The organism is Bradyrhizobium sp. 170 (assembly GCF_023101085.1).
In the GTDB taxonomy this organism is placed as follows: Bacteria; Pseudomonadota; Alphaproteobacteria; order Rhizobiales; family Xanthobacteraceae; genus Bradyrhizobium.
In genome coordinates this window covers 340,213-455,555 of the sequence record NZ_CP064703.1, presented here as the reverse complement: position 1 = coordinate 455,555, position 115,343 = coordinate 340,213, and the positions used below count along the sequence as shown (strand labels likewise).

Below are 115,343 nucleotides of genomic sequence, written 5' to 3'. Positions count from 1 at the left end.
CGCGCGAACCTGAAAAGATCGCTCGCGGCTTCAAGCCATAGAAGCGGCGGATCGAGTGGCTGAAATGCGTGGAGTCGGGATAGCCGATATCCTGCGCGAGATGCGCAAGGTTGATGTCCTGGTTGGCGAAATGCAGCAGATGCCGCGCCCGTTTCCAGGCGCGGAACGACCGGAAGGAAATGCCGGTCTCTTCCTTGAACAAATGCAGGAAACGCGACGGGGATAGTCCCGCCTCCGCGGCGCAACTCGCGGCCGTCACCGGCTCGCCGCAGAATTTTCCGATCTGCACAATGGCGCGCCCCACGCGGGCATCGAGTTCGCGCTGCGGCAGGGCCTCGCCGAGGCACAGCAGATCGAACTCGGCGCTGGAAAAATCATTGGCGTGATGCTCGCGCAGTTCGCGATAGGCGGCGCGAATGCGGCTGGCGAAAGCCGTGCCTTCAGGACCCGCGAGACGCCGGGCGAGATCTTCGAGCGCGCCGGGACGAACGCTCTCCGGCTCGATCACCACGCTGAGCACCGAACGATAATCGCTGGCGATGGTGTGCCTGATGTTCGGCAACAGGGCGACCATTTCACCATGGCTCTCGCGGCCATCGGCGGTGGTGAGCCAGAGACCGCCCTCGAGTGCAACATAGATGTTGAACCCGCCCGAGCAGCGTTGCCGGGGCCGGCCGAGCAGGCCGGCGTAGAACACGCGCTCCGGGGTGATCAGCATCAGATGGCCGGATTTGTGGCCGACATCGTCCATGGCTCGTCCTCCTCGCGCGGCTCTTTGGCCGCTGCGACGGGGTCAACCATAGCGGAAATTGGGGGACTGTCACCGACCGGGAAAGGTTAATTCGAAGGCCTGGATCGGCGCCTTTCAGGCCCGGATCCGTGGCGCCACATTCTGTTCAATACCGGCCTTGCGCTCCGCCGCAACGGCGCGCTGATACCCGTCACGTTCCTGCAACCTGGCCCAATAGGCGGCGACATTCGGCCCGAAATCCTTCGCGAGCCCGATATTGCCCGCCAGCCGCAACGCATAGCCGTTGACGATATCGGCCCCAGTGAACCGGCCGGCGCACAATGTTTCGGCATTTGCGGTAGCTGCCTCGACAGCACGCAGCCGGCCCAAGAACCATTTCGCGTAATCGCCGGCCACCTGCGGGTTCCGCCGCTCCTCCGGTTCGAGCTGGCTGTATCTCAGCACCAGCGTTTGCGGAAAGGTCAGTGTGGCGTCGCTGAAATACATCCAGTTCAGGAAGGCGCCGTAGGCCGGATCGTCCTGCCCGATCACCAGCGGTGTCGGACCATATTTGGTGCCCAGATAATAACAGATACCAGAGGACTCCGTCATCTTGGTCTCGCCGTCGATCATGAAGGGAATGGTGCCGAGCGGATTGATCGCAAGATACTCCTTGGCGAACACCCGTGGCGGGAACGGCAGCATTTTCAGCTCATAGGGCAAGCCCATCTCTTCGAGCATCCAGAGCGGACGGAATGAGCGTGCGCCGTCGCAGTGATAGAGCGTGATCATCAGGCATCCCCTCGTAAGTTCCGATCGGGCTTCTATTTGTTTTTCGGCAGCGTGCCCATCATCTTGCACAGCACCGTCAGCATCACCTCGTCGGCGCCGCCGCCGATCGAGGTCAGGCGGCTGTCGCGATAGGCGCGGCTGACTGGCGTCTCGTTCATAAAGCCCATGCCGCCCCAGAACTGCAGGCAGGCGTCGGTCAACTCGCGGCCCAAGCGCCCCGCCTTCAGTTTGGCCATGGTGGCGAGCCGTGTCACGTCCTCGCCCGCAACCAGCGCCTCGGCGGCGCGGTAGATCAGCGCGCGCAGCAGTTCCACCTCGGTCTGCATCTCCGCCAACTTGAAATGGACGGTCTGGTTGTCGAGGATCGATTTGCCAAACGCCTTGCGGTTGCGGGTGTATTCGATCGTCTCGCCGATGATGAATTCATGCGCCTTGAGGCACGCGGCCGCGCCCCACAGCCGCTCCTCCTGGAACTGCACCATCTGGTAGGTAAAACCCTTGCCCTCCTCGCCGATGCGGTTGCGCTTGGGCACCCGGACATTGTCGAAGAAAATCTGCGCGGTATCGGACGAGCGCATGCCCATTTTGTCGAGCTTGCGCGCGACCTGCACGCCCTTGGCTTTCATCGGCACGCAGATCAGCGACTTGTTGCGATGGACCTGGTCGTCACTGGTGTTGGCGAGCAGGCAGATCCAGTCGGCCTGCACGCCATTGGTGATCCACATCTTGCCGCCATTGATGACGTAATCGTCGCCGTCGGAACGTGCCTGGGTCTTGATCGAGGCGACGTCGGAACCGGCGCCGGGCTCTGAAACACCGATACAGGCGACCGCATCTCCCGCAATCGCGGGGCTAAGAAACTCGCGTCGCACTTCATCCGAGCCGAACCGCGCCAGCGCCGGCGTAGCCATGTCGGTCTGCACCCCGATCGCCATCGGCACGCCGCCGCAGGTGATGGCGCCGAGCTCTTCGGCCATCATGAGCGCGTAGGAGTAATCGAGCCCCTGGCCGCCGAATTCGACCGGCTTGTTGAGGCCGAGGAAGCCGAGATCGCCGAGCTTCTTGAACAGCTCATGCGCCGGGAAGATGTCGTTGTTCTCCCATTCATCAACGAAGGGATTGATCTCCGCTGCGATGAACTTCTGCAAGATACGGCGAGGTTCGTCGTGATCGGCGGTAAACAGCATGAACCGTGCCTCTCGTCATTCCGTGCGCGGGACGAACATTGCGAGCCCTTTGTAGCACGCGGCGGCAAGATGCCGAAAAGGGCCGTAGCGAACTTGCGCTGAGTAGCTGTCCACAGCGGCATCGAGGTTGCCGCTTCTGCCGCCGGCAATCTGGTGGCGCGGCCGGTTTCATCCTAGGATGAACGCGGCGGCGGAGCGGGGGCAAATGCGAAAATCGGGGCAGCGATTGCGAGGTGCGAGAACGGGCGACCCTGGACAGGGCAAAGCGGCCAGTGTCGTGGCAGACCCGTCCGCTCTGGATCTGAAAGCCTGGATCGGTGCATTGAGCGCGGTTCCCGCGGGATCGATGAACGAAGCCCAGATTTTGAGTTGGGTTGAAGGGCCGCTGCGCGACTTTTTCCCGTTCCAGCGATTCCTCGGCGGTTATGGCCGGCTGTCCGGCGGTCGTATCCGGATGCAAAACCTGGTGACGAGCGGCCATCAAGCTGAGTTCATTGCAAGCCTCGAAGATGCGTTCAATCTGACATCGCGGGGATGCTTCGCATGGTGGGTGCAAAACCGCGCGGCCTTCATCCTCGACCCCTCATGCCCGCCACCTTTCGCCACCGAGCGTGAACTCGAAGAGATCAAGCGGTTCTCGCTTGGCGTCGTCGCCGCGCACGGTGTCGTCGACCCGTTCGCCAATGCCGGGACCTATATCAGCTTTTCCGGCGTTGCGGCCGACCATCCAGACCGCACGCGGGCTTCACTCAATCTCATCGCGCCGGTGCTTCACGCACTGTTTCTCGCCACGGAGCAAGTGGCGGGTTCATCGCTCGACCTCACGAAACTCACCGACCGGCAGAGACAATTGGTCGATCTGGCGCTGATGGGCCTGCCGGACAAGACGATCGCCGTGCGCCTTGGCATCTCCGAAAACACCGTCGGAAATCATTTCCGCGGCATCTATGAACGGCTGGGCATCACCAAGCGCAGCCAGCTGATTGCGGCCCTCAAATAGGTCTTAGCACGTACGTGTCATCGACCGGATGGCATCGTCGGTGCTGTTGTTACGGCGAACCTGCGACCCGGAGCTTCACTCCGGCGCGGGGGCACTCACACAAGGTGTTTCGCCATGACAACGCTCATCCTGACTTCGCTGCTGATCGCCCTGGCGGCCGCCGCGTTCCTGATCCTGGAACGGGTCGCGCCGGGCCGCGAACTGCCCAATGCGCCGGGCTGGTACGGCCGCGCCCTGATTGTCACCATGTTTCAGGTCGGCATTACGCTCTCGACCAGCACGCTGTGGACGAAGCTGTTCGGTAACGCGTCACTGTTCGATCTGGAGGCGCTGCGGCTGCCGGTGCTCGAAGGCCTTATCGGCTGGCTGGTCGGCACTTTCTTTTTCTACTGGTGGCACCGGCTCCGCCACATGAACGGGTGGTGGGTGCTGTTCCATCAGGTGCACCATTCGCCGGCCCGGATCGAGACCATCACCTCGTTCTACAAGCACCCGGTCGAGATCCTCGCCGACAGCGCGCTTGCGGCTGCCGTGCTCTATCCGCTGCTGGGCTGCTCGCTGGAGGGCGCGATGTGGTTCAATGTGTTCGCCGCGACCGGCGAGTTCTTCTATCACTCCAATTTCAAGTCGCCGCCATGGCTGAAATATTTCATCCAGACCCCGGAGCTGCACTCGCTGCATCACGAACTCGACGTCCACGCCGGCAACTTTGGCGATCTGCCGATCTGGGACCGGCTGTTCGGTACCTATCGCGACGCCGACGATTTTGCCACGCAATGCGGCTTCCCTGGGCATAATGAGCGCCATCTGTCACGCATGCTGCTGTTTCAGGATGTGTATGATCGCCGGCCGTAGCAGGAGCGAGCCGAGTCTGCTGTTCGTCATTCCGGGGCGCGCGCAGCGCGAACCCGGAATAGATCGAGCCGTAGATTTGATGAGAATTGGATTCCGGGTTCGACGCTACGCATCGCCCCGGAATGACGGTTAGAGCCCCATCTGCCTCGAGGCGAGATCCTTCATGATCTCTTCGGTGCCACCGCCGATGGCGTTGACCTTGACCTCGCGGTAGATGCGCTCGACCTTGATGCCGCGCATGAAGCCGGCGCCGCCAAAAATCTGCACGGCCTCGGAGGCGCAGAACGCCATGGTCTGGGTCGCCTGGTTCTTCATCATGCAGATTTCGGCAACCGGGCTCTCGCCCTGTCCGAGCCGCCACGCCAGCATTTCCAGCATCGCCTGCGACGCCGCGACCTTCTGGGCCATGTCGACCAGCTTGTGCCGGATCACCTGATGCTGCGCGATCGGCTTGCCAAAAGTCTTGCGCTCCTTGGCGTAGGCGATGGCTTCCTCGACGCAGACGCGGGCATAGGCCGTGCAGCTTGCCGCCATGCCCATGCGCTCGCTGTTGAAATTGTGCATGATGATCTTGAAACCCTGCCCCTCCTCGCCGATCAGGTTTTCGCACCTTACGCGGCATTCGTCGAAATGCAGCGTCGCGGTATCGGACGCCCACCAGCCCATCTTCTTCAGTTTCGTGCGCGACAGGCCCGGCGTGTCGCCCTCGATCAACAGCAGGCTAACCCCGCCCGGCCCCTCGCCACCGGTGCGCACCGCGACCGTCAAATAATCAGCCCGCATGCCCGAGGTGATGAAGGTCTTTTCGCCGCTGACGACATAATGGTCGCCGTCGCGCCGCGCCTTGGTGCGCAAATTGGCAACGTCGGAGCCGCCGCTGGGCTCGGTGATCGCGAGCGCCGAAATCTTCTCACCCGCCAGCACCTGCGGCAGCACCCTCGCCCTGACCTCGGGCCTCGCAGCCCGCGCGATCGGCGGCGAACCGATGGTGTGGCTCATCAGGCTCGCACTGATCCCGCCCGCGCCGGCGCGCGCCAGTTCCTGCGAAACCACGATTTTCATGAACTGGTCGGCGGCGACGCCGCCATACTCTTCCGGGAAGCCGAGCCCCAGCAGGCCGATCTCGAACGCTTTCCGATAAAGCTCGCGCGGAAACTCGCCGGCCTCGTCCCATTCATGGGCATAGGGCTCGATCTCGCGCGACACGAAGCGGCGCATCACGTCGCGGAACGCTTCGTGTTCGGCCGTATAGAACGGGCTTTGCACCCTTGCGCGCTCCAGCATGATTTCCTCCCAACGGATGACGATGCCCCGATTTGCCTCTCGCAAACTTGCGTTGAGCGGCTGGCATTATCTTGCAGGCGCGGCCTGCCGCACCAACGCGTGCTGTGTCCAGCAACTGAACGCAAGACCGGTTGCCCGAGCATGCCCTAGCCTTGGTTCAAAACCAATAACAACATTGTCGGCCATTCGCCGGGGAGGATGAAGCATGATCCGATCGAGCAAGTTCGTCCCGGCTTTCATTTCTGCGCTGCTCTCTCTGGGCGCAGCGACAACAGCAACCGCTCAGCAACCCGGCATCACCGACGCCGAGATCAAGTTCGGCAACATCATGCCGTATAGCGGCCCGGCGTCGGCGCTCAGCGTCACCGGCAAGGCCTTTGCAGCCTATTTCGACCTGATCAACGAGAAGGGCGGCGTCAACGGCCGCAAGCTCAACATGATCTCGCTCGACGACGGTTTTTCGCCACCGAAGACGGTCGAGGCGACGCGCCGACTGGTCGAGAATGACGGCGTCGCGTTCATGTTCGGAACCATGGGCACCGCGCCGAGTTCTGCCACCGCAAAATATCTCAACGGCGCCAAGGTGCCGCATCTGTTCCTGATCAGCTCCGCATCGAAATGGAACGATCCGACCAATCAGCCCTGGCTGATGGCACTGCCCTGGGCGCCCAACTATGTCGAGGAAGCCGGCATCGAGGTGCGCTTCGCCCGCGCCAAAAATCCCAATGCGCGCTTTGCGATCCTTTACCAGAACGACGACGCCGGAAAGGATTATCTGCGCGGCGTCAAGGAAGCGCTCGGGGCGGACGCCGACAAGGTGATCGCCATGGCTGCGAGTTTCGAGGTCGCCGATCCTACGGTGGATTCGCAGATCCTCACGCTCGCCAACACCAAGGCCGACGTCTTCCTGATCTACAGCGTGACGCCGCGTGCGTGTGCGCAAGCGATCCGAAAAGCCTACGAGACCGGCTGGCGTCCAATGCGTTTCATCTCCTCGGGCTGCGCCAACAAGGAAACGGTGATGGTGCCGGCCGGGCTCGAAGCCGCGACCGGCATCATGTCGGTCGGAGCGCTAAAGCCCTATTCGGCTGACTCCACCGACGCGGACCTGGTCGCCTACCGCGATTTCATGAAGGCGCGGCTGCCCAATATCGATCCGGCCAACATGGCGGCGGGATATGGCTACATGGTTGCGCAGGCGCTGGTCGTGGTGCTCACCCAGTGCAAGAACGACCTTAGCCGCGAAAACATCATGGCGCAGGCGGCCAACCTCAAGGGCGTAGCGCTGCCGATGCTGATGCCCGGGGTAAAGCTCAACACGTCGCCGACGGATTACCGTCCGATCAAGGACGGTTATATGGTCGAGTTTCGCGACAACCAGTTCAACGTGATCAGCGAATTGCTGCGCGGCTCCTGAGCGACCCATATCTTGGTGATTGTTGTACGCGATGGTATTCTGCCTCACGCGAGGCATGTTGAAGATCGGCCGAGGAGTTAGGGGAGGGAGCAGCGTGGTGCACCGCACTTTGGCGCAGACCGTCCAATGATAGGCGGTTTTGGACGCATGGGGGCCGGCTTCGGGAAGCTCGGAGCGAGCGGCCCTCGAAAGCACGCGATAGATTCACTCAGCAATGCCACGAGCATAGCGTCAATAACGCTGAACGGTCTGATCATCCCGGAGAGGCGGACGTCGGAAGGGCTTCTGATCAAGTCCTATGCCGCTATCTGGGTTGAGATCGCTCAGCGATTGGGAGAGGACTGGAATCTAGCATTTCAGCTTAACGACCGACAATGGGAGGAAATGCTCGCCGGTGCTATGAGCGCAGAGGGATATGAGGTCACGCTCACGCCGAGGTCGGGCGATCATGGTCGCGATGTGATTGCGGTAAAACATGGAATCGGCTGTATTCGCATTCTTGGATCCATGAAGGCCTATGCGCCAAACCGCCTGGTCGATCGTGCCCATGTGCACGAGATGCTCGGCGTCCTCACCGCTGAGGCGAACGTTAGCAAAGGTATCATAGCAACTACGTCAGACTTTGCGCCGCGTATCGAGGAAGCACCCGGAATCAAGCAGGTGATCCCTCATCGTCTCGAACTAATCAACGGTCTGCGTCTGCAGCGATGGTTGACCGACCTTTCAGAATGAAGCGGGCGAAGATCTCGTAAGGCGGATTAATTCGAAGGCGTAATCCGCAAGCCTGTGCCAACCGCGGCGCGCGTCGTTCTCACCGGAATCTCCACTCAACAACCACACGCGCGAGGAGAATTCAACATGGGGCGCATAATGGCAGACTACATTGACATTGTAGCCGAGGCGCCGAATTACGCCCTCGACTCAATCCGCCCTACGGGTTGGCCCATTGACTATCAAGCTCCGTTATTTTTCTGCTCCCTCTCGGCGAAATGCTTGTAATGAAATTCAACCAATTCTCTATGAGGACGGTTCGATCTAATCGAGGGCAGCGTGATTTCGAGCCTTCCAAGTTTTCCATATTCTGTACCAAGAATACTGCGTGATACGCACGTGAACAATTTGGAGGACTCGTACTTTATGGAAATGAGATGGGCGTCAAACAGCGCATGTATGTCGGCCCGAAGAGCGATACCGTTGTAAGGTGAATTAGTTTGAGGGCCGAGATACCGAAAAATGTGTGCTGCGTGTATTACACAGTCGACCGCCGTGCCGCTAACTGCACAGCGCCGAGACCACGTCGCCATAATGGACGCCCTAAATGCCGTGGCGCCTTCCCGAATTGTTTGTTTTGACATTGCCTTGCGGCGCTCGTCAGGAGGGGCAGTAATGTCAAATGGCAGTTGGGCATCGACGGAGCCTCCATCAAGTTGGCTCAGCAGATTTTCGTGCAACAGTCTGTAACGACTAACCAGGATAGGGAGCGGACGGACAGCGGTTATTTCTCCCGCTGCATCAGTAAGTAATTCAATCTCAGGCTTAGGACGATTAAGCAGAAACTTCATGCAGCCGGCGTCTAGCGATCTGATTTCGCCGTCGATCGTAAAGAACGCGTAGGGAACCGCCCGTCCTAGCCTCAGATACAATCCCACAACAATTTTTTCGAAGACATTTGTTCTATCCGTTTTGCCTTCAACCGTATCCTTGAGCGATTCTGGCCGATAGAACTTCGGCATCCCGCGAGATATCGGATGACTTATTCCGGGGTACTCCGGTATTCGAAATGGCAACGCTTCAATGTTCCGTCCTCTCAGGTTGTGACGTTCCAACATCGACATAGAACTCGCAGCGTTTGCGTCTTTTACTTTCGCTAGTTCGGCAACAAACAATTCTTCTGGATCTGAGGTTTTCCTTCCTAGTCGCTTAGCGAGAACAAAAAAGCCCGGACCTGGCTTGTGTTCGCCGTGCTTATGAACAACGAGAACTGAAAGCATCCCGCGACCGGCTGCATTTTCGTCGACGGAAATTTCGCCGAGTAGCTCGTGCAGTCTTTTGTCGTCGGGTTCGAATTTGATTGCCCTAATTTCCTTAGCAATATCGCTGTAAGTTATGAGTGGATCATTCTGTACTGCTTTGCGTCGCAAAACAGACAGCGCTTCCTCCTTGGCAAATCCCCAAACCTCGTGAGTAAAGCCATGCGGCATGACTACACCGTAATTACCTTCATCATTTTATCCGCCGATATCGTCAATGCTGTTGCCTTGTAACCGCTGCATCACCAAGTTCGAATATCCACCGCCTCCTTAGATGGTAAATCGTCGTTCAAGCAACGCCGTCGCAAGCGGCGTTATGGACCTCAGCGATGCAAGCTTACTTCGGATCAAGCCATGTCCCAACCCTGACAAACATATCCTCAGGGCGTGGTCGCCATCCGACCGCACTGGCGCTCCGACTGATTTCTGTTTTTCCGAAATTTCGTTTGACGACGGACCCAAATCAGCAATATATCGATTTGGTCCCGTCCCGGTATGAGGGGCGTTTCGCGATCGTCACAAACGCGGGATGGGATGCGGTGGACGCGGCAGCGTCGGCGCGCAGCCGAGATCGCAGGGCAAGCTTTCGGCTTGTGAGCGGTTAGGGGCGCGCAGACGAACGAAGCTGCGGCGTACGGCAAAGCCGTGTGGTCCTGGCACCCGTTGCTGGTGTCAAGTTGGCGGAGGCGCGTTGGCCCAACCGGGCTTAAACAACCCTTCAATCCGCCAACGACGGTGACAAGACGAATTCGTCGCCGGGGAGAGCACGATATAAGCCGTAAAACCATTGCGCAGGGAATGTCGGATGCCTCCGCTGAACCTGTATGCTCGTGTGCGCATTTTTTTGCGCCTATTGCACACGAGACCGCGGGTGCAGCGTGCACCCGGCATTCCCTGCGCCCTCTGTTTGGAGGGTAAGGAAATTCGATAGCAAGCCTCGGGCAAATCAGGCCGCGAGATCGTGAAGTCGTGTCATTCCCCGGCTGTCATGCCCCGCGAAGGCGGGGCATCCAGTATTCCAGAGAAAGCGATTTTAATCGATGGGCCGCGGCGTACTGGATACCCGCCTTCGCGGGTATGACAACTGTGTGTGGGCGGGCACCAGAGGACAACTAATGCCGTGGAGGCCCCACCAATCCCTACCCCAGCCACTCCACGCAAGACAGCGTCCCCATATGACCGCTCATTTGCTAGACAGAATGCCATCAAGCAAAACAAGCGGCGCAAGACCGCTGGACGTGGAGGAAGCATGTCGTCGGTACGCCATTACGACTGGATCGCGCATTTCGGCCGTCGCACGCCGGACAAGATCGCGGCCATCGACCTCGCCAGCAACCGCCGGCTTTCCTACGCGCAGTTCGACGCACGCATCTCACGTCTTGCCACGCATCTGCGCGACACGCTCAAGGTCGTGCGCGGCGACCGCGTCGCGGTGCTGGCGCTGAACACATCAGATACGCTGGAGGTGCAGTTCGCCTGTGGCCGGATCGGCGCGGTGTTCCTGCCATTGAACACGCGGCTCACGGTTCCCGAACTGCAGTTCATCGTCGGCGATTCCTCGCCGGAGGTAATGATCCACGACACTGATCTCGCCGAAGTCGCGCTGTCGGTCGCGAAGCTCTGCAACGTTTCCTCGGCGCTGCTGCTCGGACCGGCCGGCTCCTATGAGGCGGCAATCGCAGCCTCGAAGCCACTCGAGCGCTTTGAAGACGTCACCCACGATGACATCTCGACCATCATGTACACCTCGGGCACGACCGGCCTGCCCAAGGGCGCGATCATCACCCATGGCATGACGTTCTGGAATTGCGTCAACCTCGGCGGCCCTGCCTACGTCTCGCCGTCGACGGTGTTACTCACCGTGCTGCCGCTGTTCCATACCGGCGGGCTCAATTGCTACACCAATCCGGTGCTGCATGCCGGCGGCACTGTGTTGATCATGCGCGCGTTCGATCCCGGCCTGGCGCTGCAACTGATCAGCGACCCATCCTACGGCATTACCCAATTCTTTGGCGTGCCCGCGATCTACCAGTTCATGGCGCAGCATCCTTCGTTCGCGACATCAGATTTCAGCCGCCTCGTGATCGGCGGCGTCGGCGGCGCGCCGATGCCGGTACCGCTCCTGAAAGTGTGGGAAGAGCGCGGCGTCGCCCTGCAGCAGGGTTATGGCATGACCGAGACGTCTCCGGCCGTGCTGGCGCTCGACCGCGAGGACGCCGCGCGCAAGGCCGGCTCGTCCGGCAAGCCGGTGCTGCATACGGAAGTGCGGATCGTCCGCCCCGACGGAACCGACGCGGATGTCGGCGAACTCGGCGAACTCTGGGTCAAGGGGCCGAACGTCACGCCGGGCTACTGGAACAGGCCGGAGGCCAACGCGTCGTCATTCACCGACGGCTGGCTGCACACCGGCGATGCCACGCGCGTCGACGAAGAAGGGTTCTACTACATCGTCGACCGCTGGAAGGACATGTACATCTCGGGCGGCGAGAACGTCTATCCAGCCGAAGTCGAGAGCGTGCTGCATCAACTGACGGCTATCGCCGAAGCTGCCGTGATCGGTATCCCGAACGAGCAATGGGGTGAAGTCGGCATGGCGATCGTGGCCATCAAGCCCGGCCATACGCTGACACCAGCGGAAATTCACGCGCATTGCGCGGCCAATCTGGCGCGGTTCAAATGTCCGCGGCTGATCGAATTCGTCGATGCGCTTCCGCGGAATGCGACGGGCAAGATTCACAAGCCGACATTGCGAAAGAATTTCAGCGCGCCGAAGCCGACCGACAAAGCGGCCATTGCTTCATGATCGTGCGCCGGCATACGACAAACGAAAAGCCCGCCGGTTCATCACCGGCGGGCTCTTGTATCAGAAGCCAATTAGAGGATCCCAGTACATCCGTGGAAATCCAAAATCGGCAACCTTTAATCGACGCGAAGATTCTCGGCGCTGGTCTTGCCGCGCATCGGGTCCTTCTTCGCTTCGAACGAGATCTTCTGACCTTCATTGAGCGAGCTCAGACCCGCACGTTCGACGGCGCTGATGTGGACGAAAACGTCGGTGCTGCCATCATCCGGCTGAATGAAGCCAAAACCCTTTGTCGCGTTGAACCACTTAACTGTTCCGGTAGCCATGTAACTATCTCCAAGATGCGCGAAAGCGCTTTTGCCTGCACGACCTCCGCGCAGGCTTGATCCGATTTCAACGATGTCTTGGGGAGTGGAGCCGGTTCGGCGCGGTCAACAAGGCAGAGCGATAATTCGAATAAGAGCCATATAGTCTGTTTCGCCGGGAATGCAAGGCCGGTGGGCCTTATCCCGGCAGGAACATCGCAAATGGCTCATCCGTCGTCCGCCGCAAATGCTGGCGATACTGCGCGTAGTTGGGGTCATCGGCCGACACCCTGCCAAAGGTCGGATTGGCGACCATCTTGATCGGCAGATAGGCGATCGGCGCCGCGATCGGCGTCAACAGCGAGCCGCGGCCCGCGAGCAGCGTCGTGATGATGCCGTACATCTCGCCCGAAATCGCCAGCCGCGCCACCGTGATCAGGCGGTGCTGGCCGTGCCGGTTGGTGACGAGATAGATGTGGCCGGATTGATTGGGCACCGCCACTTCGCCGAACTGGGTGAAGGCCGCGTCCTGCCGTTCGCTCTCGTGAAATACGAGGGAAGACGCCGCATTGTCCCATGATATCTCGGTGCGGTAGGCGAAAATTGCGTCCTTGTCGCCGAACGACGGACGCACCGTGACATAGGTTCCCTCGATCCAGGCGACCGCACGGCGCGAGTAGGCGCCCAACCCGTCGGGCGCGACGTCGCCGTTCCCATTGAACGCGGCAGGCGCCGGTGCGTCGGGCGTCTTGCGCAGGGAAACACCGAGCGCCTGCTCGAGCCGCACGGTCGTGGCAAGCGTGAACGGGCGGCGGCCGCCGAGCACCTTCTCCAATGTCGAAAGGCTGAGCTTGGCCTGCTCGGCCAGCGCTTGCCGCGAAATACGGCGGCGCGCTATTTCCTCGCGGATCTGATCTGCCACCTGCCGGCTCTGCTCGGCGGAAAGCTGCTTGTCCGGCGCTGGCATCGTTACCCCTGGTTTCGCGGGGCCAGTCTAGCAGACGCACAATCCATCACAAACCCGCACAAAACCGTCCCGGCCGTGGCGGGGCGCGGTGGCGGGCGACCGAACAAGGCCGATCATTCCGCTCGCCCCAAATCAGTGATTTCCGCACCCTCACACCACGGCGAAATCGCCGTTCGGGAGTGAGCGACATGACGACATGCGACGAAATTGAGGCCGATAAATGCAGCGACCAGCCCGGCCTGACAAGGCTGGTGCTGTTCTTTGTGATGCAAGGCGTTGCCGTAATCCTGGTCGGGTTTGCGGCATTATTCTTGAGCTTTGAGCCGGCCTGGTCGGCCGAACGTCTGTCGGCGGCCTTTCTCAAGCCAGGCGACGCACTCTCCGGCTCGTTGCTCCTGAAGAACGAAGAAGGCTATGCCGACGCGACGCGGCTCGGCATCGATGTCGATCTCACCGTATCGGGCCCCACGGTCCGCGCCCGCGTCACGCAGATCTTCCGCAACCCGACGAAGGACTGGGTCGAGGCCGTCTATGTCTATCCGCTGCCGTCGGGCGGCGCGGTCGATACGCTGAAGATGGTGATCGGCGATCGCGTCGTGGTCGGCGACATCAAGGAGCGGCAGCAGGCAAGGATCATCTACGAACAGGCCAGGCAAAATGGACAGAAGGCGGCGCTGACCGAACAGGAGCGGCCGAACATCTTCACCAACTCGGTCGACAATATCGGCCCCGGCGAAACCGTGCTGGTGCAGATCGAGTATCAGGAGCCTGTCGCACAATCCGGCAACGAGTTCTCGCTGCGGGTGCCGATGGTGGTCGCGCCGCGCTACAATCCCGTGCCGGTCGTACAGAGCGTCGACTTGCGGCCCGATAGCGGCGGCTGGGGTTCGGCCAAATCCGATCCCGTACCGGATCGCGACCGCATCTCGCCCGAAGTGCTCGACCCCGCGACCAACGCGCCGGTCAATCCGACCCGCATCACCGTGCGGCTGCAGGCCGGCTTCCCGCTTGGCGAGATCAAGAGCCATCATCATGCGATCAAGACCGAAAAACCCGACGCGAACACGAGCATTCTGCGCCTTGCCGAAGGCCCGGTGCCGGCGGATCGCGATTTCGAGCTGACCTGGAAGCCGGTGGCCGAGAAGGCGCCCTCGGTAGGATTGTTCCGCGAACGCGTCGGTGATTCCGATTACCTGCTGGCCTTCGTGACGCCGCCGTCGGTCGAGCAGGCCCGGCAAAAGCCGCTGCCGCGCGAGGTGATCTTCGTGATCGACAATTCCGGCTCGATGGGCGGTGTCTCGATCATCCAGGCCAAGGCGAGCCTCATCTATGCTCTCGGCCGCCTGCAGCCGAACGACCGCTTCAACGTGATCCGCTTCGATCACACCATGGATGTCCTGTTCCCGTCAGCCGTGCCGGCCGACCAGGAGCATATCGGCCGAGCCACCTCGTTTGTCGACGCGCTGCAGGCCAATGGCGGCACCGAGATGGTGCCGGCGATGCGCGCGGCCCTGTCCGACAATGCCGGCGATGCCAACTACGTCCGGCAGATCGTCTTCCTGACCGACGGCGCCATCGGCAACGAGCAGCAATTGTTCGAAACCATCAACGCACTGCGCGGCCGCTCGCGCATCTTCATGGTCGGCATCGGCTCGGCGCCGAATACCTACCTGATGACGCGCGCCGCCGAACTCGGCCGCGGTACCTTCACCCATATCGGTTCGGTCGAGCAGGTCGAGGACCGTATGCGCGGGCTCTTCTCCAAGCTGGAAAATCCAGCGGTGACCAATCTCACCGCGACGTTCTCCGATGCCGCGGCCGATATCACGCCGGCGGCAATCCCTGACGTCTACCGCGACGAGCCGCTGGTTCTGGCTGCAAAACTCGACAAGCTTGCGGGCTCGGTCGAGATCAAGGGCCGCATCGGTGATCGCCCCTGGGTCGTCACCCTTCCGCTGGCCAATGCGGCCGAAGGCAAGGGCCTGTCCAAACTCTGGGCGCGACGCAAGATCGCGGATGCGGAGGTTGCGCGCACCACGCGGCAGGCGAACCCGGAAGATGCCGACAAGACCATTCTGGCGCTGGCGCTCGAGCATCAGCTCGTCACGCGGCTGACCAGCCTGGTTGCGGTCGACAAGACTCCGAGCAGTCCGGAAGGCGAGCCACTCAAGGTCTCGGAACTGCCGATCAACCTGCCGGCCGGTTGGGACTTTGAGAAGGTCTTCGGCGAGCGCCCGCGCGTTCCGGCAACGCCGACGGAACGGCGCGCGGAGACCGACGCGCGGGTTCAGGTCGCTGCGCTGAAGCGGGCACAGCCTGTCGTCACCCAGGCGCCCAACACGGTCACGCTGCCGAGGACGGCAACCGACGCCGAACTGAAGATGATTGCGGGTGTGATCCTGCTCACGGTCAGCCTGATCCTGTTGGTGTTCACTCGACGTCAGATGTCACTACGTTGACGTCGACTGAAAGAGGAGGCCTCCCCAACCTCCTCTTTCCAGAGCGCGCGCGGCTCCACCCGTCCCCCAAGGCCGCGCGCGCCGCTTTTTCTTCGCGATCGTCATTGCGAGCGAAGCGAAGCAATCCACCCTATCTTCGCGCGGCACGATGGATTGCTTCGCTTCGCTCGCAATGACGGAAAACAGAAAGATGCCGCGCTTCGTCCTTCCCCTGCTTCTCGCCCTCGCCGGCCTGATCCTGCTCGGCCAAGGAGCCTACATCCACGCCAAGGCACTGGTTGCGCAGGTGCTGCTGGAACGAGCCTTTGAAAAAACCATCGCCACCGGGCGCGAGACAAAACCCTGGTCATGGGCCGACACATGGCCGGTCGCCCGCATCGAAGTGAAGCGGCTCCACGCCCGCGCGATCGTGCTCGCAGGCAGTAGCGGGCAGGCACTCGCCTTCGGCCCGGGTCATGTCGAAAGCACGCCCGACGCCGGCGAACGCGGCGTCGCCGTCTATTCCGCGCATCGCGATACGCATTTCGCCTTCCTGAAGAACGTTATCGTCGGTGACGAGATCAACGTGATGCGAAGCGACGGCAAACAATTCCATTACCGGGTGGATGCCACCTCGGTCGTGCGCTTCGATGCCTCCGGCATCGATCCGCTCGCAGACGGGCATGAACTGGTGCTGTCGACTTGCTGGCCGTTCGACGCGCTGACGCAGGGGCCCGAGCGCTATCTTGTGCACGCCACGATGACCAGGGACGCGCCGGGTTCACGCTGAATTCTCCGCGAGCCGGGATATCGTGCGCGGCGCGAATGGTGCTGCGCGCGCCGCGCGTGTTGCCACACTCGCCAAGTCTCAATAAAAAGGTCTCAATCATAAGAAGATCATGGCGCGGCGTTCGTCCTCGATCGCCACGGCCAAAGAAAACAACAGAGTCAAGGGATATCCATGGACGCTCAGGCAAGCACCGCATCGCACACGATCGAAAAATGGTCGCCTTCGCCTGACGCCAGCGACATCGTCAAGAGCATCCATGCGATGCTGCACCCGCGCAACATCGTGCTGGTCGGCGCCACCGACAAGCCCGGCAATTATGCCGAGCGCATCTGGAACAATCTGATCAAGTACAAGTACGAAGGCGGGTTGTTTCCGGTCAACGCCAAGCGCGAGACGATCTGGGGCGTGCCCTGCTACAAGGATTTTGCGAGCCTCCCCGAAAAGCCCGACCACGTGCTGGTGCTGGTGCCGGCGCGTTTTGCCGTGCAGGTGATCCGCGATGCCGCAGCGGCCGGCGCGCGCTCCGCTACCATCGTTACTTCGGGCTTCAGCGAGTTGCAGGACGAGGAAAGCCAGCGGCTGGCGCTCGAACTGAAGGAAGCGGTGCGCGAAACCGGCCTCGCCGTCACCGGCCCGAATTGCCTCGGCAACTTAAGCGCGGGCGAAAAGCTGTTCACCAATATCGACGACCGCATCGTCACCATGGAAGCAGGCCCGGTGGCGATTGCCGGGCAATCCGGCGCGATCGTGATGGCGATCCGCCAGACGCTGGAAGATCGCGGCGTCGGCGTCGGTTACATGGTCACGACCGGCAATGAGACCGGCCTCGAAACGCCCGACCTGATGGCCTATTTCGCGGCCGATCCCTCGATCCGCGTCATCGTGGTCTATCTCGAAGGTGTCCGGAACACGAAGGTTTTTCGCGAGGCATGCAAGGCTGCGCGCGCCGCCGGCAAGCCGGTGATCGCGCTCAAGCTCGGCGCTTCCGAGGGCGGCCGCGCCGCCGCGATGGCGCATACCGGCGCGCTTGCCGGCTCGATCGAAACATTTGACGCGATCTCGACGCGCGAAGGCGTGATCCGCGTGCGCGGGCTCGACGAGCTGATCGAGACCACCGAATGTTTCGTCCATGCCGAGCCGCCGAAGAGCAACCGGCTCGCCGCGGTTTCACTATCGGGCGGCAAGCGTGGCCTCCTGATTGACGCGTTCTATTCGGCCGGCCTGAACTTCGCCCCGCTCAGCCCGAATGCGACCGAGCAACTGGCAAAGATGCTCGGTCCCGGCAGCATCGTCGGCAATCCCCTCGATGCCGGTTTTGCCGCGGTCGTGGACCCCTCGGTCTACATGAACTCGATCAAGATCATGATCGACGATCCCGACACCGACATCGTCATCATCGACGCTGAACTGCCGAAGGCGCCGCATGAATTGCGCGAACGCAATTTGCGTATCGTCAACGAAATGGCAGGCGCCGCCTCCAAGCCCGTGGTCTACATCAGCGCGATGTCGATCGGATTTACCGAATTCACCAAGGCCTTGCGCAAGTCGCTGCCGAACATCGCGGTCATGCAGGGCCTCGACCGCGCGGTCGGCGCGATCAAGTCGCTGATTGAGTATTCTTCCCTGCGCAAGGAAGTGCCAGACATCGTCTCGAGTTCGAAGGCTTCGGCACGCGCGGTGCTCGAGAAGGCACTCAAGGCCGCCAATGGCGCCGCCGCGCTGGACGAGGTCGCCTCGAAGAAGCTGCTCAAGGCCTACGGTATTCCCGTTTCAAAGGAAGAAATCGCGCAGACCGCCGCAGAGGCAGTGAAAATTGCCAAGAAGATCGGCTTTCCCGTCGTGGCCAAAGTGGTCAGCGCCGACATCCTGCACAAGTCCGATATCGGCGGCGTGGTGCTGAACCTCAACAGCGCAGCCGAGGTGAAGAAGGCATTCAACGACATCACGGCGCGGGTGAAGAAGATCAGGAGCAAGCCGAAGCTCGAAGGCATTCTGATCGCGCAGCAGGTCAAGGCCGACCTCGAGCTCGTGGTCGGGGCCTCGCTCGACGCCGAGATGGGGCCGGTGGTGCTGTTCGGCACCGGCGGCGTCGATATCGAACTGATGAAGGACGTCGCGCTGGCCGGCGCCCCGCTGGACGAGGCCGAGGCGAAGCAGCTGATCGCCAAGACCAAGGCCGGCGTGAAGATGAAGGGCTATCGCGGCAAGCCGGCGCTGCACGAGCCTTCCGCCGTGAAGGCGCTGGTCGGCCTCTCCAATCTGATGGCCGATGCCGGCAACCGCATCGCGTCGATCGACGTCAATCCATTCCTGATCAACAGCAAGGTCGGCGTCGCCGTTGACGGCCTGATCGTGCTCAACAACGATGCCGCGAACAAGGCGGCGGGGCATTAGCCACGGAAGCCGTAGGGTGGGCAAAGCGTAGCGTGCCCACCATCACGGGCAGAGTGCTTGATGGTGGGCACGGCGCAAGCGCGCCTTTGCCCACCCTACGGCACCGAGCAAGCTACAATCCCGCGCCCCATTTCTGCGCGGTCTGCACAATCCAGTCCCGATAAAGCGTAAGCGGCGTAACACCGGTCATGCCGCCGCAGCCAGCACTTCCGTTCGGTCCGGTCGACCAGCTCACCACACCGACGATCATGGGGCCGCCTTGCTTGTCCTCGAAAACAGGCGCGCCGGAATCTCCTGTGCAGGCGCCAAGCCCGTCACGCGTGCCCTGCCCGACGGGATCGACAAGCCGAATCTGCAACGTGCCGGGCTTGCCCGTCGCGACCAGACCGGCGACGCGGATAGCGCCTCCGCTCTTGCCGTCGCCGCGCACAGCTACGCCGATACCGGCGATGGTAAATCGGCTTCCGACGACGGTGGGAATGTTGGGCATCCCGAGCGCAGCCGCTGTCTTTCCCCTGGCGGGCGCTGCCAATTGCAGCAGCGCCACATCGGCCGTCGCGCGATGCCCCTGCATGGCCTGCATGTTGAAACCGGGATGAATGGCGATGGTTTTGACGTCCTGCAGCGACGGCTGCCTGTCCGAGCCATATTCGACGATCTTGTAATCCGCGCCGGGCTGCACGCAATGCGCCGCGGTCAGCACCAGTTTCGGCGCAATCACGGCTCCGGTGCAGAAATTGCCGCGCGAACCGACGATGGTGACGACCGAGCGGCCGACACCTTCGGTCGACGGCGCGCCGCCACCCACGATGGCGTGCGCGGGAACGGATAGCAGCAGGGCAAGGCTGGCGATCATTTGGAGCAGAATTTTCATCGGCGCAGCAACAGCCCGGATCACAAATTTGAGAGGTCGGAATCTTCCGCGATCATTCCATCGAACGTCCTGGAATTGCTCTCGCAACGTAAACCCCCTCCGCAAGTTTGGATTTCTGCAACTTCGATTGCACAATCGCAGCACATCGACAATATGTCTCACCTCCATCAGCGCGGCAGACGGCCAATCTTCGAACACGTGCGACGCGACTCGCACTGATGCGGATTTTAGGCGCGCCACAATTTCGTTGTATCAAAACTCAACCTTAAGTATATCTAAGATTATTTTAGTTACTGGCGTCGTGGGCCGGATTGGTTTTCTGGGCGCCATGTTCTTGGTGCAAGCGTGTCATGAAGCTCGTAGTCGTCACGCCTATTAGGCTGTTCGGCGAGGGTCTTGCCTCCTGCTTCTCGCACTGCGCGGACATTTCCTTACAAGCGACCGTCAGCGATCTAATCCGCCTGCGGCAATGCCTCCAGACCATGGAGGTGGATATTGTCTTGATCGACGTTACGCAGAGCATTGATCTTGATGAGGTTCGCGCGATTGCTTCCGAGCGTACCGACATCGCCCTGGTCGCGCTCGGTCTCCGCGAAGAACGGGGAGATGTGGTCCGCTGCGGCCGGGCGGGATTCAGCGGCTATGTGGACAGAAATGCTTCCATCGAGGGGCTCTGCCAGGCCCTTTCCGACGCTTCCTCCGGGCGACTGGCATGCAGCGCCGAGATATCCGGTGGGCTGCTGCGCGCGTTGTTTGGCATCGAACGTCGCGCCCATCCGAAGGAACTCGACGAAGCGCTAACCCGGCGCGAGGGAGAGGTGCTCCAATTGATCGGACAAGGCCTGTCGAACAAGGAGATTGCGCGCCATCTGCGCTTGAGCCTCGCGACGGTAAAGCACCACGTCCACCACATTCTTCAGAAGCTCAAGCTGCCGCGCCGCGCCCAGGCGATGCGTCGCGTGCGCGAGACGCCGTGGATTGCATCTTCTGCGCCGTCGTTGGTCCGGCATCAGGATTTCGACTAGCCGGTTCCATAATCGACCTCATACACGAGAACTGGACGAACAGGGTCATCCCGCTACCGTCTCGGCATCAGGCGGTTGCCGGACTTTCGCAATCGAATGATCGATACCACTGTGAGAGCCGCGCTTGCCCCCGACGGTCGTCGGCACATGTCACCACTCGCACCGTGCAGCACAATCAATCTTTGATGTCATTAGGATTTTTCGTGTCGGCTCGCAGGTCGCGACCGTCCACACCGCAGACGAAACGCGGCAACACCCGATCGCCGAGATCGATTCCTTGCTACACCCTTCGATCTACACCGTGACGCCAACCGATGGACCTTCGGGTTTAGCGGCTCACGATCGCCGTCCTCGATCCTTTTTGGCCCGACGGGAAGAATGGAATCAGGTGTCATCTTCCGGGATAAACACCGTAACGCGTGAACCTGTCGATTACTTTGGGTCCGTTTGCGGCGTGAGCGGTTTGCAGTTTTTCGATTGCTGAGATTGCTCGCGCAGCTCCGATACGAACTTGGCCTCTCGGCGCTTTCTTGAAAGGCCGCGTCGTCGGACTCAGAGATCGGTTGAGCTCACGCCAGTCACACGAATTTTCGTCGGAAGGCCGACCAGCCGCAGCGAAGCTGCGCCGGCGCCGCTGGGATGCGACCATGAATCCTGTAACGGATATCTCTGGCCTGTCCGCACTGTGGCAACAGGCCTCGGGCGGTGATCCGGAAATCAGGATTGCGGTCATCGACGGGCCCGTCGATCTCAACCACCCCGCGCTGAGTCAGGCGCGCGTCACCGCCGGTGAGCAATTCGTTGCCCCCTCCTCCGTCGTCATGTCCGAACATGGGACACACGTCACGAGTGTGATTGCGGGCGCACCTACCAGCGGCGTATGCGGCATCGCCCCGAACTGCACGACGACGGTCTTTTCCATCTACCGGGAAAATGCCGAGGGCGGACTGGAGCCGTCATCCCAGGCCACACTCGCGATGGCAATCAACCAGGCCTTGGCCGAGGGTGCAGACGTCATCAACATCAGCAGTGGCCAGCATACTCCGACCGGACAGGCCGATCGCATCCTCAGCGATGCGGTTCGGGCCTGCTCGAGCGCCGGAAAACTCATCGTGGCTGCAGCCGGCAATGACGGCTGCCGGTGCGTGCAGGTACCCGGCAGTTTGGCGTCCGTGCTCGCCGTCGGCGCTTGCGACCAGGCGGGCAATCCGTTGCCGTTCAGCAATTTCGGTGACCCATATCTCGTCAACGGCATTTTGGCTCCGGGTGAGAATGTTCTCGGCGCATCGCCGATCCGGCAGGTCGCGGAGCGATCCGGGACCAGCTTTGCGGCGCCGATCGTGACCGGGATTGTCGCTCTCCTGCTTTCCTGTCTCCGCAAAGCCGGACGCGATGCCGATCCGCAAGCGGTCCGTGCCGCACTTCTGGCCAGCGCGGCACCTTGCAATGCGGGAAGCGCCGGCAGCCCTCGCTGTCTCGCCGGGCGACTCGATATTTCCGGCGCCGTCGCAGCATTGCTTGGCGAGAGACACGACCAGATTACCGGCGCATCGCCGTCGAGCGTCGCCGCCGGAAAGACCCGTCGCCTCATTGAGGTCTCGGAAATCGCACGCTCCTCCGTCCAACCACAATCCGCCGCTCGATCAACCGCAACCAGAGAGGGTTCCATGGGAGAAATAGCAGTCGCCTCCACGTCTTCCGCACCGCGCATTCTTGGCCCCGACGGCTCGGTGGTCAGGAGCAGCGCCGGGCTCATGCCCAGCGAAGTCCAGTCCAGCCCGCCGGTAGCGGCTATGCCGCCATCCGCGGAATACGGCGCCGGCGCACCACCCGCGCCGGCTACCGCCCCGCAGTTCTACGCGCCGTCGGCAAGTAACGACGTTGTCTGGGTACCCATGGCGATGTCGGGCGGAGCCGCCTCGCACAGCTGGGCGCCGGCCCAGGTACCCGCAATGATGCCGAGCTCGGTTCCGGTACCCGCGATGCTGCCGTCCGCACCCGCGCGCTATGAGCCCACGCCATCCGCCCGGACAAGCGAGACCGGTTGCAGCTGCGGCGTGCGCCCGTCGGAAGCTCCGGGGACCGATCGGGGACAGATGGCTTTCCCGATCGGAAGAATTTTTTACGATTTCGGCAAGGAAGCACGCCTCGACTACTTCGTTCAGGCGATCGCCAATTGGCGTGACGGTCTCACTGGACGAGGCGATCCGATCTTCGGACCGGATCGAGACCGGTCGGGAGACACCGCAGCTCCCTACAATCCGGCAATCATGGCTCGCTACCTCTTGAACCAGGCCGAAGGAGAAATGAGCACGCCAGCCGGCCAGGGCAGCAATTTTCCGGATGCAGACGCCATAAACTGGACGCTGACCATCGATTCGATACCGATCTATGTCATCAAGCCGCTCGACGTCTTTGGTTTGGGATTCTTTGCAGCACTGATCCTGGCGCTATGGCATCAGGAAGTGTCGCATGAGGATCCGGCCCACTACCGAATGGGCGCAACGGACGCCGCGGCGGCTCCCCCTGCTCCACGCGACGCGTTCCCGCCTCGCGGCGGTGTTGCTCGCGTTTCGATGGCTGGATGGGTTGACAGCACGAACACAACAAGGCTGCTCAACGGCACCATCGTTCCCACGCTCGTCACCGACTGGCGCGGATTCTACCAATGGGATCTGTACTCGTTGTTTGGCCCGGAACCGGACGAGTGGCCTGCCGGCGCCGAGGGATTCCTGGAACGCATCTACAACGAATTCCGAAACGTCGGCATTTCCCCGCAAGATCGCGCGCTCAATTACTCGGCGATGAACGCGTACAATACCAAGAAGATCTTCTCGGACGTCGCAAGCAAAGAGATGCGGCTGGATACGGTCGAAATCGACCGGAGCGTCATCTGCCGTCCCGATTCCGACTGCTGGGACGTCACGTACCGGTTCTTCAACCCGACGCAGGTTCTGACCCAGGCCCGTGAAGTCTATCAATACACAATCGACGTGAGCGACGTCGTGCCGGTGGCAGTCGGACCGCTGCGGCAATGGCAGATCTATTGAGGCGATTGTTCCTCCCGGTTCGGAGGAGAGCAGAACGTGGCGCGCAACTGCGCCACGTGGTCCAGGGAACAGCAAATCTCTGGGCGACGTCCGTCGATGGTTGTTCTGGTTGGCGCTGACTTCCGGCAGCAACCGTCAACTCAACCCTAGAACAAGGAGCTGAATATGTACGCGAGGAATGATCTGGAGACCTTCAGAACCGTGCGCAGCCCGATCCAGTGTGAGGGCATCGAGCGCGGTCCGAAGCGAATTGCTGAAGTGGCCACCAGCGGATCGGTCAACCCGCAAGGCTGGGAGGACATCCTCGGCGGAGCAGTCAAGGCACTGCCCGGCGTTCTGGGCGCGTTTGGCATCTGATCGACACCCGGGGCCCGACTCGGTCGGGCCCCACCCTGCATCGGGAGGTCAACATGGCGCAAGAGTCGACTGCCGAAAACTCTCCGCAGCACAACGGCAACAAGATCGTCCAGCCGGCGGGCAAGATCGTAGTTTCATCGGTCGTTACGCATGAATCGCTGATCGACGCGATCAAGAAGAGAAATCCAATCATCGCGAGCCGCACCGAAGCGGAACGCTGACACGTCATCATCCCAGTCAAGGAGCTTCATCCAATGGCAACACCTCCCCGGAAACCTGGTGGCGGCAAAGCTGGCGGTCCGCCGCCAGCCGCCCATCGCCCGCAAGCAGCCGGTCGACCGCCAGCCGCCGAGCCTCCGCCAGCCGCCGATCGTCCGGTCAAGCTGCAACCCGTGGACGCATCGCGTCCGGAGATTGCGACTTATACCGCCCAGACGTCGTCGACCTACACGATCCCTCCGCAGGGTCCCGGCGCTCCAACCCGGCTTCGGTATGATGGCGGGCCGGCGTCGGAAGAACGGCTCAATACGGCGATGAAGGCATTGCTCGATCCAGTGGCGCGAACAAGTTCCAGCCGGGTCTATTCGGGACAAGCCCGCAACTGGCGCCGTTGAGACGCGTGGACCGCAAGCTACGGGATGACATATGAGCAACGGCCGGCATCCTCCCCACCTCAGCCCCCTGACGCGCGCGATGTGCTCATTCGCGGGCATCGGGGCGCTTCTTTTCATGACGGCTGGCACGGTGCAATGGTTGGGTGCATGGGTCTTCCTTTTCGAGATCAGCATTGGCGGCTTCGTCACCGAATCGTGGCTGGCAAGGCGCGATCCCGATCTTCTGGCCGAACGGCGTTCGACGCGCGGGCAGGTCGGCTGGGACAGGATACTCACGACGATCATTCCGCTGCTTTGGCTCGGCTGGCTTCCCCTGATGGCGCTCGATGCCGCACGGTTTCAATGGTCGGCGGTCCCTGGCTGGCTGCAATGCCTCGGTGCAATAATTCTCGCCGCGTCGTTTTTCCTCGTTCACCTCACCTATCGGGAGAACAGCTACGCCGCACCCGTTGTGAAGATCCAGCGCGAACGGGGCCACACGGCGATCACGACCGGCCCCTACGAGTATGTCCGGCATCCGATCTACGCGAGCGGGCTTCTTTCCTGTCTCGGCACGCCATTGTTACTGGGGTCCTGGTATGGCCTTGCCATCGTGCCGGTCATGGCAGCCCTGCTTGCCTTTCGTGCCGTCATGGAGGAGCGAATGCTCAAGGCCGAGCTTGACGGCTATCTCGAATATGCTGCCCGTGTCCGTTACCGCCTTCTGCCCATGGTCTGGTAGGCCGGCCCGATCTCCCGTAGATGACGGCGTCGAGGGGCTCCCCGGTGGCTTGCAGCAGTCCTGAGAATGCCAATAATGGGAACGTGCGTTCTCCCTGTTACCGGCGATGTGTCCAGGTCACGAGGCGAAGCCGTCCACTTCGCATTGGCAGGGCATGATGATCGAGGCAGTGATCTGGGATTTCGGCGGCGTGCTGACCACCTCGCCGTTCGAGGCGTTTACGCGGTATGAGACCGAGCGCGGGCTGCCCGCCGACATCATCCGCCGCACCAACGCCGCCAACCATCTGGAAAACGCGTGGGCCAAGTTCGAGCGCGCCGAGGTCGACATCGAGGCCTTCGACGAATTGTTCGCAGCCGAATCGCTGGCACTGGGCGCGGCGGTGCGCGGCAAGGACGTGCTGCCGCTGTTGTCGGGCGATCTGCGGCCCGAAATGGTCGAGGCGCTCAAGCGCGTGAAGGCAAAGTTCAAGACCGGCTGCATCACCAACAACCTGCCCGCCAACGCCATCGGCAGCCACAGCGGCCGCAAGCTCTATGTCGCCGAAGTGATGGCGCTGTTCGATCATGTCATCGAGTCGGCGAAAATCGGCCTGCGGAAACCCGACCCGCGCATCTACCGGATGATGGTCGAGACGTTGAACGTCGATCCCAAAAACTGCATCTATCTCGACGACCTCGGCGTCAACCTGAAGCCGGCGCGCGAGATGGGCATGACCACGATCAAGGTGGTCAACGCGGCGCAGGCCATCACCGAGCTGGAAGCCGCGACCGGGCTGGCATTGCGCTAGGCGGAAAATGGCGGAAAACTGCGGTCTCCCATGAGCAAACGGCGCTTGTCCTTTGCCGGGAACGCAGGCAGAACACTCTGAAATCTATCGAAATTCGGAGTTGAAACCCGTGGCTGAAAACCGGCCGTCGGCCTCGATCGAGGCAGTGGAAAGCGGTCTTGCGGCGCAAGGCTATATTGCGAGCCGCCAGATCGCGACCGCGGTCTATCTGGCGCAGCAGATCGAAAAACCCATCCTGGTCGAAGGCCCCGCCGGCGTCGGCAAAACGGAACTTGCGAAAGCGATCGCCGCATGGCGCGGCCTGAAGATGATCCGCCTGCAATGCTATGAGGGGCTCGACGAGGCCAAGGCGCTGTACGAGTGGAAATACGCCAAGCAGCTTCTCTACACCCAGATCCTGAAGGACAAGCTCGGCGAAGTGCTCGGCGGCGCGCCGACACTCGAGGCCGCACTGAATCAGCTTCATGATTTCGGCGACGTGTTCTTCTCCAAGGAATTCGTCGAGCCGCGGCCGCTGCTGCAGGCACTGGAGCAGCCGGCGGGCTGCGTGCTGCTGATCGACGAAATCGACAAATCGGATGCGGAGTTCGAGTCGCTATTGCTGGAAATCCTCTCCGACTTCCAGGTCACGATTCCGGAACTCGGCACCGTTGTCGCGGTTGCGCCACCGACCGTGATCCTGACCTCGAACAGCGAGCGTGATCTCGGCGATGCGCTGAAGCGGCGCTGCCTGCATCTGCATATCGGCTTCCCCGAGCAGAGACTGGAAGAGCGGATCGTCGAGAGCCGGGTGCCCGGCATTTCGCAGACGCTGCGCAAGCAGATGGTGAGCTTCATCCACGAGGTTCGCACGCTCGATCTCAAGAAGCTGCCGTCGGTCAGCGAAACCATAGACTGGGCGCGTGTGCTGGTGCTGCTGCAGGCGCCGGAGCTTGGCCATGAAGTGGTCAAGGATACGCTGAACGTTCTCCTGAAGTACGAAGCGGACATCGAGGCCACCATGCCTCAGGTCTCCACCTTCATCGCCAAGGCCTCGCGTCAGAACGTCTTCGGATAGACAAGGGATGAGAGAGAACCTGCATCGCTTCTTTCGTGCGGCGCGGGGCGCAGGCGTCAGGCTCTCGCCGGCCGAAAGCATCGACGCGATGCGGGCCGTCTCCAAGGTCGGCTTTGCCGACCGGACGGTCCTGCGCGATACCTTCCTCTTGACGCTGGCCAAGACGCAGGATGAGAAGAAGGCGCTTGGCGACTGTTTTGATCTGTTCTTCGATCAGCCGGAGCCGCAATCTCCACCTGAAGACAGCAAGGCCAACGAAGAGGACCAATCGGGGTCCAGTCCCTCATCCGATTCGTCTGATGACGCCAGCGGCGGCGGCGAGCAGGCCGAGGGGCTTGGCCAGCTCGCCCAGATGCTGCTGGCGCAGGATCGCAACCAGATTTCGGCAGCCATTGCCAATGCCGCGAGCGCGGCCTCGCTGTCCGACATCCGCTATTTCACGCAACGCGGTATCTTCTCAGGCCGCATCCTCGACCGGATGGGCATCGAGCGCCTGCGCGACGATCTCGACAATCTCGCCGCGACCAACCCTGCCCTGGCGGAGCGGCTGACCAATGCGCTGGACGGGCTGCGCGGAACGGTCCGCGACACCGTCTCGCAGGCGCTGATGCTGTACGGGCGCGAGGAAGCGGAAAACCTCCGCAATGAGATTTTGCGCAACGCGCCGCTGTCGCGGATCGAGCCGCGGCAGGTCGAGCAGATGCGGCACCTGATCCGCCAGATCGCCCGGCGCCTGCGCGAGCGCTACTCCAAGCCGCGCAAGCGCCAACGTCGCGGCCATCTCGACGTGCGCCGCACTATCCGCCGCAACGCCGCCTGGGGCGGCGTGCCGTTCCTCACCGCCTGGAAGCGCCGGCACCGCGACAAGCCGAAGATCGTCGCAATCTGCGACGTCTCCGGTTCGGTGGCGCGGGTTTCGGATTTCTTCCTGCTGCTGATCCACAGCCTGCACGAGGTCGTGGACGACGTCCGCTCGTTTGCGTTCTCCGGACACCTGATCGAGGTCAGCGACATCCTGGAATCGAAATCGCCGGAAGAGGCGATGGCCGAGATCATGTCCAAGGCAGGCTTCGGCTCGTCCGACTACGGCAACTCCTTTTCCGATTTCGAGCACGGCTGGATGAGCGCGATCACGCCGCAAACCACCGTGATCGTGCTTGGCGACGCCCGCAGCAACAATCTCGATCCCCGTGCCGACATCCTTCGCCGCATCGCCGAGCGATCGAAGCGGGTGGTCTGGCTCAATCCGGAGGGCCGCATGGCCTGGGGCTGGGGCGATTCCGAAATGCCGCGCTATTCGACCTTCTGCACCGTGGTTCGCCAATGCGCCACCGCCAAGCAGCTCGAACGCGCGGTGTCGGATATCGTGGCGAGCTATCAGTAAGCTCCTTCACGCATCGATCGCCTCCTTGATGCGCTTGCGCGTCAGCGGCAAATTCCGCAGCCGTTTTCCCGTGGCATTGGCAATGGCGTTTGCAATCGATGCCGCCGCCGGCCCCTGCCCGGTTTCACCACTGCCGAGGAACGGCTGCCCCGGCCGGTCGATGATATGAACCTCGATGCTGTCAGGCACGGCGTCGAAACGCAGGATCGGATAGGTCTGCCAGTCGATGCTGGTTATCCTGGTATCGTCGAAGGAAACGCTTTCGTACAATGTCCAGCTCATCGACTGCACGATTGCGCCTTCGATCTGGTTGATCAACCCGTCCGGATTGACCACCTGCCCGCTGTCGACCGCCGCCACCGCGCGGACCAGACGTGGACGGCCGGTCTCCCGATTAACCTCAACCTCGGAAGCAATGGCGCAATAGGCCGCCAGATTCTTGTAACGCGCAAAGGCAAAGCCGAAGCCGCGATCCCGCGGCGCTTTCTGGCCGCGCTTCCATCCGAAACCCAGCGCCGCCTTTTCGATCACGGCACGGCCACGCTGATCCTCAAGATGTTTCAAACGGAATTCGACGGGGTCGGCATCGGCGAGGCCTGCGAGTTCGTCCATGAAGCTTTCGATCGAAAACACGTTGTGATAGGCCCCCAGCGCCCGCATCGCCGAAATCCGGAGCGGCATCGCCGGGATGAAGTGGTGCACCACCTGCGCGTTGGGAAACGTGTAAATCGGGATTGCGTTGCGGTCACCGCCGCCTTCCGGCAGCGGGATCGGCCTGGGAGCAGGCACGGCAAAGGTTTGCGCCATGTGCTGCGCCGCCAGCATCGATCCGGCGCCGCCCGGCCGCATCGAGTGCGTATTGCTCCAGACATCGAAATGCCAGTCGGCGATCTTGCCGTTGCCATCGAGCGAGGCCTTGAGTTTCGTCACCATCGCCGGGCCGAATGGCTCCCAGGCATGTTCCTGTTCTCGCATCCATTGCACGCGAACGGGGCGGCCGGGCAATGCGCGGGCGATCAGCGCGGCGTCGGCCGCGGCATCGTCGGCGCCATTATGGCCATAGCAGCCGGAGCCTTCGACATGGATCAGGCGAACGCTATCCGGAGGCATGCGCAACATTTCCGCGATGCCCTGACGATCGGGATAGACGCCTTGCGTATGCGTCCATACCGTCATCGCGCCATCGATCAATTGCGCCACGGCACAAGACGGACCGATCGATCCGTGCGCCTGATAAGGCCGTGTATAGGTCGCTTCGATAGTTTTCTCACCCGTGGCCTGCGAATTGCTTCGCTCGAAAATCGTCGAGGTCTGCGCAGGCAGGCTGGTCAACACCGCTAGCAGGTTGTCCTGCTTTGGCAGGCGTGCGGTCTCCTGCCACTTCGCGGCAGTGGCAAGCGCATTCATCGCCTTGATCGACTGGAATTCCTTTTCCGCAACCACCGCAAGGAAATTGCCGTCACGCACCACCTTGACGACGCCGGGCAGCTTCTCCACAGCGGCGGTATCGCATTCCGTCAGTTGCGCGCCATAGCTCGGCGGCCGCACGATGCGGGCGTGCACCATCCCGGGCAGTCGCATGTCCTGAACATAGGCCGCACCGCCGGTGACCTTGGCGGGGATATCGACGCGCGGCACAGGCCGGCCAATGACCTTGAATGTCGCCGGGTCCTTCAGTTTCGACTTCGGCTGCGCCTGGACATGCAGCATATCGTCCCGGACGAGTTCACCATACGACAGACGTTTACCGTCAGGTGCGATCACCGCACCGTCTGCTGTCCGCAGATTCTCGACCGGCAGTCCAAGCCGCCCTGCTGCTTCTGCAAGCAGCAGTTCGCGCGCCTGCGCCGCCGCATTCTGGATCGCGGTGCCGCTGTCCTTCATGGAGTTACTGCCCGCCGTATAGCCCTCGTTCGCAGTCAGGCGCGTGTCCGCCGTCGTCACCTTGAGAGATTCAAAGGCCACGTCGAGCTCCTCAGCCGCGATCTGCTGAAACGCCGTCTTGAAGCCCTGACCAAGTTCGGCCTTGCCCGTGAACACCTCAATACTGCCATTGGCGTCGATGCGGATCCACGCGTCGAGATAGGGCGAATTTTTCAAGCTGCCGGGCGGGCTCGATGCGGGAGCTGCTGTGGACGCGCCTTGCTGCTGCGCCAAAGCGCCTGACAACGAGAAGCTGACAATCAGCGCGCCGCCGCCTGCCAGCACGCGACGGCGATCGATCATCGCGGGGGCGTTCATCGGGCTCTCCCGTCGGCCGTCGACGACGCATCCGCGCTGTCCATCAGCCTCGCCGCGCGACGCACCGCGCGCAGGATGCGCATGTGGGTGCCGCAACGACATAGATGAGGCTCAAGCTCGGAGCTGATCTGTTCATTGGTCGGCCTGGAATTTCTCTGCAGAAGGGCCTGCGCCCGCATCATGATTCCGGCGATGCAGTAACCGCATTGCGCTGCCTGCTCTTCCATAAAGGCGCGTTGGATCGGCGCGGGCTCCGACGCCGTGCCGAGGCCCTCGAGCGTCGTTACCTGCTTGCCTTCCAGCAAAATCATCGGCGTCACGCAGGAGAGCACGGCCTTGCCGTCGACGATCACCGTGCATGCGCCGCATTGGCCCAGTCCGCAGCCGAATTTGGCGGCGTTGAGCTTGATGTCTTCGCGCAACACATAGAGCAGCGGCGTATCCGGATCGGCATCCACCTGATGCTCCCGACCGTTGACCTTCAATGTCATCATGGCTTTTCTCGCTGCTGAGAATCGGTGGGCGCGCTGCGCGGCGCGGGCGATGTCTGGAGAAATGCAGTCTGCGCGCGGCGTGCATCTTGAACCGTCTTTTCAACGCCAGACCATGGCGGTTGGTTGCTGAACCCCGCGCGCAGATAGTTCAACAAGGCCGAAACCTGCGCATCGGTCATGCTGGCGGCAAATCCGGGCATGATCGGGCTGCGTTCGCCTTCGATGGCCTGGACGCCGGACAGCACGATATTGGCGAGATTGCGCGGATCGGGGCTGGCGATCGCGGTACTGAGCGCCAGATTGACCCCGCCATAAGGCAGCGGCCGTCCGCTCGCATGGCATGACGCGCAGGCAGCGGCATAGATCGACGCACCGGCCGTGTTGGTTTGGGAAGCGGGGACCGAAGGTGACTTGACTGAAGATGGCTTGGCAGACGACTTGGCTTGTTCCAGCGCGGCCTCGCCCTGACGTTTGCGATCCGGCGTCGGCGTTCCCGATACGCCGGCCATGTAGACCGCGATCGCGCGGACGTCGCTTGACGGAACCGAGGACAGATTACTGACCACCTCCGCCATCGGCCCGCGCGCCGTGCCGTGGTCTGGGTGCCAGCCGTCACGCAAATAAGCGAACAGGGCATCAGCATCCCAGGGCACCGGCGCGTGGGACCGATCGTTGAGCGCATAGGCGTGCCAGTTGTCGACATCGCCGCCGGCAAATTGCGCGCTGCTGCGTTCAGCACCCAGCGCATTGCGTGGCGTGTGGCAGGCACCGCAATGCGCCAACCCCTCGACCAGATAGGCGCCGCGGTTCCACTCGGCGCTTTGCTTGGGATCAGGCTGATAGGTGCCGTGACGAAGGAAAAGCAATTTCCATCCGGCAATGGCAAACCGCTGGTTGAACGGGAAGGAAAGCTGGTTTTCGCGCGCCGGCGCGCGGACGGGCTGCCGCGTCATCAGGAACGCATAGAGTGCCCGGTCATCCTCGTCGCTGACATTGGTGAAGTGGTCGTACGGGAATGTCGGATAAAGGTGCTGCCCTTCACGATTGACGCCAGAGCGCATCGCGCGCTGAAACGCGGCTTCCGACCATCGCCCGATTCCCGTCTCCGCATCCGGCGTGATGTTCGAGGAGAAGATCGTACCGAACGGGGTCGGCACCGGCAGGCCGCCGGCAAAGTTCTTAGCCCCGCGCACGGTATGACAACTGTCGCAATTGCCGATCGCCGCCAGGTCGCGACCTCGTTTGACGAGAGCGGCATCGAAGGCCTGCGGCCCGGGCGGCTCGACCGCCGCAATCGCCGGGCGCCACACGATTGCAAAGGCAGCCGCCGCGCCGCCAAGCAGCACGACGGCAACGATGCTGACGACAATTCGGGACGGTCCCGTCATGCGGTCCCTTGCGCTCCCTTTGCGTTTATAGCTGTTGGGTTGTATTTTAACACAGTTCACCCGCCGCTGTTCACCCGTGGAAGCATCAATTACCGCAAGTCTGCCCTGCAGGGAGCCCGCACGGCCGCGCACCGGTGGGAGTGTCGAATCTGGATTGGACGTGCCATGATCGATGGTAATCTCGACTTCCTGCCTCAAGAGCGCCTGCGCGCGAACCCCGATCGGACGACATAATCCCCATGGCTGCTCCCGCCGCCCTTCACCGCGACAGTGTTCCTGATGCGCTGTCGGTGCTGAACTCGGTATTCGGCCTGCCCGCCTTCCGCGGCGCGCAGGAGGAAATCGTCCGGCACGTCACGGACGGCGGCAACTGCCTGGTGCTGATGCCGACCGGCGGCGGCAAATCGCTGTGCTATCAACTGCCGTCCTTGTTGCGCGAAGGTTGCGGCATCGTGGTGTCGCCGCTGATCGCGCTGATGCGCGACCAGGTCGCGGGACTGCTGGAGGCCGGCGTCAACGCGGCGGTGTTGAACTCGACGCTATCGTTTGACGAAGCCTCGGAAGTCGAGCGGCGGCTGCTCGCCGGCGACCTCGACCTGCTCTACGTCGCGCCCGAGCGGCTTCTGACGCCACGTTGCCTTGCCTTGCTCGGCCAAGCCAATATCGCGCTGTTCGCGATCGACGAGGCGCATTGCGTGTCGCAATGGGGGCATGACTTTCGCCCCGAATATATCGGGCTGTCGGTGATCGCCGAACGCTTTCCGGACGTGCCGCGCATCGCACTGACCGCGACCGCCGACGAGATGACGCGCAAGGAAATCATCGCCCGGCTCGGGCTAGCCGGTGCGCCGAGCTTTGTCGCGAGTTTCGACCGCCCGAATATTCGTTATGAGATCGTCGAAAAGCAGAACGCCCCGTCTCAGCTCAAGGCCTTCATCAGCGAACGCCACGCGGGCGACGCCGGCATCGTCTATTGCCTGTCGCGCGCCAAGGTCGAGGATACCGCGGCAGCCCTGACCAGCGCCGGCATCCCGGCCCTGCCCTACCACGCCGGACTTGATGCAGGCTTGCGTGCCCGCAACCAGGATCGCTTCATCAACGAGGACAGCGTCGTCATCGTCGCCACCATCGCGTTCGGGATGGGCATCGACAAGCCGGACGTACGGTTTGTCGCGCATCTCGACCTGCCGAAAAGCATCGAGGCCTATTACCAGGAAACCGGACGCGCCGGGCGCGACGGCAAACCCTCCAGCGCATGGATGGCCTATGGCCTGTCCGACATCGTGCAGCAGCGCCGCATGATCGACGAGTCCACCGGAGCCGACGCGTTCAAGCGCGTGTCGATCGGCAAGCTTGATGCGCTGGTGGCGCTGGCGGAAACCGCGGGCTGCCGGCGCGGCCGGCTGCTCGGCTATTTCGGCGAAGCCGTGCACGCAGGCAGTTGCGGCAATTGCGACAACTGCCTGTCGCCGCCGCAGCTTCGCGACGGCAAGGTAGCCGCCCAAAAACTTTTGTCCTGTGCCTACCGCACCGGGCAACGTTTTGGCGCCATGCACCTGATCGACGTGCTGGTCGGCCGCATGACCGAGCGCGTCACGCAATTCGGCCACGACAAGCTATCCGTGTTCGGCATCGGCAACGATCTCAATGAGAAGCAATGGCGCGCCGTGATCCGCCAATTGGTCGCCATGGGCCATCTCAAGGCCGACAGCGAAGCCTTTGGCGCGTTGAAGCTGACGGAGAGCGCACGCGGCGTCCTGAAAGGCGAAACCGAAGTGATGCTGCGCGAGGCGGCGCCCGGCACGCGCATCCGCGCCAGCCGCGCCAAATCAAGGCGCGGCGATCTGGCGCCGCGCGCCGAGACCAAGCCCGCCGACGCCGGCCTGCAGGCGGCGCTGCGGGCCTGGCGCGCCGATATCGCGCGCCAGCGAGGCGTGCCGGCCTATGTCGTGCTGCATGATTCCACGATCGACGGCATCGCCGCCGCACGACCTTCGACGCTCAACGAGCTTCGCAACATCGCCGGCATCGGCGACAAGAAGCTCGAGCATTACGGCGACGAGCTGCTCGCACTGGTGCGGGCGGCCGACGCGTAGGCTGTTAGATAGGACGACGCGGAGGTGCCGACCTCTCCCTCGCCCCGCTCTTGCGGGGAGAGGGTCGGGGTGAGGGGTGCTTCCGCGAAGTCGGTGCCAATTGGAAGACCTGTATCCCCTCACCCGGATCGCATCTGCGATGCGATCCGACCTCTCCCCGCAAGCGGGGCGAGGTTAGGAGCATCCGTCTCCAACTCGAACCAGAATCAACACGCGTAAGTCGCCGCAGTCATCCGTTGCGGAATGTGTAGGCGTATCCGTTGATGGCGGGCGCACCGCCAAGATGGGCGTAGAGCACCTTCGATCCTTTCGGGAAGTAGCCCTTGTTCACAAGGTCGATCATGCCCTGCATGGATTTCCCCTCGTAGACGGGATCGGTGATCATGCCTTCGAGGCGCGCGCAGAGCCGGATGGCTTCCTTGGTTTCCTGCGAAGGAACGCCATAGGCCGGATAGGCATAGTCCTCGATCAGGACGACGTCGTCCTCGACGATCCCCTGGCCCAATTCAACGAGGGCGGCGGTGCCGCGGGCGATGTCGAGCACCTGGGCCTTGGTCTGGGCCGGGGTGAAGGAAGCGTCGATGCCGATCACCTTGCGCGCGCGGCCATCTTTGGCAAATCCCACCAGCATGCCGGCGTGGGTCGAGCCGGTGACCGTGCAGACCACGATGTAGTCGAAAGCGAAGCCGAGCTCCTTCTCCTGTGCCCTGACCTCCTCGGCGAAACCGACATAGCCGAGCCCGCCATATTTGTGCACGGAGGCGCCGGCCGGGATCGCATAGGGCTTGCCGCCCTTCGCCTTCACGTCCGCGATCGCCTCTTCCCAGCTTTGGCGAATGCCGATGTCGAAACCTTCGTCCACCAGCTGCACGTCCGCGCCCATGACGCGGCTGAGCAGAATGTTGCCGACGCGGTCGTAGACGGCGTCCTCGTGCGGCACCCAGCTTTCCTGCACCAGGCGGCACTTCATGCCGATCTTGGCCGCAACGGCTGCGACCATGCGGGTGTGGTTGGACTGCACGCCGCCGATCGAGACCAGCGTGTCGGCATTGGAAGCGATCGCATCGGGGATGATGTATTCGAGCTTGCGCAGCTTGTTGCCGCCGAAGGCCAGACCCGAATTGCAGTCCTCGCGCTTGGCGTAAAGTTCGACCTGGCCGCCGAGATGCTGCGAGAGCCGCTCCAGCTTCTCGACATGGGTGGGTCCGAAGGTAAGTGGATAGCGTTCGAATTTTTCCAGCATTGACGTCCCCGTTGATGGCCTGATGTCCGGAGACGCCCTATCACCGGACGCAGGAAAAGTGCTCCCAAAGTGGGCCACTAATATATGCGTAGCTTGCGCTTTTCTTGGATAACATTAGGTTTTCATCCAATATCCCGTACTTATCCGAGAGATTCTTTCATGGCCGGCAGACTCGACCGCATCGACCTTAAGATATTGCGTTTGCTGCAGAATAGCGGCCGGCTGACCAATGCCGAGCTGGCTGAAACGGCCGGCGTCAGCGCCGCAACCTGTCACCGGCGCACCCAACGCCTGTTCGACGAGGGGGTCATCGCCCAGGTCAGGGCGATGGTGGCGCCGCGCAAGGTCGGGAAGGGAGCCCTCGTCATGGTCGGCGTCGTGCTCGACCGCTCCACGCCGGAAAGCTTTGCCGCCTTCGAACGGGCGATCGCGCAACTGAAATTCGTGCTGGATTGCCATCTGGTGGCCGGAGATTTCGACTACTTCCTCAAGATCCGCGTCGGCGACATGGAGGATTTCAACCGCATTCATGGCGAACAATTGATCGCGCTGCCGGGCGTCCGCCAGACCCGGACCTTCTTCGTCATGAAGGAAGTGGTCGACAACGCGCCGCTCGATTTCTGATTGCCGGTTGGCACCGCAAAACAGAGGCTATCTTACCCTGGTGCGCTTCCGGAACCTTGCGAGACTCTGGTCACACAGCGCGCCATGTCCTATCAACCGGGCATGACCATGAAGCTTTGCCGGCAGGCTTTCGCCCTTGCCATCATTCTCATTGCAATGCCGGCCCGCGCCTCGGACGAACTTCAGCGGCAAGAGCCCGATACCGTCATCTTCGCGATGATGTCCGGCAAGTGCCGCACGCTCAAGGTCGCGGGACGGGATTTTGCCTGCCGGGCCGTTGCTTTCTTCCAGACCGAGGAAGGCCGGGCGAATTTTACCGTGGCGCTCGACGATCCCGGCGACGACAGCCACATCATCACGTTCTCCGGCGACAATGGGCGAAGGCCGGAGGCCAATCTGTACGAACTGCCGATCGACCGGATGCTGCTGAAATCCAAGGACAGGCCGAAGGCCGACGGCCTGCCGGTGCCGTCAGTCGAATCGACCGCCGGCCTCTGCAAGCAGGTCGGCAACTTCGTGACGCTCGAACTTTCCAGCATCAACTGCACGGCGACCGACAAGAACGGCAAGAAATACGAACTGCAGTACCAGTCCGACGGCGCGCCGATGGCGGTGCGCCGTATCAAGCGGATGCGCGTCGGCAGCCCTGTGGTGTCGCCGTTCGACGATGTAAAATGAAAGGCCGCCGGCGGAAAACCGACGGCGGCCAGTGTCGATCCACGCATGGCTCGCGACTGCGTGGACAATCTCATGCTAGTTTGAAAGTCCTCCCAGGCAGTGGAGGCTGTCAGTCAAAGTCGAGCGATTGCCTTCACACGGGCTTTACCGTGAGCCGCCCCGCTCGCGCCCGCTCCTCGTTGGCAGGATGGAGCTCGCGATATCAAACGCGACAGCCCATCTCGGCTTTTCTTCTTCCGCGCCGGGCACGTTGATCTGAACGCCGACGCCGTCGCTGATGGAATAGGATGCGGCCAGTGCGGCGGCTTCGAGGGCGGCGCCTCGCGAATCGTAGACGCCGCCGATCTTGACGTTGTCGGCAAATACCGACCAACCCAGCGGCGCCTTCACGATTTCGAACACTGATCGTTCCATTAGCTCACCTGTCTCGTTTTACCTGTATCGCTTCCGCCCCTCGCCTACGTGACGAATCCTGGCCATGGGAGCGTGGCGTCGGGACGTGGGCTTGTCGTCGGCGGCCTTCGCCCGCCAGGCGGAAGCCCGCAACCCCGTCAACGAATACAACGCCGATGCAGGCGCGATTTCCTTCCGCACGGCATCGACAGTTCGATCGAACTCAACTTCGCTCATCGCACGCTCCATTGCGCCGGGCCGGCATTCTGCCGCCAAGACGATAAGAGGGACCGCGCTGAGCACAGATCGCCATGCAAGTTTGTTGTTTGAAGGCTCGCCCGCGGTCGCTTCGATGGCAAAAAAGGGCCGAAATCGGGAACGTCCAAACCGCGCCGCACGAAACCGGTGGCCCCGATGACCCAGCGGCCGCCCACCCCTTGGCCCAACTTGCCCGATGCGTGCTAGATTCGGCCACGAATCAGGAGGGTTTGCATGCCGGTAGACAGTGACAGCGCCATTGCGTGGCACCGCGCCCAGCTCAAGAAGCTTCGCGAGACCTTGAAGAACATCGAGACCGCGAGGTTCACGGTGGGCGAGCCTGCCCAATCGAGCAGGACCGGCAAGACGCAGAAGGCGATTGCCGAACTCGAGCAGAAGATCCGGCAGTCGCAGCACATCATCGGCGCCTATGAGCGACAGACCCGTCGGCCGCTTGCGACGGACCAGCGAAGCCTCGCCAGCGTGAGCTGGAGTAGCTGGAATGCGCAGACCGCGCACAGCCGCGGCAGCAATTCGCGGTAAGCGTTGAATGGCCTGAAGGCAGGTGGCCTTCAAGCGAGACCCGCGCCCAGGTTTTGGGCTGACAGATCAGCGCCACAGATGCGCACGCTGATTTCACGGCCGGGCGCCGTCAGAAGGTTGATCGCGAAATCCCGCCGGCCGGTGGGCAACGTGGCTCGTGGGCAAGATAGCCGCGCGGCCTCTGCCCTAGTTCCTCGCGGTCTCTTTTTCTCTTGCCTTGGCCTTGCAGGAAATCAGGAACGTAAACGCCCGCGCATTGCGCGCGATGTCGGCCGTCTTCAACTCGGCCTTGGCGTCGGAGATCTGATACGGCACCACGCTGTTATCGAGAAAATCCCGCAGGGCCCCGGTCTTGATGGCGAAATTGATGTTCTCGGGGATGTTGCCCGTCGCCCGCACGAATTTCAACGCATTCAATTTGGCCGCAACCACGCCGACCACGTCGCCACTCGAGGCCAATAGCGGCCCGCCGCTATTGCCGGGTTGAACGGCCGCGCTGATCTGCAGGAAGCGCGTATCGTTCAGGATGCCGCTGAGCGAGCTCACAATCCCGGTCGTCACCGTGAAATCGGACGTCAGCAGTCCATGAAAGGGATAGCCGATCGCCACCACGCTGTCGCCGGACTGGATCGCCTTGTCTCTGATTTTGGCGACGTCCTTGAACGAGCCGGTCACCTGCAGCAGCGCAAGGTCGTTGGTCTCGTCGCTCGACACCAGGCGCAGTTTGGCGGGCGCCTCGCCGGACGGATTGCCCAAGATGTCGCCGACGCAGCCCTGCACCACGTGCGCATTGGTCACGAGGTGTCCATTCGAACTCACCAGGAAGCCGGTGCCGGTCTGGTCGAACAGCCTGTCAGGCTTGGCAGGCGTCGAATCCGGTGTCGCCGCCGCAGCGACCGCCTTGGCTGCGGGAAGGACCGAGAAATCGCCGGCACTGGCCACACCGGATTGCTTGGTCTTGGCGACGCAATTCGCCAGAACGGGCAGTAGCTGTCCGGTCTGATCGAGGCTGAACTGGAAGAGCTGGCCTTGCGTATAGGCCGTCATCGCCTTCGCCTTTCGGAATTGGGCGATGAGCGCGGAATTGGCCGGCATCGGCACGCGAACCACCTTGTCGCCGATCGGGACGCCATGGACATTGAACGGTTGCTGTCCGTCGAACGTCAGGGCCAGCGGAAAGGCCTGCCCTGGTGTAAGCGTCCATTGCTCATGCATGAACCCCAGACCCCACCCGCCATTGCCGTCGATCGTCACCATGAAGTAGACGCCGCTGGCGTATCGGGCGCCTGCTGCACAATGCGAGAAGGATCCGGTCTGGTCGTTGGTGTAGGCCCCGCCCTTCCAGTTGCCAACGCTGATCGAACCGTAGGGCCCGCGCGCATTCGCATTCGAACTCGCAAAAATCGTACACAACAAAACTGCGACCGCAGCAGCCCGGCATTTCATAAGCGCATTCCCCCACACACCCAGGGTGAGCATATTTATCTTTGCAACCGGAGTCCATTTGGACCGACGGAGGAGGCCGAAATTTCCTCCCGTGAGAGCGGAAAAATCGGCTCGGCATCGGCTTCTTGCCCGTTAGCGGCCCAACTACCGAAGTCCTTTCGTTAAGGTCTTTGCAGGATCATGCCGATTCGCATCCGCCCGCAGCTAGACAGCTCGTCGCTTGGCAGGAAAACTGGCAGGACAGCGCATGGACTTGGCACACGGCGGAGGCGATTTCGAGCAGAGAGACGTGCTGCGTCCACCCGCGGTCGTGCTGATCCCCGCCCTGGTGATGTCGTTCTACGTCTGGCTGGTTCTGCTCACGACCAATCCATATCCGGGCAAGATCGGGCTCGACTACAATACCCTCGGCACCGACTGGATGGTCTTCTACGGCGCGATCCGCTCGGTCCTCGACGGCAACGCGCCGCTGATCTTCGACGGCGATCGCTTCACCGACTTCCTCAACACGAATTTTGCAGGCTGGCTCTCCAAGCCGCTGGAATTTCGGCCATGGGCCTACCCGCCGAGCTTTCTGCTGATGCTGCTGCCGTTCGCGCCACTGGGCTTCTTCGGCTCCTATGTGGCGTTTCAGGTCGTGACCGGCGCCCTGGTGGCGCTGGCGCTGCGATCAAGTGCGCCAGCCGCCCTGCCGTCGCGCGCCCTGCTCGTGGCCGCGCTGATTTGCCCGGCATCGGCCATCAATGCGATCGACGGTCAGGCCGTCTTTCTGGTCACAGCCCTGATCATCGGCGGGTTTGGCCTTCTCGAACAGCGTCCTTATCTCGGCGGATTGGTGCTGGGATTGCTGACGTTCAAACCCCAGTTCTGCATTCTGGTCCCGATCGCCTTGATCGCGGCCGGGCAATGGCGTGCGTTTTTGGCGGCGGGCTTGTCCGCGCTGGCCATGATGATCGCGAGCGGATTGATTTTCGGATGGGACCTGTGGCTGCGCTGGTTTCCGCTCATCCTCGAGAATCTCGTCAGCCCGAGCGAGAAGTGGATCGAGTTCGGCCGCATGTGGGGGCACAGTGTCTACACCTGCGCGATTCTGCTCGGCGCGCCGGAGCGGCTGGCGTCGTGGATTCAACTGCTTGCCGCACTCGGCGCGGCGGCATCCGTCGTCATCGCGTTCCGGTCGCGATTGGGGACCAGGGAAAAGACGGCGGTCTTTCTGGCCGCGACCGTCCTCGCCGCGCCGCATTCCGGACCCTATGATGGGACGCTGCTGGTGATCGCGGCGGCACTCTGGTTGATGGCGCGCAGCGCCCCGCTGCCGCTGTGGTGCTGGACCTTGGCGTTCATGATCTGGCTGTTGCCGATGCTGAGCCCGCCCTTGCTGTTTCCCGTGGCCAGATTAGCCCCGCTGTTTCCCCTGCTGCTGATCGTGCTGCTGCTTCGTGCCGGGGTTCCGGCCCCGCCACCAGCGCGATAGGCGCGCGCGCCAACCTCCTGTCCTCCTGTCCTCCTGTCCTCCTGTCCTCCTGTCCTCCTGTCCTCCTGTCGGATAGCTGGGGCGTGCCATACCGGAAAAGCTAGCCCCGAGCTCATTGGTAGCGACCAAACGCCCCGGTGCCGCCTTGTTTCCGACCGATCATTTTAATGGATCACGCGTGGTATCTTGCATACGGTAAGGCCCCGCTGCCCCCTGTCCATTCCGGCTGAACGCCGGAACCAGCGAGGCAAAAATGACATTCGCGCCGCCGACGGCGGACGCCGATCTGCAATAGCCGGAGGAAAATGCCGTGAAGTCAAGAGTTGTCCGATGCGCCCTGCTTACACTTCTGACGGCCGTATCCGCCGTAGCCGGCCAGGCGCAGGCCCAATCATGGCCGGAGAAGCCGATCACCTTCATCGTGCCGTTCGCGGCCGGCGGTGGCACCGATGCCTTTGCCCGCCCGCTGGCGGCCCAGCTCGATGCCCAGCTCGGCAAGCGCGTGCTGATCGAAAACCGCGCGGGCGCCGGCGGCACTGTCGGCGCATCGGCGGCGTCGAAAGCGGCGCCTGACGGCTACACCTTCTTCATGGGCGCGGCACATCACGCCATCGCACCCTCGCTCTATCCCAACCTCGACTACAATTTCGAGAAGGACTTTATCGCGGTGGCGCTGGTCGCGCGACCGCCGCAGGTGGTGGTCGTCAATCCCGACAAGATCGCCGCCAAGACCCTCGCCGAGTTCATCGCCTACGCCAAAGCCAATCCGGGCAAATTGAACTACGGCTCCGCCGGCGCCGGCACCACGCATCATCTGGCGGGCGAACTGTTCAAGATCCTGACCAAGACCAACATTCAGCACGTCCCCTATCGCGGGGCCGGCCCCGCGATGCAGGATCTCATCGCCGGCCACGTGCCTGTTGTCTTCGACGGGCTCGGTACGTCGGCAGCGCCCGTCAGGGCCGGACAGTTGCGCGCGCTTGCCGTCGCCGCGCCGAAACGCGTGCCGGCATTCCCCGATCTTCCGACCACCGCGGAAGCGGGCCTGGCCGGATATGAAGTGTCGACCTGGTACGGCCTGTTTGCACCCAAGAACACGCCGCCGGCGATTGTCGAGCAGATGATCAAGGAACTGCAGAAGGCCATGCAGACGCCTGCCATCAAGGAGGCCTGGGAGCGTAACGGCTCCGATGTCCCCGACGTCACAGGCCCCGCGTTCGCGAAAATGGTGTCCGCGGAAATCGAGCGCTGGCGCAAGGTCGTGACGGAAGCGAACGTGAAGCTGGATTAGCCCCAGCAGTTCAGGCGCGGCATCGTTTCATGACGAGTTCGCCGCGCCAGGACTTGCTGATTAAGAGGACTCGCTGATTACCAGGGCTCGCTGATTAGTTGTTGCCACGCACGCCATAGCGGATGAAGTCGTCATCGATTCCGGGCTGGATCGTCCTTGCCGCGGAAATATCGGCATCGCCGCCGGCCTTGTCGCCGTTCTTGAGCCTGGCGAGTCCGCGCCCATAGAGCGCGCTCGCCAGCTTCGGATCGACACGCAGCGCGGAACTGAAATCATCGATCGCCGCGTCAGCCTGTCCCAGCTTCAGGTGGATCAGTCCACGCGAGTCATGCGTGGCGGCGTCGTTGGGCCACGACTGAAGCACCTTGCTGCAGTCTTCAAGCGCCGCCTGCAACGAGCCAAGGATGGCCCGGGTCCAGCAGCGGCCGCTCCAGGCGGACTCCAGATTGGGCTCGAGGCGAATGGCCTCGTCATAGTCCCGGCCTGCGCGATCGTACTCGTTCTTCTTCAGGTAGACTCCGGCACGGTTGACGAAAGCTCTGCCGTAGTTCGGGTTCAGCCGGATCGCCTGATCGAGAGCTTTGAGGGCGAGGTCGTATTCGCCTTTCCTCAAGTAGGCCGCGCCGCGGTTGTTGAAGGCCTTTGCGAAAGTCGGATCGAGCTTGATCGATTGATCGAAATCCAGGAGAGCGCGATCAATGTCTCCCTTTGCCGTATTGGCATTGCCACGATTGTTATAGGCAATCGCGCGCGCCCTCGCCGTACCCTGACCGGAATCGATGAACGCTGTGCAACCATCGATTCGTACCGCAAACGACGTGCCATCCGAACCGTTGCACAACGCAATGTTCTCGATATAGTCGCTCTTCTTGGGGCTCTGCGCGGCAGCCAGCGACCCGAACAGCACCAAGGCAAAAGCAGGCACGAGCCGCTGAATGACGCGCCGGCTCGCACTGCATTTCATATCAGGCTCTCCGTTCCCGACGCTGGCAAAGGGGCGACCGTCGATTTGAAGTCCCGGACCTGGTTGGCTGACGAGTCTCCCGCACCGCGATCGGGCCTAGCATCCGCGACAGATGTTCAGATTTGATTTTGGATAGGGCTTTTGCTCGGGTTGCGGTTTCGCTGGTGCTTCGGGCTTTCGCGGGCCCTTGCTCTTGCCTTCTTCAATGAGCGTCGAAAATCTGACTGTCCCGTCATCCGAAATTTCGACGCGTGGTGTCGTGCCCCGAATGCCCATGGTCGCAACCGGGGTATCGACCTTCATATCCCCGGTCTTCGCGGCTTGGCCCGCGACAAAAGTGAAAGTGCCCTTGGTCAGGCTGAACAAGGTCGAGTTGGACGCACTCTTTGGATCGTACACGAACTCGTCCAAAGCCATGCGCGCGTTGTTCGACAGATTGAAGGAGCTGCCATCGGTGAAGTTGATGCCGACCCGGCCATCGGCGCCGGTTGCAACGATATCGCCCTGATAGACGAGATCGCCTACGTTCGCCTGACCAGCTTGACCTGAGGTGCTTGCCTGAACGACCACCGCACTCGCACGTTCAATCGTGACCGAACCTGTGGCGACAACGACTTTTCCAATTGGTTTTGACACGACATCCTGAACGGCGGGCCTGACTTGCGCGTGGGCCGGCGCGACGAAAAACCCGGCTGTCGTCAGAACGAAGCCTGTCAGCAATGCGGCAATGGCATGCGTGCACATGATCGCCCCTTCCTGAGAAGATATTGTCCGGGAGAGCGCTGAAGGGCTCTTTGACGCGCGACGTTAGACCCGATGTCCGGGGAAGGCATCATTTAGCGTTCGCTCGAAAGGATTACTCCTTTTGAGCCTAAAGCCTAACGCCCGTGGATTGGCTAACTTGAAGCAGGAACTCTCGGCGGCTGGCCGACCGGGCTGGCAGCATCGCGATTCTTTGACCTCATGGGCTGGGCAGGGCCAACCCGTGAAAAATCGCACAAGGTAAGTGGCAGACGGGGGTAGGGCCATGCTCGTCGGGTCCCACGCCGAGACAGGGGACGAACGTAAGGCCGCTGTGGCCCCGTCTCCCCGCATCGGCAACGTCCAGACCGCGGCCGCTGCCGCTCAAGACGCGACCGGCGGCTCTCGAAGCCGGGCTCATGCCGGCAGGTTCGGCATGCTGTGGCTCACGGCACTCGCCTTCGCGCTTGGGAAGCAGGCCCAGGCTGCCGAGCCTGACGTCACGTTCCTGGACGACGGCAACATCATATACAAGGATCTCGAACATGGCGCATTCGAGCTGACCACCAAGGAAGTGATCCCTCGGCACTTACTCGTTGAGGATCCTGGGCAGACCATCATCCTGCGTTCGCAGGGGTCCTCGGTCAGCGTCAGTCAGAGCACAAACTCCGCGGCGCGAATGGCCGAGTTGCAGGCGGCCCAGCAGGAAGCGCTCGCCATCTTCGAAAAAGGACTGGGGTCGACGGGATCAAGCACACCTCCTTCCCTCGAGCCGCTACCGGTGCAACCGATCAATTTCATCCAGATTGATGATTCGGCCCCGGCGCTGGATGTGCTTGCTTTGCCTGCGGTAATCCTCGCATCAGTCCCGGAGATGATTGTCGGGCAAATGCCGCCTCCACCGCCAACACCGCCGACGCTGAATGCGATAATCGGGCCGACTGAAATCGACACCACGGTCTTTGACCTCTTCACTGCGACAAGCGGCACTTTCCTTGCCAGCAGCCCCAACAGTGGCGTGACACTGACCTTCGGCATCAGCGGGGGAACCGCCGGCAGCAACGTCATCGACGGGGTAAACTACGATGTATCGAGGGCTGGTCCCTACGGTACGCTCTACGTGGACAGCACGACCGGCGCCTATACGTTCGTTCCGGATAATGACGCAATCAATGCGCTTATTGCGCCGACCATCACGGACTTCACGATCACCGTATCCGACGGGACGCTCTCGGCCAATCAACCCTTTACGATCGCCATCAACGGCACCAACGACGCGGCCATCATCTCCGGCGCCACCAATGGCACGGCGATCGAGGCCAGCGGCGTCGCCAATACCGCGCTGGGCGCGCTGAGCGCCACCGGGACGCTCACCAGCACCGACGTCGATGACGCGCCCAATAGTTTTACGGCGGTCAACACGCCGACCGCGAGCGCGGGCGGCTTTGGCACCTTCACGATGACGGCGGCCGGCGTATGGACCTACACGATCAACGACTCCAACAGCGCGGTGCAGGCACTCAATGTCGGCGACAAGCTGACCGACTCCTTCACGGTGACCACCGTCGATGGCACCCCACAGGTGGTAGCGGTCACCATCAACGGCGCCAATGACGCATCAGTCATTTCCGGCGCCACCACCGGCTCCGTGACCGAGGACGGCGGCACCAAGTGCGACCCGCCGACCGCGACCGGCACGCTCACCGTTACCGACGTCGACAACACGCCCGGTTTTACGGCGGTCGATTGCCCGAGGGCCAGCAATGCTGGCTATGGCACCTTCATCGTTACGGCCGACGGCGTGTGGACCTACACGCTCGACGACGGCAACTGCGCGGTGCAGGCACTCAATGTCGGTGACACGCTGACCGACACTTTCAAGGTGACATCCCTGGACGGCACCGCGCAGCTGGTGACAGTTACCATCAATGGCACCAACGACGCCGCTATCATTTGCGGAACCAAGGAAGGCTCGATCATCGAGGCTGGCGGCGTGGCCAATTCCGTATCTTGTAAACCAACCGCGACCGGCACGCTCACCGACACTGACGTTGACAACACTCCCAACACCTTTACGGCGGTCGATTCGCCGCAGGCGAGCACGGGCGGCTATGGCACCTTCACCATGACGACGGATGGCGTCTGGACCTACACGCTCGATAACGCCAACTGCGCAGTGCAGGCACTCAATGTCTGCGACAAGCTGACCGACTGCTTCACGGTGACCACCATCGACGGCACCCCGCAGGTCGTGACGATCACCATCAACGGCGCCAACGACGCCGCCGTCATTTGTGGCGCCACAACCGGCTCGGTAACCGAAGCTGGCGCTTGCACATACGGTACGCCGATCGCGACCGGCACGCTCACCGACACCGACGTCGACAACACACCCAATACCTTCACGGCAGTATGCGCGCCGAAGGCGAGCGATGCCGGCTATGGCACCTTCACGATGACGGCGGATGGCGTCTGGACCTACAAGCTCGACAACGCCAATTGCGAAGTGCAGGCGCTCAACGACTGCGACACGCTGACCGACTGCTTCAAGGTGACCACCATCGACGGCACCACACAGGTGGTGACAATCACCATCAACGGCGCCGACGACACGTTCCACTTCAAGGACAAGATGTCCGACGTAAAAGCTTCTGACGTCATCGACCTTGCAGAGGACATCCCGGCGTCGAGCAGTTCTCCCCAAAACGCTGCAGCAACCAGTGCACCGCCAGCGATTTCAGAGGCAGCCCAACCGATCGAGCTGTCTGCACAATGGTGGAATCAGCCGGGCAACGCTGTCACTAGCCACGCGACGCACGACCTGATCGTGTGACGGAGCTGCGCCGGATCCAGCGCAGCCGTTCCACGCCGCACGAGCCGCCTTACTTCGCTTCGCTCGCCTTGATCCCCGAACTCTCAATGAGTTTCGCCACCCGTGGCAGGTCGGCGGCGAACAGGCGCGCATGCGCCTCAGCCGTCAACTCGTTATCGGGGAATGGCAGGGTTCCGAGCTGCTTCAGCTTCTCCAGGAGCTCCGGCTCGGACAGCGCCGCGCGGAGCGCCGAATTCAGCGCGCCTATGGTCTCCTTGGGCGTACCCTTCGCCACGTAGAGCCCATGCCACATCGAGTAGCTGACCTCGGGCATGCCGAGCTCGGCGGTGGTCGGCACGTCCTTCAACTGTTCCAGACGTTTCGGCGACGTAATGGCGATGCCATGAAGCGTTCCGGCCTGAATCTGCGGCAGCGCGTTGGTCACCTGATCCCACAGAAGATCGATCTGCCCCGCCAGGAGATCGCCGATTGCGGGGGCTGATCCGCGATAAGCCACGACCGTCGGTTTGAAGCCGAGCACATTGCCCATCATCACGGCGCACAAATGACTGTTCGTTCCGAGACCGCCATGCGCGAAGTTCGCCTTGTCGCCTTGCGTCTTGATCCAGGCGACATGGTCCTTCGGTCCCTCGCCGGGGATCGACTTGCGGCCGATCAGGACCATCGGCGCGTTGTTGACGAGGCCGACCGGCTCGAACGCCGTTTTCGTATCATACCGCAGGTTGGTGAACAGGCTGGGCGCGGCCAGCAGCGCGACATGATTGATCAGGATTGTCGAACCGTCAGGCGCCGATCGGGCGACACGATCATTGGCCAGCGTACTTCCGCCTCCGACCACGTTCTCGATGATGACGGTCTGGCCGAGCGTTCGCGACATCCGCTCACCAATCAGGCGAGCGACGGTATCCGTGCCACCGCCGGCCGCAAAAGGCACCACCAGCGTCACGGTCTTGGGAGACGATTGCGCATGGGCCTGCGGCGAGAGCGCCGCAATCAGGAGACCAAAGCCCATGAGGGCGCTTCTAAAAGGGAGATTGATCACGATGGCGTCCTCCAAAGTCTTTGTTTTTGTTGTTATGCCGCATTGTTGCGGACGTGCGCGCATTGGCGAAGCCACGCCGGGAAAAACAGCGTGGCACCGCATGACTTCGGATCATGCTGATTGCGCTTTCGCAAATCAATTACAAAGCGAGCGTAGCTCGCAGGCAAACCGGCGTGATACCATGTCCTTGGGGCGCGGATAGCATCGGAACGGAGTTGAAATGAGCCAGGCTGCATATGTCGCGGTCGATTGGGGCACGAGCAGTTTTCGGCTTTGGCTGGTCGACCGGGCCGGCAACGTTCTCGGGGAACGGCGCAGCCAAGAGGGCATGATGGCGGCAGCCAAGCTTGGCTTTCCGGCCGTGCTGCAATCGCATCTGGAAGCCGTCGGCGCCGCGCCTGGGCTGCCCGTCGTCGTCTGCGGCATGGCCGGTGCCCGGCAGGGGTGGGTTGAAGCCGGATATGTCGACACGCCGGCGCCGCTCGCATCGATCCTGAAGCATGCCGTCCCGGTGCCGGGACAGGACCGTGACATCCGCATCCTCCCGGGCATCGTGCAACGAGACCCCAGGGCGCCGGATGTCATGCGGGGCGAGGAGACGCAGTTGCTCGGCGCCTTGGGCATGGACGCGGCTGACGATGCGGTCGTCTGCATGCCGGGTACCCATTCGAAGTGGGTCAGGGCGAATGGAGGGATCGTCGAGCGCTTCGCTACGTTCATGACGGGAGAGCTGTTCGACGTCGTGTCGCGCGAGACGATCCTGTCCCACGCGGTGACCGGCGCCGATCCAGCGGAAGCTATCGACGCATTCAGGTCGGCGGTCATTGCCGCCTTTGAGACGCCTGCCTTCGCTGCCAATCTGCTGTTCCAGGTGCGATCGGGTCAGCTCCTGTATGGCGGCACGCCATCCTCGGCCCGCGAAAAAATATCGGGAACGTTGATTGGTCTCGAATTGGCGGCGGGACTCGCCAGAGAAGTACCCAGGTCCGGCATCACGTTGGTGGCGTCGGGGAGACTCCAGATGCTTTACCAGTTGGCGTTTGACACGGTGTCCGTTCCTGTCAGATCAATCGGGGCCGAGGATGCGGTCCGTCGCGGCCTTGCGATGGCCGCGGAATCATTTTGGAGTGTATGAATGAACGTTGTCCCATTCCCCCCGATGAAACGTCCGCTGGTCGCGATCCTGCGCGGCGTGAGGCCTGATGAAGCGGGGGATATCGTCAGCGTGCTGATCGACAATGGCATGACGGCGATCGAGATTCCGCTCAATTCGCCGGATCCGTTCCGCTCCATCGAGATCGCCGTCAAGAAGGCGCCCGCCGGGATCCTGGTTGGCGCTGGCACCGTCCTGACACTGGAAGCCGTCGAGCGGCTCCATGACGTTGGCGGCCGGCTCCTGGTAACCCCCAACGTCGATCCCGAAATCATTGCCCGGGCCCGGTCACACGGCATGGTCACGATGCCCGGCGTCTTTACTCCGACGGAAGCGCTGCTTGCCGCCAAGGCAGGGGCCTCCGGCCTCAAATTCTTTCCGGCGAGCGTGCTTGGAGCCGCGGGGATCACCGCCATTCGCGCCGTGCTTCCCCCAGACCTGATGATCGCCGCCGTGGGCGGTGTCTCGGACCAAAACTTCGCGGACTACATGCGGGCCGGCATTCTTGCGTTCGGCCTCGGCAGCAGCCTCTACAAACCCGGCATGACGGCCGCGGAAGTCGCTGTTCGCGCCAAGGCGACGATCGACGCGTACGAGAAGGCGATTCAACAGGCGGGGTAGACGGGCGCCGCGGGCTCGCCGCGCCGAAGCGTTCGCGAAGAGCGGCCCGAGACATAGGTGACATTTCGTACCGGACGCATGGGTTACGCTTTTCGTTTTTTTGCAAGCGGGAGGTGTGGATGCCGTGGAAAGCGAGGCCGGCAGGGGCCGTCGGCCCGTCTCTCACTCCTACCCGACCGATGGCCCCACTCATGGGAGCCATGATCCAGATCAACGCCGTGGCTCGGCAGCCGCCTAAGGAATTCGCGCTATAAGTTGCTCAACCCGTTTTCTGCGCTGGACGCTTCTCGGCTGGGTCGCCGCCGCTTCCTGTTCGGTGATTGGGGGGTATATCACCAATGAAACGTTGTCTCGCTGCTTTCGCAATCGCCGCCAGCCTGTTCGCACCAGTTGCACACGCCAACGACGCCTTGGAAGCCAAGGTGCGGGCCTACGTTCCGGTCGTCTCCCTCGCCAAAGTATGTGACATCAGGATCAATGACGCCACCTCGGTTGACCACCGCGCCATGCTCGAAGTGGTGAAATCCGACCCGAACGCCAACAAACTCGCCTACCGCCTCCATTACGAAACGCAGACGGCCTACATCAAGGCCCGCGACGGAGGTCAACGGGTCGCCTTCTGCAAGGACTTCATCGCAGCCAACAGCCAATACGCCAAGGCGCGTTTCACCGCCGTGGTCGAGGGCCACATGAGCGACGTCAGCACTGGTGTGCAGAAAGCGATTGCCCACAACGTCTGCGGTGTGCCCCCCGCCAAGCTGTCCAAGGCCGACTGGAAACCGTACGCGCACATCAAAAAGATGCTTCAGAACGAGCAAAAGTTGGCCAAGGAAAACGCCGAGACGAACGGCTGGAACGTCGCCGACGAAAGGGCGGCGATCACGGAACAGTTCTGCGCGGCGGTGCGGTGAGCCATGACAAACAAGCAGAATAACGGGCCGTCGGTTCGACGCTCAGCTTTGGGGACCAAGTCGGCGCGACCAAAATTAACGACAACAATTTCAACAGGTAATGGGGTTGACTGGCGGAGAGAGGACCTGGGATCCAACGTTCTCCACCTGCGGTCGCTCGTCTATCCGCCCCCGGCAGAGACCGAGCTGGCGAAACGTGTGAGTCCGAGAAGTGCCCCCAAACATTCGGTCCCTACGGGGCGCCAATCTGTTTGTCGCCTTGGGATGGCTTTTCTGCCCAATTGTGCATCGCAATCCTGACCGATCGCCGTGGCCATTCATCCGCTGGCACCCAGACGGCCGCTAAGCTAGCATCGGGATCATTTGAGAGGAGCGGTGGGTCGCATTGGACGGTTTACTCTTATAGGGAAGTCCAAGGCGGGCGCCGTCTAGGCAAACTGCAATGGCCAACATATCTGCTTCGCCAAAGCCCATGCCATCCCGCGGCTATTTGGCCGTCATCCGTAGCATCGACAAGTTCACGGAATTGACTGGGTACCTCTTCGTCCTCTCGATCATTCCCCTGATTTTCGCCAATGTGGTCGAGGTTTTTGCCCGCTACGTCCTGGCGGATCCGACGATCTGGGCCCTCGATGTGACGACAATGTCCTACGCGACCTTGTTCATGCTGGGCTCCGCATTGGCGCTCCTGAAGGGCGCTCACATCCGCACCGATGTACTGTGGGAAGCATTCTCGGATCGCACGAAAGGCATGATCGACAGCCTGGCGTTCCTCCTGTTCTTCCTGCCGACAATGGTCGTGCTGTTCTTCCTCTCGATTGACGATTTCCTGTACTCGCTCTCGATCGACGAACGCGGAAGCTCCGGCGCGTGGACGCCGGTCCTGTGGCCGCTGCGCGGGGTTATTCCGCTGACGGCCTTCATGCTGTTCTTGCAGGGTATCTCGGAGCTGATGAAGAGCCTCTGGGCATGGCGAACCGGCGCATTCTTGGCCAGGCACGAGAAGATTGAGGTCTGAAGACCATGACCCCCGCCGAAGCTCTCGGACTTGCCATGCTCGTCGGCATGGTCTTCGTCATTTTTATCGGTTTCCCGATTTCCTTCACGTTGCTGTTTCTCGCCCTTGTGTTTGGTGCCGTTGGCCTCGGGTGGGAGCAGACTTTCAACCTTGCCTACCTGCAAATCTGGGGCACGATGAAAGACGAGATCTTTCCCGCCGTGCCGCTGTTCATCTTCATGGGTTACATGACCGAACAGGCCGGACTCATGGAGCGACTGTTCGTGGCTTTCCGCAGCGTTCTCGCGCCGGTGCGCGGAGCGCTCTATTTGGCCGTGATTCTAACGGCGACTATTTTTGCGATGGCGACCGGCATCGTGGGCGCCGCGGTGACCGTGCTCGGCATCATGGCCGGATCGATGATGATCAAAACCGGCTATGACGCGCGGCTGTCAGCGGGTGCAATCGCGGCTGGCGGTACGCTCGGCATTCTGATCCCTCCGAGCGTAATGCTGGTGGTCATGGGCCCAGTCATGGGCGTGCCCGTTAATCTTCTCTATTCAGCAGCGTTCGGCCCAGGCTTTCTGCTCGCTGGCAGTTATATCGCCTATACGCTCGTCCGCAGCTTAATCAATCCGAAGCTCGGTCCAGCCATGACCATGGAGGAGCGCAAAGCCACCTATGACGCGATGACTACGGAAAAGGTGGGCGCTCCTGTTGTCGGATTGGGCCTCGTGTGCTCGGTCGCAATAGCGTATTTGTTGCTCGATCTGTTGTTGAGCCAGGCGCGTGCACCGCGTCTGTCGTTTGCGATCGGTCCGTTCAGCCTATCGGCCATCGCTTCGGTGTTAGCGATTCTGACGGCTTACCCCTACTTCCGGAGCGCCTACTTCCGCGCCGTCATGCTCGGCGTTGCGCCTCTGAGCGCGCTGATCGGATTTACCCTCGGAACCATCGTCGGTGGAGTCGCCACGCCGACCGAGGCAGCCTCGTGCGGGGCTTTCGGCGCTATCCTCCTTGCAGTCTCTTACGGCCGGCTCAGCATGCAATCGATCACCAATGCGGCCATCGGCACGATGGTGACCTCGGCCATGGTGCTGTTTCTGGCGTTGGCCTCGACGGTGTTCGGTGCTGTCTTTACCAAGCTGGGTACGGCGAACTTGATTACCAACTATCTGCTCGCCCTTCCGCTGAGTGACTGGTGGAAGCTGGCGTTGATCATGGTAATCTTTTTCGTCCTCGGCTGGCCGTTCGAATGGCCCGTGATCATCCTGGTCTTTCTTCCGATCGTTTTGCCCGTGGTCGAAAAGCTTCAGTTCGGTTTGAACAAGCTCGACCTGCTGATTTGGTTTGGCGCACTGACCGCCATCAATATGCAGACTTCGTACTTGAGCCCTCCCGTTGCAATGTCGGCGTACTACCTGCGGAACGTCGTTCCGCAATGGAGCTTGAGCACGATTTACAGGGGCATGTCCGACTATATGGTGATTCAGGTCATAGTCTTGGCGCTGCTGCTGTTGTTCCCGCAAATCGCACTGTGGTTGCCGAACATTGTCAGGTAAGCGCGATCGGCTGCTTATCCATATCAAGAAGGGCGGCCGAGGCCGCCCTTTCAATTATTTCCTCTGCCAGAGCATGATCCGGAAAAGCGGGTACCGTCTTATTCTTTAACGGGCCAATAGTGGTCCGCCTGCAAAGCGTAGGGCGGGAACATGAAGCGCTTGGCGGGCACGACCTTGGCGGCATAGGCCTTCTGAGATTCGTAGACTTTCTTGAAGAACGGGTTCTTCGCGGCCTCCGCCGCGGCAAACTCATCCCAGGTCTTGAGGAAGGCCTGATTGACCTCGGGCGGTGTAGTCAGGAGCTTAACTCCGTGCTTCTCCTTAAACTCTGCGATCGCGTCCGCGTTTTGTCTCTGGAAGCTGGCCCACCAGCGCAGGAACGTCTCTGATGTGGCCGATTTGATGGCTTCCTTGTTCTGATCCGGCAAGCTGTCCCACACGTCCTTGTTGATCGCTATCTCGGCGACCGAGGCGCTCTCATGCATGCCGGGTGTGTAGTGGTATTTCCAGACCGTATGCAGGCCGAGCCGCAGATCCTCAATTCCGCCGACCCACTCGGCACAATCGATCGTACCGCGCTCTGCGGCGGGCAGGATCTCACCACCCGGCATGTTGACGACCGCCATACCCATTTTGGCGTAGAGCTGGGAGACGATGCCGGTCTGGCGGCACTTCATTCCCCTGAAGTCCGGCAGGTCCTTGATCGGACGCTTGAACCAGCCGAGCGCTTGCGGGCTCGGCGGAATGCTCGGAAATGCCACCAGATTGAGCTTGAGCTCCTTCTGATAGAACTCGTTCCACAGATCGAGGCCGCCGCCCTCGTAAACCCATCCAATGAAGTCGATAGCATCCATGCCGAAAATGCCCGCCGGTGTATTGGCGAACAGCGTCGCGGTGACGCTCTTGCCATACCACCAGTAGGAGATGCCATAGGCACCGTCGATTACCTTCTTGTGCGTGGCATCCAGGATCTCGAACGGCGGAACGACCGCGCCGCCCGGCAGCGCCTCGATCTTGAGATTGCCGCCGGTCAGCTTGTCGACGCGCTCGGCAAAAAACTTGAGCGCATCGTGCGTGGTGGACGATGGCGGAACCGCCGATTGTATCTTGAGGACTCGAGGCTGTTGGGCGAGCGCTGTGCCCGCGAACGCCAATGTGGCGGAGGTTGCAGCGAACAGTGCTACTTTCCTAAGCGAACTCATTTTCATCGGACGTCTCCCTCCCTTTTGCTCCCTTTTTTTGCAGAGTGCGGGCGAGCCAGGGGCGGCCAGCCCACAAACAGCCTACAGCGGTGAGGAGCTGTCAGCCAGTGCAGCCCTCTGGGCTTCGTAAGCTGCCAGGCTGCCAGGCTGCCAGTAAGATGAACCTGCAGGCCGTTAGAACAGCGGTCCGGCCGCCCGGTTCAGGGATTAGACCAGGCAGCCGCTTGGGGTGGCAAAACGGCCCTCTGGCAGCGACGAAGCTGTTCAAATGGATCGGCTGGACAATTGAGAGCTGGCGGAGAGTGTCAGTCAACTCGCATTGAAAGCCAAAGCATTTTTGATCTTTCCAGACCAAAACCCACGATTTGAGCGACAGCCTGAAAAGCCCCGCGCCTTCCGGACGGTGCCGTCGCGCCGGGCCGCCGCGGCTCCCACCAAAAATATCGAAAACAACCCCATGCAAAGTAGCCGGTCCGCAACCGACGGTTTGGACCGAAAACTTGACACGTCGGGCAAATCAGCGGCACAACTTCATCATCCCGGAATTCGCTAAACGAGTGCGTGCGCGCAATATTGATGCGATCATGTTCCGCGTGGCTGGACCGTAAACGACGCGCCGCCGTCGCTTGCGCTGACGTGCAGAAACCGCGAAAATCCTGGCTGTTCAGAACTTGTCAGGGAAATCCCACACAGATGCAGTTTGATGAAGTTATTCTCGGTCGCCGGAGCATCCGCGGTTACAAACCCGATCCAGTACCCAAGGCGCTGATTGCGGAAATCATTGGTTTGGCGATGCGCGCCCCGTCGTCGATGAACACCCAGCCCTGGAATTTCTACGTCATTTCAGGCGAACCGCTGGACCGGATCCGCGCCGGCAACACCGAACGGATGGTGGCGGGCATCCCGCAGTCGCGCGAGTTCCGCACGGGCCAGGCCTTTGCAGGCAAGCATCGCGACCGACAGGTCGGTGTCGCCAAGCAATTATTCTCCGCGATGGGAATCGAGCGCGACAACAAGGACAAGCGCCAGGACTGGGTACTGCGCGGCTTCCGTCAATTCGACGCGCCCGTCTGCGTGATCATTACCTATGACCGCGTGCTTGACGGCAGCGACGATACGCCCTTCGATTGCGGAGCCGTGGCGACCGCCCTGGTCAATGCCGCCTGGTCTCGCGGGCTGGGCGCCGTGATCAACAGCCAGGGCATCATGCAATCGCCCGTGGTGCGCGAGCACGCGGGCATAGCCGACGATCAGGTCATCATGAAAAGTATCGCGTTGGGCTGGCCGGATGAAACTTTTCCGGCGAATGCGGTCGTGTCGGAGCGAAAGTCTGTCGAAGAAGCGACGGTGTTTGTCGGGTTCGAGAAGTAGCGGCGCGCGGGCGGAAGGGCTGGAAGTACAGCAGTGATCCGCGCCATGGTCCGACGTGCATTAGAGCGTTTTCCAGCGAAGTGGGTACCGGTTCGCGTCAAGAAAACGCGTCAAAACAAGAAGCGAGAGCCCCGTTCCGATTCAATCGGAACGGCTAAGGCTCTCGTGCTGGCCGCGGCTTTTGCCGCTGCCTTGACGCCGGTCACGTGCCTTGGCGAAAACAGCAAGCCGTTGCCGGCCAAGGCGACGCAGGAATTACCGGCCGAGCTGCTCGCGCTGCTCGAACGGAAGAAGATGCCAAAATATTCACCTATCGTCGTGCGTCTCTTCAAGGAAGAGGCGGAGCTCGAAGTCTGGAAGCAGGACACGGCCGGCCGTTTCCAATTCCTCAAGACCTATCCGATCTGCCGGTGGTCGGGCGATCTCGGGCCGAAGTTGTACGAGGGCGACCGACAGGCTCCGGAAGGGTTTTATACAATTACACCTGAGTTGATGAATCCCAACTCCAACTTCTATCTTTCGATCAACCTCGGCTACCCCAACAGCTTCGACAAGGCAAACAAGCGCAACGGCAGCTTCCTCATGATCCACGGCGACTGCTGGTCGAGCGGTTGCTACGCCATGACCGACGAACAGATCAGCGAAATCTATTCGCTGGCGCGCGACTCGCTCAGCGGCCGGCCGTCGTTCCAGGCCCAGGCCTATCCGTTCCGCCTGACGCCGGCGAACCTGGCGCGGCATCGAAACAGTCCCAACCTGGCCTTCTGGAAAATGCTCAAGGTCGGCAACGATCATTTCGAGACGACGCGGCTCGAACCCAAGGTGGATGTGTGCAACCGCCGCTATGTATTCGATGCGCAACCGCCTGCGAATTCGCCGCACCCTCTCGTGTTCAACCCGAACGAAAAATGTCCCCCCTTTGTCGTCAACCCCGAAATCTCGCGGCGGGCGCTGGAAAAACAGCGCGCCGACGAGCGCGCGTACGCGCAATTGCTTGAAGACAATTTGCCGGCTGCTCCGATCTACAGCGGGCTTGACGGCGGCATGAACAAGGCTTTCCTCGCGCAGTTTCCGGGCAGAGTGACGCTTGCGAAAGTGATGCCGTATGCATCCTATCTGCCGCAATTGCCACCGATCCCCTGGATAGACAATGATGGCTCGTTGACGAGCAAATGGTTTGGGAGTTCGTTCGATAAGGCGGTTGTATGTGATGCGGGTCGGGCCGGCTTCCCGTTGAGCCGGTGCTAAACACTTGCGCGACGCCTCGCGGACTCGGTAATCAACAGCCAGGGCATCATGCAATCACCCGTAGTGCGCGAGCACGCGGGCATAACCGGCGATCAGGTCATCATTAAAAGCATCGCGCTAGGCTGGCGGGATGACACGTTTCCGGCAGAAGCGGTGTTGTCGGAGGGGAAGTCTGTTGAGGAAGCTACGGTATTCGTCGGTTTCGCGAAATAGGCGGGCGTAGGCGCAACCGGTGCTACCCGGTATAACGTCCGCGGCAATTGGATATGGTGACTTCCTTTAGTCAGGGATCGATCAGCCCATAGAGGACGTTGCCGGCCTCGCGATATAGGATCTCCGCGCCCTTCGACCCGCCCGGCGTCGGCGGCACCTCGAAGGTTGCAGGCGTCAGGCTCGGAGCGAGTCCGTTCGCGTGCAACTGCTGCAACGACTGATGGAGGGCGTGCAGGAAGCCGAGCAACTCCTTCATCTCGTCGACATTGGTCTTCGCCATCAGCGCCTCGGCCTCGAGACTGTTCGCTCCGCGGTGCGCGAATATCTTGTGCCGGATGTCGCGATAGCGCGCGGCGTAGACCTTGCGCCACTTGTCGACGGCCTTCCGCATCGCGCGGATGTCCTCGACCGTCAGGTCGTGCCGATCGGAGGCGTACTCCTCGGCTTTCGCCACCGTCATAGAGCCGTCGGCGACACGCCGCTGCGCCAGGCCGGCACGGTTGAGAGATCCGATTTCGTTCGTCACGGAGCCGAGCAACTTGTCGATGTTGTGCACCGACTTCGAATCTTGATCAAAGATGCGACCGAGGGCGACGAACGTCGAGGCCAGCAACGCGTTGCGCGTCGTGATCCAGAACGTCGAGTCGTCGTTCATCCGCCGCAGCACCTCCGGATTCCTGGCCGGGATCCGGTGCATCGCCAGATAGCCGAAGAAGTAGCGCTGCGCGCCGTTCTGGTCGCGGTCGAAGACGTCGAGCTCTTCCAGGAACGGCGCCGTCTTGCGGACCTTGGGCGCTGCGGGCGGCTTGCGGCCGAACAGACGCTGGAAGGCCGACAGGATCGCCGCCCAAAATCTGACGAGCAAGTTTTCCATCGTCGTCAGCCGGCCTTCGCTGCGGCTCGCGCCGTCTTTTCTTCGGCGATCGCCTTCTCACACATCGTCCTGAACTGCTGGAACGTGTTCAGCAGCACACGGGCGCGCTTCATGAATTTGTCGAACCGCCAGTAATCGAACGACTCCGCTGTCACGAAGTCGTCGCTCTCGAGCATCTTCGCGTGCCAGAGCACCATGGGCAGTCCCTCCGGATCCGGCGCGATCTCGCCCGGCGTGTCGCCGCCGAAGCGGACGCTCCACGTGCCGTGTGCGATCAGATTCCTCTCCCGCCGCAGTTCGGTCAGCGCGTCCCAGGTCGGGCCGATCTCGAGCTTCATGTGCTCCTCGACGATGCCGCGGATGAACTTAATGTTCTCGGCGGCATGCTCCTTGGCGATCTGCTTCTTGCGCTTAAGGTTAGCCTCCTCGAGCACCCACACGCTCTCGATCACCATGCAGTCTATGTGCGAGAAGACCGTCACCGCGTCGGCGATGGCGATCTTGAGTCGGTCCGGCAGGTCGAACGACCACGTCATGCCCGGGATCGCGATGCTGGTCGGAGGCGCCTTGGGAGGTGTCCGCTTGGGTCCCTTTTTCATTTTCGCCATTTTCGTAGCCGTATCAATGCGGACTGTCGCGGAGGCGCCAGCCGCCACCACCGTTCACAACCAAATGATGGCAAATCGACGGGATTTAGGCTACTTCTACGTGTGACCGGGAGTGACAGCCCGGAGTGCCGCGGCCAGGACAAAAGCCGACCTATCTCGTTAGCCGGGCAACGCATCGTCCCGGACGACTTGTGACCGGAAGCCACAAAGAATGATAGGCATCGCGCGGTGCCGAAAACCACGAAACCGCTTGGTCCAAGCCCTCCAACCAGAAAGGAGAAAGCTTGTGAAGATGAGCATTTCGATAGATCCAGGTGTGGCCATGGCCATCCTGTATCTCCTCGCAACCACCCTCTAACGAGGGGAGCCCGCACACTAGGCCAGTGTGCGGGCTCAATCATTTCTTGGGACAGGGCCACGCCTTCTTCAGGGCGTCGGGAAACATGATCGCGGGCAGCCCGTCGCGCTTCGCCGGGTTATCCTTGAGATACCCGCAGAACACGTCGGTCACCTGCTCGAGAGTGACTCGATCAGGCTTGCAGTAGCCGACGACGCGGTCCATCGCGAAGTCCACCTCAATGTCGTTGTTCGGCATGTCCTTGCCGAAGTGCCGTCCGGAATCGATCACGGCCGCCGCGTGAGCCGCGGAGTCGTAGAGGCCCGCAACGTAGCTGAAGGCGGCCCGCCGGTCGTTGCGGCACCAGTCGTAAACGTCGTTGCCGGAATAGAACGCCGTCGGCGGGACCTCGGCGGCGTGCGCGGCCGATGCGATCAGGACGCAGGCCGCGGCGAGCGCCCTCATCGCTTGGCCTTCTTCTTCGCCGGCTTCGGCTCGGTCGGCACGAAGTATCCCGCCTTCATCCAGTCGCGGCCGACCTTGTCGACCTTGCAGCCGATCTTCTCGAGCCGGTTGGCGAGGTCGTTGCGGCTCTCGGTCGTCTCGGAGAGCTTGACGATGTGGCGCCCTGCAACGTCGGAGAACGCCTTCACCTTGCCGATCTGCACCAGCACCGTCTTCTCGGCGTGCCGTCCCATCGCCAGGCCGGCCTCGAACAGCACGTTGGGCCGTGCTTGTCCCTGGGGCTTGCCCTCCGTGTTGCGCTCGTCAGCGCCGCGGAACTGCTCCTTCAGCGTCACCAAGTCGTCGGGCGTGAACATGACGACCACCGCCTGGGCCTTCTCCATGACCTCGTCGAGGGCGTTTCCGATGAAAGGATTGTTGCCGCGGGCCTCGCGTAGCACGTGGTCCCATTCCTTCGGGTTCAGATTGAGCGCGCGGAGAAAGTCGAACATGCTCTTCCGCAGCGCCTCGTCGCGGCCGTGGACGACGAAGATGGTGTTGTCCTTGGCCTTCTTCTTCGCAGCCTTAGCCTTCTTCGCCGGACGGCGTGCCGGCGCGCGCTCGACGGTCTCGCTCTCGACGTCATCCGGATCCCGGCGCCGGCCGCCGCCTCCGATGATGCCGCGCACCTCGGCCCGCTCGTCGGAGGTGGAATACTTGTGGATGTTAATGTCGCGGCGGCCCGCCAGCACCAGGGCCGCCAGATGCCGGTCGAGCATCATCTCGTTGGCGACCTTGGTGATGTGCGGATAGACGGCGCGCGCCGTGATGTCCATGTCGCGCGCGATCCGCTCGATCAGGTCCTGATTGATCTTGGCCACGTCAGGCGGCCTTCTTGCGCGGCTTGCGGCCACCCTTCTTCTTCGCCCGGAAGCGCGCGAGCCTGACGTAGCCGGCGGTCACTCCGATCAGCGCGGCGATCTCCTTGTCGGAAAAGCCGACGTTGCCGAGCTTCACGGCCGCCTCGTCGGCCTCCATGTCCTTGACGACGTAGAGTCCCAACAGCGCCGCGATCCTGTCGAGCGCTAGCGTACCCTGCTGCCGCTCGCCCTCGTCAGCGGCGGCTTCGGGCTGCCTTTTTCTTACTGCCTTTTTTGCCAATCTTTTTCGCCTTCGACTTGTTATACCGCGCCACGCGCACGGACTCGGCGGTCGAACCGGCCGCCTCGGCGGCATCGGCCTGCGGCAGGCCCAGCCCCTCTAGGAACTTCACCTTGTCGAGCACTTCCCGATATTTGTCGGGATCCCGGTCGGTGGCACGCTCCAGCGCCAGCCTAGCGAGGGCCCTGCCGATCACCGGCAGCCATGTCGCGTATTCCGAGTCCTCGTCGGTCATGCGGATACCTGCAGTTGAGCGAATCGCGCAGGAATGGTGACGATTGCGGTTCCGGGAGTCCAGAGTTCCAGGTTCGAAAAACGAAATATCCCTCGGAAAACAACTTGGATTCAGTGGGTTGAGTCCTGTAGTTCTATGGCGTTACGTAGGCGTAAGAAGTCCCGAGGGTGCCGTTCCGGCGCCTCGACGAGTTGCCGCCGCCAAGACAAAGCTGGAGCTGAAGAAGCACATCCGCGCCGTTGAGCCGCGTTTGATCGCCAAGGTGGAGTGTCGGGACATCACCTCGGATGGGTGCCTGCACCACGGCAGCTTCGAGGGTCTCGCTAAGGACTGAGTTACGCTCGTCCCGGCCGGCAATCGCAAGCATAATTCCCTGATTGTCGACGTCGGTGCATAGCGATGGGGTTTTTCAAGGAGTGGTTCGACAGTAACGTCCGGGGCGGCCCGACCGAGATGGAAGAATTGATGAACCCGCTGCTGGGATGGCGGCTGCAGCATTTCGTCTGCATCCCGGAGCACCGGGAGCATTTGCTGCGGCACTACTTCATGTTTTTGGACAAGGCGGAAGCTGGCGGAGAGAGTGTCAGTCAATCCTTATTGAAAGATCAAGCATTTTAAACCTTCCTTGACCAAAACCTACCGCTTGAGCTACGGCCGGAAAATGGGGTTTCGCCCCAGTCTTGTGCCCGAAGTCGAGCCGTTATGGGCGTAACGCCGTTCATAATTGGACGAGCACAAGCTCCCCAGCACTCCCCCTCGCACGCCCTGCTCCAGCGATCCTTTATTCATCCCCGCAGCTGAAGAGTTGGAGCTCAACCCTGCGCAGGTTGAGCTCTCCGCGTCCCTTACACCCGAGCCGGGTCTAGTCTCGTCTGCCCTCCGGTTCATTCCGAAAGCGCTATTACCGCTGGCGAGCCCTCATTCTGCCGGCAGCGAAATTCGAACGCCTAACTCTGTTGCAACGAGGCTGGTGTCTCCACTAAGCACCGGCAGAACCAGCTTCCGGCCCTCGCCCTTGGCGATCCGAACCGCAACGTCGCAAGCTGCCGCGATCCGGTCGCTGTCGTCCTTTGACAACTTACCCATTTTGGCACTCCTACCTTTCAGATTGACTGCGGATTGCCTTTGAGGATGGATTCTTAACTCCTTTCCTCTGCCGCTGTCTTTATCTTGACCCGTATGGCTGAACCGCCGCGAGGATGAGGCCCTTTGCGGCGTCGAAGTTTGACAATTTGGGCCGATGACATCGAGTTTGAGATCGCGTTGGAGTATGGCTGCGCCGCCAGTCTTGACACCACGCCGATTTCACGTCCGAACAAATGATCCCGTGCGAAGCTGGCAAAGTTCAAGCTTCGCGCAGATTGATTTCAAGCAGCCCAAAAAAAAGTCGCCGAATGTGAACCAGTTCACAAGCGCCCTTACGGCAGTTCTATTTTGTAACAGTGATAGTGCCCGTGGCTCGAGTGAGGAAGTTCGAATGTCCACTAGGGAACCACTGCCTGCCTTCGAAGATCGGGCGCCGAGCGATCGCTACTGCGATCTGATCCTCACCGGCGGCGTCACCAGTTCGATTGCCTACCCTGCAGCCGTATTCGCGCTCGCGATGGTGTATCGTTTCAACAGCATCGGCGGAGCGTCGTCCGGTGCCGGCGCCGCAGCGCTGGCCGCCGCGGCCGAGTACCGGCGTCGGCACGGTTCGTCCGACGGCTTCCGGATCATGCTGGAGCGTGCCGCAGATGTCGCCGAAAAAGTAGACGAGAGCAAGACTCGTCTCGAGTGGCTGTTTCAGCCCGAGGAAGAGAACAGGCGTTTGTTCGATGCGTTGTTGCCCGGCTTCGCCGCGCCATCCGGGAAACCAGGGGCGTTGGTGGGCGGGCTGCTGAGCGCTTATGTGAGGTCGAAGATCATACTCGCCATCGCGGCCGTGTTTCTGATCGTCTGCTTCATCGTGTTCATGTGCGCCAGACAGGGGCACATCGGCAGTTCGATAGCCTTGCTGATCGGGATCGGTGCGACGACGTTCTTGTTCGCCGGGATCGCTTTTGCGTCGTTTGTGCTGTTCGCACGCGACGTCGGACGCATCGTGCGGCACGACTACGGCCTGTGCAGCGGAACTCTCTCGGGGGACGCGCCGGTCCTGCCATTCACGGATTGGCTGCATAGCCTCATCCAGGAGATTGCCGGGCGCAAGGCAAACGATCGGCCGTTGACCTTCGCCGACCTCGCTGCGGCGCCGGGCTCGCCGCGGGAGACTCTGAAGGATCCCAGCCCAGCGGGGACCACCTCGATCAATCTGCAGATGTTCACCGCCAATGTGACCCACGGGCGACCATACGTCTTTCCGCAGAATGAAGGCGAAGCGGACGACCTTCCGCTCTTCTTTCGTTCGAGTGAAATGAATCGGCTGTTTCCCCCCGATGTGGTCAGGGCCATGGAGTTCGACCCGGTCACAGGCCAATCGAATGAGTATCAGGGGGACGCCAAGCCGGCGCCAACGTTGGCGCGAGTGGCCCGGGACAGGGGACTCCGTTCGCGTGCGATCCGTCTGTTTTGGTCGCTTGTCATCAGTGAATCGCCGGTCGTGGGGAGTGGGGAGGAGCCGATGTACCGGCTGCCGACAAAGCACCTGCCGATCCTGGTGGCCGCGCGCATGAGCGTCAGCTTTCCGATCCTGTTCCGCGCGGTACCGCTCTGGATCCTCGACGAGCGGGACAAGAAAAAGCATGTGTTCAGGCGCTGTCTATTCTGCGACGGGGGTATCTGTTCGAACTTTCCGATCCATCTCTTCGACAGCCCGATTCCCTCCTGGCCCACATTCGGCGTCTCGCTGCACGAAATTCCCCCAAGCAAGGCGAGCGCGGTGGAAGGCCTCACTTCCTCGCCGAAGCAAGCGCAGGTGTGGCTGCCGGAAAGCCATCTCGAGCAAGGCGAAGACCAATGGAACGAGTTCGAGACTGAGCCTGAGCCTGTCGAAAGGCTGTCCGGCTTCTTCAGCGCACTTGCGTCGACGACGATTAACTGGAGCGACGCGACGTTGGCTCGACTGCCCGGGGTACGCGAACGCGTCGTGCGGATAGGGCTGCCTAGTGGGGTCGGTGGCCTGAATATCCGGATGAAGGAAGATGAGATCAGGGACTTGGCCGATCTGGGACGCCAGGCGGCGCTAAAGCTGCTCAAGCGGTATGCCCTCCCGGTGCCGCGGCCTTCCGGCGAATTGGCCGACGGCTGGAACGAGCATCGCTGGGTGCGGCTCAATGTGCTGCGGGACAGTCTTTCGCGGAGCCTCGCCGGGCTGACCTGGGCGGCGTTGCAGGGCCAACATGGAAAGCCGATCCGCGACCTGATCCGCCAGGCAATCGACGAGCCGGTGCTGAAGAAGGGCAACGATGAATCTGTGCCGAAGAACGATGAATCCGAAAATGACGAACCTGTGTGGAAGGACAACGACTCGCAACTGCTTGCGGCCCAGGCGGCCGCATTGGAACGAGCGCTAGACGCACTGACGCAGGCTGAGCGCGCGTTGAACACGCCGACAGTCGGGCAGCCCTACGAGCCTTCCCCACGGCCGGTCATGCGGGTGCGCCCGCCGCTTTAGCGAACTCAATTGTAGGGATCAGGAACGAGGGAGCCGCCATGCAGATTGATTTACAGAGCAAATCGAAGAGTCTGTTGGGTGTCAGCGACCTTACCCTGGTGGCAACGATCAAGTCCGGGCTGATCCCGGCACTGGACTCGCGCAGCTACGATACCCGGGTACGAACGCTTTTGAGAACGCTGAACACATTGCGGATTTCGTCGTTGGAGGCGGAGCCGACGCCATTGATCGCCGACGCGGTCGATCGGGTTCGAGCGCTTCACTCCTTCCGCCTTGCGATTGTCGGAGAGGATCCGCCACGGCGGCTACTGCTTTCGGTCGCATTTGACGGCGGATGGGAGCCCTACATGCGCCGCATCTGGCGTGATCTGGGACCGCTTCTAGATGTGATCTTCTGCAATTGCGAAGGCTATCTGGACTCCAATAGCCACAATTTCCCCGCCTACGCGGGCTGGGTTCGATCGGCCCAGGTCGAAACTCAGTTCTTCTACAACGCCAGTTCGCTCACGGTGAACGACCTGTACTATCTTCGGCGAAAAGTTGTGACGGACCAGCGTGGGGATCATGAGCGGCCGCCGCACGACGGTCAGAAAGCCTCCCATTCGATTCTTGCGCAGGCGATCCCGGCCCTGACCGCATTGTATCGTCTAACCGATTTATACCCGCCGCTTGGGGACGACGGCGGCTTTCTGCTGCGCGCTGCAAGGCATCTGTTGGGGGACTGCGCTGAGCAACTGATTGGGACGGACCCGCAACAGAGGAGCAATCCTACTGAACGAGCCGCGCTGAGTTGGTTCTCCAAATCTCAGCCGCGCCCTCAATCTGACCCTGAAAAAGCGAAGTGGAACACGGAGAACGTTCAGGGTGGCATCATCGAGCAGTACACGGGCGCCACGGATGCATGCCTGTTGCTGGTCGCTTTCAAGGACTCCAAGGCAGCGCGCGACATGCTGGCGTACCTTGAGCCGGAAATAAAGCGAACTACCGCCGCAATACATGGGGCAGCGAATGAGGTCCCCTTCGTCAATCTGGGATTCACGATCCAGGGGCTGGCGCTTGCGGGCGTGCCGAACGGCACCCTCGGACTGCTGCCATTCGAGTTTCGTGAAGGGATGGCCGCGCGGGCCGGCATACTCGGCGACCGGCTCTACAACCACCCGACCAAATGGTCCCTCCCTGAGCGCAACCGGTCGAAGCAAGGCAAGCCTGACCGCGTTGAACTGTCGTCAGTCCATGCGATCGTCCAGTACACCTGCAAGCGGTCTTCGAATGGATCGCACGAGTTCAACAACGACGAGCATCCGTTGTCGGAGGCGATCGCGCGATTCAATAAAGAGCTCGTCAACAAGGGCGTACAAATCCTTTCTGTGCAGTCCATGCGGCGCTTCCTCGACCCCGTCAGCGGGAATGTTCGAGGCCACTTCGACTTCGTCGATGGCATCAGCCAGCCAAAGGTGGAAGCGTCCGAGCATAAGTCGGCCTACTCCGACCAGATCACGCCTGGAGACCTGCTGCTGGGTTACGAGAATTCCTTCGGCGATCCGGCGCTGACCGGCAAGCTGTGGGATGATAGTACCTTCATGGTGGTGCGCAAGCTCAAGCAGAACGTCAAGGTGCTGGACGATGTGCTGAACGGGAGCCGCGCAGCAGGGGTCGTCAAGGCGAAGTTCATGGGGCGCACGGCCAACGGCGAAGTCTTAATCGACGGCAAGATGATCACTGGTAACGACTTCGACTATTCGAAAGACCCAGACGGAAAGGCGTGTCCGTTCCAATCTCATATCCGGCGCGCCAATCCACGCAGCACCCGGGACGACATCCGCACCGTGCCTCGGATCATGCGACGCGGCATGTCCTATGGCCCGCCCTTCAATCAAAACCCGGATGCCGAACGCGGCCTGTTTTTCATGGCATACAACGCGTCGATCGCTGAGCAGTTCGAGGTCATCCAGGCTTGGCTGAGCGGCAGCAACAGCAGCGACCGGAATACGTACTCGGCGCTGCGCGATCCGTTCCTCGGCGTGCCGCAGGAAGGTGACCCGCATAGCTTCGTCTATTACGATGACAGCGGCATGGAGCACGTGGTGCCGCTGCCGCCGGACAAGCCGATCGTCAAGCTGGAATGGGGTCTCTACGCCTTCATCCCATCAATCAAGGCGATCGCCGAACTCAAGGAAATCGCCGCGGACGCGGCAAGGATCGAGTGCCTTGAGGACAAGGATGATCCGAAGAAGAAAGACCGGCGTACGCTAGAGCTCGCTGGCTATGCGCAGAAGGGCGCGGCGATCATCGCCAAACTGGGACTAGCCGAGAAGCTGCAGGGCTTCGAGGCGGCGGCGGAGCAATGGAAGATTGTGCTCGAGGACATGGGCCCACGCCTGTCCGGTGCCAGCCAGGCAGTATGGGCGGCGATCCGGGAGTTGCACGGCGGGGTGCTGCGAACGCCGCACGGGGTGTTGGTATGCAGCAAGAAGCGGGTGGACGAAGTGTTCAATAACTGCCAACGGCGGTACACGGTGACCGGCTATGCCGAGCGCATGCGCGCGTCCTTCGGCGAGATCTATCTGGGCAAGGACGATGACAGGTTACCCACGTCGAAGTACCGCGCCGAGGCTTGCCCGGCCAACAAAGCGATCATGAATGTCACCCGTAAGGACGCGTTCGACAGCGCCCTTAAGCATACGCGGAATACGCTGCGCTTGCTCGTCGCCGGATCCACCGAAAGGAAATTGGAGGTGAGAGACATTGTCGACAGCGTCCTGGCCGACCTCAGCGCCGAGTGGTTTGGCGTGCCAGACGGCAAGCACGTGGTGGGCGGCGGCTGGCATTGGCGGCCCGATGATCATCCGACCTGCCCGGGTCACTTCCATTCGCCGTCACGCTATATGTTCCAGCCCAACCCGGGGCCGGAGGCGGCCCGGATTGGCGAACAGCACGGACGAGCGACAAACACTGCAGTCCGCCGGCTCCTCGACGCGTTGGGCAATAATGGCAAAAGGAGCCTGGGCAAAATCGGAAACGCGTTGTTCGACGCGTTCTCCGGGGACAAGGAGCTGCTGACGAGCACGCTGATTGGCGTGATGATGGGGTTTCTTCCCACCGTCGACGGCAACATCCGCGGGGTGTTGTACGAATGGGTCAACAGCCGCTCGCTGTGGGACCATCAGCTCGACTATCTGGGCGATGAAGCCGGGGACTCCCTGGAGAAAGCCTGCAGGATCCTGATGCCACCGCTCAGGAAAACCTTGCTGTTGCGGCCGGTTCCGGAGCTCGCATGGCGCACAGCGCTTGTGCAGCATTCTCTTGGACAAGTCGAAGTGAATCCGGGCGACCGGATCGTGGTGAGCATCGTCTCGGCGACGCAAGAATGCCTGATGAACGACAAGGTCGACGGCGACGGCCTGTACACCATCTTTGGAGGTAACCGCAGCAAGGAAAACCATCCCACGCACGCCTGCCCGGGCTACGAAATGGCCATCGGCGTGATGCTCGGCATGCTGGCCGGATTGCTCGGATCGACGAGGCTGCGGCCGACCATGTCGCCGGTGCAATTGGCCGTGAGCATGCGTTAGGGCCGCTGACGCAGGGGCGAGCCGCATAAATGCTCCCGCTTCGCCGCCACTTCTGCGCTCGCACAGATAGGCAAGACGGTATAAGATCGTGGCCTCAACTTTCGGCGAGCCGGCTCGAAAGACCGATGACGCCTTGCGATTTCTGGCAAGTCCGTCGCTCAGGGAAGTGTCGTCGCGGTCACGAATACGGTTTGCCCTGACGAGGACGGGAGCTGTTCGTACTCACTGAGTGCTGTAGCTGGGGTCGGGATGACCTTGGAGTTGCCGACCTAACAGGAGGGCGCTGCTGTGGCGACAACAATAATTGACTCGTCAAGTCGCCAAAATGGGGAAGACAGTTCCCAGCGCCGATACCTTGCAATTCTGTTTTCGGACCTGTCGGATTCGGTGCGCCTCGCGGGCGCCATGGAGGCTGAAGACTTTTCGGACTTGCTGCTGAAACTTCGTCGCGCCTACGAGGATATTGTACCAAAGCACGGCGGAACGATCGTTCAAATCCAGGGAGACGGGTTGCTGGCAAGCTTCGGATACCCGGAAGCACACGAGGACGATGGTCGTCGAGCGACCGAAGCGGCGCTTGATCTCCATAACCTGGTTCGAAACCTCCGGTTTGATACATTCCCACCAAACGTTTCTCGCCTGCGTCTGCACACGGGCATTCATTCGGGATTGGTGCTCATCTCTGAAGGGGACGACGTTCACGGACGCCTCGGATTGCTCGGCAACACCGTGAACATCGCATCGCGGCTATCCCATGCCGCGCGAAGCGATGAGATTCTGGTCAGCAAGGAAACGCTGGGCGCTGAAAGTCATTTCTACAAGACAAGCGCCAGCCGCGCGCTCAGCATCCAGGGAATAACCGAACCGATCATCGTCTATGGGATCCTGGGGCGTGCGCTGGTGGGTACCCGCTTTGAAGCCCGGGCTATGCGGGGGCTGACGCCTTTCGTGGGCCGTCAAACCGAATTCCAGGCCCTGAAAGGAAGCCTCTACGACGTCATCAGAGACAAACCGCAATATGTCGCTGTCGTTGGGCCGGCAGGCATGGGAAAGACCCGGCTCGTCGACGAATTTCTCCGCGGCCCAGCAAATTCCGATTGCCGGATACTGCGAGGCTACTGCGAAAGCTATCTCAGCGCTGAACCCTTGCAGCCATTCCTTCAGATTCTCCGATCGTTGCTGGGTCTGGATTATGGAATGACGGCTGCGCTCGCCACCGAGGTGCTTGAGAAGACACTCGCAGAGATGGACCCCGATCTCCTCAATTATCGGCTTGAGTTCTCGCGCGCCCTTTCGCTGGATGCCGTGGGCGCTCAATTGGAATCGCGCAGTCTTGCTCTGGAAAACACCATTGACGCGATATGCAGGCTTTTCGATGTCCTGGTCACCTCGATACCAGTGGTGCTGTTCATCGACGATTGGCAGTGGGCGGACATCGCGTCGCGTCAGGTGCTCGAAGCAATAAGGCGGCTTGATAATCGGACATTGTTCGTGCTCGTCGCAAGCCGCGAGCTTGGGGATGGCAACGTGGCGGTCGGTGGTGCGACCATCTTTCATCTTGCGCCTTTCAGCGCCGACGAGTCCGAGGAAATCATTCGTCAGTTGGTGCCTGGGACCAATCCTTTCACTGTTACAAAGATCAGGGAGCTCTCTGGCGGCAATCCGCTGTTTATCGAGGAGTTGTGCCACTCCGTTGCTCACGACAGCCCGGATCAGCATCACATTGGCCGCATTCACGGCGGCGAAGCATGGCTGGACAAGCTTATCGAATCCCGTGTCGAACGACTGCAGCCCGAGCAGATTGATTTGGTTCGCACGGCAGCCGTTATTGGCAATGTCATCCCCGCTTGGCTACTTGAAAGGCTCACGGGCTGTGGGGAAAGTCATCCACTCGTCGCAACGCTAGCTGTGCAAGATCTCATTTTTCCCGGCGAACAATCGGGAACCCTTCGATTCAAGCACGGCATTGCGCGCGACGTGATCTACGACTCGGTTGGCCTGCACCAGCGCAATGCGCTGCATAAACGTATCGCGGACACGTTGAGAGAACATGGGCCGTCCGGCGCGCAAGAAGAAGTCTGGGAGCTGCTTGCGTATCACTACGGCGCATGCCGGCAGGTGGCCGAAGCCGCTCAGTACGCAGAAGCCGCGGGAGACAAGGCCGCCGCCGCCTCAGCTCTGGACCGCGCGCAAATCCAGTACGGCGCTGCTCTCACCGCTCTCGATCCGGATGCATCCCTGGAAAACTATGAACGCTGGATGTCAATAGTGCAGCGCTTGGCTTTGGCCTGCGTATTTGATCCGTCGAGGAAGCAGCTTGAATTTCTACGACGTGCGGTTGTCCTGGCGACGGCTCATGAAGATCAGCGCGCGCTTGCGCGAGCTGAATATTGGGTCGGATACATCAACTATGCGCTAGGGGAGCTGGCCTATGCCACGCGCCACCTTGAAACCGCGCTTGTACGTGCCACGGCCGTCGGCGACGAACCGCTTGCCGCGCAAATTCGAGCGGTGCTGGGGCAGGCCTGCGCGGCGGCGGGGGAGTACGACAAGTCCCTGGTGTTGCTGGACGAGGCAATCACGATCAAGCGCCAATTCCGCAAACCCGGCCGGCTCCCCGTTGCACTCGCCTTCTCACTGGCTTGCAAGGCATCGGTGCTGGGTGACCGCGGGCTGTTCGAGCAGGCGCACGCATGTTTCGAGGAATCCCTGGCGGCAGTTCAAAACTCGGGCCATGAGGTTGAGTCATCGATTTTTTGTTTACAAAGCGCTGTCAATTTGTGGCAGGGGCGTTGGGAGGCTGCGCGAGCATCTGCGATCAAGGGCCAGCAAGTCGCGGAGCGTGTAAAGAGCCTGTATCTGTATGCCCAGAGCCTTTCATTGGGTGGATACGCGAGTTGGATGCTGCAACGATCCCAAAAATCACTGCAGGCGATCGTAGATGCCACGTCATGGCTTGAGAACCGCAATCGAGGGCTGTTCGTCTCATTAAATCATGGGTGGTTGGCAGACAGCCTGGTCGAATGTGAGCGGTGGCAGCAAGCGAGGCGCCATGCTGCACGCGCGCTGTTGAGCAGTCGAAAGCATGATCGATTGGGCGAAGCCATGTCCTATCGCGCGATGGCTCGCGCCTCGGCTTCTGGACACGCACGGAAGCCGCCGGAATTGTATCTCGCTCTGGCGATGAAGAACGCCCTTGCCAGAGGAGCGCGCCACGAGATTGCGGTCACGCTCCTCTGCGATGCAGAGATACGCGTTGCTCGCGGAGAGCACAGGCACGCAATCAAGCTGCTAGACGAAGCAGAGAACTGCTTTGAGACGATGGGAATGTCCTGGCACATTGAAGCAGCCCGCAACTTGCGTCGACGATATTAGACTTGTTCAGTTGTGCGATAGACGTGACAATCAACCCAGTCCCGCACGGAGAGTCAGTTTATCAGCAGAAAGGACCAAGGCGGCGCGCTCGCCGAACACGTCCCATCATGCTTGGTCCACTTTCGCTTTCGCCGTCATCGTCCTACGTGGGGCGATACGACCGCCGAGTGCTGCACGTCAGGCTAAACCGTTACCCGACTCCGTTGCCAGGCAATACAGCGTCGACCTTCGAGGCCGAAAGTGGCCCTTTGCAGACGAACGCGAGATCAGCGACGATGTCCGCTGTTGCGAAAAGAGCCGACTACTGCGGCCGTGATGCGAGATCCGAAGAGGATCTGCGGTGTCTATGCCGCCCTCACTTGCCAGCTCCCGTACCGCTCCCCGGTCATGTGCATGAACAATGAATGCAAGTTACCCGGAGGCGCTTGTTGCTTCGGCTTTAACCTTCACAGGATTAAGGTCCTCGAAAACGCAATGGGCACGTTGTGCCCCCGGAAGCCGAAAGTGGCGCCTTTGTTGGCGAAGTCTGCTTTCTGCCGTACCCGGAACGCCCGATCGAGATCCTTCGCCCATACCGTTCCGGACCATAATCTCCCGCTTGATACCAGCCGGAACCGCCCCAAGAATATCTCAAGAGGTTGACAACGACAGCATCAGCCAAATCGCGATTGGCAACAGCCCTTCGTCTACTTGCTCCGATCGAAGAATTTGCGTCCGTCTTGCCAACGATTCTTGATACTCTTCAGCCTCGTCTCGAAGTCCGACCATGGGCAAGAACACTCCAGGCGATGCGCGCGTCCTGCGCCAACAGACCACGTTAATTCCTTAACCGTCGCCATCAGGCATTGTTCTGGGATGTGGTGATTCATTATCGCTGCCCTGTCTCCGATCCGCCGACTGGCGCACCAGCGGAACCGCACTGTCATTGGTACCTCTTAAGTTTCCTCTGCCCAGTGATGTTCATTGCGCGACGGTAACGCCCAAGCAGAAAGACGTCCGGCGTTCTTTCTCGGCATCAAGTGACCGTGAGACGTGAGGCATTTCACATTTGAAAATTGCGAGGTGATTTAAGGCCGTCGCTAACCCGGTTTCGGGAGACGAGCGATGCCACTATTCAATAGCCAAATCCATTGGCGAGGAATAGGCACCACAGTGGTGGTCGAGCTTCTCGTCTTGCTCGCACTTGCGTTCGGCGTTGTTAGCTACGTGGAATGGTCATCGAACGCTGCTGTAACCGAGTTTGTGAGCGCGACCAAGTCATCGGCATCTGATTCGAACCATTCCAACGAGCCTCCCGCTCAGATTCAGTCCCCCAAGGGGGGAACGGGCTGCCCTTTGGGTAAGAGATCGCCACCAACTCAACTGATGCCCTTGCCGTAATCTACACCCTCATGGCGGACACTCTCCATGGCTGTTGTGGTGCCCGCTGGTCGGCCGCAGCCTCCCGTCCGCCGATTTGCTTCTGTTGGATCGACAAATGAAATGGATGATTCAGTGAGTAACCAACGAAGGAGGTACGTCCATGCCTGCTACGAACATAGATGAAGGCAAACTCAACGACTTCATAGGCCAGATGCTGTCGGATCTTGGTGGCGCATCCAGCATCGCCATGGTCCGCCTTGGTGACACGCTGGGTCTTTACAAGGCCATCCATGCCAACGGACCGATGACGTCGATGGAGCTTGCCAAGGCTGCAAAGGTCGACGAACGCTATTTGCGTGAATGGTTATCGCATCAGGCAGCATCCAACTATCTGTCTTACGATCCCGCGACCGCCAAGTTCGCAATGCCAGCCGAGCAAGCCATGGTGTTCGCCAACGAGGAGAGCCCTGTCTACATGATGGGCGGTTTCGATCTCATGGCGGCAATGCTCGACAATCAGCCCAAGGTGCAGACGGCGTTCAAGTCGGGCACCGGTGTTGCTTGGGGCGATCAAGCAAGCTGCATGTTCTGTGCGGTAGCCCGCTTCTTCCGGCCGGGTTACCACAATAACCTCGTCTCGGCTTGGCTGCCTGCTTTGGAAGGGGTCGTGAAGAAGCTCGAGGCTGGAGCACGCGTGGCCGACGTTGGCTGCGGACACGGCTGGTCGACCGTCCTGATGGCCAAGGCATTCCCGAAATCCAAATTTGTCGGCTACGATTTTCATCCCGACTCGATCCGTGATGCCACGGCGCACGCCAAGAGCCATGGCGTTGCCGCGAACGCGCAATTCGCCGTGGGACTAGCCAAAGACTATCCCGGCAAAGACTTCGATCTCGTAACCTGCTTCGATTGTCTGCACGACATGGGTGATCCTGCAGGCGCAGCCGCCCACATCCGTCAGTCCCTGAAATCAAATGGGACCTGGATGATCGTCGAGCCAATGGCAGGCGACACACTGCAGCAAAACCTGAACCCGGTCGGACGCCTTTACTACGCCGGCTCGACCATGATCTGCCTGCCTACGTCTCGGTCGCAAGAAGTTGGGGCGGCTCTCGGTGCTCAGGCGGGCGAAAAGAAGCTGCGCGAGGTCATCCATAGTGGCGGCTTCTCAAGTGTGCGCCGAGCGGCGGAGACACCCTTCAATATGATCCTAGAGGCGCGACCATAGGCTACGTGTGACGGCGTGGTGGCTCCGAGTGCCGGCGGAGCCACAAAGCTGCAACTTACGGACAGCAGGTAGTTGGGTGTCGTCAGTCGTGAAGGATCCTCGCAACCGACGGCGAACCTCATCGGTGTACCGCCCGTGCTTGTAGAACGAAAGGCCGGGCTTGTGCTTTATGAAAAGCAGGAGGCGGCGCTACAGGCATTTTGGGCCACGCACAAAGACGAAGCACTGTTGTCGGATTTCGGCCAAGGCCATGGAAATCGTGTTGCGGCGAATGAAGATTGAGGACTGCCGCCGTTCACTCCCGGTCCAGCTTCCCGCGTAAAATCACCGAATCAGCGCTTGCTCGACACAAGTCTGCACAGACCTACCGTAAACTCATGGATGCGTGTGGCCAGCTATTGCGAGCCCCGATCTAATGGAAACGTCGTCCACCTCTCTCGAAAGTAATTCCCGTGGATAGGTCTCAGAGTACTGGGCTTGATGCGAGCTTACTTCAGGCGATTGAGCACGTTTTCCAAATGAGCATGCCACGTCCATGCATTCGAAGGAGATTTCGTTGTGCCGCGCCCGTTCTTGCTCACTAGCCTGCCTTATTCTTATAGGATTCGTGCACCTGCATGTGATGGAAGAGCGGCACTAGGACGTGGCGCTCTAAAATATTGACCTCAACGGCTTTGCTTTTCACCAGGGCGTCGAGCAGTCTAAAAATCACCAGTTCAACGGCATATCTATCGGGCTGTTTCATTGTGAGTGCGGCTCCGGCGACGACCGCCACAGCCATCAATTACATTTTGCCGGAACTTAGCAATCAATTGTGTGTAGTAACCTTGAGCAGTTGGGTTAAGCAGAACCTCGCCTTGATCGGTTCGCGCGTATTCGAAATAACCCACGAAACAAAGGTGCTATTTCTGTTTGGGCTTCGCGGCTTCCCTAGCTAATCGCTCAGCCCGCAATCGTTCATAGTTCTTTTGGAAGGCTTCCTGCGCTTTTTCGTATTCAGTTGCCGCCCTTCGCTTATGTGCTTGTAGAAAAGCCTTTTCTTCCGGTCGTTGCGCGGGGTCTTTCGTCATTTTATAGATCATGGAATCCTCGACTGCATTATCGACGCCGCTGCTTGCGGCTAGCAGATGCCCGAACGGTTTTAATTTTGGCCGTGCGCTGCGACGCTGGCCGCGTTTTGTGGGATTGCGCTTTACGTTTCCGCTCGGGTTGTGGGTCGTGGACAGGCTCGGGTTGCGTGTTACCGACCGGCTGGGGTTGCGTATTGCGGACCGCCTCGGCCAGCATCTCGAGCAGCTCGGCCTTCGTCTTCTTATCGCTCATAGATCACCTCCGTGACCGATGAGACGACGGTAGCGCGGCCACAGTGCCCCGCAAGAAAAACCGCTGATTAAGATTGCTGGTTAAGTTTAATGGCGGTGGCTTCACAGGGAAGAGCAGACGTCGAACATTCCTGCTTGAGCTGTGCTTTTTGACGCAGTTCGGACATTGCTGCTTTGGCTTCGTTGGGACGCTTGCATCCGATCAGACCGCGACGGTCGTGATCGGAGATGCGAGGGACTTCGAGAAGGTTCAGCCGCAACTAGGATCGCACCGTGGAGAATCCCGTAATTCTCCGTGCTGCTCACCATTACGTCGGTCGTGATCTCGAAGATCTTCCACGGCACCCGAGAGCGCGCCAAGGCCTCTTTTCCGTACGGAACAAGTTGCCGAGAAGCCACACGACTCGATGGGAATCCGATGCGTGCTATCATTATCGTGGCGATGCTGGCTTCTCGAGCTTAATGATGTTGTAGCAGCGAAGACGGCGCGAAGCGCGCCGCAGCGACTAGAACGCTCAGATAATTTGCCGCGTGATTGGCGATCAGTCGGTACAACACCCGAAGGAGCCGAACCGCGACATGAGCTTGGACGATCAAAAAGCGAAATCCGGTCGTTTCCCAGAGGCGCCGGACGCCGCCTCGGCGCTTCCCGGTACGCGCGAAAACGGGAAGATTCGCTTAGAGTTCAAGGCGACGGACTTCGTCGTCTATCCGGCGCACGGCGTGGGACAGATTCTGTCGATTGAAGAGCAGACCGTTGCCGGAGCGAGCCTGGAGTTCTTCGTGATCTTTTTCAAGAAGAGCAAAATGACCGTCCGCGTTCCCGTCCGGAAAGCCGCGAACGTCGGAATGCGCAAGCCATCGGATCTCTCCTCGGTCGAAGGAGTGAAACAGATTCTGAGCGAAACTCCCGGAAAGGCCGCGGCAACTGGTCCCGGCTTGCTCAGGAATATGAAAGCAAAATCAACTCCGGAGATATCGTCGCAATCGCGGAGGTCGCTCGCGATCTTTTCCGACCGGGCGATTCCGGCCAGAGTTTCAGCGAACGGCAGTTGTACGTGTCGGCGCTCGGCCGCCTTTGCGGAGAAATCGCGCTGGTGGACGGAATCTCCGAGGAACAGGCCGTCAAAGAGCTCGAGGGCCTGTTGAAGACCGGCACGCTCAAGCGTAGCGCCTGACTGCCTAGATCGCGCGACGCGTTCTGCGTGATCCCGGATCGCTGACCACGCCTGCGTGATGCGCGACGGCTTGGCCGCCGGCGATCGCGTCCAGCTCCACATCAACAACGGTAAGAAGGCCGCCTACTCCCGGAACGGCCTGGACTGGATCAAGCGCTTTTCCGTGGGGCGGTCGGCCGCTTTTGTCAGGGCCGGGTGAAGTCTGCTTCTGGGCACCTTTGCGACATGCCCGCCTATCCTGAGAATGTCCGTTCACCGCGGTAGACCGGAAGTCGCCTTGATCCGGTCAACCCGACGCGAATGACCCGGAACGGACCTCAGATGTGATGTGGTCACCCCTGCTTCGCCGTTCGCGTGAGCGGAGTATCGGGCGGCAACGAGACCCAGGGGTGGCGTGACTCCTCCCACACCGAGACGGTCGGCGCCGGGAAATTCGGGTCGGCGAAGTTTCCGATGGCAACAATGACGCGTCCAGGAAAACTTTCGCTCTCCCAGTAGACCGTGGAGCCGCATGTCGGACAGAAGTTAAAAGTCACCACGCTCGCGCTTTCGGCTGTCCGATTCCACGTCGTAGCCTTACCGGTGAAGGTGACCTGCTCGCGCCGGAAGCTCGCTTGGTTGCTAAATACTGCACCAGTACGGCGCTGGCACGCCAGACAGTGACACGTGGAGATACGCACCGATTCGCCTTCGATCGTGAGGTGAAGCTGCCCACAGCTGCAGGCGGCGTGCCGGGTGGTCATGGCTCAGCTCCTCGGCTGTTGATAGTAGCAGAGTGTAGGCTGGACTTGAGAACAACGCACCAGACGCAGTGGGGCCGCGCCCGTTCTCCTGGTGCTTCGGGTCACTCCGCGCAGCCGAAGAGGTGCTGCGACGACAGCATCGCGCGATGTCCGAGTTCGAGGGTGAAGCGGACCTCATTGTCACAAGCGCCGATTTCGGTTGATGGTAGAGTCGAGGTGTGACGCGGTAGCTTTAGGTTCGAGCATATCTGTTGCCGCCCCTTTCGTCTGGCGGTGCCTTACTGGCTCGACCATGGCGCCGTTTTCACACCCCGCTCATCGAACCGGACAGGCAGATTTCCCGCATCCGGCTCTCGGACAAAACTTCACGCCTTCACCCACGGCACGTCGTGCCCAAGCCTGCTCAGGCGTACGAGCCCAAAGTGCCCGTAAAGATGCGAGAGTGGATAGGTCCCGCCCTTGCGACGCCTGGTTTTGTGCTTGACCTGCAACCACCGGCGCAACCGCATCGCTGTGTAGCTGTCGAGCGCCCGATACGCCTTGCTGACGGTGCCTACTTGGAAGTAGTTCGCCCATCCGCGCAGCGTACGGTTCACCTTGCCCACCAGCTTTGTGGTTTCTTGCCATGTCCCGGTTCGGTCGGTCAGTGCATGGATCTGCTCAACCATGCGCTTGATGCTCTTCTTCGATGGCCGGTAACCCAGGCGCGCCTGGCCGGTTCTCGCAGAATACATTCGTCCGAACGTGTAACCCAGGAAGTCGAACTCTCCTTCCGGAACATTGCAGATTCGCGTCTTCTCCTCGTTGACCGTGAGCTTCAGCTTGCTCATGATCTTGCGCAGTTGTTGCAATGCCTGATCGGCATTGCCTTTCTTGCACAGGATCACAAGGTCGTCGGCATAGGTCACGATACGACTGCCGAGGCATTGCTCCAGTCCGAGCTTCTTCCATCCCAGCACGAACCGGCGCATGTATATATTCGCCAGCAGCGGTGAGATGGGTGAGCCCTGCGGAATGCCGCGCCGGCTGTCCCGGGCTTCGGTCGTGCGCGTCTTCCTTCCTCGATCATCGGTTTCTTCCACGGGGCATTCCAGCCACATCTTGATCAGATGCAGCACGCGCCGATCAACGATCCGGCGCGCTACCGACTGTAATAACTCGGCATGGGGGATGCTTCCGAAGTAGTCCGCGAGGTCGGCATCGACGACTTCCGGGTGGCCACGGAACAGCAGCCCTTCCACCTTGACCACCGCCTGTTGGGCATTCCGCCCTGGACGGTACGCGTACAGTTCGGGTGGAAGGTCGGCTTCGAAGATCGGCTCCAGCACCAGCATTGTTGCTGTCATGCAGACCCGATCCCGCACGGTCGAGATGCCCAGCGGCCTGAGCGTGCCGTTGGCCTTCGGGATGAACACTCTTCTGATAGGATCCGGTTGGTAGCTCTCCTCCCTGAGCGCAAGCGCCAGTTCGCCGAGCCACCGCTCCACGCCATACGCCTCAATGTCCGCGAAGTCCTGGCCGTCTACCCCCGGTGCGCCCTTGTTGGAGCGGCACTGGGCGAACGCATGAGCCAGGATGTCCTCGCGGCTGATCTTGTCGTACAGCGCGTAGAAGCGATAGCCGGCTTCTGCCTTCGCTTTCGCGTGCAACGCCTTCTGCAGCTTCTGAACAGTTTTCGGAGTTGATAGGTTGCCCAATCTCCAAATCCCTCACCACTTGTTGCGTCTGTCTTGAACTGAGGTCCCTTCCCTCCCCCGGCGTTACCCGGCTTCAGCGGTAATACGAACCTCTCCGCCACCCCATGGCGCCCGATCTGTCCCTCGCGGGCGCTCGGTTGGTCATCGCTGACCGCGCCATGGGGCTTCCCGTGTTGCGTACGCTTTCCTTGTGTACATGCCGCCGCCACTACCCCGGCGCAGCGTCTGAACGTATCGTTTCGCTCATTTCATCCAGACGTATCAGTCTTCCCCGAAAGGGTTGTCGGGTCGACCTGCGCATTGTCCTTTTCGAGGCTTGCTCGGCGTTCACTCGCGTTGCGGCCTGCACACTCGCGCTGTCACCAATTCGTGACACGCTAATCGAAGGCTTCAGCCACTTCGTTACCTCCATGGCTGCTCCGATGCTTCCGGCTGGAGCGGTTGCCGGGTGGGGTTTGCACCCACTGGAAAGCGCCGCCTTTGCACGGCGCACACCCAACTCAGACATCAGCCCTCAGGCACCCCGGCCGACCGCATGCTCTCAATGGCGTGGTCGCTCCAGGCAAGGAAGGTCGGATTGTCGCTCCGTGCATATGTGGCATCACGAAAGCGACGAATGGTGAAGCTTGGATCGAGCGCAAGTCCCGCTTGCACCGCGGCCCGCGCTTCGTCCAGCTCCCCGAGCCGCACCAGCACAGCCGCGAGAAGGAAATGCGCGGCGGAATAATTTCGAAGGCCCCGGCGCAGCCAGACGACTGCTTCGGCATCGGCACCGAGCTGCGCCTTGGCGAGGCCGACCCATGCCATCCATCGATCGGCAAGGGTGTCGCGAGGAGAAAGGCGGAATGCCTCGTTGATGTGAGATTCGGTCTCTGCGCCTCGACCAAGTAAAAACTTGGCGAAGCCGATGAGAGCGTGAGCGCCGGCCAAATTGCGATCCAGCGCCAGCGCCCGCTCGCATTGCGCGATGCCTTGAGCCACGCGTTTCGTAAATATTTGCACGAAGCCCAGATACACGTGTGCAAAAGCGTGGTTCGGCGCGAGCGATAGCGCTTTGGTTAAAGTCGCCTCGGCCGAGGTGAACCGCGCTGAATAATCGTCGGTCATAAGGGCACCTCCGAGTACGGCATCGATCCGCGCCAAACCGACCATGACCTCGACATTTCCTGGATCGAGCGCCATGGCCTGCTCGAAAAAGCCGCGCGCTTGTACCATGTAATCGGGGGTCAGCCCCTTGTTAAACCAAGCCCTACCTCGGAACACCAAGTCCATCGCGTTTGGATGCGGTGAACGCTCCGCTCGCCGTGCCTCGGCGGCAACGAGTTCGGCATCTAATGAGTTGGCGAGCCTCGATACGATTTCGTCCTGCATGTCAAAGAGGTCGGCAACGGGCTTGTCAAAACGCTCCGCCCAGAGGTGGTTGCCGGTTTCGGCATCGACCAGTTGCACGTTGACCCGAAGGAGGTTGCCACCACGTTGCACCGACCCTTCGAGCACGTAGCGGACGTTCAACTCACGTCCGAGCCTCACTACGTTGACCGCCTTACCTTTGAAGGTGAACGCGGTGTTGCGCGCAATCACGAACGCGCCATTGATCCGCGACAAGTCGGTGGTCAGGCTCTCGGTCACGCCTTCGACGAAGTAGTCTTGCTCGGGATTGCCTCCGATGTTTGCGAACGGCAAAACAACGATGGACAACCGGGGAGTTGATGATGGCAGCGAAGCAGCTCGGTCGGCTTTCGCGTTCAGGTCAACGGCATAGGCCCGCACCGGGTCGTCGATGTTCTTGAGGTTCTGCTCACCCAGATCGGCGAACTCAACGCCGACCTTGCCTCGGACCTGATCGTAGGCAGCAGACGAGATGCAGATGCCACCCGGTTCTGCGATGCTTTCAAGCCGCGCAGCAATGTTAACTCCGTCGCCGAAGATGTCGTGGGGTTCAACGATTACGTCACCGATATTGACGCCCACGCGGAATACAATGCGTCTCTCTTCCACATCACCGGTTGTAAGCTCGCTAACACGCGCCTGGAACTGCACGGCAGCTCGGATGGCTTCGACCGCGCTCGGAAACTCCGCCAAGAACCCGTCGCCGGTGTTCTTCACGACACGGCCGCCGTGTTCGGCAATTGCCGGGGCGACGGCGTCGGTTAGGAGCGCGGCCAGTTTGGCATGGGTCGCCTCTTCGTCATTGTGCATCAACCGCGAGTAGCCAGCTACGTCTGCGGCCAATATCGCCGACAACCTCCGCTCGACCCGGACTGGCCGCTCCTGCACCATGGCCCACGATCCAACCTAGATGCGATTATACGACAGATCAGATGGGATGCCCACTAAGGCTGATGTCGCATATTGGCACTTTTGGGACATGCCCACCGGCGTTGACGATGTCCGGTGTTAGGGGCGAAGTCGACTTCCTGGTTGTACGCCCTGACTTCTCAGTTTGACCCACAGCTGACATTGGCTGACCGCTAACGCTCTCTCTTACCTCAGCAAGCGGGATAGTGGTCGGTCGGGTCGAAACGCCCTCATATAGTATCGCCCGATTCAACTCCCGAGACGCGCCACCGCGCGAGATCGGGCATATTGATAGAGAAGATCTCCTCGACTTCGAGACGCATGGTATCGTGGCATTCGCACGCTGCCGCCGCGAGCCGCAATCGGTCGATCTCGATTCTGCCTCGTTGATCAGACCTGATCGCCCCACGCGCGCGCAGATTGCGCATCAAGAGCGTCACCGTCGTTCGTCGTACACCGAGTATTTGCGAAAGCGCCTGCTGGGTGAGCGGGAGTATGTCGTGGTCGATGCGGTCGCGAAGCTGGAGTAGCCAGCGAGCCATGCGGGCTTCGACCGGGTGCAGCGCGTTGCAGGCCGAGCCGAGCTGGAACTGTATCAGCATCGCCCTGACGTGATTCTGGACCAAGTTCCGGATCGCCGGACTGCGGTTGAAAGCGGCGTGAAATCGCGACGCAGAGATCCGCGCGGCGGTGCCCGCCGCATGGACGATTGCGGTAGCGGCCGACGGTGACGGCCCGAGCACCGAGAGCATGCCTACGGCCCCCTCGCGTCCGACTGCGGCTGTGGCAACCGTCTGTCCGTCCGCCATGTCGATCATCAACGAGATGGCCCCGCCATGAGGGAAGAAGACATACTCTATCGGCTCACCCGCGCGCGAAAGGACCGCGTCCTGATCGAGCGCGACCATCGCTAGCTCGGGCCTCAGAAAATCGAGGTCCGTCGCTGGCAGCGCTGCAAGAAGGCCGTTGGAAATTCCGCCGGGAGCCATCACCGCGGGGAACCTGCGGTGAGGCATCCGCAGCCTGCTCCATTTGGAGCGTCGCGGAATGGCGGTCTCAACATAGGTTTATCCTCTACGCGCATCGATATTGAACTCACTACGAGACACCTTCACTCGGAAAAACAAACTCCAAACGGTTTGGCCGCGAGGCGGATTTTCTGCTCGCAGCATCGAGAGGCGGGTTAGATGCAAATGGCTGCCGGACGCAACTGTCAAATGTGCATGGGTAACGCGCCCTCGGCATCACCTGAACGAGCGGCTTCGCGCCGACGGTCGGTCGCTTTGCCGGTGTTGCGCCTTGAGCGAGCGCAAGCGTGGGAATGGGCAATATAGCGAAACAAAGCGCTGTCCTCATAACGTGGTTCAAAAAGGGCGCGTGCTCGCAAATCAGCTTACCAACTTGTTGGCGCGCGCCAGATCCTCCAGTGCGTCGGACAAATCAAAATCGGCTCATCGGCCCAAGCATTGTACCAAACCCCCAATTTTCGACGGCATGGAAAACCCAATGGCATAATGCCAGTCTTATCAAGTTCGCCAACTTCCAAAACGCAATCTTCCGGCGCGAGTTGGATCGGTAGCCACCGCAGAGCCCGACACGACACCCCTGAGAGCCTAAAGGGGGCGTGTAATTAATGCCGCCACCCGCCTATGAAAGCTACCAATCTGTCTGAACGCATCCTGTCGCTCTGATCCCTCAGGAAGCCGTTGCGCGGCTTCCCATAAGCTCGCTAACAACCTTGTCATGTCTTTCAATTCATCGGCCTCGGGCATTCCAACTGTGCGTCGGCTCAACGTTGAGTCCTCATTGTACGAACGGATAAATGCGGGTGGGGGGGCCGCGACAGGATAGCGCGGCGAGTAAAGGAAGAGAGTAAGTACAAAGGCAGTATCTATGCAGTTGCCGCGCAGAAGTACTTGCGCAGCAAAAGGTGCTCTTCTCCACGCACGCGGCGTAACATCGATCTCCACCTTTTACTCATGTTGAATACGAGGATCAGCCAGTCATTGGGAATAGCTGTCCTTTCCGACGCGTTTCGCCAAAAACCGAGGGCACGTATGAAAGAGCCGCAACTCAATCCGCAAGTCGCTGGTCTCGCGCCTACCGGTCCAACGCTCACCGCATACGACGAGGAGCATGCCGTCACCTACGTTCGCCTGATTTGATGCCGATGCGGAAGATGCGGTTTGTCACGATGTCGGTCATGATGGTGGCTACACTGATCGCCATCGTGGTCTTATACGTCGAGGACTGAGCAGGCAGCCTTGGCGCAACGCTACTGAATGCGATGTCTCCTGTTGGCAGATACCGTTGCAAAAGTCGAAAATCGGACGACGCCGAAAATCTCGCGAAAATTGATTCTGAGCTGTCTCTACGGCTGCAACCCTCTTTAGCGCGGATATGAAGGTCGGTGGTCGTTTTTGCGTGAAACAATGTGGTCCCTCACGTCGCCGCGTGCGAACACATCAGCGGTTCTCAGAAATTTCGTTCGTCACCCAAAAGGACTTTTTCAACACTATCGGGTCATTAGCGGACTTGGACTCGGTCCCGATCGATGTCCGCTTCCGCTTTGCCCCCGCGAACAGACATGGCGGAGGAGTATAGGACTCACGCTTTCGCAGCTAGCGCTTTATGGCCTATACTTTATAGTCGTGATTTGGGATCGCTTGTTGCGATTCTGGCCGATAAGGCGGCCGTACTGGGCTGGGCATCATGACTCGCTTGTTTTTTCGAGCGTTAGGTTCGCTTGTTTGTTTTGTTGGACTGCTCCTAGAGATCCAATCCGGATTCGCTGGTGACCGCGTCGCCCTGGTAATTGGGAATGGCGCTTATCAAAAGGTGCCGATCCTTCCTAACCCGTCTCGGGACGCCTCAGATTTGGCAAGAGCACTGGAGCGGCTCAATTTCCAAGTCACTCGGCTCGACAACGCGAGCGCAGCCGAGATGAGAAAGTCGCTCGTTGAATTTGGCCGCAAGACGGACGGCTCTGACGTAGCCGTAGTGTTCTACGCTGGCCACGGGATGGAAGTCGGAGGAGAGAATTGGCTTATCCCAGTTGATGCTGAGCTTCAGAATGACACCGACATTGAAAGTGAGGCTGTCAGCCTCAGATCAATAAATCTCCAGGTGGCCAAGGCGCGATCGCTCGGACTCATTATTCTTGATGCGTGCCGCAACAATCCATTTGCAAACAAGATGAAGCGGTCACTGGGCACTCGTGCCGTCGACCGAGGACTGGCGCGAACAGAGCCCACAGACAATGTATTGGTCGCCTACGCGGCCCGCGACGGCACAACGGCGAGCGATGGGGACGGACGAAACAGTCCATTCACGACCGCCATCCTTCGCCATATCGAAACACCGGGGCTGGAAATCTCATTTTTGTTCCGTCGGGTAAGAGATGACGTAATGACCGCGACCAAGCGGGAGCAACAGCCTTTTGTTTATGGATCTCTATCAAAAGACGAGATCTATCTGAAGCCTCCGATAGCAGCCACGCTTGAGAAAATCGCGGCGCCCAAACCCACCACAGAGGATGAGCAATTCTGGCAGGCAATCAAAACCTCCGACGTAAGTGGGTTGTTCGAAGAGTTCTTAAGACGATATCCCAATAGCTCGCGCATGAACGATGCACGACAGCGACTAGCCAGCTTGTCGTCTCAGCCGCTCACACTAAGGAACGAAGCAGCCGATCAGCCCGGACACCCTCAGCAAAGCTCAGAGAGCCGGGCTCCGTCACGGGAGGACGAGGCGAAGATAGCTGCCTTGGCAACTGAGCTGAAACTTAAACTGCCAAGTTTTGCCATTGGAGAGATTAAACCGGACGTACCGCAATCCATACGTCGATTTCTGGGAGTTTGGGCCAACAAGAATGGCTACGAAGGCGGTGGACGTCGCGCAATGCTCATTGTGACAGAAGCTGCCTCGAACGGAACGGTTGCGGGCTATTATGTTTGGGGACCACCCACAAAATCTTCTTGGGTACAGGATCAGGCTGGATACTCAAAGATCACAGGCCAGATCACGGATGGAGAGCTCGAAATCCGATTTGCTACGGTAACGATCACAGCGCGATTGGACGGCCGCAGTCGTCTGCTCGCTCGTCTCAGAACCACCGAGGGAGCAAGAAAAACGGGGACGGGCCACTTTTCGAGAGTATGGCAGATCGAAAAGGGAAGCGTCACCGAAACATCTCAGAGGGGGCGCGACGCAAAGGAAGACAAGAAAGCAATTTCAAATTCCGATCCCAAATCTCGGACAAAGGATCAGAAGCGCACGCAAGATTCCGCGAGCAGCAGTTCGCAGCAAACGTTTTGTAACCAGAGTGGCTGTCGACCGGTTCCGAAGGGCTGCCATCTTGTATCGGGTAATCCCGCCAAATCTTGGACAAGTGGATCCTCATATCAGAACGTTATCTGCAACTAACGTCGGCTTCGTTGGCACTTCACCCGGCTTGCGCAAAAATCCAATGTGACGCTCCGAGGCGGACGCAAATCCAGCATTAGACCGTGGAGTACATGCACTCAGACAAATCAGAATTATGAAACGATGACGTCCGCTTTGACCCTTAAGAGACACGCTCAGCCCTGTGCGCTCGATGGTGGAGACTGCTATCGAAGGATGACACACCCGCGGCTCATCTCCTGATACTTTGTGTCTCCATTCCTTGCTGCGAGACTTCCCCTGGCAAACACAAGCTAAAGCACCTCCCCGCGAACCTGGGCCACGCCGCGGTCCGTAATTCCCAAACTGCGCGCAGCGCCCAGTGAAAGGTCGAGGACGCGGCCTCGAACCCAGGGTCCCCGGTCGGTGATACGAACTACTACAGACTTGCTGCTCGCAAGATCAGTTACGCGAACTCTTGTGCCGAACGGCAGTTTGCGGTGGGCAGCGGTCAGTGAATTCCGATTGAACGAGGAGCCACTCGCTGTTTTTCCCGTCGGATATGAATAGTAAGAGACCTTACCGGAAAACACCCGGTTGGAGGATCGACGGGCTGAGCGATCTTCCGGACGACGTGTCGGTTCTGCAGTCGGACGTCGCTCCGGCGGATTTTGCCTAGTCTGGTCGGGTGCCTCGGGAGCCGGTTCTGCGTGCGCCTTTGGAATGATAGACCATCTATCATTGAAGGTCTGTGCTGCAGCAGAATTTACATGTACGGCGAACCAAGCCGGTACTGTCGCAATCGCGACTATTCCAAAAAGAAGACGCATGAACGACCTCACAACTAAATGGAATACAAATGAACAATGCAAACTCATGATGCTCTGTTCCTGCACATGTAGAATTCTCGTGGCTGTAAAGGTGAACAAATACCGGTGCTTCTCAGCTATCATAGTTCGATGCTTAGGCGCACCGCAGCAAGAAATGTCTATTTCGCTCGGTATTGCTTAGTTGAGAGGTTTGTTGCTCCTGATCCACGGGGGCACACCCGTCTCGGTGCAGCGCATCGCATTCACAAAGGGAAGCGCAGATTTAGATCAACGCCGATATGGCGCGACCCCCTAGATGCACCCCATCAATTACGCATTGCTCCCGGCTTCACTGACTGCACGCGCGATATCTGCTGTTCAGCACGGACATGCGGCCGTCACGAAGCGATGTCCGCGCTCGAGGGCAAAGCGGGCATTCCACGGTTGGCATCACGCCTCTGAACCAGCCGAATTCCTTCGGACCACCTTTATAGCATCGGTGGCGGCAGGAGCGTTCACGTCCCCTGATTGTTCGAGATTCTCACGAAGTAAGTAGAATGCCCGCCGTTGCCCTCCAAGGTGCGGCGGGGTTTGTGAGTTTCGTGAGTGTCAAAGCATGTTCAGATGCCGGGGTTCATTAAGCCCCAGCTTGCGACGTTGAGGTCGAAGGCACCGAAGGGTGACCAGTGGCTTCACGAAATCAAATATGACGGTTACCGCGTCCAGGTGCACATCAACCGGGGCCGTAAGAAAGTTTACACCCGCAACGGACTGGACTGGACCAAACGCTTCACGACCATCGCTGGCGCTCTCGACGTCCGCGGCGAAGCCATCATCGACGGAGAGGTGGTCGTCGTCCACGAGGGCCGCACGAACTTCTCCGAACTGCAGGCTGAACTAGCAGCCGGTAGACAGGATCAACTGGTCTACTACGCCTTCGACCTCCTTTGGCGCGACGGAGACCTTCGCAGGCTCCCGCAGATCGAACGCAAGCAGCTCCTGTTAGACCTGCTCGGCGAAAACGACATCGAACTTCCGGTTCTGTTCTCTGAACATCTCGTCGGCGATGGTCAGAAAATGTTTGAGCACGCCGTGAAGCTAAACTGGGAAGGCATTATCTCTAAGCGGGCGGACGCGCCGTATAGGTCGGAGCGAAATGAAGCTTGGTTGAAAATCAAGGCCGTGCAGAAGGGGAAATTCCCGGTCGTCGGTTTTGTCAAAGACCCAAGCGGCGTCGCCGCCCTCTATCTCGGCAAGCAGGAAGGCAAGGAGCTGGTTTACATGGGCAAGGTTGGGACGGGTTGGTCTCGCACTGTCTCAAGTCAGATCAGAAAGCAGCTCGACACGGTGGTCAGCCCGAAGTCAAAGCTAACAAAGCCTATCAAGAAGCCGAAGGCGACATGGGTAGAGCCGAAGTTCTACGCCAATGTTGAATACCGAGACATCACCTCGGAAGGCTTGCTGCGGGCGAGTTCGTTCAAAGGACTAACCAAGGGAACGGGGCGCACCTGACAACCTTTATTCTTATGTCCGTTGCTGAATGTAAAGCTGACCTAAGCCGGTAATGACCAGATGTCACCCTTTTGGACCCGTTGCGGACATACGGTCCGAAGGCAAGTCATCAAGTTCAGTGCAAGCGCATTAGGCTTTGGTCGGCCATGATGCAGTCGTTAGCCCGAGCTTTCTCGGCAGTCCAGGCGCAGGGATAAAGGCCATCGTTCCCGCGTGTCTGATCAGCACGATCGATACATCTCCTGCAGAGGCTTTCCGCTCAGGAAGATAGTGTGAGGAGTCAGTCCACCCCTGCGAGCGATCCAGCGGCGCACCGGCGTCGGATAGGTCGAGTACAGCATTAAGGTTGCTTCGGGATCAGAGAAGGCGCGACCATTGGCGCCGTAATTCCAAGCCGCATGGAATCCGAGCGTCGCGCGCGAAGTTACGCAGATCTTGTCGTAAGGAAGCGCACTGAGAACCATAGTGCACGCCGAGGCACAGAGACCATCGATGATCACGGATTCGCCCGATGAGGCCAGGCGCTGATACTTTACGATGTAAGACACGATTAGACCGCCTCGATCATTCGTGATGCGTACCGCAGAACTTGCGTCTGACACATTGAGGATTAGCAGACTTGCAAAAAGGAATCCCGTTACATACTTCATGTCCCACCCTTGGGTTCGAGCAAACCGATTTGGATCGCTTTGCGTGATGCGCGAAGCTGTGACAGACTTGTTCAGGTTCATGGCATTGTCTGGGCGCAAACCGTAGGACGGCAACTTCGGTTCCCGGCTGTAACTCCTGAAAATGAGCCGCAGGTGAAACGAAATGCCAAGATTGCCCCTCGCAACCGAAGCGTCGGATGCGGTTGTAATCACCTCCGGCAGGGGTTCGCGATCTACCTACGAACGAGGCGACCTCCGATGATTCCGCTCTGTAGAGCGAGGCTAGTATCGACGAATGTCTGCCGTTGGCGCCTTTCGGACCTGGCAGGTGGGGCTGACGATGTCCGTACTTAGGGCGCAAAGCGGACCGCTCGGTTGCCCGCGCGGACTTCTGAGTTAGCCCAGAGCGGACATGATGCGCTCGTCGTTGCTTCTGGCAATGATCCTTTTCGTGCGACGCCACGGCCGGATTTTTCGTGCGACGCCACGGCCGGATTTCGGCCAGCGAGCACAAGGCGCTACTTCGCTGCGGGTTCATTTGCGCCGAGCGCGACTAGAAGATCGCCCGCCATGTGTGGCGGACATTTGATGCTATGGCCCCCTGCGCGGGGTATCGAATCTCAATCGGCCGTATAGAATGCTTCACGGATGGGGTTCGAGATCGGGCCGGAGCCAATAATCGCCGTCTGGGTCATGACCACGCCGACAACGCGGTTTGTCGGATCGATCCAAAACTGCGTGCCATAGATCCCGCCCCACCCATAGCTACCGGCCGGAAGACGGCTCTTGGCTGCGGCTGGATCGGTCATGATCCCAAAGCCCAGCGTGAAACCCCAACCCGGCCCGCGAAGCGTCGGCAAGCTGCCGGTGGCGTTCTGCGTCATCTGCCGGACCGTCTCCGCGCGGAGCACCCGCACGCCGTCGAGTTCGCCCTCGTTCAGCAGCATCTGCAGGAACCGCGCGTAGTCACCGATGGTGCCAGTCATTCCGGCGCCGCCAGAGTTATAGGCAGTCGGAGAGAAGGCGCGGTTCGGGTCGAGATTGGCGGTGCCCTTGGTGGGTGGGAACGGCACTGCCTCAGGTCCCATCACAGGAACGTAGCCCGTGCCGAGTGCGCCCGTGACCTGCGCGGGCCGCGTCACCTGCACGAAGCGAGAACGAACGGTCTCAGGTACGTTGAACACAAAGCTCTGGATGCGCAGCGGCTTTGCAATCTGCTCGGTTACAAAAGCTTCCAGGCTGGCTCCCGTCACCTTCTCGATGACGGCGCCGAGCACGTCAGTGGCGAGCGAGTATTCCCACCCCGTACCAGGCTGATAACCAAGCGGAACGGAGGCGAGACGCTGCATCGCTTCGGCCGTGGTTACCTCAGGCTGGTCTAGCCCGTCGGTGACGCGGGCTTCGCGGTATGCATCAACGAGCCGCGCATTATTCATGAAATTGTAGGAGAATCCGGCCGTATGCGTCAGAAGTTCGCGGATCGTCGGCGGCCTGCTCGCAGGCCCCTCGGTGCCGTCGGTCCCACGCACCCGCGGCTTGGCGAACTCGGGAAGGAAACGGCTGACCGGATCGTCCAGGCCAATCTTGCCCTGCTCGACAAGGATCATCGCCGCCACAGAGGTGACGGCCTTCGTCATTGAGGCGAGGCGGAACATGTCGTTCTCGCCGATCAAACCGGCGCTCCCGATCTCGCGAACGCCAACGCTGCGGCTGTAGACCGGGCGGCCGTTCTGAAGGATCAGCACGACAATACCTGGCGTGCTGCGGCCTTCGACCAATCCTCGAAGAGTTTCATCGAGCTTCGCGTTGCGTTCTTCGGGCGAAAAAGCCAGCGCAACTGGGCTCGCATAGAGCGCGAACGCCCCTAGCAGTCCAATTATAAGACGACGTGAGATCATGATGTCCCTCCCGTGGTCTGGTCCGCTCTGATCGTCATTTTCTGTCTACGCCAGCTCGGAGTCAACGACGCTAGACGGCGCTGCGGCACTTCTGAGTTGGAACCGCTGAAGGTAAGGGACACGAACGTACATATGAATCTTGCAGTGACACCCCAGACAAGCGCGCGGGATTGTCTGCAGATGGCCCCTTTTGGGACATGCCCGCATATCCTGAGAATGTCCGTTCACCGGGGTAGACCGGAAGTCGCCGTGGTCCGGCCAAACCGACGCGAATGACCCCAAGCGGACCTTATGTCAGTGTCATCAGGCTACTAGCAGCTGAAGCTTTGTTACGTACAAGCCTGCCTACCTCAACGCAAAGCGCTCTCGCCAGCGGCGCGATGGCAGGTTTCGGCGAGCTCGTTCAGGAAATGACGGCAGTAGCTTCGAATTGTTTGGCGACGGGGACGTGTTTCGATGGCGAAGGAGTTCTCCGGGCCCGATGCTGAGGTGCACGCCTGTCCTGTTCACGCTGCTGCCCGAATAGCTGTAGTCCGGCTCCGGATGCTGAACGCTGCTGATGGCGGGCGCGGTGACATTGGGCGCGCCCTTGTTGGCCAGTCTGGCTCTGTAATCAAAGAAGATCTCTCCCGCCACACCTCCGGCCACCAACGCGACGCATGCCATCGAAGCCAAGGTCTCTATGCCATGAAACCAAATTATGTAGCTCACAACCTCAAGAAAAAGACCCGCAAGCAGCACATATCCGGCTACGCGCGCGCGACGCAAATTATGGTCAGTGTCCCTGCCGAAGTCTCTATGATGGTCGTCAGAGCATGTTGTCATAGCTGATAGTCCCCTATTTGCCGCGCGGGGCGGTCCCATCCGTCCTTGTTCGTGATCTACATCTAGCGTGCGTGGTAGCACTGTGATGAGCGTCACTCGTTACGCGCCAGTGCACATGAGCCGCGGCAACGATTGTCATTTCTTGGGGCTGTCGTGACATTCAGCACGGTTGGTTCACTCAGATTGCCCCTAGCGGCGCGCGCTAAGGGAATTGTTCTCACCGAAAGACGCACAGACATGTCGACAGTCCGCGATTATGTCTGCTTGCTGAGTTAGACCGGAACCCCCCGTGGTCCCCATCTCGCGGATGGATCAGAGAATTGGACTAGAGAGTGAATGACTTTCTTCGAATCGTCATCACGTTCGGAATCAACGCACTCTACGGGCGGTCAGTGGATCTTGTTAACACCTGGGGATCAGCAGCGGTGTGGGTGTCGTAGGACGGCGTCAAGTTCATTGCAAGCGACCGCAATTCGCTGGACTGCTTGATCATCAGCTCGATCTGTATTCGCGCATGCGTGCTCGACAATTTGATGAAATCGGTGGCCGACCTCAGATTGACCAGCTGCTGCGCGTATTCCAGTGCGGCGCTCATGTTCGCCTCCGTGAGTCCAAACGCCTTGGCCTGATAGTCAGCAACGGTCGCAGCAATGGTGGCCGCCGGGATCGTCTTCTCCGAGCTTACAGCACCATGGCTGCTGTTCGCTTCCTGAGTCGCCGGTTCCAGCGCTGGACCGGTCGGCAACTCTCGGCTGGTAATGTCCTTCACGTCACCCGGTGAGGCACTCACACAGACTTTCAGGTTTTGCAGGACTGGGGCCCGATGCTCCACAGCCATTTCGGTGGTACCATCGGCGGAATTCGAGATCGCGCGAGCGCTCGAGGTGAGCGCGTCTGCCGGATGAGGCAATTGGATTACCGCCGAGGCCTCCGCATGCGCCGTGGCCGGAGGGGCAACCGTGATGCTCATGGTGAGCTGGTCAGCGCTCTCAGCTGCGGTTTCACCTGCTTTCACGTCCTCGAAGAAAGTCCCGATCGGAGCGGGCGACGTCACGTGCACTCCATCACGTGCGGCAGTGCTCACTGCAGCGGCCGTGAGCTCCACGAGCGAGCGACGAACGGGGCGCGCATGAGCAGGCTGCCTTGACCGCGGTTTACCCATGAACGACCGTCTCCCTGTTGAGTTGTTTCGAAACCCAGCCCCACAACGCGCGAATTTCCTCTGAGGCCTTTCCTTCGGGCGCAAATTCTGTGACGCCCAAACCCGCCCCGAGCGCGTCCTGGTAGTCGTTGCGCTGGACGATGAAGGGCAGCGCGAGTACTCCGAGCGAATTGAGTGCCGTCGCAGCTTCGCTCAGCCGATAGCCGCGAGGCGGCGTTTGGTTGAGGACGAAAGCAAATCGGCGGTTGAACCTGCGAATGGTGGTAAGCGTGGGCAGCGCAGCTTCTATATCTGCCGGACTCGGACGGGCCGGGATGAGGCAAAAATCAGCCACCGAAATGGCGCAGCTGCTCAAGTTGTTGTTCGTGGCTGCAGTGTCGATAATTGCGAGCTTGACCCCCTCGGCCCTGAGGCGAGGTATTGCACGCTCAATTTCAACGCGATCGGCAACCCGATCAACGCGCGGATAGGGGTTGGTGCGCCGTCGGCGCCAGCTTGATACCGTGCCTTGCGAATCTGCTTCGATCACGGCAACGCGCTTTGCGTCCTCCATCGCAGCGACAGCAAGGCCCACGGTGAGCGTGCTCTTGCCGCTTCCGCCTTTTTGCGTGACCAGCGTGACGACGTACATTCCTGCGTTTCCCCAAATGGCAGGCGTCTGAGCAGCTATCACTCTTTCTGACCGGGCGGGATTACTGCGGTCGCTTGCTCGGGCAAGGCTTGCGTTTCCGTCGTTGTTGTCGAGCCCCTAAGCTCTGACCCTGTGCAGTCACCAGCCCATAGCTTTGTGCCCCGGACCGTTCCAACGAGTTTGCAGCCCAACGGCTCTTTCGGCTTTACCTGAACCAGCGGTTTGTTACCGACCTTGGGCGGCGCACTCTGAGCGAATGCGGTTGCCGAAGAGCAGATAGCAACGAGAATGATTAGCGACCTCATCGTCAATTCACCCGTTTTGCCTCACGACAGCCCCGGCTGATTTCAGAAAGTATCCCGCAGAGCATTCGCGCTCTGCGGGCCGCGCCGCCGGGGTCCTCAAAATTGATTGTTTACCGAATGACCCAGCCCCGGTCTTTCACAAGCTTGCATCGAGCGGGTCGGAGTGCGAGACCAAAATTGCGTTCCCTCAAAAGGAACAAAAAAGTTGTTGCACCGAGAACACGGCGCCATGTTCGCGCGGTTCGGCACGGTTTCGGATTTCACAGCCGGGACGTTAGAGAGAAGACGCGAAAATTTGGCAGATGCGTTGCCTCCCCTGCAACTGCAACCACGGATTTTCTCGCACCAGATATCCTCAATAGGTGCGGTCGCGCGTTCCCCGCAGGAACTCACGCCCTCAGAAGGACCCGCGCTCCGATTGCAGAGGGCCGCCATCGCTCGACGGTCCCCGCCAGCCGTCGCGCATCACCGCGACCTCGACGCGACCGTGTCAGGCGTCACCACGACAGCACCGGCCAGTGGCGATGTCCGTTTCCGGGGGAAGACCGGAAGTCGTGGACTGTCGGTCAAACCGACGCGATTGACCCACAACGGAAGTCGTAGCGCTACCAATGTGACGCTGCCGCAGCGGTCATTGAAGGGTCCGGCATGGGTTCCCCGGATAGTTGACGCAAATCTCTGAAGAGACGGCATCCCGTGGCTCCCTCGATCGCTGCACGTTTCGAGACCCCGCCGGCTCCTCCAGCGTCACGGTTGTCAGCGCCTCGCGACAATCGCGGCAGACGCGCTCAGTCCAGCAAACCAAATCCACTTGACTCGAACCGATCATCCACCATGAGAGTTGTCGGCCGACGGAAAATGCAGGCGCGGCGTCACGGCTTCATCCGGGACGATCCGATCGGTTTCACGGCGCATGATGCGGTAGCATTCGCAGGTAGCTTCCTCGAGCCGCGTTCTGTCAATTTCGATCAAGCCCCGCCGATCGGATCTGATAGCACCGACGGCACGGAGTTTGGCAACCATTTGTGTCACGGTCGTCCGCCGCACTCCAAGCAACTGCGAAAGCGTCTCCTGCGTGACTGACATGATGGGGCCTTCGGTTCGATCGTGCAGCTCAAGCAGCCAGCGGGCCAGGCGAGCCTCGACAGGGTGCAGCCCATTACAGGCTGCGACGTGCTGGAGCTGCGATAGAATCCACCCCGTGTGCGCCTGAACCACGTCTTTGATGGCGCTGCTCCCCATGTAGGCAGCATGAAACCGCGATACGGAAATCTGTGATGCGGTGCTGCCTACCCGCACGACGGCGGTTACGGAAGATCGGGAGGGTCCCAGGACCGATAGAGCGCCAAGGGCTCCCTCGCGCCCGATCACCGCGGTTGCAATCGTTGCTCCGTTCGGCATGTCGAGCATGAAGGAAATGGCCCCGCTGTGGGGAAAATAGACATGCTCGCGATCTCCCGATCGCACGACCACGGCATCCTGTTCAAGCGAGACCTTCTGGAGATGAGGGCTGAGCAAGGCGAGGTCCGCCGGCGGCAACGCAGCTAGGAGACGATTACTGCCGGTGGCAGGACGCCCCATCACGTGAGACTTCTTCTCTCAGCGGAAGGCGCAGCTCTCCTGCGATGTCTTCTGCCCTGCGCCGATACCAACTCGACCCTCATTGTGCTGGCTTTGAAACTGCCTTCTTGAACGCAATATTCACTCACTACCGCAACCCGCCGGGCCGGTAAAGGTCGCCAATGGCGGTCATCTTTCGGGGGCTGTCGGGAGCTGTCGAGAGCGTTGTCATTCCGCGCAGCGCTTTTCGCTGCCGTCAATGTCTCGTCTCGAAGCGAAAAGTCAGACGATTGCGCTATCATCAATTGCCCTGTCAAAAACCCATAGCTCGGCTTCCAGTCGGGTGCGCGAAGCTGATAAGCTGGTTCGTGATGGCGTCGCCAATGACCAAAGCCTGCTCACCGTTTGAGGCAATCAGAATGAACATGTGCCCGGGCGTGTGGCCGCGGCTCTCAACCGTTCCAATTCCCGACACGATTTCGGCGCCGGGCTTGATCCGCGTCGTTCGGTCGGTGATCAGTTTGAAGGCGGCCTGCGTGCCAGGGATCATGTCGCGCCAGCGTTCCGGGAAGGAGCCGTGGCTGGACGGCGGGGAAATATGCCATGTGGGAGCGCGGCGAGCGGCAGCCGACGCAATAGCCGTTGTTGCAAGAGCGATGGTCGCAAATCCCTCGACAGCGCCGCAACGGCGGGCGTAACATCAGCCTGCCGGGCGTCGCCTGACAGCGCTCGGCGTCCTCATGGAAGGCCTCGCTGCGGGCCGCCCCCGTGGCGGGGCTTTCTTGTCGGTAGAGCTTTACGCCAGCGGCCTTGCATATTTATTAACTTCAATCCCCTTTGGCGCACCTCGTCCCATCGTGCGGAGAGGTTGCCTATCGGTCCTCGCGCCCAAATCCTCCGCGCGACGGCCGCGGTGATCTGAACAATATCGCGCGTGCGATCGGCGAGCAGGAGGACGTGGCGCCGGTCCGGGGATAGCGACATGCGGTTGAGGATAGCACCGATCGTTACGAGGCGCTGCCCTGGCCATGCGCGATCCGTAAATGATGCGCGCAATAGGGCAACGCCGGCACCTTGCCGGCGCCGCAAAACTCGGTCGCCACCTCGTGCACTTCACCGAGCGGCCAGCGGCAGCGGGTCTCGTCGAGCTCGACCAGCGCGCAGGGCCGCATGTCCGGCAGCGGCACGGTGCCATCGAGCAGCGGCGCCGGCTTTTGCGGCATGATCGATGTTACCGTTGTTCTGGCGCGACCCGGCCGCGTCTGCACCGGCTTCACCTCGAAATGCTTTTCTACGCCGTCTGGCAACAAATCATCGTGGCGCAGCCGCATTGCCTTTGCGCATATCGACGAGCGCGAGCGGTTCAACCATCTCGAGATTTGCGTGGCCGATGCTGTCGGCCAAAGGCTGACTAGCAAGAAAGTTTCCTCGGTGGTCCAGGGGATCATACGGGCCTCGCTCACTCGCCCTGTAAATTGGGCGAGTACTCGCCACAGGATCGAGCGCCCCGACGAGATACCCGCGCTGGCCCTAGGGCGCGGAGGCGACTTGAACCAACGCAAGTTCCTCGCCGGAGACGCGCATATTATGAAAATTGAAACGACGTCCGGAAAGCTAGCAATCTGGATGTGCCCATTTTGGCAGTAGTGGATGGCGGCTGCCGAAATCAGAGCATCAATATCGCGTAGCATGTCCCGCATCGCTGCCCTGACCATGCGCCATTCGCATATGGTGCCGGCAATAGCGATGACCCGGCGCCGGAGCGCCGCCGCAAAACTCGGTCGCAACTTCGTTGACGTCGCCGAGCGGCCAGTGACAGCGCGCCTCATCGAGCTCGAGCAGCGAGCACGGCCGCATCGCAAGGCTGTCATTGGCTGGTGGCGGTGGTGGCGGCGGCATGATCCAGATTCGCAGTGGTCGGGCGCGCCGCCGTCGCTTGCGCGGATTGGGATTTTTGGCGTTCTTACCTTCCAACAAGCCTTCCTCGAGCAACCGCTTGGCCTTTCCGCATATGGCGGCGCGCGGGCGGTGCAGGCGATATGCGATTTGTGCCGCCGTGCTCGTCGGCCACAGGGTGACAAGTTCGCGGATTTCCTCGGCGGTCCAGCGGGACATGACGGGCCTCGTCGGTCAGGGCACCCAGCGCCTGGTGCCATGACTGCCGATTCGTGCGGCACCATTTTGGCGATTGCATCTTTTCCGCGCCGGCGGCGCGTCTCAAGCGTTCAATTGAACCGTGTCACTTTGCGGGGCTGCGACGCCAACACATCCAATCCCCGAAATGCATTGGCCCAGAAGTACAGGCTAGCATAGGTGCGCCAGTGGGGTCTTCGCCAGCAATGCGATATTAGCCTATCGCTATTCAAGCTGGATGTGATCACCAAAAGACAAAGCTCGATGAGGCGTGGCCCTTAGGAACCGACGCGGGAACTGACGCGGCACTTGCAATCTCTGCAGCATCATCTGCACGAAGGGGCGTTGGAAATCCGTGATCAGCAGCGTCAGATGTGGGATAGATTCTCGTCCGGTTGGCCATGCATCATTTCGCTGCATCGGCTTCCCCAAGCAGCCTCTTGATACCGGCGAACAGCTCCGCCATGTCGTCGGCGACGAGCTATGACTTCGGCAGGCGGGACCCGGTCGGATTCGGCGCTTTCCCCGCGGTGCCCCAAAGTGGGAAGGGGCCGAGTGGTTAAGGCATCCATTCGAGAAACGCAGGCATCACACCCAATCCCGCGTCATAGTTTTGAGTGGGGTAGCATCCGTTCGCTAGCCGCTCGCTATGCAGCCTCCACACTTTAGCAAAATGCCGATTCCGAAATTTTTAGTAAATTCGGACCAGCTTCCCCGTTGGCGGCAGGAGGTGTACCATGCGTAACCATGACTTCGTGTCCGACGGATTCCTCGCGCTAATCGTGACCGCCCTTGTGCTGTTGTGCTCAAGTTGGCTCGTTCTCGCGTTCAGCTAGTCTGGGCGGCGGTTCCAGATGACTAGCTAGCACTACGGCAGAATGAGATCGACGATGGCTTGGCGCACGGCCGGCAAGCTTGGTTGAGGCGGAGATCCGTTGATTCTTTTTTCCGCCCCGCTTGTGCGAGGCGACGATGTTGCAAGAAGGCGTAGGCGATCATTGTCATGAGCGTGTCGATGAAGACCTTGCCAGGATCGCCCTTCAAAGTGATCAAGCCCGAGTTTCTCCTTCAGCTGCTGATGGGCCTGTTCGCAAATCCATCGTGCCTTGATGGTGGCAGCTAACGTGCGCAGATGTGTCGCGGCGGGCAGGTCGGCGAGATAGTACTTCTATTCCCGCGCGCGCCAGTGCCCTTGCGGCCCGGATAACAGTAGTCGTCATCGGCGCCGCCGTCGCCACGTGCAACACGCGTCAGCGTCCCTGACAATTTTCGTCCGTCACCAGACTTTTTCAACACATCTGCCAATTCCGGAGTTGGTCATTGGATACTAAATCGGATCGCAAGCTCGCGTCTGTTCGATCGGGCGGGTTTTTTTAGCATCCGGCGGTCGATTGCTGCATGGGATGTTGAAATTAACCACTTGTTAACCCTGCGGTCGCCTAATGTGAATGACTGGGGATCACCATGTCGGCCCCTGCAACAACGCAACCGAAGTTGATGCCTTTTTCGGCCGATCCAACCTTTCGTTGGCGGTTCGCGTTACGGCTGTCCTACGCGGAGCAAAAAATGTTCGGAAAGGACGACTTAGTGGACAATCTCAGCCGAGATCTGGATCGCGCGCGCGAAAGACGCGACGCACTTGCATCCGAAGTCACGACACTGACGGCTCAGATCGCTGAAATCGAAGCCCGCCTTTCTGAGGAAAAAACCCGGCGAGAGCGTGATCGCGTTTTAGGTGAAATCGAAGCGATAAAAAAGCGAATCAAACAAGCGACCGGCGCGTTTGCACCTGTCATCGGTAAGCTCTGCGAGGCCATCGAGATGGGTGCGACAGTCGTGCCTGAAGCTCGCGACCTTAACAGTTTTCTATTATCGGTTGCGACCGAAGTCGATAGCGTAGTCGATCCCCTATTGCGCGAGATGGATCAACGTGCGGATGCGGTGCGAGCCGGCCACGTTACACTCGATCTCCCGTGTTCAGCCAATGGGGCTCCGATCGAGCCGTCAAAAGATAATAGTGATCGGCTACTTCGTTTTCCCGTATGGCTGTCTCGCAACAAGGAGGTAGAAAAAAAGAAACAACGGAGAACCCGCGTAGCACAGCAGCGTGAATTATCGGCGCGCTGCGCGACCAAAGAAGACCTACGCCCGATCGAGCCAGCAAGACAGCCTAATCTCGGTCTGCAATAGCTATTTCAGCTTCGCTTTCAGCCCCCCACCCGACACGCCGGCAGGACTATACTTTGGGAACAGCCGATCAGTCGATTTGTCCAGTCGTCTGTCTCCAGCTACTGAGCTGAGGTGGCCTATGAGTTCGCCCGTCGGCTTGTAAATCTTTTGGCCTCGGAGGTCGTACAGCCTCTTGCCCGATCGGTCATAAATTTTGCTTGCCCGGATGTCAGCGACGTAATGTCCTCCGCTGTCGAATATTTTTCCGTCCATCTTAAATTGTACCTTAAAAGCAAGCCGAGAGATGTGACCCTGGCTCTAATCCGAGCCACGAAGGATGCACTCCAATAACCCAGGCTGACGGCGTGCGTAGCACGCCACCCCGACACACGTTTGACTGCCGCGGCGATCGTGACGCTGCCGCCGCCCCCCAAAGTGGCCTGGGCGACGTCATTCTGTCGATTGCCTTCGGAGGCAACGCAGGTTGCGGCGTGCGCTTGATGATCTGACTGGATGATAGCCATTTCAACGCGGGAGCGCCTCTTCCATCTCCAATAGTCATCAGTTCGTGCGCCACCGGCGGGCTTTTGATCGCTTTTTGACAGCTACTAAACCAAGCTCTCGCGCTTTCGTTTTCACCGAACCAACGTAGCGTCCGAGAGATTTCGATATTTCTTCCGCACTATGCCGCTGCCCGCTCATGGAGATCAGGGCCTTAACCTCTAGTTCGGTCCATTCCCGGGGCTTAGACGACTTCATCGCGAGCCAGATGATCTGCGGAAAATCCAATGATGGGCTCCAGTTTAGGCGAACAGGAGGCCAAGTGGGACCATGCACATTTAGAGGTCGGTCCCATAGGCGAGCGCAGTGTCTCGCGACCGACTCAACCGGTCGACGCAACACAGACGTTAAATCTTTCTGCTGGGGTTTCCAATTGCAAGGTCTCACGTGGTCGTTCGTTTAGCGTTGCCGAGAACAAGCGCGTTGGCGTTGGGCGCATGGTGCAGCGGCATGTGCTGGATCTGGTTGAGATCAACGACACGTAGGATCATGCACGGCGCCAGGTCGATCGAGGTCCTGGAGGACGGCGCCGCTCAGCCACGAACGCTGTTGCTGTTCCCAAGGATCGCTGCGAAGGACTGAAGGACTGCAAGCGGACAACTCGATTGTCCGCTTGAAACTGTCACAGGTGCGGCTTTGCCGGCTTTGCCGGCCGCGCGCCTAGGGAGCCTGCTGGCTGGCGCTGAAGCTGTGGCAGGAGTCGCGACCGGTTCTGGTCGAGCGGCTGGAGCTCGGCCGAAGAGGCGCCCGGTGGGGATCAGGTGCTGTTCGCTGGACAGAATCTAACGCCCTCTCACTCGCAAGTTGACCGGAGCCTGTCCATCCTCCGTGTCCAGGATGTAGGCTTTCACTCTGGGCAGAGTCTTCTCCATGGCTTCAAGATAGAGGCGGGTACGCGTGAGCTCGGGGGCCTTCGCATACTCTTGCTGTAAAGCTTTGAGGCGGGTGGTCGTGCCTATGGCTTGCGCGATGCGCTGCTCACGCCGGCTCTGCGCTGCCTGGACCAATGTGTGCGCCTCCCCGCGAGCCTTAGGCAGGAGGTTGGCCGCATAGACCCGCGCCTCGTTGCGTGAGCGCTCGCGATCGGCCATGGCGTCCGCCACGTCTTGAAAGGCCTGTGCCACCGCCGCGTCAAGCGTCATGGCCATGATGCTCGAAGCCGTGATCTGAACGCCGCTTCGGTAGCGATCGAGGAGCTCCTGAGTCTGTATCTTCACCCTATCCTGGATGGCAAGCCGGCCTGTGGTCAAGACCTCATCAACCGACATGCCGGCCAAAACCTGGGTGAGCACACTTTCGGCAAGCCCGCCGATCAGCGCTCTCGTGTCCTCGACATGCAGCAGGAAGTCGGCGGGATCGCGTATCACGTATTGTAGCACGAGCGCGATGCTTAGGATGTTCGTGTCACCAGTCAGCAGCTCCATCCCAATCACGGTCTCCTGCTCGCCCTCGGGCAAAGCAAAGCCCACGCCGACTTTCGAGACACTTGTGGTCTTAACCACGTCGACCCGGTCGACGGGCCAGGGGAAACGCCAGTGCATGCCGGGGCCCAGGCGGGCATGGGGCGCACCGAGGCGGCGCGCCAAAGCTTGTTCGTCCGTTGCGACGAGATGGAAGCCCGTGGCGAAGTAGGCCGCGATCAACAGGAGCAAGAAGACGACACCGCCGCGGAGCGCGTGAGCGCGCCAGCGCGGATGTCTGGGGGTGCTTTCCGCGCGGTCCTGCCGCACAAAGTCTTCGTGGCTGGCCGTCATGGCAATTCCCCGCGTGACGGTGGCTGCTGACGTTCGACATCAGCGCCCACGGTCTCGCCATTCCTGGGGCGAGCCTTGGGCGGCGGGTTAAGATCCCGCGCGACCGATGCGCTAGGCTGCAGCATCTGCAGGAGTTCGGATTCGGCCGGCAGGAACAGGGTCGTCTTGTCGTCGAGGATACGATCATAGGCCTCGAGCGTGCGGACGAGCTTGAAGAAGGGTAGATCGGCGCCAAACTCGCGCGCGTAGACACGCATCGCCTCAGCTTCTCCCTCGCCGTCGAGTCGCCTTGCATGTTCGCTGGCCTCGGCGAGGATGCGTGCCTTCTGCCGATCAGCTTCGGCGATGATCCGCCTCGACTCGGCCTTCCCGTCGGAGCGCAGCTGCATGGTGATGCGGGCCCGCTCCGCTTTCATCCGCTCGAAGACGCTCTGCCGGTTCTGCTGGGGCAGGGCGAGTTCACGCACACCGAGATCGATCACCTCGATACCGTAGGCGGGCGCAACAAGAGCCTGAACGCCGGCACGTACCTCCGCGATTATCGCCCCGAACCGGTTCTCCGAAGCATGCGGCGCGATGAGGGAGGCGAAGCTATGGCGGCCGAGCACTGCACCGACTTCACCGACGATAGCCTCCGTCAGCCGCTGCTCGGCATCGCCGCGCGTGGCAAGCGTTGCGAGGAAGCGCGCCGGTTCGTCGATGCGCCAGGTGGCGAGCGTGGCAACGGACACGTTCTTCCTGTCCGCCGTGACGTACTCAACGGGCCGCGTGCTCAAGTACAGGAGGCGCTTGTCGAACCGCTGCACACGCTCGAAAGGCAGCTTGAAGCCTAGGCCCGGCTCTTCAACGAGTTGCACGATCCGGCCGAAGCGCGTGACCATCCCGTGCTCAGTGATATCCAACGTGAAGAGGCTGGCAAGGGCGGACAGCACGAGCACGGCGATAGCGGCAGGCGTCAGCACCCAAAGCGCTGCCCCCCGCCTGCCGCCCGCGCGGCTCATCTGCCAACTCCAGGGTGAGCTGCCTTTCATCGATTGCCGCCCGCGCTGATCGGAGGCTCAAGGAGCCAAAGGTCGAAGTCTTTGATGGCACTCGCCTTCGGCCGGACAAGCTTGTGCACCTTCGGCAACACGTCCTCGATCGTCTCCATCTGCAAGCGGAATGCGGCCAATTCGGGCGCTTGCCGAAACGCCTCGACCTGTAGGCTGAACGCTAGTGCCTCGCCGCGAGCGCGGCGGACCTGTTCCTCCTGGACGGCGAGGGCACCCTCGACCATCGCCGCGGCTTCTCCTTTCGCTTCGTTTACCTCCTCGGCGGCGAATCCCTTGGCGCGGTTGATCGTGCGCAGCTTGTCCTCCTGTGCACTGGCCACGTCCCGCTCGGCGTCGTGTGCTTCCTGGGGCGCATGGACGTAGACCAAGCGCACCGAGACGAGCGCGATGCCGGCATTCAGACCGTCCAGGCGCGCCTGAACGAACTCATGCAACCGCGCCTCGACCTCTGCCTTGGCGTTCGTTAGCAACGCGTCGATTCGCTGAGTGGCAATAACGCTGCGCAGCCCTGCTCGGGTAACGCTCCGGACCAGCGCCTCAGGCTCCGCCAGGTTTGTGACGTAGGCCACGGGATCCTTGACGCGGTACTGCACGGTTGATCGAAGATCGATGAGGTTGGCATCACCGGTCAGGAGGAAGGACTCGCCCTCCAGCACCTCGCGCTGGAACCAGGAGCCCCTGGCCTTGATCGCCTCCGGCACCGGATTCGAAGGCCCGCCCACTGTGAGCCGCTCGCGGGCGAGTGCGCGCGTCATCAAGCTCTCGTCCGCCTGACTGCGGAAACCGAGCTCCGCACTTCGCGTGCGTTCGGTTTCGACGAGACGGTGCGTCTCGATTGGCCAGGGCAGGCGGTAGTGTAGGCCTGGGCCGAGGTCGGCCGCGACGATGCGAGCAAACCGGAGGCGCAAGCCGATCTCCCCGGACTGGATCGTAAAGAAGCCGCTTGCGAGCCAGAGCAGGACCAGGCTTGCCAATGCCGCGATCTTGACGCGGGGGTCAGTAACAAACACGCGGGTCGCCGCAAACCCGTCGCGCAGCCGGGCCCACTCCGGCGGCGCGTGCGTGTGCGGCACGTGCGTGTGGAGCGAGATTTCCCCGGTCCGGAACTCACGCTCCGCCTGTCGCAGGATTTGAGCGGATGACCACAGGAATAATCCCGCCATGATGGCGGCCACGATCAGGTCGGGCCACCTGGTCGCGGTTGCCCAAACGCCGAGCGCAGCGAGCATCACGGCGACGTTGCCGATCGCATCGTTACGCGAGCAAAGCCACACGGACCGCACGTTGGCGTCGCCATCCTTGTAGCGCATGAGGATGACGACGCTAGCCACGTTGGCAGCGAGAGCCAGGAAGCCGATGGCGCCCATGATCTCGGCGCGGGGCACACCGAGCACAAGCACGTGATAAGCGGTCGCCCCAAACACCCACAAGCCCATCAGCGTGAGGCTGACGCCTTTCACAAAGGCCGCACGCGCCCGGACCCGAACGGATGCACCGATGACCGCGAGGCTGATACCGTAGGTCGCTGCGTCGCCCAGGAAGTCGAGAGCATCGGCCTGCAGTGCCTGCGAGCCGGCGAGTGCGCCGGCTCCTATTTCCACCAGGAACATCCCGGCGTTGATCGCAATGACGATCCAAAGCCGCCGCTTGTAATCAGCCGACAGGCCTTCGAAGGTGGCGCCTTCTCCGCAACAGGCTACGCCCATGTTCAGAGCCCTTCGCTTCCTGAAGTCTCCCTTTAGTGCAACCTCACCGCGGCAGGTAGCGCTTGTCGAGTTGACAAGCCACGGAGTACTGCGGATCGACAACGTTGGCGATCTCGAGATGCGCTGCTTGGCCTAGAAGCTGAAGCGCCTCGATCTTGTCGTAGCCGTGATCCTGCACCAGCCAGTTGACGAGATCGACGCAGGCGATTCGCAGCGCATCGATCAACGGCCGCGTGCTGCCGATCGACATGATCATTCTGTCGTTCTCGAGCCGGGGCCAGTTGATCTTTTTTCCCTTGATGAGATTCACCGTGAAAGTGACGTCAAACGAGGTCTCGATAGCGGCGCCGTCTATCTCGCCGTCACCCTGCGCGGCGTGCCCGTCGCCCAGCATGAAGAGCGCACCTGGCTCGAAAACCGGGAAAGACATCGTCACACCCTCAACGACCTCATTGAAGTCCATGTTCGCGCCATGCGGGCCGGGTATCAGCGAGCTGATGCATTCCTTGCCACCAGGTGCGGTGCCGATTGTCCCGAAGAATGGCCGCAACGGGACCTCGATTTTGCCGATCTTGCTGTTGGGCAGGTCGAGCACACCGACCATTTTCGATCTGTCGAACCGCCAGATAAAGAGCCGGTCCGGCACCGGGTCGGTTATCATCGCCGTCTTGTATTCGGGCGCCAATGCTCCGAAGTAGGGGATCGAAGCTCCCCAGCCCCAGTCTCTGTTGAGGCCGATCCTGTCGATACGCACGACGAGCGTATCGCCGGGCTCGGCGCCCTCGATGAAGAACGGCCCGGTCTGCGGGTTGACTCTGGTAAGGTCGAGTCTCGGAAACACCGTCTTGTCGGTCGGCTGGAAGACGTCGTTCGCCGCGTCCTTGGTCCTTGTGATTACCGTGTCGCCTGGCTTGATGCGGATCGCCGGCGGATGCGCATGGCAATAGGTGAAGTAAACAGTGTCTCCCGGGTCATAGCGGACTTCCGCGGCTGAGGCAGGCGCGACCCCAATAACTACGAGTGCCGAAGATAGAGCCACGATGGCCGCACGTGCCTTCTGCTCGTTCATTCGAATCATAGAAATTCCTCCTATGTTGGCAGCGCCGATTGCTGCTATGGGAGCGGCGTAAGATTTCCGCTCGTCATCTCATGGGCGTTTCCTTTCTCGCACTGTCGGCCAAGCTTGCTGGCGGCTTGGCGCGCTCATAGAAGCTGCTATCGTGCAGTAGGCCGAAGAGATCGGAGTTCGCCGGCAACACCATCGTGGTGCCCTCCTTGACGAACTTGCGCGACGCGTCGAGCGTCCGCCGCAGCGCGTAGAACTGCGGTGCCTCGCGAAGCGAGTCGGCGTAGATGCGGGCGGCCTCTGCTTCGCCAGCGCCGCGGTGCCGCTGGGCGACCTTGAAGGCCTCGGCTAGGATGCTCGTCTTCTCGCCCTGAGCCGCGGAACGGATCTTGAGGCCTTCCTCCTCGCCCTCAGAGCGGTAGCGCATGCTGATTGCGGCGCGCTCGGAGCGCATGCGAGCGTAGACCGTGAGCCGATTGCGCTTAGGGAAGTCAAAGCGCAACAGCTGCACGTCAAGGACTTCGATGCCGTAGTCCGGAAGCGCAACATTCCGGCACTTTGCGGCGACCTCGGCGAGCAAGGCCTCTGCTCGATAGGCTTCGGCCGAGACAAAGGCAGCGAGCGGACTTCGGCCGATGGCGGCGCCAAGCTCCGCAGAGAGGATGTCGCCCAAGCGCGATTCCGCACCCGCCTTGTTGAGAACCGTCTCAAAGAAACGTTTGGGCTCGGCTATGCGCCACATGACGGCGCCCGCTGCCGTCACGGCAGTCTTCTCAAGCGTCAGGAATTCGCTCAGTGGGGGCTGGTAAACAAAAAGCCGGCCGTCGAACGTGGTCACGCTTTCGTAAGGCAGCTTCACGCCAAGACCCGGCGTGGTGACTACCTGCACCGGCCTGCCGAACGACGTGACAACGGCCCGCTCCCCATCGCCAACGGCGAAAAGACATAACGTGGTCGCCACGACAGCGCCAAGCACTCCCGCGGCGCCCAGAATGGCTTGCATAGGCTTCGAGCTTGAGCGGGCCATGGCTCATTTGCCTAACGAGCTGGGGCTTTTCTCATTCTGTAGGGCGTCCTTCGGGTGGTCAAGGCATTTGTCTCCGGTGAGCTGCTTGGCATAGGCTTCCGTACGCAGTGCCATCGGCTCCGGCGAGCACCTCGAGAAGTCGGGCGGCATCGCCGGCGGTACGGGCAACGGGCCTGGTATGATCAAGTGTTAGTTCAATCGGGAAGGCACCTGTGTGGTACAAGCCGGTGGATGGGCTTGTGGCCAACCGCTCCGCGGAACGGGTCCGGTATCGGAGAAGGCGCGCACCGGCCGCTCGATGTTCTTAAGCGACAGCTTTCCTAAGGCTACGAAGGCCGCCTTCAATCGGCCAGCGACGGCATTGTGCACGTCACCCGAAATCACGATGCCACCTGGCGGCGCTTCGGCCTCCTGCCTCGCGGCTACGTTCACGCCGTCACCATAGAGATCGTCGCCGTCCACGATCAGGTCGCCGAGATGCAAGCCGATCCGGAACACGATGGCATTGTCCTGGGGCTGGTCACGATTGGCCTCGGCCATAACCTGCTGGAACTCGATGGCAGCGCCTAGTGCCTCGACGGCGCTCGCAAACTCGACCAGGGCGCCGTCGCGGATCAGCTTAACCACGCGGCCGCCATGGCGGGCCAGCACAGGTTCCAGGTGCAGTTTTCGGTGTTCCCGCAGGCGCGCCACGGTGCCACTTTCGTCCCGCTCCATCAGGCGGGAATAGCCGACCACGTCGGCTGCTAAGCGGCGCTGCTCACGGGTCAATGGAGTATCTCCGCCTCCCCGTTTCCAGATCGCAAAGGGGCTTAGCCGACTGGGCAATGATGCGGCCGGCGTGGAACGGTCATGTCAGCTAATGGGCACTTTTCGGCCCTGACCGGCTGGGCTGACAATGTCCGGATCATAGGGGCAAAGCGCACTTCCCGGTTGCCCTGGTCGAGGTCCGCCTATGACCCCACAGCGGAAATCGGCGCCGCACTCGAGCCGCTCACACCATCGTCATCTCGCGCCTGAGCTGAGGAGCGAAGATGGTCTTCGGTATCAGTGCGTGGACGCCGCGCACGATGTCTACCACCTGGGTCACGCGGAAGCTCACCGCCACGCTGCACAGCGCATAGGCGTCGAGCTCGCTGATCTTCGCCCGGGTCGCCAGGAACTTGACCGCATTGCGCGCAGCAAGCGTCATCGCCGTGTTCAGGTCCTTGTCGAGCCCGATGACGATCCAATGTGTGTCCGTCTCCGCCACCGGCCAGGCCAGGTTCTTCTGCTTGTGGAGGATGATCTGGATGCGCAGCTCTTTCATCCGCGTCTCCAGCGCGGTGAGCGAAATCTCGCCGTCCCCCTGCACCGCGTGGCTATCACCCGTATAGATGAGGGCGCCCGGCTTCCACACCGGGATGTAGAGCGTCGAGCCCTCGGACAGCTCGCTGAGATCGAGATTGCCCGCGTGCGGGCCCGGCGGCACCGAGCTGGTGACGCCGGGACTTAAGGGCGGGAAATAGCCATCGGGTGGCGCAACGCCCAAGGTGCCTTGGAAGGGCTTCAACGGAATGGTGATGTTGGGCATGAACTTGCCCTTCATGGCGCGCAGGTCGAGATCGACATACTTGATCTGCCCTTGAGCATAGTCCTGCGGCAGCAGGCCGGTCCCCAGCGAACCCGGGTTGTTGAAGACGGCGCCCCATTCGTAGGGACGGACCCGCTGGTAGCGGATCTCCAACACATCGCCCGGCTCGGCCTTGTTCACGGCGATCGGTCCGATGATCGAATGCGGCCCTCTGCCGGGATTGTCGACGCGCAGCTTCGCCAGCGTGTCGATCGGCACGCCCGGCTGCATTTCATTGAGGAAGTGCGACCAGGTATCGGGAAAGCTGATGACATCGCCTGAATCGATCGCGAGAATGGGCGCTAGGTTGGCGTCGTACACACCGAGCTGCACCGTCTCCTTAGTCGACGGCACCACGTGCACGCGGCCTCCACGATCCGATTGGCGCTTTGGCGCCGCGCCGGCCTCCTGCGCCCGCGCCAGCCTCGCAAACCACGGCTCGATCGCGGCGAGCGCACCCATGAAGCTGCTTGCTTGCAGGAACTTGCGCCGCCAATGACCGCGCGCCGACAGATAGCCGTCGAGCGTCTCCTGATCGACCTCGTCCATGTGGAGGAGGGTATCGGACGCGCGATTGTCGAACGCGGCATCCTTGATGTCCTCGCGGATGATGCCCGTGCCCTTCTCGTCGCCGCAGCCAAAGAGATTGGCGCAGGTGTGATGGTGAGGGTGGTGGGCGTGCTCATTCCCATCGCCGTGGTTCACCGACATGATGACCCCCTAAGCAAACGTCCGTGCGCCATGGACCGCCTTGCGAGGTACGTTACTCTCGCGCCGCCGCGTCAATGGGCCGCTCCCCGCGCTCGCTTGCTATCAGGCAACGCGCCATGGAAACGCCACCCCGCCTGGATGGCCAGATCGCGGAGTTATCGCGGGCCTCTCCCAAAGTTCACATTGCTTTGGCGTGCCGAGAGAGATTCAGTACCACGTTACTCGCCTGCCGTCGACATTGAGGCGTTTGGAAGAGCGCGGAATTGGCCCGACACGGACTTCTGCTGGTCCGATCTCATGTCGGCCATTCGGGGTAAAGCGAACTCATTGTGCTCAGTACGAACTATTCTGAGTGTGATCCCACTCGGATATTGCGCCCTAGCCGCCAGAGGGCTACTGGTACGCGCACCGCCGGGATCGTTTAGCGAACTGTTGAGCCCAACGTCGCTCGCTGGTCCACCGGGAATTTCAGTTTATAGCAGCCGTACCGCATTTGTGGTACCGGCGTTAGTAAAGCCCGCTGCTGAGCCCGTCCCGAACGGACCACTGACAGCACCGCTCGCCGAATCTCCCCCGCTAGAGCCGCCACCGCCCCGACGAACCCAAACTGCTATCGTGTCGAAGTCTTCCTTAGCTTTTCTGTCCGCTCCCCTGGCGCTCCCCCATACAAACTCAAATGGTAATTTGGACCTCAATTCAACAACTATCTGCGCTCGCCCTGACCTTGAGAGGGCCAAGATCTTGCCCACAGTTTGTGGGTCCTGTGTACCACCGGCGTGTTGACCGCGGCGGCGGAGAGTATGCGTCGCTCAAACCGCTACAAATACTGACAGTTGATCTAGCTCGGAGCGCATCCCGTTAGCGCTCGCCTCGGCATATTCATGATCTCGCGATACGACTTTTCGTGCGCCCCGAAATCGTGACCACTTGATCGCGCAGATGTCCGATTTGCTCGTATTCTTCCGGCGAAGGCCGCCTTGCCTGATATGCTGTGGCGGTGAAGACATAGGCGAATGACTGAGCATACGCCTAATCCGAAGACCTCGCGGCTTGACGTTATCTCGACGGGCACCCGGCGCCATTGGACGTTGGAAGAAAAGCACCGGATCGTGGCGGAGAGCTATAGCGGCCCCGGCTTCTGTCGGTGACGGCGCGGCGAAACGGGCTGTCCGCGAGCCAATTGTTCAGGTGGCGCCGTCTGGCTGGGATAGGCCCGGTTGTCCAGGCGGATGAGAAATAGCCCTGTCCGCCGCGCGGGCGTCTTCGCTTGCGGGTCTGAGCCAGTGCAGCGGCAGGATGACGGGGTCCGTTTTTGCGGCAGTCTCCATTGCGCCAGATCGACAACTGTTGACGGCGTTCCAGATTGAGTTCGCGGCCGAGGCTCGCATGCGGATCACAGGCGCGGTGACGCGGCGACGCTGACCGTACTTGTGGCGGCGCCGCAGAGGCAATGTTGGGCACCAATTCAATGCCCGCTTGCAACCATCGGTCTTCGCGTAGTTGACATACCATTGTCGTGGTTCAACGACGAGCTGCTGGATCGGATCGATCTGTCCCGTTGTGTGCCGTCGGGTCCGCCTCCAATGCTTGCTTCCCCATTGCTGACCACAGCACTCGCGCCCGTTCGCCTTGATCGCTTTGGAGCTTGTCGGCGATCCAGAGCAGCGCGCCGAGCATGGTGGCACGATCGTCGCCGGTCAGGTTGACGAGTCCGGCTTTCACGACGAGGCCGCCGAGTTCAATGAGGTGCCGCGTTCGCTTGCGGCGCTCGACTTGCCATGCGCGCATATCATGCCGCGCCCTTGCTGCCTGTTGACGGTTGCGCGCCGCCCGGTTGCGCCCGAGTGCCGCCTGTGTGGCGCTCAGCTGCCGGTGCAGCTCGCCGCGCCCGGCTCTGAAAGAACGCGGCTCCGCGCCTGGCCCATGCCTCCCTCTTTCCAGCATCTTTGGTCTCAGTCAGCACGATCAGCGCGCCTGCCAGTTCATCGGCGCTGAGGCTATCTGCCCCGGTAGCGATGACCAGCTCGCCGAGCTGCTGCACCTTGCGGCTCCTGAGGTCTCGCGCCTTGTCCTGAAGCGCTTTCAGTTCCCCGTCGAAATCCCGCGGCTTGCGCATCACGTTCTCCAGCAATGTTGATCAGGGGATGATAGTTGAGCCCTGGGCATAATGCTGTAAGGTCGCCGGGACGGTTTGAGACGGTGTAATCCCGCCCGAGAATTTTTCGAGGGAGGGCGCGCTTATACGTCGTTCCGACGTTCGCTTTGCCGTGTAGATGATCCGGTCGCGATGGCGATCTATCATCTTCACGTCAAGGTCATTGGCCGCAAGTCCGGCTCAAGCGCGGTGGCATCGGCCGCCTACCGCTCAGGCTCGCGTCTGCGCGACGAGCGCCTTGATCGTGCCCAAGACTTTTCCGCCAAGCGCGGCGTCGTCCATTCCGAGGTGATGCTGCCGGAGAACGCGCCGGAGGCCTGGAGCGACCGCGAGCGGCTCTGGAACGATGTCGAAGCGTTCGAAGTCCGCAAGGACGCGCAGCTTGCCCGCGAGCTCGAATTCGCCATCCCGCGCGAGATGACCCAGGCTCAGGGGATCGAACTGGCCCGCGACTTTGCGCAGGCTGAGTTCGTGGATCGGGGCATGATCGCCGATCTCAATGTGCATTGGGACATGGCTGAGGACGGCATGCCCAAACCTCATGCCCATGTCATGCTGACCATGCGCGCGGTAGACGAGAACGGTTTTGGCCCGAAGGTGCGGGCCTGGAACCGCACGGAGATGGTCGGGCGCTGGCGTGAGCGCTGGGCCGAGATTGCCAATAAGCGGCTGGCCGAACTCGACATCGACGCACGCATCGACCATCGGAGCCTCAGGGCGCAGGGCATCGCACTGGAGCCGCAAAGCCAGGTCGGCGCGCCCGCCAAACGTATTGAGAATCGGTTCATCGAGAGCGAAGGGATCGAGGCCCACCGCGCCGAGATGCACCGCGAGATCGCCCGCGGCAATGGCGCGCGGATCATCGCCGATCCGTCCCTTGGACTGGACGCGATCACGCATCAGCAATCGACGTTCACGCAGCGCGACATGGCGAAGTTTGCGCATCGGCACAGCGACGGGATCGACCAGTTCAATGAGGTCATGGGCGCGATGCGGGCAGCGCCCAATCTGGTCGAACTCGGCAAGGACGCTCGCGGCGAGAAGCGCTTCACCACCCGCGAGATGATCGAGGCGGAACAGCGCCTGCACCGGGCCGCCGCACTGATGGCCGAGCGTGAGCGCCATGCGGTGCGTGACGCCGACCGCGAAGTCGCTTTGTCGCGTGCCGAAGCGCGCGGCCTTGTCCTTTCGGGCGAGCAAGCCGACGCGCTGGCGGATGTCACAGAGGGGCGCGATCTCTCGCTTGTCGTCGGCCATGCCGGGACGGGAAAGAGCGCGATGCTGGGCGTGGCAAGAGCGGCATGGGAAGCGGCGGGTTATGAGGTACGGGGCGTGGCACTGTCCGGCATCGCGGCGGAAAACCTCGAAAGCGGAACGGGCATCTCGTCGCGCACCATCGCCAGCATGGAGCATGGCTGGGAACAAGGCCGCGACCTGCTCACATCGCGCGATGTCCTGGTCATCGACGAGGCGGGTATGGTCGGTACGCGCCAGTTGGAGCGGGTGCTGTCCCATGCGGCAGAGGTCGGCGCGAAAGTGGTGCTGGTCGGAGATCCCGCGCAGTTGCAAGCCATCGAAGCCGGCGCGGCGTTCCGGTCGATCCATGGGCGCTATGGCGGCGCAGAAATCGGTGACGTCCGCCGCCAGCGGGAAGACTGGCAGCGGGACGCCACGCGCGATCTGGCGACCGGCAGGACCGACGATGCGCTGGAAGCCTATCGCTCCCACGGCATGGTGCATGAGGCCCGAACCCGCGAGCAAGCGCGCGGAGATCTGATCGACCGCTGGGACCGTGACCGGCAGGCAGCGCCGGAGCGCAGCCGAATCATCCTCACCCACACCAACGACGAAGTGCGGGCGCTGAACGAGGCGGCGCGGGAGCGGATGCGGGCTGCAGGCGACCTCGGCGAGGACGTGCGGCTCACAGTCGAGCGCGGCGAGCGCCACTTTGCCAGCGGGGACCGAGTCATGTTCCTGCAAAATGAGCGTGGCCTCGGCGTGAAGAACGGCACCCTGGGAACCATCGAACAGGTCAATGCGCAATCCATGACCGTGCAGACCGACGATGGCCGATCCGTTCGGTTCGACTTGAAGGATTATAATCGGATCGACCATGGCTATGCCGCGACCATCCACAAGGCCCAGGGCATGACGGTGGACCGCGCCCATATTCTGGCGACGCCAGGCATGGACGCCCATGGCAGCTATGTCGCCCTGTCGCGGCACCGCAACAACGTGGATCTTCATTATGGCCGCGACGATTTTGCCAGTCAGGACCGGCTTGTCCGCACTCTGTCGCGTGATCGGGCCAAGGACATGGCGTTGGATTACGAACCGGCACGAAGCTATGCCGAACGGCGTGGGATAACCTTCCGCGAGCGCGTGGCCGAGATCGTGCGCAAGGTCGTGCCCGAGAGGGTGCGTAACATGTTCGATAGCCTGCGCCCGTCTGCTGAAGCTGTGCCTGGCACAGAGAGCGCCCGGAGGCCCCAACGGGAAGCGCTGGAAAGGAAGGCGGGGGAAGACCCGGAAGCGGCGCTGCGTAAGGCCCGCACGAAGGCGCTCATCCGTCATGCCCGAGCCGTGAATGCGATCTTCGACATGCAGGAACGGGGCGACAAGGCGAGCCCTGAACAGGTGAAGGAATTGCAGGAGGCCCGCAAGGTCTTCGAGGAGGTGCGGCCCTATGGCTCGTACGATGCCGAAACTGCCTACAAGAAGAACCCAGAACTCGCCCAAGATGCCGCTTCGGGCAATTCCGCCCGCGCCGTCCGCGCGCTTCAGCTCGAAACCGAACTGCGCACCGATCCGAGCCGCCGCGCCGACCGTTTCGTGGAACGCTGGCAGAAGCTCGACCACACCAGCCAGCGCCAGTATCAGGGCGGCGACATCGCCGGCTACAAGGCGACGCGCTCGGCAATGGGTGACATGGCGAAAAGCCTCGAACGCGATCCGCAACTGGAATCCATCCTCGCCAACCGCAAGCAGGAACTCGGCATCGCGTTTGAATCAGGCCGCCGGCTCGGCCAGGAATTGGCCTTCACTCACGGCATCGACATCGGCAGAGGCCGGGGCATCGGAATTTGATCCATCTGCCGCCGTCTCTACGCCACGCTATGACGAGTCCAACAACTTTCTTGCCTACTGCAACTGCTTGTCCTGTCTGGTCTCCGAAGCTGTCAGAGACAGCCAGCAGGAGGCAGCGCGGTTATGCGCGAACCAGACCGTATCATCCGCTTGAGAACCGTGCTTTCCCGGACCGGGCTGTCCCGGTCCACCATCTACCGCAAGATCGCCGAGGGCACATTCCCGCCGCAGATCAAGATCAGCGTCAACGGGAGCGGCTGGCATGAGTCCGAGATCGACCGATGGATCGCCGATCCCGTCGCATGGCGCCCGAAACGCGCGTTAGATGAAGTCCAATAAGAGCGGCGGCAGCGCTCCCTTTGCTGGTGGCGAGCCATGGGACCAGACCGGCGTCAGCCCCTCAAGGCCGAGCCGCTGCGCGGCGGCGCTGACGCGCCGGCCTTGACCGCCTGACGCCGCCCCGGTTTGAGCTTTCCAAGCAGACAAAGGCCGATTGGTAGCGGTCGCACTTCCAATCCGGAACAGAACGGCCAGACTAAACCCCAGACTAAACGCAAATTTTAGGCCGTTCTGAAAATCGATGACATGTGAAAAAGATAGATGGCGCGCCCGAAGAGATTCGAACTCCTGACCCCCAGATTCTCTGAGCGGGCCG

General features: G+C 60.9%; 93 protein-coding genes and 4 pseudogenes (1 of these 97 running past the window's edge). 45 read left to right on the top strand and 52 right to left on the bottom strand.

The annotated features are described in order from the left end of the window. The 3 genes from IVB05_RS02110 to IVB05_RS02100 form a co-directional block, all read right to left on the bottom strand. Window positions 1-751: the 5' portion of an AraC family transcriptional regulator gene (locus tag IVB05_RS02110; protein ID WP_247782797.1), read on the bottom strand. The gene continues 68 nt to the left of window position 1, outside the view; the window shows 751 of its 819 coding nt (coding positions 1-751); the start codon lies at window positions 749-751; its stop codon lies off the left edge, out of view. A 114-nt stretch (window positions 752-865) separates the two neighbouring features. Beyond that, window positions 866-1,522: a glutathione S-transferase gene (locus tag IVB05_RS02105; RefSeq protein ID WP_247782796.1), complete on the bottom strand. Its 657-nt coding sequence runs from the start codon at window positions 1,520-1,522 to the stop codon at window positions 866-868. 32 nt (window positions 1,523-1,554) lie between these two features. Continuing rightward, entirely contained in the window at window positions 1,555-2,709 is a 1,155-nt protein-coding gene (locus tag IVB05_RS02100; protein ID WP_247782795.1) for an acyl-CoA dehydrogenase family protein, read from the bottom strand. A 205-nt stretch (window positions 2,710-2,914) separates the two neighbouring features. Between IVB05_RS02100 and IVB05_RS02095 the strand changes: the two genes are divergently transcribed. Further along, window positions 2,915-3,709, top strand: coding sequence for a helix-turn-helix transcriptional regulator (locus IVB05_RS02095; RefSeq protein WP_247782794.1), 795 nt, complete (start codon window positions 2,915-2,917; stop codon window positions 3,707-3,709). A gap of 114 nt (window positions 3,710-3,823) precedes the next feature. Further along, entirely contained in the window at window positions 3,824-4,564 is a 741-nt protein-coding gene (locus IVB05_RS02090; protein ID WP_247782793.1) for a sterol desaturase family protein, read from the top strand. 129 nt (window positions 4,565-4,693) lie between these two features. On the opposite strand, the gene IVB05_RS02085 is transcribed toward IVB05_RS02090, so the two are convergent. After that, window positions 4,694-5,848 (bottom strand): acyl-CoA dehydrogenase family protein, encoded by a 1,155-nt coding sequence (locus tag IVB05_RS02085; protein ID WP_247782792.1) that lies wholly within the window; start codon window positions 5,846-5,848, stop codon window positions 4,694-4,696. A 205-nt stretch (window positions 5,849-6,053) separates the two neighbouring features. On the opposite strand from IVB05_RS02085, the gene IVB05_RS02080 reads away from it, so the two are divergent. Then, the gene (locus tag IVB05_RS02080; RefSeq protein ID WP_247782791.1) at window positions 6,054-7,265 is read left to right on the top strand and encodes an ABC transporter substrate-binding protein; all 1,212 of its coding nucleotides are present in this window, start codon (window positions 6,054-6,056) and stop codon (window positions 7,263-7,265) included. Between the two features lie 126 nt (window positions 7,266-7,391). After that, entirely contained in the window at window positions 7,392-7,997 is a 606-nt protein-coding gene (locus tag IVB05_RS02075; RefSeq protein WP_247782790.1) for a restriction endonuclease, read from the top strand. Window positions 7,998-8,218: 221 nt separating this feature from the next. Here IVB05_RS02075 and IVB05_RS02070 read toward each other — a convergent pair whose 3' ends face one another. Next, a complete protein-coding gene (locus IVB05_RS02070) occupies window positions 8,219-9,466 on the bottom strand; it encodes an HNH endonuclease (protein ID WP_247782789.1) in 1,248 nt (415 codons plus the stop codon). A gap of 1,078 nt (window positions 9,467-10,544) precedes the next feature. On the opposite strand from IVB05_RS02070, the gene IVB05_RS02065 reads away from it, so the two are divergent. Then, entirely contained in the window at window positions 10,545-12,098 is a 1,554-nt protein-coding gene (locus IVB05_RS02065) for a long-chain fatty acid--CoA ligase (RefSeq protein ID WP_247782788.1), read from the top strand. A 116-nt stretch (window positions 12,099-12,214) separates the two neighbouring features. Here IVB05_RS02065 and IVB05_RS02060 read toward each other — a convergent pair whose 3' ends face one another. Then, entirely contained in the window at window positions 12,215-12,424 is a 210-nt protein-coding gene (locus tag IVB05_RS02060; RefSeq protein WP_057841312.1) for a cold-shock protein, read from the bottom strand. Window positions 12,425-12,602: 178 nt separating this feature from the next. Continuing rightward, a complete protein-coding gene (locus IVB05_RS02055) occupies window positions 12,603-13,370 on the bottom strand; it encodes a helix-turn-helix transcriptional regulator (protein WP_247782787.1) in 768 nt (255 codons plus the stop codon). A gap of 188 nt (window positions 13,371-13,558) precedes the next feature. Between IVB05_RS02055 and IVB05_RS02050 the strand changes: the two genes are divergently transcribed. The 3 genes from IVB05_RS02050 (at window position 13,559) to IVB05_RS02040 (ending at window position 18,992) form a co-directional block, all read left to right on the top strand. Next, the gene (locus IVB05_RS02050) at window positions 13,559-15,829 is read left to right on the top strand and encodes a marine proteobacterial sortase target protein (RefSeq protein ID WP_247782786.1); all 2,271 of its coding nucleotides are present in this window, start codon (window positions 13,559-13,561) and stop codon (window positions 15,827-15,829) included. Window positions 15,830-16,019: 190 nt separating this feature from the next. Next, window positions 16,020-16,598: a class GN sortase gene (locus IVB05_RS02045; protein ID WP_247782785.1), complete on the top strand. Its 579-nt coding sequence runs from the start codon at window positions 16,020-16,022 to the stop codon at window positions 16,596-16,598. 171 nt (window positions 16,599-16,769) lie between these two features. Further along, on the top strand, window positions 16,770-18,992 hold the full coding sequence (locus tag IVB05_RS02040) for an acetate--CoA ligase family protein (protein WP_247782784.1): 2,223 nt from the start codon (window positions 16,770-16,772) through the stop codon (window positions 18,990-18,992). A gap of 112 nt (window positions 18,993-19,104) precedes the next feature. Here IVB05_RS02040 and IVB05_RS02035 read toward each other — a convergent pair whose 3' ends face one another. Beyond that, window positions 19,105-19,866, bottom strand: coding sequence for a trypsin-like serine protease (locus IVB05_RS02035; RefSeq protein WP_247782783.1), 762 nt, complete (start codon window positions 19,864-19,866; stop codon window positions 19,105-19,107). Window positions 19,867-20,216: 350 nt separating this feature from the next. On the opposite strand from IVB05_RS02035, the gene IVB05_RS02030 reads away from it, so the two are divergent. From IVB05_RS02030 to IVB05_RS01990, 9 genes are all read left to right on the top strand, one after another. Beyond that, entirely contained in the window at window positions 20,217-20,891 is a 675-nt protein-coding gene (locus IVB05_RS02030; protein ID WP_247782782.1) for a response regulator transcription factor, read from the top strand. 647 nt (window positions 20,892-21,538) lie between these two features. Continuing rightward, the gene (locus tag IVB05_RS02025; protein WP_247782781.1) at window positions 21,539-23,941 is read left to right on the top strand and encodes a S8 family serine peptidase; all 2,403 of its coding nucleotides are present in this window, start codon (window positions 21,539-21,541) and stop codon (window positions 23,939-23,941) included. A gap of 165 nt (window positions 23,942-24,106) precedes the next feature. After that, the gene (locus tag IVB05_RS02020; RefSeq protein WP_108522866.1) at window positions 24,107-24,298 is read left to right on the top strand and encodes a hypothetical protein; all 192 of its coding nucleotides are present in this window, start codon (window positions 24,107-24,109) and stop codon (window positions 24,296-24,298) included. A 53-nt stretch (window positions 24,299-24,351) separates the two neighbouring features. Further along, window positions 24,352-24,519, top strand: coding sequence for a hypothetical protein (locus IVB05_RS02015; RefSeq protein ID WP_247782780.1), 168 nt, complete (start codon window positions 24,352-24,354; stop codon window positions 24,517-24,519). Between the two features lie 33 nt (window positions 24,520-24,552). Continuing rightward, on the top strand, window positions 24,553-24,912 hold the full coding sequence (locus tag IVB05_RS02010; RefSeq protein ID WP_247782779.1) for a hypothetical protein: 360 nt from the start codon (window positions 24,553-24,555) through the stop codon (window positions 24,910-24,912). Window positions 24,913-25,027: 115 nt separating this feature from the next. After that, on the top strand, window positions 25,028-25,633 hold the full coding sequence (locus tag IVB05_RS02005) for an isoprenylcysteine carboxylmethyltransferase family protein (protein WP_247782778.1): 606 nt from the start codon (window positions 25,028-25,030) through the stop codon (window positions 25,631-25,633). Window positions 25,634-25,787: 154 nt separating this feature from the next. Further along, window positions 25,788-26,423 (top strand): HAD-IA family hydrolase, encoded by a 636-nt coding sequence (locus tag IVB05_RS02000; protein ID WP_247782777.1) that lies wholly within the window; start codon window positions 25,788-25,790, stop codon window positions 26,421-26,423. 109 nt (window positions 26,424-26,532) lie between these two features. After that, complete coding sequence (locus IVB05_RS01995) at window positions 26,533-27,480, top strand: MoxR family ATPase (protein WP_247782776.1); 948 nt, start codon at window positions 26,533-26,535, stop codon at window positions 27,478-27,480. Between the two features lie 7 nt (window positions 27,481-27,487). Then, the gene (locus IVB05_RS01990; RefSeq protein WP_247782775.1) at window positions 27,488-28,864 is read left to right on the top strand and encodes a VWA domain-containing protein; all 1,377 of its coding nucleotides are present in this window, start codon (window positions 27,488-27,490) and stop codon (window positions 28,862-28,864) included. A 6-nt stretch (window positions 28,865-28,870) separates the two neighbouring features. Here the strand turns inward: IVB05_RS01990 and IVB05_RS01985 are convergent, their stop codons facing one another. The 3 genes from IVB05_RS01985 to IVB05_RS01975 are packed head-to-tail and all read right to left on the bottom strand — an operon-like array spanning window position 28,871 to window position 32,987. Further along, entirely contained in the window at window positions 28,871-31,105 is a 2,235-nt protein-coding gene (locus tag IVB05_RS01985; RefSeq protein ID WP_247782774.1) for a molybdopterin cofactor-binding domain-containing protein, read from the bottom strand. Next, window positions 31,102-31,599: a (2Fe-2S)-binding protein gene (locus IVB05_RS01980; RefSeq protein WP_247782773.1), complete on the bottom strand. Its 498-nt coding sequence runs from the start codon at window positions 31,597-31,599 to the stop codon at window positions 31,102-31,104. Before IVB05_RS01980 ends, IVB05_RS01985 begins: the two co-directional genes overlap by 4 nt. Beyond that, window positions 31,596-32,987 (bottom strand): cytochrome c, encoded by a 1,392-nt coding sequence (locus tag IVB05_RS01975; RefSeq protein WP_247782772.1) that lies wholly within the window; start codon window positions 32,985-32,987, stop codon window positions 31,596-31,598. Before IVB05_RS01975 ends, IVB05_RS01980 begins: the two co-directional genes overlap by 4 nt. Before the next feature lie 239 nt (window positions 32,988-33,226). Here IVB05_RS01975 and recQ point away from each other — a divergent pair, with 239 nt between their 5' ends. Beyond that, entirely contained in the window at window positions 33,227-35,083 is a 1,857-nt protein-coding gene (gene recQ, locus IVB05_RS01970) for a DNA helicase RecQ (RefSeq protein ID WP_247782771.1), read from the top strand. A 229-nt stretch (window positions 35,084-35,312) separates the two neighbouring features. Here recQ and IVB05_RS01965 read toward each other — a convergent pair whose 3' ends face one another. Then, complete coding sequence (locus IVB05_RS01965) at window positions 35,313-36,326, bottom strand: 1-aminocyclopropane-1-carboxylate deaminase (RefSeq protein ID WP_247782770.1); 1,014 nt, start codon at window positions 36,324-36,326, stop codon at window positions 35,313-35,315. Window positions 36,327-36,485: 159 nt separating this feature from the next. On the opposite strand from IVB05_RS01965, the gene IVB05_RS01960 reads away from it, so the two are divergent. Then, window positions 36,486-36,950: an Lrp/AsnC ligand binding domain-containing protein gene (locus IVB05_RS01960; RefSeq protein ID WP_247782769.1), complete on the top strand. Its 465-nt coding sequence runs from the start codon at window positions 36,486-36,488 to the stop codon at window positions 36,948-36,950. An 84-nt stretch (window positions 36,951-37,034) separates the two neighbouring features. Beyond that, window positions 37,035-37,628, top strand: a complete 594-nt coding sequence (locus IVB05_RS01955) for a hypothetical protein (protein ID WP_247782768.1) — start codon at window positions 37,035-37,037, stop codon at window positions 37,626-37,628. Between the two features lie 144 nt (window positions 37,629-37,772). On the opposite strand, the gene IVB05_RS01950 is transcribed toward IVB05_RS01955, so the two are convergent. Beyond that, window positions 37,773-38,042, bottom strand: a complete 270-nt coding sequence (locus tag IVB05_RS01950; protein WP_247782767.1) for a hypothetical protein — start codon at window positions 38,040-38,042, stop codon at window positions 37,773-37,775. A gap of 471 nt (window positions 38,043-38,513) precedes the next feature. Here IVB05_RS01950 and IVB05_RS01945 point away from each other — a divergent pair, with 471 nt between their 5' ends. Then, window positions 38,514-38,822 carry a hypothetical protein gene (locus IVB05_RS01945; protein WP_247782766.1) on the top strand — a complete coding sequence of 103 codons (309 nt, stop codon included), beginning with the start codon at window positions 38,514-38,516 and terminating at the stop codon, window positions 38,820-38,822. A gap of 186 nt (window positions 38,823-39,008) precedes the next feature. Here IVB05_RS01945 and IVB05_RS01940 read toward each other — a convergent pair whose 3' ends face one another. Beyond that, window positions 39,009-40,235 (bottom strand): trypsin-like peptidase domain-containing protein, encoded by a 1,227-nt coding sequence (locus IVB05_RS01940; RefSeq protein WP_346771825.1) that lies wholly within the window; start codon window positions 40,233-40,235, stop codon window positions 39,009-39,011. A gap of 280 nt (window positions 40,236-40,515) precedes the next feature. On the opposite strand from IVB05_RS01940, the gene IVB05_RS01935 reads away from it, so the two are divergent. Next, the gene (locus IVB05_RS01935; RefSeq protein WP_247782764.1) at window positions 40,516-41,742 is read left to right on the top strand and encodes a glycosyltransferase family 87 protein; all 1,227 of its coding nucleotides are present in this window, start codon (window positions 40,516-40,518) and stop codon (window positions 41,740-41,742) included. Window positions 41,743-42,052: 310 nt separating this feature from the next. Further along, a complete protein-coding gene (locus tag IVB05_RS01930; protein WP_247782763.1) occupies window positions 42,053-43,033 on the top strand; it encodes a tripartite tricarboxylate transporter substrate binding protein in 981 nt (326 codons plus the stop codon). 94 nt (window positions 43,034-43,127) lie between these two features. Here the strand turns inward: IVB05_RS01930 and IVB05_RS01925 are convergent, their stop codons facing one another. Both IVB05_RS01925 and IVB05_RS01920 read right to left on the bottom strand, forming a co-directional pair. After that, entirely contained in the window at window positions 43,128-43,997 is an 870-nt protein-coding gene (locus tag IVB05_RS01925) for a tetratricopeptide repeat protein (RefSeq protein ID WP_247782762.1), read from the bottom strand. Between the two features lie 96 nt (window positions 43,998-44,093). Continuing rightward, complete coding sequence (locus IVB05_RS01920) at window positions 44,094-44,717, bottom strand: FecR family protein (protein ID WP_346771824.1); 624 nt, start codon at window positions 44,715-44,717, stop codon at window positions 44,094-44,096. A gap of 307 nt (window positions 44,718-45,024) precedes the next feature. On the opposite strand from IVB05_RS01920, the gene IVB05_RS01915 reads away from it, so the two are divergent. Then, a complete protein-coding gene (locus IVB05_RS01915) occupies window positions 45,025-47,571 on the top strand; it encodes a VCBS domain-containing protein (protein ID WP_247782760.1) in 2,547 nt (848 codons plus the stop codon). A gap of 49 nt (window positions 47,572-47,620) precedes the next feature. Here IVB05_RS01915 and IVB05_RS01910 read toward each other — a convergent pair whose 3' ends face one another. Further along, window positions 47,621-48,583, bottom strand: a complete 963-nt coding sequence (locus IVB05_RS01910) for a tripartite tricarboxylate transporter substrate-binding protein (protein WP_247782759.1) — start codon at window positions 48,581-48,583, stop codon at window positions 47,621-47,623. A gap of 250 nt (window positions 48,584-48,833) precedes the next feature. Between IVB05_RS01910 and IVB05_RS01905 the strand changes: the two genes are divergently transcribed. The 5 genes from IVB05_RS01905 (at window position 48,834) to IVB05_RS01885 (ending at window position 53,857) form a co-directional block, all read left to right on the top strand. Then, entirely contained in the window at window positions 48,834-49,748 is a 915-nt protein-coding gene (locus IVB05_RS01905) for a 2-dehydro-3-deoxygalactonokinase (RefSeq protein ID WP_247782758.1), read from the top strand. Further along, the gene (locus tag IVB05_RS01900; protein WP_247782757.1) at window positions 49,749-50,387 is read left to right on the top strand and encodes a 2-dehydro-3-deoxy-6-phosphogalactonate aldolase; all 639 of its coding nucleotides are present in this window, start codon (window positions 49,749-49,751) and stop codon (window positions 50,385-50,387) included. It abuts the gene before it with no gap. Window positions 50,388-50,797: 410 nt separating this feature from the next. Next, on the top strand, window positions 50,798-51,298 hold the full coding sequence (locus IVB05_RS01895) for a hypothetical protein (RefSeq protein ID WP_247782756.1): 501 nt from the start codon (window positions 50,798-50,800) through the stop codon (window positions 51,296-51,298). 442 nt (window positions 51,299-51,740) lie between these two features. Next, the gene (locus IVB05_RS01890) at window positions 51,741-52,316 is read left to right on the top strand and encodes a TRAP transporter small permease subunit (protein WP_247782755.1); all 576 of its coding nucleotides are present in this window, start codon (window positions 51,741-51,743) and stop codon (window positions 52,314-52,316) included. A gap of 5 nt (window positions 52,317-52,321) precedes the next feature. After that, window positions 52,322-53,857 carry a TRAP transporter large permease subunit gene (locus tag IVB05_RS01885; protein WP_247782754.1) on the top strand — a complete coding sequence of 512 codons (1,536 nt, stop codon included), beginning with the start codon at window positions 52,322-52,324 and terminating at the stop codon, window positions 53,855-53,857. Window positions 53,858-53,955: 98 nt separating this feature from the next. Here the strand turns inward: IVB05_RS01885 and IVB05_RS01880 are convergent, their stop codons facing one another. Then, window positions 53,956-55,065, bottom strand: a complete 1,110-nt coding sequence (locus IVB05_RS01880; RefSeq protein ID WP_247782753.1) for a TRAP transporter substrate-binding protein — start codon at window positions 55,063-55,065, stop codon at window positions 53,956-53,958. Between the two features lie 687 nt (window positions 55,066-55,752). Here IVB05_RS01880 and IVB05_RS01875 point away from each other — a divergent pair. From IVB05_RS01875 to IVB05_RS01865, 3 genes and pseudogenes are all read left to right on the top strand, one after another. Further along, entirely contained in the window at window positions 55,753-56,430 is a 678-nt protein-coding gene (locus IVB05_RS01875; RefSeq protein WP_247782752.1) for a nitroreductase, read from the top strand. Window positions 56,431-56,865: 435 nt separating this feature from the next. Then, complete coding sequence (locus IVB05_RS01870; protein WP_247782751.1) at window positions 56,866-57,678, top strand: murein L,D-transpeptidase family protein; 813 nt, start codon at window positions 56,866-56,868, stop codon at window positions 57,676-57,678. Between the two features lie 24 nt (window positions 57,679-57,702). Then, a pseudogene (locus IVB05_RS01865) lies at window positions 57,703-57,891 on the top strand (nitroreductase); the annotation flags it as partial. Window positions 57,892-57,961: 70 nt separating this feature from the next. On the opposite strand, the gene IVB05_RS01860 reads toward IVB05_RS01865, so the two are convergent. The 6 genes from IVB05_RS01860 to IVB05_RS01835 form a co-directional block, all read right to left on the bottom strand. Then, window positions 57,962-58,756, bottom strand: coding sequence for a hypothetical protein (locus IVB05_RS01860; protein WP_247782750.1), 795 nt, complete (start codon window positions 58,754-58,756; stop codon window positions 57,962-57,964). Window positions 58,757-58,770: 14 nt separating this feature from the next. Further along, window positions 58,771-59,364 carry a hypothetical protein gene (locus IVB05_RS01855; RefSeq protein WP_247782749.1) on the bottom strand — a complete coding sequence of 198 codons (594 nt, stop codon included), beginning with the start codon at window positions 59,362-59,364 and terminating at the stop codon, window positions 58,771-58,773. A 406-nt stretch (window positions 59,365-59,770) separates the two neighbouring features. Next, complete coding sequence (locus IVB05_RS01850; RefSeq protein WP_247782748.1) at window positions 59,771-60,175, bottom strand: Rap1a/Tai family immunity protein; 405 nt, start codon at window positions 60,173-60,175, stop codon at window positions 59,771-59,773. Beyond that, window positions 60,172-61,035, bottom strand: a complete 864-nt coding sequence (locus IVB05_RS01845) for a nucleotide-binding protein (RefSeq protein WP_247782747.1) — start codon at window positions 61,033-61,035, stop codon at window positions 60,172-60,174. The genes IVB05_RS01850 and IVB05_RS01845 overlap by 4 nt, the downstream gene beginning before the upstream one ends. Before the next feature lies 1 nt (window position 61,036). Next, entirely contained in the window at window positions 61,037-61,315 is a 279-nt protein-coding gene (locus IVB05_RS01840; RefSeq protein WP_247782746.1) for a hypothetical protein, read from the bottom strand. Beyond that, on the bottom strand, window positions 61,269-61,550 hold the full coding sequence (locus IVB05_RS01835; RefSeq protein WP_247782745.1) for a hypothetical protein: 282 nt from the start codon (window positions 61,548-61,550) through the stop codon (window positions 61,269-61,271). Before IVB05_RS01835 ends, IVB05_RS01840 begins: the two co-directional genes overlap by 47 nt. A gap of 399 nt (window positions 61,551-61,949) precedes the next feature. On the opposite strand from IVB05_RS01835, the gene IVB05_RS01830 reads away from it, so the two are divergent. Further along, entirely contained in the window at window positions 61,950-62,168 is a 219-nt protein-coding gene (locus IVB05_RS01830) for a hypothetical protein (RefSeq protein ID WP_247782744.1), read from the top strand. 300 nt (window positions 62,169-62,468) lie between these two features. Here the strand turns inward: IVB05_RS01830 and IVB05_RS01825 are convergent, their stop codons facing one another. Next, the gene (locus IVB05_RS01825) at window positions 62,469-62,636 is read right to left on the bottom strand and encodes a hypothetical protein (RefSeq protein WP_247782743.1); all 168 of its coding nucleotides are present in this window, start codon (window positions 62,634-62,636) and stop codon (window positions 62,469-62,471) included. A gap of 241 nt (window positions 62,637-62,877) precedes the next feature. On the opposite strand from IVB05_RS01825, the gene IVB05_RS01820 reads away from it, so the two are divergent. The 5 genes from IVB05_RS01820 to IVB05_RS01800 all read left to right on the top strand — a co-directional run bounded on the left by IVB05_RS01820 (window position 62,878) and on the right by IVB05_RS01800 (window position 74,964). Continuing rightward, window positions 62,878-65,145 (top strand): patatin-like phospholipase family protein, encoded by a 2,268-nt coding sequence (locus IVB05_RS01820; RefSeq protein WP_247782742.1) that lies wholly within the window; start codon window positions 62,878-62,880, stop codon window positions 65,143-65,145. A 38-nt stretch (window positions 65,146-65,183) separates the two neighbouring features. Further along, window positions 65,184-68,717: a Dyp-type peroxidase domain-containing protein gene (locus tag IVB05_RS01815; protein ID WP_247782741.1), complete on the top strand. Its 3,534-nt coding sequence runs from the start codon at window positions 65,184-65,186 to the stop codon at window positions 68,715-68,717. Between the two features lie 288 nt (window positions 68,718-69,005). Further along, entirely contained in the window at window positions 69,006-72,092 is a 3,087-nt protein-coding gene (locus tag IVB05_RS01810) for an AAA family ATPase (RefSeq protein WP_256473131.1), read from the top strand. 1,522 nt (window positions 72,093-73,614) lie between these two features. Next, the gene (locus tag IVB05_RS01805; protein WP_247782739.1) at window positions 73,615-74,682 is read left to right on the top strand and encodes a class I SAM-dependent methyltransferase; all 1,068 of its coding nucleotides are present in this window, start codon (window positions 73,615-73,617) and stop codon (window positions 74,680-74,682) included. A 72-nt stretch (window positions 74,683-74,754) separates the two neighbouring features. Then, window positions 74,755-74,964: a hypothetical protein gene (locus IVB05_RS01800; protein ID WP_247782738.1), complete on the top strand. Its 210-nt coding sequence runs from the start codon at window positions 74,755-74,757 to the stop codon at window positions 74,962-74,964. Between the two features lie 298 nt (window positions 74,965-75,262). On the opposite strand, the gene IVB05_RS01795 is transcribed toward IVB05_RS01800, so the two are convergent. The 3 genes from IVB05_RS01795 to IVB05_RS01785 all read right to left on the bottom strand — a co-directional run bounded on the left by IVB05_RS01795 (window position 75,263) and on the right by IVB05_RS01785 (window position 76,005). Continuing rightward, window positions 75,263-75,463 (bottom strand): hypothetical protein, encoded by a 201-nt coding sequence (locus IVB05_RS01795; RefSeq protein WP_247782737.1) that lies wholly within the window; start codon window positions 75,461-75,463, stop codon window positions 75,263-75,265. Between the two features lie 121 nt (window positions 75,464-75,584). Beyond that, on the bottom strand, window positions 75,585-75,764 hold the full coding sequence (locus IVB05_RS01790) for a hypothetical protein (protein WP_247782736.1): 180 nt from the start codon (window positions 75,762-75,764) through the stop codon (window positions 75,585-75,587). A 16-nt stretch (window positions 75,765-75,780) separates the two neighbouring features. After that, window positions 75,781-76,005 (bottom strand): hypothetical protein, encoded by a 225-nt coding sequence (locus IVB05_RS01785; protein WP_247782735.1) that lies wholly within the window; start codon window positions 76,003-76,005, stop codon window positions 75,781-75,783. Between the two features lie 683 nt (window positions 76,006-76,688). Here IVB05_RS01785 and IVB05_RS01780 point away from each other — a divergent pair. Next, window positions 76,689-77,143 (top strand): annotated as a pseudogene (locus IVB05_RS01780) (CarD family transcriptional regulator); the annotation flags it as partial. A gap of 371 nt (window positions 77,144-77,514) precedes the next feature. Here IVB05_RS01780 and IVB05_RS01775 read toward each other — a convergent pair. The 4 genes from IVB05_RS01775 to IVB05_RS01760 all read right to left on the bottom strand — a co-directional run bounded on the left by IVB05_RS01775 (window position 77,515) and on the right by IVB05_RS01760 (window position 82,909). Beyond that, window positions 77,515-77,925, bottom strand: a complete 411-nt coding sequence (locus IVB05_RS01775; RefSeq protein WP_247782734.1) for a GFA family protein — start codon at window positions 77,923-77,925, stop codon at window positions 77,515-77,517. Between the two features lie 365 nt (window positions 77,926-78,290). Further along, complete coding sequence (ltrA, locus tag IVB05_RS01770) at window positions 78,291-79,622, bottom strand: group II intron reverse transcriptase/maturase (protein ID WP_247780334.1); 1,332 nt, start codon at window positions 79,620-79,622, stop codon at window positions 78,291-78,293. Between the two features lie 507 nt (window positions 79,623-80,129). Then, complete coding sequence (locus IVB05_RS01765) at window positions 80,130-81,902, bottom strand: adenylate/guanylate cyclase domain-containing protein (RefSeq protein WP_247782733.1); 1,773 nt, start codon at window positions 81,900-81,902, stop codon at window positions 80,130-80,132. A 248-nt stretch (window positions 81,903-82,150) separates the two neighbouring features. Continuing rightward, complete coding sequence (locus tag IVB05_RS01760; protein WP_247787433.1) at window positions 82,151-82,909, bottom strand: Crp/Fnr family transcriptional regulator; 759 nt, start codon at window positions 82,907-82,909, stop codon at window positions 82,151-82,153. Window positions 82,910-84,632: 1,723 nt separating this feature from the next. Here IVB05_RS01760 and IVB05_RS01750 point away from each other — a divergent pair. Then, on the top strand, window positions 84,633-86,345 hold the full coding sequence (locus tag IVB05_RS01750; RefSeq protein ID WP_247782732.1) for a caspase family protein: 1,713 nt from the start codon (window positions 84,633-84,635) through the stop codon (window positions 86,343-86,345). Between the two features lie 272 nt (window positions 86,346-86,617). Here the strand turns inward: IVB05_RS01750 and IVB05_RS43695 are convergent, their stop codons facing one another. Then, window positions 86,618-87,133 carry a septal ring lytic transglycosylase RlpA family protein gene (locus tag IVB05_RS43695; RefSeq protein ID WP_346771823.1) on the bottom strand — a complete coding sequence of 172 codons (516 nt, stop codon included), beginning with the start codon at window positions 87,131-87,133 and terminating at the stop codon, window positions 86,618-86,620. Window positions 87,134-87,736: 603 nt separating this feature from the next. On the opposite strand from IVB05_RS43695, the gene ligD reads away from it, so the two are divergent. After that, window positions 87,737-88,624, top strand: a complete 888-nt coding sequence (gene ligD, locus IVB05_RS01740; RefSeq protein ID WP_247782731.1) for a non-homologous end-joining DNA ligase — start codon at window positions 87,737-87,739, stop codon at window positions 88,622-88,624. Between the two features lie 221 nt (window positions 88,625-88,845). On the opposite strand, the gene IVB05_RS01735 is transcribed toward ligD, so the two are convergent. Then, window positions 88,846-89,274: a hypothetical protein gene (locus IVB05_RS01735; protein ID WP_247787432.1), complete on the bottom strand. Its 429-nt coding sequence runs from the start codon at window positions 89,272-89,274 to the stop codon at window positions 88,846-88,848. A gap of 620 nt (window positions 89,275-89,894) precedes the next feature. Further along, window positions 89,895-91,172, bottom strand: coding sequence for a serine hydrolase domain-containing protein (locus IVB05_RS01730; protein ID WP_247782730.1), 1,278 nt, complete (start codon window positions 91,170-91,172; stop codon window positions 89,895-89,897). A 456-nt stretch (window positions 91,173-91,628) separates the two neighbouring features. Between IVB05_RS01730 and IVB05_RS01725 the strand changes: the two genes are divergently transcribed. Then, window positions 91,629-92,003 carry a hypothetical protein gene (locus tag IVB05_RS01725; protein ID WP_247782729.1) on the top strand — a complete coding sequence of 125 codons (375 nt, stop codon included), beginning with the start codon at window positions 91,629-91,631 and terminating at the stop codon, window positions 92,001-92,003. 373 nt (window positions 92,004-92,376) lie between these two features. Here the strand turns inward: IVB05_RS01725 and IVB05_RS01720 are convergent, their stop codons facing one another. The 7 genes and pseudogenes from IVB05_RS01720 to IVB05_RS01690 form a co-directional block, all read right to left on the bottom strand. Beyond that, window positions 92,377-93,051, bottom strand: a complete 675-nt coding sequence (locus IVB05_RS01720; protein ID WP_247782728.1) for a phasin family protein — start codon at window positions 93,049-93,051, stop codon at window positions 92,377-92,379. A 100-nt stretch (window positions 93,052-93,151) separates the two neighbouring features. After that, window positions 93,152-93,790 carry a ParA family protein gene (locus tag IVB05_RS01715; protein WP_247782727.1) on the bottom strand — a complete coding sequence of 213 codons (639 nt, stop codon included), beginning with the start codon at window positions 93,788-93,790 and terminating at the stop codon, window positions 93,152-93,154. A gap of 1,130 nt (window positions 93,791-94,920) precedes the next feature. Then, window positions 94,921-95,676 (bottom strand): Crp/Fnr family transcriptional regulator, encoded by a 756-nt coding sequence (locus IVB05_RS01710; protein WP_247782726.1) that lies wholly within the window; start codon window positions 95,674-95,676, stop codon window positions 94,921-94,923. Between the two features lie 292 nt (window positions 95,677-95,968). Further along, on the bottom strand, window positions 95,969-96,205 hold the full coding sequence (locus IVB05_RS01705) for a hypothetical protein (protein WP_247782725.1): 237 nt from the start codon (window positions 96,203-96,205) through the stop codon (window positions 95,969-95,971). Between the two features lie 457 nt (window positions 96,206-96,662). Next, complete coding sequence (locus tag IVB05_RS01700; RefSeq protein ID WP_247787431.1) at window positions 96,663-97,103, bottom strand: GcrA family cell cycle regulator; 441 nt, start codon at window positions 97,101-97,103, stop codon at window positions 96,663-96,665. Between the two features lie 226 nt (window positions 97,104-97,329). Next, entirely contained in the window at window positions 97,330-97,770 is a 441-nt protein-coding gene (locus IVB05_RS01695; RefSeq protein ID WP_247782724.1) for a GcrA family cell cycle regulator, read from the bottom strand. A gap of 824 nt (window positions 97,771-98,594) precedes the next feature. Next, window positions 98,595-98,956: pseudogene (locus IVB05_RS01690) on the bottom strand (transposase); the annotation flags it as partial. 398 nt (window positions 98,957-99,354) lie between these two features. Between IVB05_RS01690 and IVB05_RS01685 the strand changes: the two are divergent. After that, a complete protein-coding gene (locus tag IVB05_RS01685; protein WP_247782723.1) occupies window positions 99,355-99,978 on the top strand; it encodes a hypothetical protein in 624 nt (207 codons plus the stop codon). Between the two features lie 1,322 nt (window positions 99,979-101,300). Here the strand turns inward: IVB05_RS01685 and hflK (IVB05_RS01680) are convergent. The 10 genes and pseudogenes from hflK (IVB05_RS01680) to IVB05_RS01635 all read right to left on the bottom strand — a co-directional run bounded on the left by hflK (IVB05_RS01680) (window position 101,301) and on the right by IVB05_RS01635 (window position 111,562). Beyond that, on the bottom strand, window positions 101,301-102,272 hold the full coding sequence (gene hflK / locus IVB05_RS01680; protein ID WP_247782722.1) for an FtsH protease activity modulator HflK: 972 nt from the start codon (window positions 102,270-102,272) through the stop codon (window positions 101,301-101,303). Then, complete coding sequence (locus IVB05_RS01675; RefSeq protein ID WP_247782721.1) at window positions 102,269-103,273, bottom strand: protease modulator HflC; 1,005 nt, start codon at window positions 103,271-103,273, stop codon at window positions 102,269-102,271. The genes hflK (IVB05_RS01680) and IVB05_RS01675 overlap by 4 nt, the downstream gene beginning before the upstream one ends. Before the next feature lie 26 nt (window positions 103,274-103,299). After that, window positions 103,300-104,334 carry an FtsH protease activity modulator HflK gene (gene hflK, locus IVB05_RS01670; protein WP_247787430.1) on the bottom strand — a complete coding sequence of 345 codons (1,035 nt, stop codon included), beginning with the start codon at window positions 104,332-104,334 and terminating at the stop codon, window positions 103,300-103,302. A gap of 84 nt (window positions 104,335-104,418) precedes the next feature. Further along, window positions 104,419-105,030 (bottom strand): annotated as a pseudogene (locus tag IVB05_RS01665) (cation transporter); the annotation flags it as partial. Window positions 105,031-105,073: 43 nt separating this feature from the next. Then, window positions 105,074-106,108: an acetamidase/formamidase family protein gene (locus tag IVB05_RS01660; RefSeq protein ID WP_247782720.1), complete on the bottom strand. Its 1,035-nt coding sequence runs from the start codon at window positions 106,106-106,108 to the stop codon at window positions 105,074-105,076. 64 nt (window positions 106,109-106,172) lie between these two features. Next, window positions 106,173-107,099 carry a protease modulator HflC gene (locus IVB05_RS01655; protein ID WP_247782719.1) on the bottom strand — a complete coding sequence of 309 codons (927 nt, stop codon included), beginning with the start codon at window positions 107,097-107,099 and terminating at the stop codon, window positions 106,173-106,175. A 213-nt stretch (window positions 107,100-107,312) separates the two neighbouring features. Beyond that, window positions 107,313-107,894 (bottom strand): adenylate/guanylate cyclase domain-containing protein, encoded by a 582-nt coding sequence (locus IVB05_RS01650; protein WP_247782718.1) that lies wholly within the window; start codon window positions 107,892-107,894, stop codon window positions 107,313-107,315. A 223-nt stretch (window positions 107,895-108,117) separates the two neighbouring features. Then, on the bottom strand, window positions 108,118-109,446 hold the full coding sequence (locus tag IVB05_RS01645; RefSeq protein WP_247782717.1) for an acetamidase/formamidase family protein: 1,329 nt from the start codon (window positions 109,444-109,446) through the stop codon (window positions 108,118-108,120). Between the two features lie 1,521 nt (window positions 109,447-110,967). Next, on the bottom strand, window positions 110,968-111,234 hold the full coding sequence (locus IVB05_RS01640; RefSeq protein WP_247782716.1) for a conjugal transfer protein TraD: 267 nt from the start codon (window positions 111,232-111,234) through the stop codon (window positions 110,968-110,970). 1 nt (window position 111,235) lies between these two features. Next, window positions 111,236-111,562, bottom strand: coding sequence for a conjugal transfer protein TraD (locus tag IVB05_RS01635; protein WP_247782715.1), 327 nt, complete (start codon window positions 111,560-111,562; stop codon window positions 111,236-111,238). A 171-nt stretch (window positions 111,563-111,733) separates the two neighbouring features. Here IVB05_RS01635 and traA point away from each other — a divergent pair, with 171 nt between their 5' ends. Next, window positions 111,734-114,688, top strand: a complete 2,955-nt coding sequence (traA, locus tag IVB05_RS01630) for a Ti-type conjugative transfer relaxase TraA (RefSeq protein WP_247782714.1) — start codon at window positions 111,734-111,736, stop codon at window positions 114,686-114,688. A 123-nt stretch (window positions 114,689-114,811) separates the two neighbouring features. Continuing rightward, window positions 114,812-115,027 (top strand): AlpA family transcriptional regulator, encoded by a 216-nt coding sequence (locus IVB05_RS01625; protein WP_212421110.1) that lies wholly within the window; start codon window positions 114,812-114,814, stop codon window positions 115,025-115,027. Window positions 115,028-115,343 lie beyond the last annotated feature (316 nt).

Bases quoted from the DNA above. Each gene is read 5' to 3' on its own strand.
- IVB05_RS01890 (WP_247782755.1), top strand. From the start codon at position 51,741: ATGGCCAACATATCTGCTTCGCCAAAGCCCATGCCATCCCGCGGCTAT.
- IVB05_RS02085 (WP_247782792.1), bottom strand. From the start codon at position 5,848: ATGCTGGAGCGCGCAAGGGTGCAAAGCCCGTTCTATACGGCCGAACAC.
- IVB05_RS01750 (WP_247782732.1), top strand. From the start codon at position 84,633: ATGACTCGCTTGTTTTTTCGAGCGTTAGGTTCGCTTGTTTGTTTTGTT.
- IVB05_RS01735 (WP_247787432.1), bottom strand. From the start codon at position 89,274: ATGAAGTATGTAACGGGATTCCTTTTTGCAAGTCTGCTAATCCTCAAT.
- IVB05_RS01945 (WP_247782766.1), top strand. From the start codon at position 38,514: ATGCCGGTAGACAGTGACAGCGCCATTGCGTGGCACCGCGCCCAGCTC.
- IVB05_RS01875 (WP_247782752.1), top strand. From the start codon at position 55,753: ATGCAGTTTGATGAAGTTATTCTCGGTCGCCGGAGCATCCGCGGTTAC.
- IVB05_RS01905 (WP_247782758.1), top strand. From the start codon at position 48,834: ATGAGCCAGGCTGCATATGTCGCGGTCGATTGGGGCACGAGCAGTTTT.
- IVB05_RS01660 (WP_247782720.1), bottom strand. From the start codon at position 106,108: ATGATTCGAATGAACGAGCAGAAGGCACGTGCGGCCATCGTGGCTCTA.
- hflK (WP_247782722.1), bottom strand. From the start codon at position 102,272: ATGACGGCCAGCCACGAAGACTTTGTGCGGCAGGACCGCGCGGAAAGC.
- ligD (WP_247782731.1), top strand. From the start codon at position 87,737: ATGCCGGGGTTCATTAAGCCCCAGCTTGCGACGTTGAGGTCGAAGGCA.
- IVB05_RS01675 (WP_247782721.1), bottom strand. From the start codon at position 103,273: ATGAGCCGCGCGGGCGGCAGGCGGGGGGCAGCGCTTTGGGTGCTGACG.
- IVB05_RS43695 (WP_346771823.1), bottom strand. From the start codon at position 87,133: ATGCGTCTTCTTTTTGGAATAGTCGCGATTGCGACAGTACCGGCTTGG.
- IVB05_RS01785 (WP_247782735.1), bottom strand. From the start codon at position 76,005: ATGAGCGATAAGAAGACGAAGGCCGAGCTGCTCGAGATGCTGGCCGAG.
- IVB05_RS02010 (WP_247782779.1), top strand. From the start codon at position 24,553: ATGGCAACACCTCCCCGGAAACCTGGTGGCGGCAAAGCTGGCGGTCCG.
- IVB05_RS01705 (WP_247782725.1), bottom strand. From the start codon at position 96,205: ATGATCCCTGGCACGCAGGCCGCCTTCAAACTGATCACCGACCGAACG.
- IVB05_RS01950 (WP_247782767.1), bottom strand. From the start codon at position 38,042: ATGGAACGATCAGTGTTCGAAATCGTGAAGGCGCCGCTGGGTTGGTCG.
- IVB05_RS02035 (WP_247782783.1), bottom strand. From the start codon at position 19,866: ATGAAAATTCTGCTCCAAATGATCGCCAGCCTTGCCCTGCTGCTATCC.
- IVB05_RS01625 (WP_212421110.1), top strand. From the start codon at position 114,812: ATGCGCGAACCAGACCGTATCATCCGCTTGAGAACCGTGCTTTCCCGG.
- IVB05_RS01805 (WP_247782739.1), top strand. From the start codon at position 73,615: ATGCCTGCTACGAACATAGATGAAGGCAAACTCAACGACTTCATAGGC.
- IVB05_RS02020 (WP_108522866.1), top strand. From the start codon at position 24,107: ATGTACGCGAGGAATGATCTGGAGACCTTCAGAACCGTGCGCAGCCCG.
- IVB05_RS01730 (WP_247782730.1), bottom strand. From the start codon at position 91,172: ATGATCTCACGTCGTCTTATAATTGGACTGCTAGGGGCGTTCGCGCTC.
- IVB05_RS01850 (WP_247782748.1), bottom strand. From the start codon at position 60,175: ATGAGGGCGCTCGCCGCGGCCTGCGTCCTGATCGCATCGGCCGCGCAC.
- IVB05_RS01700 (WP_247787431.1), bottom strand. From the start codon at position 97,103: ATGATCCCCTGGACCACCGAGGAAACTTTCTTGCTAGTCAGCCTTTGG.
- IVB05_RS01980 (WP_247782773.1), bottom strand. From the start codon at position 31,599: ATGATGACATTGAAGGTCAACGGTCGGGAGCATCAGGTGGATGCCGAT.
- IVB05_RS01900 (WP_247782757.1), top strand. From the start codon at position 49,749: ATGAACGTTGTCCCATTCCCCCCGATGAAACGTCCGCTGGTCGCGATC.
- IVB05_RS01640 (WP_247782716.1), bottom strand. From the start codon at position 111,234: ATGCGCGCATGGCAAGTCGAGCGCCGCAAGCGAACGCGGCACCTCATT.
- IVB05_RS02030 (WP_247782782.1), top strand. From the start codon at position 20,217: ATGAAGCTCGTAGTCGTCACGCCTATTAGGCTGTTCGGCGAGGGTCTT.
- IVB05_RS01830 (WP_247782744.1), top strand. From the start codon at position 61,950: ATGGGGTTTTTCAAGGAGTGGTTCGACAGTAACGTCCGGGGCGGCCCG.
- IVB05_RS01765 (WP_247782733.1), bottom strand. From the start codon at position 81,902: ATGGTGCAGGAGCGGCCAGTCCGGGTCGAGCGGAGGTTGTCGGCGATA.
- IVB05_RS01825 (WP_247782743.1), bottom strand. From the start codon at position 62,636: ATGGGTAAGTTGTCAAAGGACGACAGCGACCGGATCGCGGCAGCTTGC.
- IVB05_RS01655 (WP_247782719.1), bottom strand. From the start codon at position 107,099: ATGCAAGCCATTCTGGGCGCCGCGGGAGTGCTTGGCGCTGTCGTGGCG.
- IVB05_RS01935 (WP_247782764.1), top strand. From the start codon at position 40,516: ATGGACTTGGCACACGGCGGAGGCGATTTCGAGCAGAGAGACGTGCTG.
- IVB05_RS02075 (WP_247782790.1), top strand. From the start codon at position 7,392: ATGATAGGCGGTTTTGGACGCATGGGGGCCGGCTTCGGGAAGCTCGGA.
- IVB05_RS01915 (WP_247782760.1), top strand. From the start codon at position 45,025: ATGCTCGTCGGGTCCCACGCCGAGACAGGGGACGAACGTAAGGCCGCT.
- IVB05_RS01910 (WP_247782759.1), bottom strand. From the start codon at position 48,583: ATGGGCTTTGGTCTCCTGATTGCGGCGCTCTCGCCGCAGGCCCATGCG.
- IVB05_RS01795 (WP_247782737.1), bottom strand. From the start codon at position 75,463: ATGGCTGTGGCGGTCGTCGCCGGAGCCGCACTCACAATGAAACAGCCC.
- IVB05_RS02040 (WP_247782784.1), top strand. From the start codon at position 16,770: ATGGACGCTCAGGCAAGCACCGCATCGCACACGATCGAAAAATGGTCG.
- IVB05_RS01710 (WP_247782726.1), bottom strand. From the start codon at position 95,676: ATGGGGCGTCCTGCCACCGGCAGTAATCGTCTCCTAGCTGCGTTGCCG.
- IVB05_RS01635 (WP_247782715.1), bottom strand. From the start codon at position 111,562: ATGCGCAAGCCGCGGGATTTCGACGGGGAACTGAAAGCGCTTCAGGAC.
- IVB05_RS01760 (WP_247787433.1), bottom strand. From the start codon at position 82,909: ATGGCTCCCGGCGGAATTTCCAACGGCCTTCTTGCAGCGCTGCCAGCG.
- IVB05_RS02070 (WP_247782789.1), bottom strand. From the start codon at position 9,466: ATGCCGCATGGCTTTACTCACGAGGTTTGGGGATTTGCCAAGGAGGAA.
- IVB05_RS02060 (WP_057841312.1), bottom strand. From the start codon at position 12,424: ATGGCTACCGGAACAGTTAAGTGGTTCAACGCGACAAAGGGTTTTGGC.
- IVB05_RS02055 (WP_247782787.1), bottom strand. From the start codon at position 13,370: ATGCCAGCGCCGGACAAGCAGCTTTCCGCCGAGCAGAGCCGGCAGGTG.
- IVB05_RS01985 (WP_247782774.1), bottom strand. From the start codon at position 31,105: ATGAACGCCCCCGCGATGATCGATCGCCGTCGCGTGCTGGCAGGCGGC.
- IVB05_RS02080 (WP_247782791.1), top strand. From the start codon at position 6,054: ATGATCCGATCGAGCAAGTTCGTCCCGGCTTTCATTTCTGCGCTGCTC.
- IVB05_RS02095 (WP_247782794.1), top strand. From the start codon at position 2,915: ATGCGAAAATCGGGGCAGCGATTGCGAGGTGCGAGAACGGGCGACCCT.
- IVB05_RS01685 (WP_247782723.1), top strand. From the start codon at position 99,355: ATGTTCGGAAAGGACGACTTAGTGGACAATCTCAGCCGAGATCTGGAT.
- IVB05_RS01925 (WP_247782762.1), bottom strand. From the start codon at position 43,997: ATGAAATGCAGTGCGAGCCGGCGCGTCATTCAGCGGCTCGTGCCTGCT.
- IVB05_RS02025 (WP_247782781.1), top strand. From the start codon at position 21,539: ATGAATCCTGTAACGGATATCTCTGGCCTGTCCGCACTGTGGCAACAG.
- IVB05_RS02045 (WP_247782785.1), top strand. From the start codon at position 16,020: ATGCCGCGCTTCGTCCTTCCCCTGCTTCTCGCCCTCGCCGGCCTGATC.
- IVB05_RS01880 (WP_247782753.1), bottom strand. From the start codon at position 55,065: ATGAAAATGAGTTCGCTTAGGAAAGTAGCACTGTTCGCTGCAACCTCC.
- IVB05_RS02065 (WP_247782788.1), top strand. From the start codon at position 10,545: ATGTCGTCGGTACGCCATTACGACTGGATCGCGCATTTCGGCCGTCGC.
- IVB05_RS02105 (WP_247782796.1), bottom strand. From the start codon at position 1,522: ATGATCACGCTCTATCACTGCGACGGCGCACGCTCATTCCGTCCGCTC.
- recQ (WP_247782771.1), top strand. From the start codon at position 33,227: ATGGCTGCTCCCGCCGCCCTTCACCGCGACAGTGTTCCTGATGCGCTG.
- IVB05_RS02000 (WP_247782777.1), top strand. From the start codon at position 25,788: ATGATGATCGAGGCAGTGATCTGGGATTTCGGCGGCGTGCTGACCACC.
- IVB05_RS01965 (WP_247782770.1), bottom strand. From the start codon at position 36,326: ATGCTGGAAAAATTCGAACGCTATCCACTTACCTTCGGACCCACCCAT.
- traA (WP_247782714.1), top strand. From the start codon at position 111,734: ATGGCGATCTATCATCTTCACGTCAAGGTCATTGGCCGCAAGTCCGGC.
- IVB05_RS02005 (WP_247782778.1), top strand. From the start codon at position 25,028: ATGACGGCTGGCACGGTGCAATGGTTGGGTGCATGGGTCTTCCTTTTC.
- IVB05_RS01695 (WP_247782724.1), bottom strand. From the start codon at position 97,770: ATGTCCCGCTGGACCGCCGAGGAAATCCGCGAACTTGTCACCCTGTGG.
- IVB05_RS01775 (WP_247782734.1), bottom strand. From the start codon at position 77,925: ATGACCACCCGGCACGCCGCCTGCAGCTGTGGGCAGCTTCACCTCACG.
- IVB05_RS02100 (WP_247782795.1), bottom strand. From the start codon at position 2,709: ATGCTGTTTACCGCCGATCACGACGAACCTCGCCGTATCTTGCAGAAG.
- IVB05_RS01990 (WP_247782775.1), top strand. From the start codon at position 27,488: ATGAGAGAGAACCTGCATCGCTTCTTTCGTGCGGCGCGGGGCGCAGGC.
- IVB05_RS01955 (WP_247782768.1), top strand. From the start codon at position 37,035: ATGTCCTATCAACCGGGCATGACCATGAAGCTTTGCCGGCAGGCTTTC.
- IVB05_RS01790 (WP_247782736.1), bottom strand. From the start codon at position 75,764: ATGATCTATAAAATGACGAAAGACCCCGCGCAACGACCGGAAGAAAAG.
- IVB05_RS01960 (WP_247782769.1), top strand. From the start codon at position 36,486: ATGGCCGGCAGACTCGACCGCATCGACCTTAAGATATTGCGTTTGCTG.
- IVB05_RS02015 (WP_247782780.1), top strand. From the start codon at position 24,352: ATGGCGCAAGAGTCGACTGCCGAAAACTCTCCGCAGCACAACGGCAAC.
- IVB05_RS01835 (WP_247782745.1), bottom strand. From the start codon at position 61,550: ATGACCGACGAGGACTCGGAATACGCGACATGGCTGCCGGTGATCGGC.
- IVB05_RS01645 (WP_247782717.1), bottom strand. From the start codon at position 109,446: ATGTCGGTGAACCACGGCGATGGGAATGAGCACGCCCACCACCCTCAC.
- IVB05_RS01885 (WP_247782754.1), top strand. From the start codon at position 52,322: ATGACCCCCGCCGAAGCTCTCGGACTTGCCATGCTCGTCGGCATGGTC.
- IVB05_RS02050 (WP_247782786.1), top strand. From the start codon at position 13,559: ATGACGACATGCGACGAAATTGAGGCCGATAAATGCAGCGACCAGCCC.
- IVB05_RS01715 (WP_247782727.1), bottom strand. From the start codon at position 93,790: ATGTACGTCGTCACGCTGGTCACGCAAAAAGGCGGAAGCGGCAAGAGC.
- IVB05_RS01855 (WP_247782749.1), bottom strand. From the start codon at position 59,364: ATGAAAAAGGGACCCAAGCGGACACCTCCCAAGGCGCCTCCGACCAGC.
- IVB05_RS01815 (WP_247782741.1), top strand. From the start codon at position 65,184: ATGCAGATTGATTTACAGAGCAAATCGAAGAGTCTGTTGGGTGTCAGC.
- IVB05_RS01975 (WP_247782772.1), bottom strand. From the start codon at position 32,987: ATGACGGGACCGTCCCGAATTGTCGTCAGCATCGTTGCCGTCGTGCTG.
- IVB05_RS02090 (WP_247782793.1), top strand. From the start codon at position 3,824: ATGACAACGCTCATCCTGACTTCGCTGCTGATCGCCCTGGCGGCCGCC.
- IVB05_RS01725 (WP_247782729.1), top strand. From the start codon at position 91,629: ATGGCGAAGGAGTTCTCCGGGCCCGATGCTGAGGTGCACGCCTGTCCT.